This is a genomic window from Bacillus sp. COPE52, from assembly GCF_003355115.1.
In the GTDB taxonomy this organism is placed as follows: Bacteria; Bacillota; Bacilli; order Bacillales; family Bacillaceae_G; genus Bacillus_A; species Bacillus_A toyonensis.
Genome location: NZ_CP031292.1, coordinates 924,069 through 1,039,411, shown reverse-complemented (window position 1 = coordinate 1,039,411; position 115,343 = coordinate 924,069). Strand labels below are relative to the sequence as shown.

The window sequence follows — 115,343 nt, the reverse complement described above, 5'->3', positions numbered from 1 at the left end:
ATTCAATCTTTTTCAATAGACAAAATGTTGAGAAATATTTTTTTGTGCAGGATGAAATACGTAAGATAGCAAAATACAAAGGTTCTGCTTGTTTATGTTTTTTAAATTTTGCATATAACCATAAAGTGGGATCACTTGTTCTTTCAAATTGATAGCGATGGAGTAAAATGCTTATTTACAATACTAAGGAAATACAACATACAAACAGGCTGTTATTTGTTTTAAGTACAATAGTCATACTTGCTCGATGCACTTATTTTTTGGCAATAAATAAATGATCACCATCTAAGGAATCTTATTTATATTCTAATTACCTTTTAAATTATCAGAAAATTATTGAAAAAGTTTTTTTGCTATCTATCACTCTATCACACTTAATTTCTTGCTAGTATATACATATCAATATACAAATAAATATAGTAGAAAGCGGGGAGAATTATGGTAAGTCATCTAAAAACAAAAGATATAATCACACAACTTTTAAATAATTGGTATCAAGAGATACGTGCCCAGCACCTAAAAGAAGCAAAACATTTAAAAACAGAGATTGATACACACATAAAAAGTATTAATGAAGATCCAAATTTACTATTCCATTACTCACTTCTTACTTTTCGCTTTAAAGTTTTGCTCGATCATTTAAGCATCACACCCACAAGCTTCCAGACAATTGATTCACTGGATATACCAAAAAATGAATCGTTGTCTTATTATTATCACTTTTTCAAAGGGATTCATGCCACACTAATTTCCAACAACAATGAAGCCTGGAAATACTACGAAAAAGCCGAAACACTATTACAACATATTCATGACGATCTTGAAATAGCCGAGTTTAGCTATCGTTTTGCTAACTTCTATCTTCATACCTATCAACCTCTATTAGGAATTCAACATGTGACTAAAGCTAAAGAAATCTTCTCTAAACATAATGGCTATGAAAATAATGTTGCCGCTTGTGAGAACTTATACGGTTTAGCATGTATTGATATAAAACAATTCCCTGTAGCAGAAGAAAAATTTAATTCTGCAATAGATATTTTACGTAAAAATAATGAGGATTCCCTAATATTAAGAGTCCGCAATAATTTAGGTTTTTTATATAGTAGCCAAAACTTATCCGCTTTAGCAATTCGACACTTATCAGAAGTAACAACTAAAAATCCAGAGCATTTTAGGGCCATCTTCCTTAAAGCTAGAGAACATTTAAAGATTGGGGAACTTGAACAGTCGGCCGAGTTAATCGAACGAGGATTAGCAATTTGTGAGAAGCTAGACAATAAAGAATACCTATATCATTTCAAACTTTTAGATTGTATAAATAAAGGTGTTTCAGCTGCTATTCTCGAAGAATTATCTTTGGAAGCTATCTCATTTTTCGACACACAACAACTCTATACTTACACACAAGAATACACTGAAAAATTAGCAATCAAGTTTTACGAAGAAAGCGACACTGTAAAAGCTAGTAAATACTTTTATATTAGTCATCAAGCTAAAGAAAAAACTTTTGAAAAAGGAGCGTTAAAATAATGAAAAAACTTTTTGGAACGATTTTAGGTTTATCACTTTCAGTTGCACTATCTATTGGATTAGCATTCCCTTCACAATCAGATTCTAAGAAACAAGTTGATTCGACTAAATCTAGTACAATTATGTACATGCAATCCAGCCACGGTGACTCCTGGTAATACAAAGAGTTTTTTATCTGTTACCATCATTAATTAAGAAAAGGGCACTCCCTCAATGGAGTGCCCTTTTCCTAATTAATAGACAACATATAGCAGACTACTTATTAACTTCAGCCCATTTAACCTTGAACTCCGCACCGAAATCATTTGCGCAACACGTTCGAAAATATAAATCTATGATGTTAGAAACAGACTAATCGATCTGTTCTTGTTGTTTCAATTTCATACTAAAAAGGAATGTGTTGTATCATGTTGAAAACATAATTTATAACCAAATCGATTTACTTTCATTTACTTTTAAATAAAGATTAAAGAGAGCTTTTAAATCCATCTTTATTCTAAAGCTACAAACGAGCATACATTATGCTCGTTTTTCAATTGGTAGTTTAAATGTAAAAGTACTGCCTTCCCCTAATTTACTTTCAACGGTAATTTCTCCTCCGTGTAGTTCGACAATCCATTTTACCATCGACAATCCTAAACCTGTGTTTCCAATATTTGAAGATGTTCGCGCTGCATCAACTCGATAGAAGCGTTCCCATATTTTCGTAATATGTTGCTCGCTGATGCCTATGCCATTATCGGAGACTTTACCTATTATGTTCGTTCCATCACGGCACAGTTGTATATTCACACTACCATTCTCTTTACCATAAGCAATCGCATTCGTTAATAAATTCATTAACAAACGCATCATCAATGTTTGGTCTGCTTTCATAAACAGGTCTTCCTCTATATTGGTTGTTATATCAATCGAAGCTTCTTGAACCATTAATGAAAGTTCTTCTACAACGATTTCCGTTAATTCACTCATATTGATACATTCAAATTGAAAAGTATCATGCTTTCCTTGGTCAACTCTTGCTAATAATAACAGTTGCGAGATTAACGAGGACATTTTACGCGATTGTCTTAAAATTACTTCTAACGATTCTTCCATTTCTTTCGGATTATGCTTCTGCGATAAAGCGTATTCGCATTGCGAAATAATAACAGATGTTGGTGTTCTTAATTCATGAGATGCGTCAGATGTAAATTGTTTTTCACTTTCAAATGATGTCTCCAACCGCACAAACATTTTGTCAAAGGTTTGTGCTAAATGATACATTTCGTCTTTCGATGAACCTTGTAAGTTAATCCTCTTCGAAAGGTCTTTACCATCACCAATTTCACTCGCTGAATCACTCATTTGTTTCACAGGTCGAAACGCTCTTTTCGTAATAAAATAGCCGCCCACTGCCGCAATGAGAATAAGTAATGGAAAGGTAATGAGTGTTACCAAAACAATCGTACTCATCGTTGATGACAATTGATTCATGGTCATGATTCCACGAACCCAGACTTGCTCATCCCCGCCCGCATGATAGAGAAAATCATATACGATCCATTCTTTATTACCATTTTTAATGATTTGTATTTCATCGGATTTAAGCAATCCCTTTTTATTAAAGCCGGCCGGATTATGTCCTGCCAGTAGCTCACCTTGCTTACTATAAATGAGTATATTTACTCCATCTTCTAAAGTTTCAAATTCATCGTCAATCTTTAACTGTCCATGCTTATATTTAATATCTTCAATGCTATCTTTCACCGTGCTCTTTAATTGATTTTTCATATTAAAAAGCACAACTTTATCTGAAGAAGTTAAAATAAAAGCTAACACGAGTGCCATAATAATTACAACTAACCCCGTATACCACAGGGTTACTTTCATTTTTATTGATAGTTTTTTCATGATTCTACTCGCAATACGTAACCAGTGCCTCGCACCGTATGAATTAACTTCGTTTCAAACTGGCTATCAATTTTTTTACGAAGGTATCGAACGTAAACATCAATAATATTTGAGCCACCTTCATAGTCGTAATTCCACACATGTTGCTCAATTTTATCTCGTGTCAACACAACCTCTTTATTACGAATCATATATTCTAAAATAGCAAATTCTTTACTGGAAAGATTAATAACCTGGTCTCCCCTTGTTACTTTATGCATATTGCAATCCACCACTAGATCCGCAATTTCAAACACATTAGAGGTATTCCCTGTTTTTCTTCGCATCAACACTCGAATTCTTGCTAATAGTTCATCAAAAGCAAATGGCTTTACTAAATAATCATCCGCACCTAAGTCGAGTCCTTTTACGCGATCATCAATTGTATCTTTAGCTGTAAGAAGCAAGACAGGAGTTGTATTATTGTCTGCGCGTAATCTTTGTAACACTTGTAACCCATCTATTCGGGGAATCATAATATCAAGCACAATCAAGTCGTAAGTAGCCATGCTTATATAATCCAAGGCATCTGCTCCATTCCCACATCCATCGACACTATAATATTCTGCATGTAATCGTTTTACTAATATATTTTGTAAGTCTTGTTCATCTTCGACAATAAGAACTCGCATTAGCATCCTCCTTTTTTCTTATTATATATATCACTATAGTTCCAAAACATTAAAGAAAGATTAGAAACGATTTAATTATATCATTTTATTTTTTGGCACATTAATCTTCCTTTAATGTTTGTTCAGTAATATAAAGGCAAGGATCAGGTGCTCAATTAAAGGGAGGCAAACATAATGAGAAACTGGATGATAATTGGAGCCATGTCTTGTTTATTCTTAACAGCTTGTTCTACTCAAACTGATAAAGATACAGAAGTACAACAACTGAAAGTAGAAAACGATACGTCACAAAAAGAAAGTGCTCAACTACAACAAGAACCAAACAAAACAGGGCCTGCTACGAATGATACTACGCAAACACAAGATTTCAAAAACGAAGTCTCATCTATTGTAAAAAAGGCAAATAATACGAAACCAGTTGGAGCAAAAGAAGAGAACTTAAATACGTACTTAGCAGCAAAAAAAGAAATTGACCAATTAGATGACAAAATAGATCTATCTGATAATCAGCTAGAAGCAGATTATCGCGCTGGAACGATAACTGTTGAACAATATCAAACACAAGAAAGAGTACAAGATATACTTGAAGATCAATTAGAGCAAGCAGAAAATGCACTTGAAGCAAGATTTGGAATAGATGATTAATCATTAAGGAGTGAATGAAAATGTTAAAACATAAAAAGAAAATAATGATAAGTGTAATTGCTACTTTAGTAATTGGTATCGCTATTGTTGGTGGATATTTTGGTATGGGTTACAATTATGCAAAAAAGAATGACAACTACACAGAAAAACAAGTTCGTGAAATTGCTTTAGCACAAACAAATGGAGAAATTATTCATGTGAAAAAAGAATTTGAATTAGAAGATGACAACTTAACACAATCTCAATTCGAATATGAAGTGGAAATCAAGACACCTGATAATCTATTAAATGTTTTAAAAATTAGTGCTAGAACAGGCACAATAGAAATCGATCACGAAGATTAAAAAATATAATTAAGCAACGTGAATTCCATATTTTTAGGAACTCACATGATGGCATTCATGTTAAAAAACAAAAAAACTCTAACTAATTCGTCATGGCGATTTAGTTAGAGTTTTTTTGTTTGAAGTATTCACGAGTATCTACCCTTATCTTTTCAGGTAAAACAATATCAAGTTCTTTATCTAACCATGCAAGAGTCTTTTTACGAAGAAACTCACGCATATGTTCTTCTGCTTCAAGCATTACTAAGTTAATTGTACAAGAAGAATTGCTAGGTTCACAAGAATTGCAAGCCTCGGCCTCGTCTCGATATAGTAGACCATTCTGTACAATATTTTTACATTGAAAAATAGGTTTTGGACCTTCGACAGCTTCTATTACATCCCAAAAAGAAACATCTTCTGGAGACTTAGCTAACCTATACCCGCCCTTTACACCTGGGACAGAATTTACAATGCCAGCTTTAGATAATTTACCGAAAACTTTTGAAAGAAATGTTTCAGAAAGCCCTTGGAACTCTGCCAAATCTTTTATTCCGACACTTTCCTTGGAAGGAGTGTTAATTAAATAAACTAGGCAATGCAAGGCATATTCAACCCCAACACTATACTGCATATACAAATCACCTGCTTTTTATTTTAAGGGTTATCAAATTGTATCTTAGGACCATTTAGAATTTTAGTCAAATAAAAAAAGGCTCTTTTCGAATAGTATGTATTTCGTTTGACAAAAATAATTTCAGAGCTTATATTAAAGACAAAATTAATCGACGATTAACTTTGTCGACAATTAAAACATAAAAACTTTTAAAAAGGGGAAATACAAATGAACAAAACACTTATCATAAACGCACATCCAAAAGTGGATGATACATCATCAGTCAGCATTAAAGTTCTTAACCATTTTTTAGTATCTTATAAAGAATTAATTCCTAATAATGAACCGATTGAACAAATTAATTTATACGATGATATAGTACCAATGATAGATAAAACTGTTTTAAGTGCATGGGAAAAGCAAGGAAATGGACAAAAGTTAACTGATGAAGAACAAAAAGTAACAGAGCGTATGTCCGAAATTTTACAACAATTTAAAAGTGCAAATACGTATGTTATCGTATTACCTTTGCACAATTTTAATATTCCATCAAAGTTAAAAGATTACATGGACAATATCATGATTGCACGTGAAACATTTAAATATACTGAAACTGGATCAGTGGGACTACTTAAAGATGGAAGAAGAATGCTTGTTATACAAGCAAGTGGAGGAATCTATACAAATGATGATTGGTATACAGAAGTGGAATACTCTCATAAATATTTAAAAGCAATGTTTAATTTCTTTGGTATTGAAGATTATCAAATCGTTCGTGCACAAGGAACAGCAGTACTAGATCCAAATGAAGTATTACAAAATGTGTATAAAGAAATTGAAGAAGCAGCTTCTAGATTGGCTAACAAATAAAATTTTTCACTGGAAGAATGATGATTATAAATAAAGATCCCCTCCACCTTAAGGCAGAGGGGATTTTCTCATTCCTATTTCAAACTACCCGCAATCTCCGTAAAGATAACCCCAAGTGCATGTGCACCTGCATCCGGATATCCTAAACTTCTTTCGCCAACTGTACCAGCGCGGCCCATGCGAGCTACGATTTCTTTCGTATACTCTGCTCCTTTAACCGCTGCTTCTGCTCCTTTTTCAAAGGCAGTTTTCACGTCTACTTCGTTTGAAGCGCTATCTAACCAAGAGTCTACACATGGAGCAAGTGCGTCAACAAGTGTTTTGTCACCAACTACTGCTCCTCTACCGAACGATCTTTCACCGATAGATTGTATGCCTTGAAGTGCGGCTTGTAGCATTTCAGCGAATTCTTTCACTGTTAGTTCACGTTTTTCGCCTGCTGCTTTACTAGCTGCACGGAATGCACCACCCCAAATTGGACCAGATGCGCCGCCGCAATGTTCCATAATAATCATCGAACAACCGTCAAGGAATGATCCGATCGTTACATTTTCTTGTTCTACAATAGAATGCCACTCACGTTTTAATTGCTTAAATCCTTTCGCAACACTCATTCCGAAGTCGCCGTCACCTGCATGTGTATCTAACTCACAGAACGGTACTTCATTTTTAATAATAATGTCGCTCATTTTATCAACGAGATAAATCATGTTGTTTAATGTAATGACATTATCTTTAATCACAGCGTGCTCTTCCGCTGTTTCTATTTCAAATGAAACTTCTTTCTCTTCTGCCTCTTCAAGTACATTCACGTACTCTACACTTTCAACTGGTCCATCTACTTTAAACGCTGGTGTATTACATTCTTTCGATAGTAATGTTTTTAGCTCATCATCTAACTTCATCACTGTTAAAGACATACCAGCCATATCAATACTCGTCATATAGTTACCGACGAATACTCTATTAATTTTAATGTTTCTAGCAGCTAATTCTCTCGTAACTGCGTTATTAAATAAGTATAGTTCTTGCAGTGGTGTTCCGCCAAAGCCGTTAACTAGAAGTGCGATTTCCTCGCCATCTTTTACTCCTAAATCTTTTATTAAATCATTTGTCATACGGTTAGCTAACTCATCAGCTGACATCGTTTTTTCACGTTTAATTCCTGGTTCACCGTGAATACCAACGCCATATTCCATTTCATCTTCCGCAAGTGTGAAAGTAGGTGATCCGCTCGCTGGAACTGTACAAGACGTTAACGCTAAACCGATTGTGCGCACGTTTGCCGCTGCTTTTTCTGCGACTGCTTTCACCGCTCCTAAATCCATACCTGCTTCCGCTGCTGCGCCGGCAATTTTATGAACGAAAATAACGCCCGCAACGCCGCGGCGTCCTACTGTATACAGGCTATCTTCTACTGCAATATCATCTTCAACTTTTACGTAGTCAACTTCAATTCCATCTTCAGTCGCTAAATGCGCACCGTTTTTGAAATTCATAATATCGCCGCTATAGTTTTTAATAATTAATAACGTACCTTTTTTACTAGCTGTCTCTTTAATTGCTTGATATACCTGAATTTGCGAAGGAGAAGCAAACACATCTCCGCACACTGCCGCATCTAACATTCCTTTTCCGACTAGTCCTGCATGTGCTGGCTCATGACCACTACCGCCGCCACTAATTAACGTTACTTTATTTTCATTCATTTCTTTTTTCTTAATTACTTTATATTTTTTCAAAAGCTCAAGCTCTGGGTGAGCCATAACCATTCCGTTACACATTTCCATAACTAATGTTTCTGGTTTGTTTATAATCTTTTTCATTGTAGTTCTCCCTCAATTCCTTTAATATATTGTGATATATTTGAAATCTTCTTCTTACTAACCATGTTAAAATGAAAGCGTTTTATAGTAAACGGACAAAATGGACAATCTGTCTAAAGACACCGCTCTCATTTATAGATAGGATTTTTATATTAATAACATTCTAGGGATGATTCAGATGACCTCTTCTATAATTTCTAAAAAGATAATCGCGAACTCATTGAAATATTTAATGGAAACAGAGTCGTTTCATAAAATATCAGTAAGCGATATTATGTTACACTGTCAAATGCGTAGACAAACTTTTTATTATCATTTTAAAGATAAATTTGAACTATTAAGCTGGATTTATAGAGAAGAAACGAAAGAAAACATTATCGACTTTCTCGACTATGAAACGTGGGAAAACATTTTCGATTTATTATTTGATTACTTTTATGAAAATCAAAAATTTTACCGAAATGCTTTTAAAGTCATTGAACAAAACTCGTTTAATCACTATTTATTTGAGCATACGAAAAACTTATATATGAAGATTATTGATGAACTATCCGTGAGCTGTGGATTCAGCCTTTCTGACGAGACAAAAAATACGATTGCCTCCTTTTATAGTCACGGCTTCGTTGGAACGATAAAGGATTGGATTGAAAGCAAATGCGAAGTAGATCCTTCCATTATGTCTTCTCTCATGAAAAATATGATCAACAATCAATTACTACTATTACTGGAGCAATCAGCAAAGTAATTAAAGGGTGGCAAAAGCAATGAAAAAGATTATGAATGATGTACAACATATCGTTCAAGATATGCTGCATGGCTTTTATTTTGAACATAACGACAAAGTGAATTACGACGAAACAAACAACATCATTTATGTAAAAGATATCGAAAAACTGAAGCAAGACGTCGCTATTATAAGCGGCGGTGGTAGCGGACATGAACCTGCTGATATTGGTTATGTAGGAAAAGGAATGCTTACGGCGGCAGTTAACGGAAGTATCTTCACTCCGCCTACAGTCGAACAAATCGTGGCAGCAACTCGCTTAATACCAAAGGAGAAAAGTATTTTATTCATCATTAAAAACTTTAAAGATGACGTTGAGAACTTTTTAACGGCAAAGCAAATCACTAAAGAAGAAGGAAGACAAATTGACCACATCATCGTAAATGACGACGTTTCAATTGAAGATGATGCTTCTTTTAATAAAAGAAGACGCGGCGTCGCTGGCACTGTTTTCGTTCAAAAAATACTTGGTGCGGCTGCTCTTGAAGGTCATTCTTTAGAAGAACTAACAGCAATTGGCCGTTCTATCACCGAAAACTTACACACATTAGGAGTCGCCCTTTCACCTGCAAACGATCCAGTACAAGGAAAAGCTTCCTTCTCATTAAACGAAGATGAAGTCTTTTACGGCGTCGGTATCCACGGTGAACAAGGTTACCGTAAAGAATCGCTATCCTCTTCTGAAATATTGGCGATCGAACTGATGAACAAACTAAAAAGTATTTACCGCTGGAGAAAAGGAGACAATTTCGCTATTCTCATTAATGGACTCGGCGCAACTCCACTAATGGAACAATACATTTTCGCAAATGATATTCGCCGTTTATGTGAGCTGGAGGGATTACAAGTGAAGTTCGTAAAAGTCGGTACACTGCTAACTTCTTTAGATATGAAGGGTGTTTCGCTCAGTTTGCTTAAGGTAGAGGATTTGGATTGGGTGAAGTGGTTGAAAGAAAATACGGAAACTGCTAGTTGGTAATACAAATAGGATGGCTTCAATTGGCCATCCTATTTTTGTACGAAATTCAGCTATTAAAAAAATTCTGCCCTCAATATGACAGCAAATTTACATTAAAAATGTAAATCCTCATTTTCCTCGTATTTTCCTTTATTAAATCTTTTTCTTATGAACAATTCTGCAACAAGTAAATTAGGTACCCACGCTAACCAAGCAATAATAGCGTAACTAAGTTCAAACCGCTCTATTCCAAATAGAACTATAAACAAAGGTAGCCAAATTCTTAATGTAACTGCTCCAAAAGTTAAAGAATAATTTCTAATCATCCAATTCCGATGCTCTTTAATTTTTTTATTCTTAACTCTATGTAACGCTTCATATGCTGATGTTAGCCAGAATACAGATAACAAACCAAAACCTAGCTTCGCTACCAATCCTCCCGTAGCATAAAAGGATAGATATAGTCCAGAAACGCCTCCTAATAATACACCAACCAGATAGATTCTCCCAATTATTCGATGACGGCTGATATTCCTTTCTCTAAATTTAGTGGATAATGTAAAAGGACCAATTACTAATGCTACTATACTGGTTGTAATATGTATAAATAGCATCATATACCAGAACGCACTTAATTTAGATCCAAACATAAGCTTCACTTTTACAAGCCCTGTTTGAAATCCATCCATAATAAAATATTGGACAACAACATAGCCAGCTACTAAAAGAGCAAAAAAAGTAAATACAAACCAAATTTTCCTGTTCAAATTTTACTGCCTCCTTATTACATTAAGGAATTAGATTATTCATTACTGTTCATTCTAGGGAAAAATAGAAAAGCCTTCTTCATACATAAAAACCCTCAGGTATATCGTTCTATACTTGAGGGTTTACTCATCTATTCCTTCTCATCTCTCATTTTCTTAAATCAATAGTCAGATCATCTGTAATCTGCTCAAAATGGAAAAATCTTTTTATATAATGGATATCAGACCATTTTTCTTCTCCACCAATAATAAATAATTATTGCGCATCATACATAAATGAAAAGCTTGGATAGAAACTGTCCGCTTTTATTTCAATCCCACCAGTACGATTACTGATCATCTTACAGTCTGCTGAATAGCTTAATAGCGTATAGAGAGAATCTTGTGCTGATTGGAAGAAATACTTCATAAGTGTGGTTATATCATCACTATTGGTAATGCACACTTTAAAAAAGTTCGTATCCTTTTTCTTATTAGTAAAAACTAGCTCAAAATGAAGTTTATTCTCTTCTAAAAATCCTTCAATAAAGTCTCTACATAAATAAGTTTCAAATAACATATACATAGGAAATTTGTTATGTGTACCCATAAATCCTTTAATGATTTCTTCGAATCCTGTATGCTGATTCCAATTCGTTCCCACTCCTATCATAATAGGGTGATTTAAATAAATAGGATACGGTGATAACCCTTCATCTTTTAACATATATACTCGTTTTTCATCTGTATGAAGAGCTGGTTGAGGCCCTTTTAGTAAGTATTGAGATAATTGAACACTTAACACATTTACACCTACCTATCATGTAATACATAAACTGCATCTATTAAGTTAGAAAAAGCGATTAATTATTCACATTTTACCCTGTTTAAGCGAGGAAAACTAGAATCATTTTATAAAGTGAAACTTTAATCAGTGAGGGTTTTGTTCATCCCCCACTGATTATTAGCCTTCACCAATCGGGCGTTTACGTGATAAACGAGATCGTATCTCATTGAAGGGTTACAGGTCCCCAGGATAATAAATGAACATCATACCTACAAATGAACACACTAAACAAAAAACAGCCTCGTATTTTATGACTAAAGAAGAGTTGGTATCAAACTTTTTTTCTTCTCTTGTAAATATCATTTTAAATAAAACTCTATATAATACATACCCAATAATCGCCCCGAGAGTATTCGTAAATACATCATCAATATCTGTAATTCTACTATTTAGTAATTGACTTAACTCAATTGCAAGTGAAAAAAAGAATCCCGCATATATAGTATTTTTCATTTTTCTAAACTGCGGCCAAATAGTCGGTAATAAAAAACCTAACGGCATAAACAGTACAATGTTCAAAAGGTATGCAGTACTACCTGCAGTATCAAATAAAGTCAAGTTAATTTGACTTACACGAATCCACGTTTCATTTCTACTTATATCCCATACAGTCGCGATCTGCGTCACCCCATACACTAGCGAAAGGTAAAACAGAAAAACATACACCCATAGAAAATGCCAAATAGATATAGTTCTTTTCGTTTTAAAATAAAATCCAATTTGAAACACAATACAAAAAATAATCGTAAAAAAATACGTATACAAATAACTAATCAAAACTCCTGTATGCATGTAGAATCCCCTAACTTTACATTTTCATCTATGAATTTGTCGTTTTTAGTATCCTTCTTGATGTAACTCATTTATAGGATAGGAAAAACTTTTAAAATAAAAAGTGGGGGAAACATAAAATTTTTCTTAAATCTTCAGTTGGGTTTTATTATTACTCTTCTTAGGAATCCGCCATTGATAGCTAGGCAACAACATGCTTGAACGTAACAAGATTATCATTTTTGCACGTAATCCTCGTAGTACTTTAATCGATGAAACATATATAAAATCATGTGAATCGTTTGTTCAGTTAAAACATGAAATTAAGAAATATATGACGTACTATAATCACTCTTGCTATCAATAGAATTTAAAGAAGATGACTCCTGTTTGCATACAGAAATCATCTTTTTTAGGTTACCTAACTTTTTTTAGAATGTCCTTTACAAAGAGTACAGATCAAGAACACCTTATGCCTATTCAAAGGGATCAACTATACCTTCTTCCCTTAAAATCACTAAAACCCATTTACAAATCTATAAAAGTAGATATAATATCCTTATGGAACCTTTATTAATTTATAAAGCATTGTCAAATGAAACAAGATGTCAAATTTTATCATGGTTGAAAAATCCAGAAAACCATTTCGATGAAAAACCTTATCTAGAGCAAGGCCTTAACTTTCAAGTTGGAGTATGTGTAGGAGATATCCAGCTTAAAACTGGTTTAGCCCAATCGGTTATTTCTAGTTATTTATTAACTATGAAAAAGGCAGGACTACTAGACTCTGACCGAATTGGAAAATGGACTTACTATCGTCGAAATGAAAAAACAATACAAGAGTTTTCTGAATACGTCCAAAATGAATTATAAAGTGAAAGCTAATAATCAATTAGCATACCAATTGATTATTAGCCTTCACACATTCTGCTTTTTTTATAAAATTGCACTACCTATAAAAGCAAGAAACATGGAAAGGAGAAATTTTTTTAACACATCATATCTAGTTATTTAGATATCTGTTATTGTATTTCAAATTACATAGTCCTAATAATATTGACATCCAATCATGCTTGCAATAATGCTTCTTTGTTAATGAATTTACTTTCAAAATACTAGTACGAATGGAGAGTTTTATAAATGAAAAAAGTAAATCCTTTACTTATTCTGACACTCGCAATAGGTGTGTTCGGAATTATTACTACCGAAATGGGTATTGTCGGTGTATTACCACAAATCACTCAGAAATTCGGCATTTCAACTGCACAAGCAGGATTTTTAGTAAGTATATTCGCACTAGTTGTTGCTATTTCTGGTCCGTTTCTAATTTTGCTCGTCTCTGGGATTAATCGCAAAATAATTTTATTAACAGCAATTTTTACATTTGTTATTTCAAATATAATCTACGCTTATACAACACAATTTGAAATCATGCTTATTTTTCGTATTTTACCGGCTGCACTTCATCCACTCTTCTTTTCAATCGCTCTTGTAACAGCTGCTAAACTTGTCCCTCCTGAGAAAAGTGGTCAAGCCGTTACAAAAGTTTTCATGGGAATTACAGTTGGTTTTGCTCTAGGCGTACCATTAACCTCTTACCTTGCAGACCAATTTTCACTAGAAATTGCTTTCTTATTCGGAGCATTCGTTAACACTCTTGCATTCATTGGAATACTAATCTACCTTCCTTCTATGCCTGTTACAGAAAAAATGTCTTTCGGCAAACAAATTCGTATACTCGGCAAACCAGGATTATGGTTAAATATTTTAACCGTCACATTCCTTTTTGCAGCCATGTTTTCCGTATACAGCTACTTCGCTGAATACCTTGCAACAGTAACTTCCATGAATGGATCTCTCATCAGTATTATGCTATTCATATTTGGTATAGTTATGATTTTAGGTAATCATTTATTTGGTAGTCTCCTGCAAAAAAGTATAGTAAATACAGTACTATCCTTCCCTATTTTATATTCTATCGTTTACATATTGGTTTATTATTTAGGTTCCTACCTTGTTCCAATGATTTTTATGGTATTCATTTGGGGAATCGTACATGCTGGCGGATTAATTGTTGGTCAAACATGGTTAATAAGTGAAGCAAAAGAAGCACCTGAATTTGGTAATAGCCTATTCGTTTCATTCTCAAATCTCGGAATTACTTTAGGAACAACTATTGGAGGCTGGTTCATTTCAAACTTAGGTATTCACCAACTTATTTGGAGTGGATTTCTATTCACACTACTTTCCTTTCTATTAATTATAATAAAACTAAAATTTTTCAATTCTAATAGTCCAGCTTCATTATCAAGCTAGTACATTACAGTTCCAAATTTGATAAAAATATTATAAATTCTTCTCTATATAACATACAGGTTATTCTTCTTATAAGATTTTCCAAACTAAAAAGTATAATGCTCAAAGCCTTTAGCCATAATTACGACTAAAGGCTTTTTTGTATATAAAGTGAAACTTTAATCAGCCGGGGCTTTGTTCATCCCCTCACTGATTATTAGCCTTCACTAATCAGGTTTTTACAGGCAGTTAATGCGGGATAAAAATAAATCTCAAAGGAGCTACTACTTTATGGAGCATAATCAAAATGGAATACTTGCTATAATTGTTTTGGTTTTAGGATTAGTGTTTTTTGTTAGTGGAATGGTTTATCATTTATGGGGTTCTTATTAATAGCATGATTGTAATCACCCATCCCCCTCAAGTATATCGTTCCATACTTGAGGGGGTTTTTAAATATGTTAAAAAACCATTTCTAGGACCGTTGGCTGTATTTGGAGTATCAGCTGTATCTTGCATTTTACTAATCATAACAGGAATGGTATTAGCTCTAAATTTTCATGTGAAAGATCAACATACTATTAGATATCGTTTATAAAGAAACTGATGATAAATCTAAAGAGATTGATAAAGTGAAACTTTAATCAGTGGGGGTCTTACTGCCCGTTAATGCGGGATAAATTAAAAGGGGATATATCACTATTGGAAACGCAAAATAAAACGCTAGATGCTAAAGTGAAAAGATTAAAAGAAGAATTAGCAAAGAAAGAACAACCTAAAAAAAAGAATCAAAACGAGAAACGCAACAACCTGCTGCTCAACCGGAAAAGAAAGAAGAAGTTAAACAACAACAATCTACAGGTTCATTTGCAAATCCAGTGAAGTATAGCAACAAAACCGAAGCAATAAATAGAGTGAAGGAAAAAGCGAAGCAAGACTTCAAAGATGATTACATGACTCAAAACTTTGTTGCTAGTGAGCAAACGAAAGCGTACGATTTCTTATATGGCATTGAAATAAAATCACAAGAAGAATTGAACATGATGAAAAACGCATTAAAAGATTTTCCTAACGATTTTATGAAAGCTAAGTTTGTTTATGAAGAACAGTTGAAAACAAAAAATCAACAATAAACATTTTTAAAGTTCACATTGCCTTTATAAGGGGATTATGAACAAAGTAGTGAAGTAAGTGATAGCACTCGGATGAGTGCTTTTACTATGTAGATCAACAAAAGAGAGGAATAAACAATATGAATAGAAAAGCTTTAATTGGATTTATAAGTACTATCATTATTCCAATTATCAGCATCTACTATCGGCCTAATTAATTTTTCCTTATGACCTTTAGCATCAACTGTTTCAAATTTCTTTAAACTATTACATATGTTTGTACCACGCTTTGTTGATGCGTTCACACTTCACAGTTGTTGAATTTTTAGACTTATCCCTTAGTGTACCCATATTATTAGAACATCCTACCATATTTAGGAAGAATGTAGCCAATACACACGATATTATTAATTTCTTCAAATAGCCAATTCAAACTCTCTTTCGGTTAACGTTTTTTCATAAAATAAGTTCCATACTAATTTTACATTATATTAAAAGTTGAAAAATATTCTTATACTCATAAATTGTTACATTTAAAGGGGAGAAACAGAATTTCATAAGATATTATTATTAAAAAACTTACATATAGTTTAAATATAGCCTCTTATATAAAAAAATCCCAATAAAATATATATTTGAAACATATTTCTCAATGAATAAAATAACTTAACATGGTAAAATAATATTGGGATGGTTCAAGTCGAAGAAAGGCACCTTAGGGTGTCTTTTCTTTATTTCTCAATGTAAGAACTTTAAGGATATGCTAGCAAATTCCCTTTTGTACAATGAAGTAGTAACACCTAATAATAAGGCCCATCTATTTCCGTAGGTGGGCTTTATGTAATTTTACACTTATGCATGATGGTTCGATTCGGAAGAAGGAGCCTTTTATAAAAAGGCCTTAAAAAACAATAATTGCAACTATATTAATTTTACATTACATTAAGGATGGAGAATATTATTATACTAATAAAGCGCTAAATAGTAGGGGGAAAAATGGAATTTTGTGATTTGGGTATTACCATTAAAGAACTTCGAATTAAAAAAAATATATCACAATCCGAATTATGTCATGGCATATGTTCACAAAGTCAAATTAGCAAGATAGAAAAAGGTATGATTTATCCATCTAGCATATTGTTATATCAATTATCAGAAAGACTTGGTGTTGATCCAAATAATATATTTGCACTAACTCAAAACAAAAAATTAAAATACGTAAAAAATGTAAAATATGTAATGAGAGATTGTGTAAAGCAAAAACAATATAAAGAACTTTATGAAATAGTAAAAAAAGAGAAAAACGAAAACAATTTCCAATCAACAGAAGATAAACAATTTCTAATATGGTATGAAGCAATTGCTATATATCGTGTGAATAACTCAACAAAAGCGGCTTTAACTCTTCTTAATAATGCATTAAAACTAACTTTAACCAATGTTGATTGTTTATCAGAAAGAGAAATAGATATTATGCAATCAACTGCTATATTGTATGCGGAAAACAAAGAATACGAAAAAAGTATTAATATGTTAAAAAAATGTTTAACTAATTTTAATAAGTTAGATTTTCCTAGAGATAAAGAAATTAAATTAAAAATTATTTTAAATTCAGCAAAATGTTTAGACTTCACCTATCAATATGAAGAAGCAATAAAACACCTTGATAAGGGCATCAAATTAGCTATTAATCTAAACACTTTATACCTATTAGGTGAACTATTCTATTTAAAAGGTCAGTATTTATTAAAGATTAAACAACATGATGAAGAAGATGTTGTGAATAACATGAAAAAAGCATTATTTATATTTGAACTAACAGAAAAAGAACATCATATACAAATGATTAAAGATGAATTGATTGAAATACAAAATAAAAAACACTCATAATTTCGTAAAAACTACTTACAAAGCCCATAGGAAAAATCTCTATAGTTTTTAAACTTACAACGATATTATTAAAATGAAAGTAGTTCAAGTCAGAGAAAGGTACCTTAGGGTGTCTTTTTTTATTTTCAAAAGGACCTGCTCAATTATTGCGTAAAAAACATAAAGTAAATTGAATCCGTTAAAATACATGAGTGACCTTTTGTTTTCCCCTCTTATTAAAAGGAGGAACTATTATGGGATTTGGTGGTAGTTGTGGCGGCTGTGGATTTTCTGGAGGCTTTGCTTTATTAGTTGTATTATTTATTTTATTAATCATCGTTGGAGCTTCTTGCTTCTGCTAAAAAACTATCGGAAAAGACACTCATATATGGGTGTCTTTTCTTTTTACGTTAAAAGGCCCCCTATTTCCGTAGGTGGCCTTTATCTTTATTACACAATATTAAAGTATACTCTCTTTTCCCCGTAAACTTTATGTAATTATACATATTAGTGAAAAAATACACTTAATGAATATTAAATATAGTAAAATATAAATTGTGGACACGTTCTATAAAGCAGATTCTTTTGACAGGCGTAACATATCAATTATTATAGGGGATGTGGCGTTACTCCGATACTGATCTCAAATCTCTTTTATTTTATGAACTAACAATCTGGTGTATATAAACGATTCTGTTTTATAGGGTGTGTTTACATTTATAACAAAGGGGTAGTACGGATAGATTCGTATGAAATGAAAATGGTTCAAGTCGGAGAAAGGCACCTCAGGGTGTCTTTTCTTTATAATAAAAAAGCTCTCCATAAAGGAAAGCTTTTACGTTTATACATGTAAGTCATCCAAATTAGTGATTCACACAACTCTTTATTCCTTCACATCTTTCATGCTGTAATATCCTAAATTAATAATAATTAAGAAATACCCAACCATAATTCCAGCAGCAAATGTCCACATGAAATCATGATGTTCAATTTCATACATAATAATCGCGCCAAGTATTGCGGCTGCAAACCGATTTATCATTCCAAGCATCGGCGCTTTTTCTTTTTTCACAATGCTGTCTCCGAACTTTTCAATACGCCTTCCTAAAATCCAGGCGCAATACATACTCACTAAAAGGCCAATGCCCCCCCCTACAAACTGGGCTGAAAAAGGTGTCATAAGCCATCCTAATACCATCACCCCTAGCAAACAATACATTTGTATATTGAATGATCTTAATGCCATACGAATCATGCAATGCTCCTTACCTTTCTCATTAGTCCCATCTTTCGGACTTCAAGCTTTCCGATATATCTTTTTTAAAATGAGGGAATTTGATTTTGCTCACCATTAAATAAGCGAGTACGCATGTGCCAAACGCCACGGAAACTGGATTATTCAAAAAGCATAAAATGAGGAGACACATTGCCGCGAATGGTATTGGCATTCCGATAAATGTCGGGAGTTTGCTTTGCTGCGTGTTAAATCTCGCAAGCCGAAGCATGCCACAAATACTGTAAGCAAGCGCACATATCATCCCGAAAGACTGTAATTCTTTCAATGCGACACTATATGCAAGAATAGACGGTGCCACACCAAAGGTAACTAAATCCGCAAACGAGTCCAACTCTCCGCCAATTTCCGAAACAGCATCAAGTTTCCGAGCGACCATACCATCAAAAAAATCAAATAACATACCTGTAATAATAAAAACTGCTCCTAAATAAATATCGTGAACGAAAACAGCGTAAATAGCCAAAAGCCCACATACAAAATTTGCTATCGTAATCATATTTGGTATGTAACTCATAACATGCTTCTCCTCCTTTCTACTAATTGCTTCATCTAAATTCTTACTCATTACAATCAAGATCCTTCTGTTTTTCTTCTAATATAACTTTATTTATTTTCGTTAACGTATCGGTCATTTGCTCTAAAGCATGTATATCGATTTTCGAAAAGTACTTCTCAATTAATACATCATCTAAATCAGACAACCGCTCTATATACTTACTACCGTTTGGACCAAGCGTAAGGAAATACTCCCGTTTATTATTAGGGTTTACTTGTTTCGAAATCATCTTCTGTTTTTCCAATTTCGATAAAACTTGGCTCACAGCACTTTTCGATATATTAAAAGTAGTCGCAATGTGATTCGCTGTCGTATTTTCATTTAAATTAATATGAAATAGCATGCTCTCTTGCTGTCCTGTAAGACCGTACTCATCTTTTAGCTCCTGAAATAGTAAAATGTAAAATTCATTATAAGCCCGGTTCATTTCATTAATTACTTCTTTATACGATCTAGTCATAGCATTCTTCCTCCATGCTGTTATTTCGTTTCGCTATATAGTTAAGTTCACTTAACTTAACTATATAATACCGTTATGTTCGTGTAAAGGGAAATATAGCTCTATCCTTTATTTACAATGAAAAAAGAAGACATCATTTAAGATGTCTCCTTTCCATACTTAAGACTCCAAACTCTCACCATTCGTCTCAATTACTTCTTTATACCAATTGAAACTGTTTTTCTTCGATCTTTTTAATGAACCTTTTCCTTCATTATCTTTATCAACGTATATATATCCATAACGTTTTTTCATTTCTCCAGTAGAAGCACTTACAAGGTCAATTGGGCCCCAGCTTGTATACCCGATAATATCTACTCCATCTTGAATTGCTTCTGACATTTCGATCATATGTTTTTGCAAGTAATCAATACGGTATTCATCATTCACTTCGTCTTCACCATTTAATTGATCGATTGCACCGAGACCATTTTCAACAACAAATAAAGGTTTTTGGTAACGATCGTAAAGTTGGTTCGCTGTAATACGGAAGCCTTTCGGATCAATCGTCCATCCCCACTCTGATTTTTCCAAATATGGATTTTCAACAGAACCGAATACATTCCCGCTCGTTATGCTTTTTAACACTTCTGGATCTGTACTTGTTGCTCGGCTTGAATAGTAGCTAAATCCAATATAATCAACTGTATGCTCTTTTAAAATCTCCTCGTCTTCTTTTTCCATTTCAATTGTTACATTGTTATCTTTAAAGAAGCGTTTTGCGTATCCAGGATATTGTCCTCTTGCTTGTACATCAATGAAGAAGAATGATTCACGGTCTTGTTCCATCGCACGAAAAACATCGTCTGGATTACATGTGTATGGATACGTTGCACCAGCAGCAAGCATACAACCGATTTTTGCGTCTGGAATCATTTCATGACACGCTTTTACAGCTAACGCACTTGCGACAAGTTGGTGATGCGCTGCTTGATACTGAATTTGTTTTTTGTTCTCACCTTCTTTAAATGCTAGCCCTGCACCCATGAAAGGTAAATGTAAAAGCATATTAATTTCGTTAAATGTCATCCAATATTTCACTTTATCTTTATATCTATTAAAAATCGTTTTTGCATACGTCTCAAAGAAAGTGACAAGTTTTCTACTTCTCCAGCTTCCATACTTTTCTACTAAATGAATAGGAACATCAAAATGAGCCATCGTAACGACTGGTTCAATGCCCTGCTTTAACAGTTCATCAAATAAATTATCATAAAACTGTAATCCTGCTTCATTCGGCTTTTCATCTTCACCATTTGGGAAAATACGTGTCCAAGCGATAGATACACGTAGCGCTTTAAATCCCATTTCTGCAAACAGCGCGATATCTTCTTTATAACGATGATAAAAATCAATCGCTTCGTGTGATGGATAAAACTCCCCTTCTGCCGGTGTAAAGGAATGAATATTCCCCTTCATAATATCCCAACGTTTTTCACCAGTTGGCAATAGATCAACTACCGTCAATCCTTTTCCATCTTCTAAATATGCTCCTTCAACTTGATTGGCTGCGATTGCTCCACCCCATAAAAATCCTTTAGGAAAAATAACTTTAGACATATAGAAAAACTCCTTTATATAAGAATTAACGAGGAAAGGCATTGTAAGTTTTAAAGAATACCTTTCTTCGTGTGAACCTGTATGAAATGTAACTACTATTTAACTCCTAACTCTAGTAAGGAATCTCCAGCTTGAATCTTTTCTACTTCAGTTTTTTTAATACTATATTTATTATAATTTGTAACAACAACTGGTGTTGTCACAACATAACCCGCCTTTTGAATTTCAGCTATATTAAACTCAATAAGTAATTGCCCTTTTTCTACTCTCGCTCCTTGTTCAATATGAGAGGAGAAAAATTCGCCATTTAATTTCACAGTATCCATTCCAATATGGATTAAAATTTCAGCACCTGAATCCGCCGTAATTCCTACTGCATGATTCGTCGGGAAAAGTGCAGAAATCGTACCTGAAACTGGTGAAAACAACTTTCCTTCTGAAGGCTCAATCGCAACCCCTTCACCTAACGCACCTGATGCAAATGCAGCATCGTCAATATTTTGAAGTGGCATAACGGCGCCATGAAATGGACTCAGAATTGCTTCATCATCGTTTGATGCAGCAATTTTATCAATTGTTTCAGCTGATTCTGTAGAATCTTTCTTTTTAGTAAAACCAAATAAATAAGTAAGAACAAAACCTACTATTAAAGAGACAACCATCGCAATAATTGCGCCCCAAAATCCAGCTGTAATCCCTTCTTTCGGACTAATGAATGTTGGAAGCGCAAATATACCAAGTCCACCTGTCATATAAGCTTGCGTACCGAATACGCCAAGTATTCCGCCGCCAATTCCTCCCGCAATACAACTCATAATAAACGGTTTTTTAAGAGGAAGTGTAACACCATAAATCGCCGGCTCTGTAACACCGAAAATACCCGAAATAAAAGCTGGAATACTAAGTGTTTTTAATTTCCGATCTTTCGTTTTCATCCAAACTCCAAGAACAGCCCCAATTTGAGCAAATGAAGTAGCGAATATAAGCGCTAATATAGGATCAATACCGTGCACTGCTAAATTGTTATAGCCAATCGGGACAATTCCCCAATGAAGTCCGAAAATAACGAGCACTTGCCAGAAAGCACCAAGTACTATCCCTGCTACTAATGGACTTAAATGATAAACCCAAAGTGTAGCCTGTCCTAAAAATTGACCTGCCCACGTCGCAATCGGACCAATAACAAGAAATGTAACTGGTACAACGATTAGTAACGTTAAGAATGGTAGTACAAATGTTTTCACAACATCTGGAATGACTTTCTTTAAAGACTTTTCTACTTTCGCTCCAAAATAAGTAGCAAGAATAATTGGAATAACAGATGATGCATAGTTCATTAAAATAACTGGAATTCCTAAAAACGTAATATGAATTGGTGATTCAAACATCGTTCCTGCAAATAGCGTATATAATGGCTCACTTGCTTTTAAACCGGATAGAGCCGGATACACTAACGCTCCCCCAATTGCCATACCAATGAATGGTGATCCTCCAAATTTCTTACTTGCTGTATATCCTAAGAAGATAGGGAAGAAATAAAATAATGAATCGCCAACTGCATTTAATATTTGATACGTTCCTGACTGCGTACTTAACCAGCCTAACGCTACAAATAGTGCATTAAATCCTTTAATCATCCCAGTTGCAGCTAGTACTCCTAAAATGGGAGTGAAAATGCTAGAAAGAATATCTATAAGACTACTCTTTTTCTTCTCACTCGCACTTTCTTCCTCTGTTTCTTGAAACCCTCCAGCAGCAATAACCGCTTTATATACGTCGGATACATGGTTACCAATTACAACTTGATATTGTCCGCCGCTTTTCATAACAGTCACAATGTCTTCCATGCTTTTCAGTACTTCTGTATTTGCTTTCCCCTCATCTTTTAACTGAAATCGTAAGCGAGTTATACAATGTACAACGCTATTTATATTTTCTCTCCCGCCAACATGTTTCAGTATGTCCTTTGCTAATTTTTCATACTTCATAGTTATTTCTCCTCCCTACAATCATCCCATTTATCATTTTTATAAAGTGAAACTGTAATCAGTGGGGGGATTCATCCCCCACTGATTATTAGCCTTCACCAATCGGGCATTTACGGGCAGCCCGACTCCCACATAACTTCTTTGCCTCAGCCGAATTTTGAGGTGGGTAAAAGAAAAAACCTAAACTAACCATAACGGCGCGATACATACGAATCACTCCATTACAAGTCAATTTAGGTTTTGCCTGCCAAACAGTAACAATCCCGTTTATTCAATTACATAATTCATTGCGTTTCGTTACACGATGAATGTGCAACGTTACGTACACTTTTTCATCTTTTGAAAGATGACTATTATGTGCTTTTTGTAAGTATGCTTCAATTTTTTCTGTACAACAATATGCCTCTTCATACTTACTTTTCACTTGCTCGTATAAAAAATCATCCTCTGCCGAATGCAATTCCTTCTGCATTAAACGCTGGGCAAAGTATCGTAAATGCGTTACGAACCGACTATAATTAAATGAATTTTCATCTAAGTTCATCTTATAGTGGTACTTTACAACATTTAAAATATCTTGGACGATTTTCGTCATCGCCACCGTTTGCTGCATTGCCGGCTCTCCTTGCTGCGCATTCACGAAATGCAAGGCAATTGACCCTGCTTCATCTTCAGAAAGTCTAAAGCCAGTCTCCTCTTCAATTATGTTCAAAGCTTGTAGACCAATTTCAAACTCTTTCTGATAAAATCTCTTAATCTCCCAAAGCAAAGTATTTTTCAGATCCATTCCTTCTTTATGCCGAGTTAAGGCGAAACTTAAGTGATCCGTTAATGTAAGATAAATATAATCACTTAAAGTCCCCGGTAAAACTGTCTTAGCAAACTGAATAATTCTCTCTGTAATCTCTAAATTTTCTACAGGAATTTCAGTTAGTAACCTAGCGAGTTTCTCTGATAATTCTCTTGTTTCTAGTACAAAGGTCTTTTCTATCTTAGATTCATCAATCGCATCGCCTACTTTTTTCTGAAACCCCAAACCTCTGCCCATAAGTACAACTTCTGTCTCATTATCCTTCATCGTACAAACAACATTGTTATTTAAGATTTTATGGATTCTCATATTGTTCCGCCTTCTTCTTCTTAAAGTCACAAAAGGTAATAAAAAAACCTAAACTGATTCCAAAAGCTACACTACACCCGTAGCCTCTAGATCAATTTAGGTTTTGCCTGTCGAACAGTAACAATCCTTTTACTTATTAACTTACTTTTATTATACACAACAAGTAAGCGTTTGCAATGATAAATTATTGAACATTTTTTTACAAGAGAAAACAAAGACTAATCATTTCAAAAAGTATTTTTCCTTTTTCGATATACTAATAGTTTATCAGCTGTTGTTTTAATGTATTTAAAACTTTCTTTCTCTCTTCATAATCTTCTGCATCAGCTTCTTCCCAAAGCTCAAGATCAGCCCCTCGCTCAATTAATGCAATCGCATTGTTGCGAACCTCATCCTGAAGACACCCTTTCTCCAATTGTATTGCCGCAAGACCAATATATACTAAAGACATAACCTCTAAATCTTCATCTATATCAAACTCATCTAAATACTCTTCTAAAATGAGCTTAGTTGCTTCTTCTACACTATTATCTTCTTCTAAGAACTCAATAAACTGTTCTTTCACATCACAAGTTGTATCATCATCAAATAACCCAGTTCCCCAAGCGCCCATATTCCACAGCCCCTTCTTTGTACTTTTCTATTATATTTCAATCTTAAATATAATAGAAATTCATTACAAGGCTAGTTATATACATCATTATATTTTACAATTACTATAGGTAATATGTATATTTTACCACATGTATCATTCTGAATAATTAAACAAAACCATCGATAAAATTCCATATAGACCCATTACTGGTTAAAATGTTATAATTAAATCACCCTACATAGTTACTCATAGTCAGACTGAGGAACTAGCGTCTTATTAAGCAATGCGCATAACTTAAATAAAAAAGACACTTTACAGTGTCTTTTTTATTTACATTCTATTCATTATTTTTTCATAGAAGTTATCTCTTTTATACACAAAATATATCAAACTATACTTATTTAGAGTTTTCCTTCAATCCAACTACCCGATTGGTCAAAATAGTATTTGTTACCACCAATTGATTGCCAACCCGTTAACATTGCACCTTCACCATTTAAGTAGTACCATTTACCACCTATTGATTGCCAGCCTGTTAACATTGCACCTTCACCGTTTAAGTAGTACCATTTACCACCGATTGATTGCCAACCTGTTAACATTGCACCTTCACCATTTAAGTAGTACCATTTACCACCGATTGATTGCCAGCCCGTTAACATTGCACCTTCACCATTTAAGTAGTACCATTTACCACCGATTGATTGCCAACCCGTTACCATTGCACCACTACTATTTAAGTAATACCATTTACCACCTATTGATTGCCAACCTGTTACCATTGCACCACTACTATTTAAGTAATACCATGCACCACCGATTGATTGCCAACCTGTTACCATTGCACCACTACTATTTAAGTAATACCATGCACCACCAACATTTTTCCAACCAGTAGCCATTTTGCCATCACTGTTTGTATAATACCAATTGTTATTTTTAAATACCCAACCTTCTTTTGTTGTATTAGGGTCTTTATCTTGAGCATTGTTAGTGAGCTTACTCCAGCTTGGATCGTATTTCACCCACTCACCTTTCTTGATTTCATACCAGCCATCTTTAATAGATAACACTTTGTATTTTTCACCCTTCTTAGCAATGCGGACAACTCCATAATTCACTCCTGCACCACTACGCACATTCACGCTTGTACCAGTGATTTCTAACTCAATATTTGGCTCAGCTGGGTTTGTTTCGTTACCATCTACATCTTCTTTTTCGTCTACTAACGGAGGATTCGTTCCAGTACCCCCATTCAGATATCCATTAGCGCCTTCTACAAATGAATTCCAAGTCCCCCTTGTGATAATAATATCAGGGCACTTCTTTCCACTCCATTGTTCATGGCGTCGTAAATTACTCGCGCTGATTCCTTCTTGTTTCATTAAATGCGCTACTAATTTTTTCGCGTTTTCTACCGCTTTATTGTAGTCACCATCTTGATTAACCGCTATCTCAATACCGATTGATTCTCTGTTTCCTGTACCTGTACCACCATCACCTGCATGCCAGCCATTTTCATTTGTTGGTAGATGCTGATAAATTTCTTTATCATCTACAGTAAAATGCCAAGAAGCAGTTCTAACAGTGCCGCTTGTTGCTTGATTGTATAAATACTTTGCATGACTCTCAGCATTCGCACCCGGTGCCGTATTTGCTGTTTCATGAATCGTAATATACTTTGCTTTCATTGGGTTTGCAGGTCGAATATCTGTGTTACCAGCTGGTATAATCCACTCTACAAACGGAATTCCACTAATTGTTCCACTTTTCTTCGTTGCTGATGGGTCTGCTGCTGAATACCCTATACGGTTAGAACTACGCATTTTGGGTTGCATAGAGCGAGAGCTTCCATCTCCTTTACCATCTACATCTTTAAACGCATTTTCAATATTTTTTAAAGCTTCCGCTTCCGTGACTTTTCCTGTCTTAGCTTCTTTAACGGTCTCTATATCACCATGAACATGTGCGTCTTTTTCTCCGTCTGCAATTGACAATTGATTCGGTTGATTAACACTCTCTTCTGCTAAAGTTGTTAATGGCACAGTTGATAATAAAGTTAGTCCTGTTGTTAAAGTAATTACGTATTTTCCTAGATTTCTTGTCATAGTTATTACGGTATATTTTACTAGATTAGTAGTAATACCTTCCTCCCCTATACATGATTTTTTTACTTCCAGATTTATGAAATAGAACATTCATTCCATGCATCTGATACCACCAAAATTAAAGAACAGATTTTTCGGAAACTTACTACAATGCATTAGTAAAATTAACTTCTCTCTTGTTTTATACATTCTATATTCCAAATATTCAATACACTAGATTTATATTCAAACAATAGGTTCGTTAAATAGTAACCTTTGAATGTAATCATTCCTATTCATTCTAGTTCTCCTAAATATACATAAGTGCAGTGGCGTCCCAGACTATATCATATATGATATAGGAGAAAAGTAAAAGGTCATATATTTATATTGTTGTAAACTTTTATAAATAATATTACATACACAAAACCACTCAAGTATATCATTCCGCATTTGAGTAGTTCTCATTTCTGCCCTAAAAGATATGAATCTATTTCTTAATAAAACTACCATAAAAATTTCAATGTAAAGCAATCGAACTGCATGAATAATAACTAAAAAAAGGCCCCATTACTGGAGCGCTCAAAAAATAATATAAATAAATGAATTAAAAGAAATAACAGACAACTAAAATATATACGAATAAACATTATTTAATCTATATATATGCAATATTACATTAAATTATTTATTATTACATGCTATACTAAAACTGGAGTCGATAATTGTTATTTTCTTCTTAGTTTTAAAGCAATATGGATATACCTTCTAATCGCATTTGGATTGTACAAGGAAAAGAAGACACCTTAATGGATGTCTTCTTTTCTTATATTTTTATGAATTCTTTTGAGTTGATGCTCTCCAATCACGAAAAGATGTTGGGCGTCCAGAATAAGCTCTTTGCTTTGTAACAGCTGATTTTTCTTCAATAATAGTTGATTTCTCTTCAGGAGTGTTTGGTTTTTCTTCAAGAATAGTCAAAGCTGTTTGCATTTTCTCCAGCTGTTCTCTTAAAGCTTGCTGTTCAATCTTTAAATCTGTAAGTAAGCGTAAAATCATCTCAGAATTAGCCATAAAGATCCTCCTTCTCCCAATACACAGAATAAAATACAATATGTAAACGACGGAATACCGGTGACAAAAATAAATTCGTCAACTCTTATAAAGTGAAACTTTAATCAGCCCGAATCCCACCTAACTCCTTTGCTCCAGCCGGATTTTCGGGCGGGAGTTTTATTGCACATTAATGCGGGATAAAATCCCAAGTACTTTTATTTTTCAAAGGGACCTGCTCAAGTTTATCCGTAAAAACATAAAGTGAATTAAATCCATTATGGAAGGAGGAGTTAATATGGGTTATGGCGGTAGTTGTGGTGGAGGCTGTGGTTTCGGCGGCGGATTCGCCCTACTTGTTGTACTCTTTATTTTATTAATCATCGTTGGAGCTAGCTGTTGGGGCGGCGGATTCGGCTGCTAAGGAGAGGCACTCTTGAGAGTGTCTTTTTTTTATGTTCTACATACATATTACTTCATATAGTAATTTCCCAGCACTAAAGGCTACTTTCACAATGAAGTGCACCCCCATTGTATTGTTTGTTTCATATTTATTGTTATGTTCCCTCTCAAAAATTGCACATTTTAAAATTGACATAGCATTTCATTCACCATATACTGTTAACAACAGTATACTGTCATTAACAGTAACATAATCTATTTTAGGAGGTCTATTCATGAAACATACAGGAAGACATACAGGGGCATTCCTTTTATTATTTCTAGCCGAGGGGGATCACTATGGCGGGCAATTATTGCAAAAGTGTGCAGAAGAACTTCCGGTCAATCCAATCGATAGTGCCATCCTATACCGCACACTAAAGAAATTAGAAAACGAAGGTGCAATTGAATCTTATGTAAGTACAGCTCATCAAGATAAACCGAGAAAGATGTACAAAATTACGCCTGCTGGAAAGGAACAATTAGCAGATTTTCAAATGGATATTGAAGAAAAAATGCAGAACTTATCCTTTTTCCTAGACAAATATAAAGACTTAAAGGAATCCGATCATGATTAACGGTATGATCCTTTACACTTTAGCCATTGTCCTTACGGGAATTTCTTTTATGAAAGATCGTAATAAAACGAAAGAAGCTCTAATGAAGTCATGGAAAATGTTTCGAAATCTTCTACCTGCCATGCTTTCCATCATGCTTTTCGTTGGCTTATCACTTTCCGTATTAACGCCGTCCTTCATCTCTTCCATCATTGGAGAGCAGTCTGGATTGTTAGGTATTATTTATTCTGCAATCCTCGGTTCTGTGGCACTCATCCCAAGCTTTGTCGTATTCCCTCTTGGAAATACATTAGTTCAACATGGTGCAGGTCTTCCTCAAGTTGCGGCACTTATGTCTACACTCATGTCAGTAGGGCTTACAACTATGCCGATGGAACAAAAGATATTTGGGCGAAGCTTCGCTTACGCACGTAATGCATCTGCTCTGCTCATGTCTCTCCTATTCTCCTATATCATTTGGGTGGTGATGGTATGAACGAACTAAAAAGATATCGCTTCTTTTTCGTTTTACTACTGGGGCTCTTTATATTAACTTTTATAAATCAATCTTTAGGCAAGGCGGCATTACAACTAACAGGGAATAGCATTTTAGATATGCTGTTTCTCCTTCCTCCTGTCCTACTATTTGTAGGATTACTTGATCAATGGGTGAAGAAAGAAACGTTAATGAAATATATGGGCGAAAAATCGGGCATATATGGTATCCTATTCTCTCTATTATTAGGCGGAATTGCAGCTGGCCCCCTCTACGTCGCCTTTCCAATCGCCGCATTACTTTTGAAAAAAGGGGCTAGCATTAAATACATCGTATTTTTCTTAGGCGTTTGGACAACTGCAAAATTACCAATTATCGTATATGAATTTTCTTCATTTGGAGCTACTTTCACACTTATTCACATTTGCTTCGGTTTAGTATTCTTCTATGTAATGGGCCTTATTTTTGAGAAGTTTTATGATCAGGGGCAGTTGTTGCGGTATGATGTTACGGAGGAAATGTAAGGTTAACACCCATTGGATAACAGATGCAGAAGATCGAACTGTCATTGTAAAAAAAGAGAAACTAACATTAACAACTTGTTACCCCTTTAACTACATCGGTGATGCCCCAGATCGCTATATTATTGAAGCATCTTTAATTTCTACTAGCTACAAAGAGGTGTCACCTTATAACTATGTGACACCTCTTTTTTACTTTAGAAACATTACCATAATCTTAATTCGACACAGTATAATAAATATATAATACAGAAAATTAAATATTTTGTTTTATAATATTTTTAGAGGTGATTATCTTGAGTAAAAACGTGAATTTACTTCTTCAAATAGTAATTGGAATTACCATTATGATCGCACCTATTCTCATTACAGGGACTATGTATGATGTCACTAAAACGATGGGTGACTTATTAGTTGCAGAACTTATTATAAGAACACTTTCCCTCATTATTGGACTTTTAGTTATTAGTAAAGCTTTACATCGTTATTCTCAATAGTTCTTCTTACTAAAAAACAGATAATACATACACCACATTTCCCTCGGCTGTTTGAACTATTATTACGAAAGAAATATAAAAAGACATCTTTAATCGTAAAGATGTCTTTTTATATAAAACTTAATTTTCGTTCTGTAAAACCCCCTTTACTTCTACTCCCTTTTTCTCTTCTTTTAAGAATAGCGATACGATAAAAGCAACAACAATAAAGATTAATCCAAGTGCAAATGCACCTTGGAACCCTGACGTTAAACCGTTTAACTTCTCCACTGGGTCCATTGGGTTTGCAGAGCTTTCCATATACTTAGTTGTTCCTGAAGACATTTTCGATATAAATATAGCTGTACCAATTGCGCCAGCTACTTGCTGTAACGTATTAAACAACGCTGTTCCGTGCGGATATAGATCTGGTGTTAATTGATTTAAGCCGTATGTTTGTGCTGTCATGACAAACATGAGTCCAACCATTAATACGCTATGCATGACAATAATTTGTAACATTGATGTGTCAGGCGTAATGTCTTTAAATAAGAACATTGCAATCCCTACTAACACAATGCCAGGAACGATAATAACTTTCGGAATAAATTTATCAAATAGTTTACCCGCGATTGGTCCCATTATGGCGCTAATAATACTTCCTGGAAGCATGATGATTCCTGATTTAAAGGCTGTAACGAGTAAAACTGTTTGCAGGAACATCGGTAATAAAGTCATCGTTGAAAATAACGACATCATCACAATGACGATTAATCCAACTGATAATGTAAACATCGGGACTTTAAATGCTCGTAATTCTAAAATTGGATTCTCAATTTTCAATTGTCGAACGACAAAAATACATAATGAGATAAGCCCAACAATTAAAGTGCCATACACTTTCGCATCGGACCATCCTAAATCACCCGATGCACTAAAGCTATACACAAGCCCACCAAATCCTAATGTCGATAAAAGGATAGATGGATAATCTACTTTTGGCCTTGTTAACTCTGAAACATTTTGAATGTACTTCATCCCAATCATAATTGAAATGATCACGATAGGAATAACAATATAGAATAACCAGCGCCAATTCAGTGAGTCAACGATTACTCCAGATAATGTAGGACCAATTGCCGGAGCAGACATCATCACAAGTGCGATTAATCCCATTGTGGCACCACGTTTTTCAGGCGGACAAATGATTAAAATCGTATTCATTAATAACGGTGAAATTAACCCCGTCGCTACAGCTTGGACGATACGGCCGACTAATAAAACGGAAAATGTCGGTGCGAATCCCGCAATTAATGTACCGACTAAAAATGTTACCATAGCGATCAAAAACATCTGTCTCGTTGTGAGCCATTGCTGAAGTAATGCTGTAATTGGGACTAAAACCCCAACCACCAACATGTAAGCTGTAGAAAGCCATTGAATCGTTGAAGCTGTTACGTCAAATTCTTTCATTAATACCGTTAATGCATTACCAAGTAACGTTTCGTTTAATAATGCAACCATTGCCCCTAGAAGTAATGCAATTAAAATGGGGGTATGTTTTATATTAGAAGTATCAACTTTGCCACTTGCAGGGCTCTTAGTTGTCATATTCATTTACAAATTCTCCTCCTGTTTCTTACTTAAAAAGCTTTATATAAACACGAACACATGTAATATAATATACATATGTAGATTAAAAAGGGAGAATCAATTTTCAGCCATTGTATACTTAATCTACAAAAAAGGAGAATTGTAGATGAATGATAATGAAAAACAACTTGATTTACGTATTAGACGTACACATAAATTACTATGGGATTCCTTATTCGAATTAATGACGCAATCAAAACAAAAATATAGTACCATCACGATTAACCAAATTTGTGATCGTGCGATGGTACACCGAACAACCTTTTATAAACACTTTGAAGATAAAGATGCTTTATTAACATTTGGATTTAAACGATACGGCAAGATGATTGCTGAAATACCGGTTTCAGATCGATTAAGTAAACCATTTCAAGTAATGGAACAATTCCTACATCATGAAGAAATCGGTAAAATATTAGAAACGCAAATGTCTGATAAACAATTTATTAGCCGTGCACAATATTTAAGTCACGAAACGAGAAAACAAGAAATAGAAGCTTTAAATCAACTTTGTAAAAATTATACGATGCCAAATGATTTAATCATTGAATTTTATTCAGGGGCGATCACCTCATTAAGCGCATGGTGGTTTAAAAATGAAAGAAGCGTTTCTGCTGCTGAAATGGACCAATATCTCCATCAACTTATTAATCGGGATATTTTTCAGTTTGAAGAGGCATAAGACTACACCTTTTCAATTATGCAATCAAATTGACCACAAAATAGGAATATGATATATTTTCGGTAGAATGCTATATAAGTATGACATCAAATAAAATGGCATATAATAAAAGAAGAGATGCGATAACATCTCTTCCCTAACTGCTACCGTATGGGTGGTAGTTATTATAAGCTATTTCTTTTTACGAAACCCACCCTTCTGCTTCCTACGGCGCGAAGTGGGTTTTTTGTTGTCCTTATCTAGAAGTTGCTTCCGCAAAAAATACGCTGAAACTTCGCGCACAGTCGCTTTGACAAACTCTTTTACAAGGTCAAACAAAACCTCCATATTATCACCTCCTTTCCTTCCAAATAGAAAGAAGGGATAACCACCCACCCTCACAATACGCAATTGACTTTATCTTATCAAATAATTGTAAAGATATTATGTAAACAAAACAAATGAAATTTTACATAGAAAAAAAGCCCTTCTAAACTGGGCTTTTTTTATACATGCTATTACTTCCCAATTATGCGGAAAAGAAAAAACCGTCGATAAATTTACGTTTTAAATATTCAGAATTAATATTAAAATATAAAATGGGGATAGGGGTATGGAATTATAAAATTTATACATAACGAGGGAATAGAAATGAAACTACAATTAAAAGCAGATTTAGGGCTACTACTAGTTACATTCTTTTGGGGTGCATCCATCTTACTTACAAAAGTTGGACTCGAAGGCATAGAAGAATACAATTTAATCGCATTACGATTTATTATTGCCTTTCTTTTATCAGGTTTAATATTTTACAAACATTTATTTAAGATCGATTTTAAAACGGTAAAATATGCATTTATACTCGCTTCTGTTTTATTTATCGTTTACATTTTCGCAACTTTCGGTACAAAGTATACAAGCGTTTCTAATGCCGGTTTTTTACTATGTCTCACAGTCATTTTTATTCCAATATTATCAGCTATATTTTTAAAACACATTCCTGAAAAGAAAGTTATAGTAGGAATTATTTTAACGATAATAGGAATCGGCTTATTAACATTAACGAGCGAATTCAAAATTGGTAACGGCGATATATTTTGTATACTGTCTGCCTTATTTTATGCCATTCACGTCATCATTACTGGCAGCGTAACAAAACATGTGAACTCCATTGCACTTGGAGTCATACAACTCGGTTTCGTCGGTCTATTTAGTCTTATATTTTCATTCATTATAGAAACGCCAAAACTGCCTAGCACAACCAACTCATGGCTAATCATCTTAGCCTTAAGCATATTCTGCACAGCAGTCGCATTCATCGTGCAAGTGATCGCCCAGCAATACACGACGCCTACACATACAGGCCTTATCTTTTCATTAGAACCTGTTTTTTCAGCAGGCTTTGCTTTCGTTTTCACAGGTGAAACACTTACCGGAAAAGGATACTTAGGAGCGACGCTTATATTAGTAAGTGTGTTGATTGCTGAGATGGATTTTAAGAGTTTGCTAAAGGTAAATTACAAGAAAAATATGGGATAGATATTTTACCAAAATAAATAACTACACATCCACATTAAGAAGATTTGTTTGTATTATTCTCTTAATCTAAGTGTACTTCTAAGTGAATATCTGTCCCTCAGAAGAATATTCAGGTGACTGAAGCATACTGTGCTATGCCTTTTATTCAGCGACAGGAATTTTATTTCCTGTTGTTGATATTAGTTTAGAATAAAGTTTGATTAAAAATAATGCCCCCCTATTTTTTTAGAAAACAATTCTAATTCATCAAAAGCTGATAATTAATAATAATTTATAGTCCAATACATCCCACTTACGTAAACAAAAAAACGTCAGATCTACAGGAGAAATTTTCAAAGATTATCACCCTTAGTTTAACAGTAACTTTTATCAACAAACGGATGCATAGTAAATAGGATATGTGGCTGAAATGCTTTATACAATTGATGGACATGGTATGTGAATATTTTCTTACTATTGGAGGGATTTCCTAATGCTTGATGATATACAACAACTTATTCAAGAACATAGACAATTTTTCCATCATGATCATACAAGAAGTCTTCAATTTCGGCTTAAACAGTTAGAAAAGCTAAAAAATTCTATTCAAAAATATGAAAGTCAAGTGCTGAGCGCATTATATCAAGATTTACACAAAAGCGAGTTTGAAGCATACGCTGCAGAAGTTGGTTTCGCATTTAACAGTATCAATTTTATAATGAAATATCTAAAACAGTGGATGAAACCTCAAAAAGTAAAAAACCCTATTCATTTTGCACCATCCAAAAGCTACATAATAAAAGAGCCATATGGTACCGTGCTAATTATTGGGCCTTTTAATTATCCATTTCAATCATTAATTGAACCTCTCATTGGGGCAATTGCAGCAGGAAATTGTGTAGTTCTCAAGCCTTCAGAAAATGCACCAAATGTTTCAGCTGTAATGAACAAAATAATAAGTGAAACGTTTGATAAGCAATACATTCGTGTAATTGAAGGAGGCAGGGAAATAACTTCTTTATTGATTCATGCACCTTTTGACCACATCTTTTTTACTGGTAGCGTTCAAGTTGGAAAAATTGTCATGGAAGCTGCGGCGAAAAATCTTGTGCCAGTAACATTAGAACTTGGTGGAAAAGGCCCCGCTATTGTAGATGAAACCGCTAACCTCGATATAGCAGCCAAGCGCATTATCTGGGGAAAATTCATAAATGCTGGCCAATCCTGTATTGCACCTGATTATGTTATTGCACACAAATCTATCAAAGTAAAACTGATTTCGAAAATGAAAGAAGTCATTACAAACTTTTATGGATTAGATGTATTAAAAAGCAATGATTATGGTCGAATTGTTAATGAGAGACAATTCGATAGACTTCTTTCTATATTAGAGCAAGACAAAAATTATATAGTATTTGGTGGAAATTCATCTAGAAGCCATTTATATATTGAACCAACACTTCTTGAAGTAAAATCATGGGATGATGCAGCTATGAAAGAAGAAATTTTCGGGCCAATTTTACCAATTATGGATTACAATGATTTAGATGAAGTCATTCATACGATTAACACCCATCCCAAACCGTTAGCTTTGTATGTGTTTACTGAGAACAAAAATGTTGAAAAGCAGGTATTAGGACGAATTTCTTTTGGAGGAGGATGCGTCAACGATACAATGTCACATATGGCTAATCTCCACTTACCTTTTGGCGGAGTAGGAACTGCAGGATTTGGCTCCTATCATGGGAAACACAGTTTTGATGCTTTTACACATCGTAAAAGCATTTTAAAGAAAAGCTCAAGGATAGATTTAGGGTTTTTATTTCCACCGTATAGGAACAAAATTAATATTTTGCGAAAGATTTTTAAGTAATACGATTTGTTAAACATTCATGTTGATATTAAAGAAGGAATAATAAAGGGAATTCAGTAGAATGGACTCCCTTTACCTTGTAATAACCTAATCTATTTTTAGCGATGGTTCTCCCTGCTTTAAACAGGATAGGGATAGGGATACGAGTTAACAATGTTCTAGCTTATACAAATATGAATGAAGTGCTTTATTTTATCTTTGCACCAGAACCGCTAAAGAAAATGAAAATAATATACAAATTTTCCGTCTTAAGATCTGTATTTCCTCCAATTATTAAACGAACAATCTTCCCTTTCTCTTTTCCTTTCATAATTGAAGCCGCTTCTACTCCGTTCTTCAAAACACAAGCTTCTCCCTCCCACTAATTCACCCTCTCCACAAACCGCCCAAACTCCTTCAAAAATCTCAGCTTAAAACTCCCCACAGGTCCATTCCGATGCTTCGCCACATGAATCTCCGTCATCTCTTTCTGCATCGTTTCCTTATCGTAATAATCTTCGCGATACATAAGCATAATAACATCCGCATCTTGCTCAATTTGTCCCGTCTCTCTTAAATCGGATAAAAGCGGGCGCTTATCTTGACGCGACTCTACAGAACGAGATAATTGCGACAACGCCATTACACAAACATTTAAATCACGCGCTAACAACTTGAGCTTACGTGAAATTTCACTGATCTCCTGAAATCGATTGCCCTTATGCTTTGGATCTCCCGTAATAAGCTGCAAATAATCTACAATTACTAAAAGCTTCTTATCACCATGCTTCCGCTTTAACTTACGAGTTTGCATCCAAATATCTTGCACCGTAACACCTGCATGATCATAAATCTCAAGTGGTAACTCACCAATCTCCGCAAACGCCTTACTCACCTTTTCCCAGTCTTCCATCGCAAAACGGTGCTTCGGATTTTTCAGCCTACCACCTGACACTTCACCTACGCAAGAAGCCATTCTTTTTAACAATTGCTTACTACTCATCTCTAACGAAAACAATCCAACCGCCGCTCCAGACTTCGCCGCATGCAGTCCAACATTTAACGCAAACGCAGTCTTTCCCATAGAAGGGCGCGCACCAAGGACAATGAAATCACCTTCCTGCAATCCGCACGTCATTTTATTTAGCGATATATAACCAGTCTCAATACCAGTATTCTCTTTCGTATCTTGATGAAGCTCTTCATACAAACCAACTAACGCATCCTTCAAATCAAACTCACATACGCAGTCCTTTTCCTCTAACTCACAAAGTGCCGTAATCGTCTCACCAATAACTTTCTCATTCTTCTCCGCAATAAGACGCTCTCCCATCTTGTGCCCGAGAACACCCGCCTGATACATTTTCCAGGCACCTCGAACAAGCCCCTCATAATAAGAGAAGTTACTAGTCGCAGGCACACCATCCATTAATCCTATAAAATACTCCATTCCCCCGATCCCCTTCAAAAAATTCGGATCTACTCTAGAAATGAACGTCACAAGATCAATCGGTTGCCCCTCCTCTTCCATTTTTCGCATTAACTGAAATATAGACTTGTGCACGGGCATAGAAAAATAGTGCTCCGTCAAACGGCACTCCTTAATAAGCTCTCCATCAAGTAATAGAGAACCTAGCACCGTCTTTTCCGCCTCTACATTTTGAATACTCATGGCCGCCACCCGCGTTCCGCTAAAAAGCGCTGCAACTCTTCCTCTGACGGCGTATTCTTCTCCCACTCCTCACACTTCGCCAAAAAATTCTCCGTCTCTCCGCTACTAACAGACGACTCCTTCTTTCGAAACCTTGCCGTATCCGCCTCAACCTCAGACACTTTCGTAAATCCTTTCCCGTGCCACCCCCGCAAAATCCCCTTCACATAAGCCATCTTCCGATTTTTATTCTCATACGAAATTTGAAGAGCCTTCAGCACAAGCTCCTCTGACAAATCATTCATCCACGCATTCAATTCCTCTACCGTATACGGAGACAAACTACCAAAATGTTGTTCATAAAACGTGAACACCTTACTTCCCGTTTCTTCCTCTATATCCTCTTCTTTCTCTGCCTCCTCGCAAACTGGATCAACATCATCCATAGTCATATCACTAGGCATACCGAAATGTGCTAAAAGCATCGGAACATTCAGCTCCTCCTCTACGCACTTCTGCAAAAACATATGTACAAACTCCTTATTCTTCACACCCTTCAGCTCACGGAGCACACACTTCTCCACATTTGTATTCGTCACAGGATTATAACGAAGCCAATTTAAAATGAATAACTCCCGCGTCTCCGCATCATAAAGGATCTTTCCATAATCAATGAAGCGCTGCAAGAGCTTATCAACAGTCTCCCGGTTATAACCCGTCTCCATCTCAGCTAACCGCTTCGGAAAAGGAAAAATCCCACACTGCGTCGTCTTCGAACAAGTTAACAAATAAATATAAAAATACCGCTCCTCCGGCGTCAAATCCAAAACAAAATCATCCTGCCAAAAATTCACCTGCACATTACGATACACCGCCATCCTAATTCCTCCCGTCTCCGTTCAAAAGTGAAAACCTCTTCATAATATATATGGGAGGATGGCAGGGTTTTTGGCGTGTTATTTCAAAATTTTTTTCGACTCCTACTACGGTGTTTGTTGGTGTTTTTGTTTTGTTGTGTTTTTTCTTAGTGATTTATTACTTGGTAGGGGCTTGTAAGTGGCTTAGGAGGGGCTAGTTATCGGTTACTTTGATTAGGAAGACTCTCAGCATAGACAAAGATAACTATTCTAATACCTTTCACTTTATCTTACTTTTAATTTTTCTCAACATCTCAACTTCATATAACTTATATATTTGTTACACAACGTATTATGAGGTATGTTTAATAGTATGAGGACTTAACTTGGAGGTTTCATTGAATCCTCATAACATAAACATTTAAATAATGTACATAATTTGGGAGGAGAATTAAGTGCAAACTAAGATAGTGTATACAAATGAACCAAACAAGAAATTAAAAGAAGAAGGAAAAAGATTCAAAGTTTGGACCGCTCAAAGTAAAGATCATGACGATTATGAACTTCGAGTACACGAAAGTAACATAGTACAGGAAGGAAAAAGTTTATTTGTTAAAGAAGGTGCAGAAGTTATAGGTATATAAAATTTAGCATATCAATTAGCTGCCCACTTGCAAGTCATTTACAGTAACGGAATAACACTCTAAAAATTCATAACAAATAGCCACTAATAAATATCGAATTTTGTTCACTTAGTGGCTTCTTAAAAACTATATGACTTTTGTTTAATACCTTCGATTTATTCAATGATCTTTGTCTACTTTGCAAAGTACTTCATAATAATAGCTGTTCAACTTTATTCACCTTTATCATTCAAAGCTTCTTTCTTCTTTGGGCCATGATAAGCAATATAATCATCCACAATACTCTTTATCAACCTATCCATTGCAATAAATACGGTCAAAAAAAGAAATACGAAATAATCGTTAAATTGATTAGGAGTATCTATTCCCATCAAAATTTTAAAATCATTATAGCCTTTTCCAAGCGCTATCATCATTAATAAAAAGTAACTAAGGATTCTTCTCATATTTTGTGAGACTAAATCACGATCAGTAAAGTATATAAAAGTTATTAAGGAAATGGGTAATATAATGATCACTATATAGTAAATTTGATATGGCATATGTTTAAAATTGACTGCCCCAACAAACAAAACACATATTATTGTGATATGAATCATTAAACTAAGTGTAGTTTTCCCAAATAGGATGTCTAATCTATTTATCAAATAATTATCTTTATTAATTTTTGCTACTATTTTTTTGATAATACTATTAAAAGTACCTATTTCTTTTTCTACGTCCAATTTAATCCGACTAACTATTACAACAAATATTGGATAAGCACATACTACACTTAAAACTGACCATTGCATTTTTTCTATATCCGCCCCAATAATAACCTGGAAAGCAAAATAGCTTAGGAATATTGTCGCAATAATAACTAACCCTTCAAACACAATCAAAACATTTTTAATTGTTTGTTTTGACTTCCTCATTAATCTTTTTGCGCCTTTTTCCCCAATTTTCTCTAAAAACGGGAAGATCACTTTATTGATAAGAAAGTAAGATATCGCCCCTCCTAATACAATTAAAAATAAATAAAACAAAAACAATTTTATATCCTGCATAATCCCACTCTCCTTTTCTTAATATAATCATTGTTACATCTTCATATTAACAATCTTTCCGGCAATTATAACGTCACATAATTACAAAATTTCTTATATATGATTTTTTTTTATACAAAAACTCCAATCACCTAAAAATCTTACTGGGTGATTGGAGTTCCATAAAATCTATTATTATCATATGCATAAACTTCCTTAAATATATTTCGTTTTACTTTTCGTATAACTCTAACAATTTTCTTCCTTCTTTAATCATGTCATCTCTTAGGCTATCAGGCTTTATTACCTCCACAGTCGCTCCCATATCAAAAATCCATTTCTTTATCGATTCTTTCCCCACTCATTATTGTATGAAAGCGAATACTACCACCCAAATTGATTCTGGTACGGATACAGAAAATGGTGGATGTATAAGTAATTCTATCTTTAATACCAACTTTCAGGAAATCTTTTTGATTATCCTACACCTGTCTATGAATTTTCCTAATAGCACTTTCACAAAAGAAATTTACTATTAATAAGCAAACTAACCTTTATATCCATAAATATATAAATCTAATATTTCTCTCTAGATCTTATTCCGAAGAATAATCTATTAAATCATTTTATTTCTTTAATCCAACGATTTCTCCATTTAAAATTTCTATTTTAATAGAAGCAGGTATATTACTAATTGAATTTAAATTCTCTCTTTTCTCTTTATAATCTCCACTTAATTCCCTCGTTAATCTATTTCTTATTTCATTTTCATTTTTTGAAGTGAAAAATTTAATTTTAAAATCCGCTATGAATTTTTTTATTTCTTTTTGGAAATCATTATGAGTCTCAACGAAAATTCCATATAATTCTTCTAGAGATTCCTTAGTATTTTTTTCTATAGCAATATCCAAACCATGTAACTGTCTATATTTAAAAAGTAATATTGCATTTTGTAAGCTTACCTCTATAACCTCTTCTTGATTTTTAAAATCGTGAGATAAACTCTCAATTTTTTCATACTCCTCCTTATAACTTATCCAAACTCTCTTTTTAATACGATCTATCCCATCTTTCATTGACTTTAAATTTTCCAACAAAATTTCTATATCGTCTATTGTTTGATGATATCTTCTTTCTAACTCTATTTTATTAGATTCTGTCCAACTATAGCTGTTATATAAAGGATAAAGATTATCCTTTATATAACGATATGTCCCTTTTGCTCTACCTACATATTCATTTTTCATCATACCTATGACTTCATCAACCTTTTTATTCAATACATTAAGTTCCTTTTTAATCTCCTGTAAATGTTCTTGAGATACAATAACAGTAGCAACACCAATAGCTAAATTCTTTAATTGTCCAGGCTTAAATTTCATTTTTTTCAACTCTGCTTGCGTAACTATCTTTCCTGCTCCATCAACTGCCATACCTCTCTTAAATCCCGCATTCCTTACTGAATCCATTAAATGAATAGTACCTTTCTTAAATTCCATTTTTATTTCGTCAGTAAATACAAGCTCATATATTTCTTTCCCTCTCCCTATATTCCTGAAAGCCTCAGTTTTACTCATATTCATCATAGAAATAATTGAATCTTTTAACTCCTCATTTAATGGAATCTCTTTACCTTGATACTCATTATCCATCTTAATAAACTGCCAGGGTATCGGATTTTCTTTATATATTTGCACGTCCTTTTCTTCAATTACTGTGTCTTTAGCTGCAGCAATTGGTATATTCGTTCGATCTATACCTTTAAATTTTTCTTTATGATAATAATACAGAGCATAAGACGAGGAAAAAATCAACATCACTAGCACCATTCCGACTAACCAACTCAATCTTTCATCCCCTCCATAGTTTAAAAATATTAATTCATCTCTATTTTGAACTAGCCTATAACTATTACATCCTTCATCGCTCTCTCTTCCACAACCGCTCCATCTTTCACCACATAAACATATACTTTTTCTAATATCTCATTTAAATCCTCAACATAAAAATCACCAGGAGTATACTGCTCATTTTCTGTGAGAATAATATAACGCTCTTCTCCATTAAACCTTTCACTATAATAATCTACCAAACCTAGATTATTATACATTTTTATATTTAAACGACCATTTGCTCTTTCATAGCTCATTACAGCTTCATAATAATCTTTTGCTATTACTCTATCACATACACCATTTGGCATTAATTTCATTGATATGATTTTCTTTGGCGGCTTCATAGAAATATTTTTTTGACGATAAATTACATTTAATCGTTCTTCTTTTTTGATATCTAAATCAATGAGTTGCGCATTCATTTGATTTATTAGAGCACTATTTCGATTATCAAGGTTTTCCTGTTGATATGTCTCTAGTCTTTCTAATGTTTCGCGATATTTTTGATTAAATGTCTTCTCCAGAAATGTTACTAGTTTATTTAACTGTTTTTCTCTCTTTGTTAAAATGTTATCTCTGACTATGATAGATTGCTTCATTACTTCACTCATACATTGACTAGTGGCATCTGTTTCTGTATAAAATCCATTATTAATAAAATCATTAGCGAAAATCCAACCTTGATCTAACGTAATAAATTCTCCGTTTTCTCGCCTTGCAAGATGAATATAATGATTTTCTAATTCTTCCCCTGTACCATCCACAATACTTACATGATAAATTTCCACATATAGATTTTCGGGAACATGAGCCGTCACATTATAACAATGCCATGTCCGGCCTTCCACTTCTTTTTTCATCAATTCCAAAGTTGCATTAAATAACGGATGATTTTCAGTTATCATTGGTAATTCAGCTTCTTCAAATTCTATTGAATTTGTAAAGCGATAGCTATCTCCTTGATAATCTTGTAACTCTGGAATGTAATCTCGTATAAACTTTGGCAAACGCTCAATACGCATAACTTTCCCATCTTGAGATTTGAAAATACGCACACGTTTTTTTTCTAAGACATATGTTGTTAGATCTGTAAATGTACGCTTTGGTATCAATTGTACAGTTAAATCATTTTTCTCACGCTTTAAATTTGTAAGATCGACGTTATCCTCCGTCATTCGCTCTTCTTTCATTAAGGCTAACAACTTCTGATGCTCTTCAGATAAGGTTTTTTCCATACCTGCAATGACTTCATCCAGATTTTCACGTTTTATCACAGCTTGTTGCATTAAATCTGCTAAACTATCATAATGATCTTCCAGAATATCCCCCATAAAATCATATACGAGATCAGATCCTAAATCTGATTTCATCAACTCCATTTTATCTAGTAACTTAGTCATCACACTACCTTCACGCGTATTTTGGGCTACTAAATTAAAAACCAACACTTCATTTTTTTGTCCAATACGATGAATACGTCCCATACGTTGCTCTAGTTTATTCGGATTCCATGGAATATCATAATTTATCATCTGATTACAAAATTGAAGGTTAATAGACTCCCCGCCAGCATCTGTAGCTATCATAATTTGGCATTCATTACGGAACATTTCAACTTGTTTCCGACGTTGCTCCATAGATAAGCTTCCAATAATTTTGGCTATTTTCGGTACCCGTTTCAAAAGCTTTTCTTCTAAATAACTCAAAGTATCTACAGATTCTGTAAAAATTAAAATCTTTTCATCATGATTTAAAAGCCCACTCGCTCCAAATAACGTTTCTTCTAACTCTTGATATTTTTTCTCCGCAACATACAGTTTAATATTTTCAGCCTGCTGAATTAGCTTTTTTAATACGATTAATTCTTTTTTCAATTCTTTCGTATCAATTACATCAATTGATTTTTCTAGTTGTTTTTCTAGTTTTTCTTGAATATCACTACCTTCTTCTAAGTAGTTTTCTGTTTCAAGATTTTTCATTTTCTTTATGTACTTACTGCGCTCAGCTTCTGTTTGTTTATACAACTTAATTAATCGACTATATCTTCTTTTTAAAGACAAGTAAATCGCATCAATGGAAGAACTTAATCGACGTTGCAATAACATCATCGCAAATGCTGTACTATTGCTACCATTATTCATTGCTCGATTAAAATACTCACGAACGTATTCAGTTACCGCATCATACAACGCTAATTCTTCATCTGTTAAATTAAATTGAATTGTTTTCGCAGTTCTTTTTGGAAATAATGGCGTGCCATCAAAATTCTTTAAATTTTCTTTTAAACGACGAATAATAAATGGATTCGTTTTTTCTTTTAAACTTTCAGTTGTCTTACTACTGGAGAAAATATCTTCATCAATTAGCTTCATTAAATGTCTAAAGTTTTCAGAATCACCTTTATGCGGTGTTGCAGTTAGTAATAAACAGTGATTTGTTTTTCTTAGAAGTGATTCCCCTAACTGATATAACTTTGTTCGAAATGTTTTCTTTTTAACCGTCCCATGTGTATACGCCGCCATCTTATGCGCTTCATCAACAATTACCAAATCAAACTGTGCTTCTTGAATTAACACCTTTACATCATCCCTCATAGCCCAGTACATAGAAATTAAACACAATCTATTAGACATAAACGGATTCTTACCACCGTACTCCTTCAGTACCGCTCGATTAATAATATGAAAATGCTCATCAAATTTCTGTTCCAGCTCTTCTTGCCATTGCTTCAATACAAGTGGAGGAACTAAAACTAAAATTCGCTCAACACTCAACCTTGCTTTTAATTCCTTAATGAGCATTCCAGACATGATCGTTTTTCCAGCACCTGGATCATCAGCTAATAAAAAACGAACGTGTGGCACTTGAAGCATTTTCCCATATACGGCTTCAATTTGGTGCGGTAATGGTAATAAATTTTTATTTCCTAACGCTCTTGTTTTAGAAAATTTCACTTCATTTTTTAACAATACATATTGTATGTATCTTTGAACATCTAACGCTGTTAAATTTATAATGTCCTTTTCTTGTTTCAGATGTTTAAAGTCATGAATTTTTTCTTGTTCTAACATAATTTCATAATACTTGTTTGTTTCTTGACCAATCGCCTCAATAATGAAGTATTCTCCAAAAGCTTCGCACCTTTTTATTTCTACACTTTCAGGAAACTGTGAACTTGAGACAATTTCACCTACTTTCATCATGAACAATACCTCCTCTATTCATAAGAAAACCTTATTCACCAATGAATAAGGTTTAACTTTTCTTACACTCTACTATTAACGTATCTACCCCTTGATGATGGAACATTAGCCCTTCATTTTGACGTAATTCAAACAAATCAAACTCATGATCAAATGGAAATAACATAGGATGATTTTTCAGTATATCAATCTGTAATGCTGTATGCTCTAAAACATGGAGCATTATTTTCACAATAAATACCTGTAGAAGCGGATTGTTAATAAATACTTTATCTGGTAACTGATATGAACGGTTTTTAGTTGGAATTATAATTCCCCATGCCTTTATACTCATTAATACTGCACTAGTAGCTACTTCTACTCTCCGCCTATCACCATACTCTTCTTTCATTCTTTTTCCAATCACTGTACTAGGAACTGTATCTTGTAATTGAAACAACTTTCCTAGCTCATGTACAGCATCTTTAAAAAATGGATAAGCTGCTAATGTCATTCCCCAGTGTACAAACACACGCTCTTCTTTTGTTAACACAGGTAATACTTCCAAAACTCTATCACGAATCTCGATTAAATCCTTATCAACTAAATACCATATTTTCATTAACATCGTAACAGCGTTTTTTCTAGACTTCGCTCCTGTAATATCATTTCGTAAATACCCATCTAACACTTCATACATATCTTTGCGAGAATATTTTTTGGTATGATTCGCTGTAAAATCTAAATGATGCAATAATACCTTTTGATCAAATCCAACAGGTTTGTTCATAGAATATCCTCTCCTTAATTTTGTTGTACTTTTATAAAAGGTACAACTACTTCTTCGATACTGATTCCGCCATGTGTCACAATTTCTTCACCTTTTTGAACAAACGCTTGACCATATTGAGATAAAAGAACATTGTAATTTTCGGGAAGTCCAGCATTATTCCAACTCACTGCATCAATTTTAGATGCCGAATCTTCATAAAGTATTGCATCACTATATATTCGTACTCTTTCTCCTTTTTGATCCACTAAAACACCTTCTGAAATACGTCCTATTCCTTTAGCTATCGTGTTACCGTGGTCAGCAGTGAGATAAATAGTATACTTCTCTTTTATTAAATCAGCTAATAAATTTATGAGATAATTGGTCTGTAACCATATTTCTAAATTAGAAATCAAACTTTTTTCACCTAAAACTGCGTGATGTGTGAACTTATCAATTACATCAATTACTGCTCCATATATTTTCACAGAATTTCTTTTTAACGCAAGAATATTCTCCCTACTGTAATCCTCTTTACCTAATCCTTTTTGATATGCTATATATTGCTTCAACACTCCTTGCTTTTCCCAGAAAGCTTTCCAATGCTTCTCTTCTGCCGCAGTTGTTTTTATTGTTTTGCTAAATGTAAATGGAATACCCCCTGAAAAAATAGCTTGACGGGATACAGAAGTTAGTGTTGGCACCCATGCAAATACACCATTTTCCTCAAAAGAAAAACCGTTTTCTTTCAAATGTTTTTTCACTTGTTTCCATTGAACAAAACTCATACCATCCAGCACTAGCAGAGCTACCTTTTCATTTTCTCTTCTTTGTGCATGTAATACATGCGGCACATGGTGAACCATCTTTGGCTTTGGAATCGGAGGCAAGCTTATTAAAGTATGGTACTGCTTTAACATCCAATCCTGAAAATCCTGGTTTACTTTCATCATTAATGCATTTGCCTCTTCCACATATACTACATCATTACTTTCCAATGCAGTGTACTTATATTCAGCAACTAGATCAATTAACTCAATCCAGTCTTTATACAACTTAATCCTTGCAAGTTTCTCATTCACCGTTTTATTAATGTGATTTAGCTTTTCATGAAGAGTCTCTAATTTGGATTCTTCCTCAATTCCTACCTTCATCCACTTTGGAATCTGTAAAGTTGATCCTTTCTTTATTTTTGAAATGGTCCCTTCCATAAATAAGTTGACCATTAGTCTCCATACATCATCATTTTTAAATGGATGTGTTCTATATAACGACGAAGGTTCCAAGATTTTCTCACTCTCGCACTTTGTATACTCAGATACAAAATAGGCCCATTGATCTTCTAAAAAAACATAAAAAAATCCAGCTGAAGAAATCAATTTTTCCATCGGTAACTTATGAAACACTTTACACTGATTCAACTTTTCTATAAGAAATTCTTGTACAACCTGTGGTATTTCTTTCTTCCTGTAATGAAGAAAAAGAAGGAGCTTGTACAATTCCACTTCACTATCAATAATTTCATATGATATTTTATATAAATATTTTACGATATACTCCAAAGTATCTTTATTAGAAGAAGAGCCTTGATACTGTGCATGCACAGTAAACAAGGCATCTAAATCTTCACGGTTCATACTTCGGAGTATTGGCGCAGAAAACTTTGGAAAGATTGTACTAATATCAATCTTCATACTAAAGTTACCCTTTATATACTCGTACGGGAACATAACATCATCATTTGTGTATACCAATAATTTATCAGACTGTAATGAATCACGATATTGCTGCTCGTACAAATACCTAAAAGAAACACTATCTTCAAAACGAATAACCTCATAACCTTCCTCTTTTAAATGATTTAATAGTAATTCATCATTTAAAAGAAAATCTTGATCATGGACTAATATCATTTTGCTATTTTGATATTGAAATTTTTTCAGTATTCCATCACGCCAATTCCCCATCATCATCACCTACTATAGTCCTAAACGAATACAAGCGTTGTCATAGTACATTAACAGCTTATCATCTTCTTGAATTATTTTTTCAGGAAGGCGATCTCCAACTTTCACAATCTGCTCAAATTCTTTCTCGCTATATGCTTTCTTAAATCCAGCACGAATGGCTTCCGTACGGAATTGTTTTAACTTTTTCTTGCTATTCTCAAGCTCTTCTAAGTAACTTTCAAACTCACGAAGTAATGATTTCTCACGAAGTTTTTCTAAGTCTGCCTGCTTGTTTGGATCTGGTACGTACCAACGATTCATCGCTTTTTCAATCAACACAGTATCATTTGCTTCCAAGCCGCGTAAATCTTTATAATTTCTTCTTAAATAAGAAGCAATTTGATCCGGTACTCCGCCATCACCTTCATAACGTAAGAAGTTTTGGTGCAATAAGTCGTCCAACTCAGGAAGCAATTCATGCTTCGCGATATGCTGAATCTCTTTCATATAGTTTGGATGCAAATCCTGACGTGTTTGTGGCTTCTTCAACAGCTGCTGGCGAATCCATTCAATCGCACTGTTTTCATCAGATACGAATAAGCTCATCTGTGCAAAGTCTTTTACTAGCGTACGCTTCTTGTCGTACTCAGCAACCTGACTTTCCAAGAATGCCATACCATCACGCATTGGGAATCGCTGTACAACACCCGATTGAAACTCGGCGGATGAAATTGGAACAGGCAAAGCATTTTGGACATGGTAAGCTACCATGCGGTCGAATAAGATACGAGGTGTTCTTTCTGAAATAATTTGCGCTTCGCCTTTAATACCGATAAATATTGGCAACTGATCTAAATGTTGCCTTACAAAAGTCCAAGCTGATTCTTCTGTGTTTTGTTCCTCTTTCATTTTTTCGATATTTTCTTTCTTAGGTTTATAAGCAGAAATAACCAAATCTTGTTTTACTGCCGTTGTAGAAGTCACAGCTTTAAAACTCCCCTGCTTCTTATCCAGCGCTGCAACATTAGCAATAATAAAACCAGCTTTTTGAATAGCTTCTTGAATCGCATTCCATACACTTGCTTTAGAATTACTAAATTCTACAGTCATCCAACGACCAGGTTTTAAAATTCTATAATATTCTTTAAAGCAACTATACATCAAGCCTTGATATTCTAATATTGCTTTATTTTGAACCGGATTCACTATTGCTTCAGATGTACTATTAGTGAATATTTTCATCCAAGACTCACAGATTATATTTAATTCTGAGTACATAATATTCCCACCAAACGGAGGATCTGTAAAAATATAATCAACAGAGTTGTCTGAAACCTGCGAATTCGTCATTGAACCTGTACCTATAACTAGATTTTCTTTATTAGTATTTATCCCTTTAAAGCCTCTTAAAAAACCTTTAATACGGTCTTCCACCTGTTTTATAATCGACGTTTCTATTGGTAAAGAAGATATATATAATATTCCAGTTAAATAACCAGCATTATATCCTCCACCTCCAAAGAAAAAGTTTTTTAAGTGAACCCTACTCATCAGGGTTGCTCGTTGCAGCATGCTTGTAAATAAAAATTCTAAGCTCTCATACTTTTGAAGCCCAATTATAGATTTTAATACCGATAAAGCTATTAAATTTCGTTTTGTATAGAAATGATGTATGTTCGTAAACCCATGACTTTTTATTGGTTGTGCTGTATTATATCCATTTGGTAATTGATAAGAAGGGAACCATAAATTATGTTGGTGCTTTTGAATCTTATCTAATAGCTCTAGATCATCGTTATCAACTGTTTTTTCGTACCTGCCCTTACCAACTGAATAATTTATTAGAATTGGTACCTGTTTAGCTTGACTTATTACTTCACCAGTACTCTCATCATAAATACTATGATATGAACGTTCCAAGTTCCTCTTAGTTGTTATACATCCGCATGAATTACATTCTATATTTTCTTTAGCTTTTCCATTTTCTCTATCTATTCCCGAATACCAAAAAATCATTTCACCTAAACACTCAGGACAAATGAAAACATCGGACCATATGGTAAAGTTAATTCTCCCCTTTATTTTTTTACCATTTGCATCATATTGTTCTTGATTATCGAGTACATGGTTAGTTTCATACATCCAAGAACATTGCCTATCTAATTCATTTAAAACCGTTTGTGCTTTTGAATTAAAGCTTTCTAAATCGAAGGAACTATTAAAGTTTTTGCTTATAAATGTAGCAATTGGAGATAAATCATTTAGTACAGTTTTTCGCAACCCGATTTGTGAAAAAACTTCTCCATCATTAATAATGCTATTATCTTGAATTTTATATCCTAAACTGGTTAGAATATCAGGATTATTACACATTTGTGCAGCTAATCCTGTCATGCCTGTTCCTGAAAAACCATCATAAATGATATCACCGGGTTTAGTATAATGAAGTATATAACGCATTAACGCTTTATACGGAACTTTCGTATGATAACTATGCACATTATAAATCGGATCATTTTTACCTTCACTTACATCAGCCGCAAGGGGTTCACGATGGTACTCCTCAAACTCATCTGTACCATATATATCTGGTTTCTCTCCTTTCCATTCCTTAATCAAGTCATTAATCCATGGATTAGGGCATGCTGTATAGTACGGTGGATCTGACAATGCAATAATATCCTCGTCTTCTCCAATAGGAAATCCTTCTATTTCCTTTAATTCCGGAAGCAATTTTCGCAATTCATTTCGAAAATATTCCCGACGCGCTTGATCATTTTCAAACGTCATACTCAAGCAGATAACGGGATTGTTGTCTACTTGAGTATATTCGTCTAACAGTGATAGTTGTTTCGTATCTTTATCCAAATTTGTTTCCCCCCACTTATTTCTTAACCGTTAAACGAACGCGGTTTGGTTCATTTGTACCAATTAAAGCTTTTAATAACATATCAAAATTTTTACGCGCTTCATCCACTGTGATAGGATTTCCACCTCCAAATGCTTTCATAAGCTGTTCCATTCCAATTTGCTCTTTATGAATACCCTTAAGGACCGCCTTAATAGCATTAATTAAACCTAATGGGATTGGAAGTGTAAATGCTTTATTTTCAATTAGCTCATTTATTAAACTTCTTTGTTCAGATTCAAGTAACCCAATACTTTCTTTTACAATCGGATCATTAAAGTTTGTTAATAGTGTTTCTGTCCATGAATTTAAAAGCTCTCCTAATTGACCTTCTAGCTGTAACAATGAGGGTTTAACTTTATTTTGTTCTTCCCTTGGATTAAACCTACAATGTGGGCACTCCGGCGTATGTTGCAGCTTTTCTACTGTCAGGTTATAGCAATCTTTCAACACTTTTAAACTCGTTTGCCACTCATCAAAGGCTTGACGAGGTAAGAACGATATCTTAGAAGCTAATGTATTTAAAGCATCGTATCGCGAATCCTTTAGAAGTTCTGATTTCTTCTTGTTCTCTGTGGCATTCAATCGTGCAGTTTGATGAAGCCCTATATAATGTTCAATATATTCTTTTTTCAGTTTTTCAAGCTCTGTCACTTCTCTAGAACAATTTTCACCATTTTTTAAGGCACTACTTAAATTCCCAAGAGACAAGTCGACGTCATATATCCACTCTTGCCTTGGCGACACAATATGTCTTGCTTGCGCTAAATAATTCGCCACTTTTGTATACTCATTAATCTTTTGTTGCAATTTCTCAAGCTGACGAACAATTGTTAAGTGCTCTTTCTCTTTTTCAATACGCTGTACATCATATTTCAAGTTCACCATTTTAGCACGCGTATTGTAAACCTGTAATCCTTGTAAAAATTCACTTAAACTACTTAGCTTTGCAATATTTTCTTCTTTCTCTTCCGATGAGAATAACTGTCCATCCCAAATTACGAATTGATTTCGAATGTTAGCAATCATCTCAACTGTTTTATTTGTCTCTTCTTTCGCTTTAGAGATAACTTTTTTAATAGAAAAATCTACAGAATCTAGATCAGTAAAGTCAATTGGTTTTCCACCAAACATATCAATTAAGGCTTGCACTATCGGAACGGGTAAGCCACTCGGTTTTTTAATATGACTAAAGTATGTTAAGTCATATATCGGCAAACGAACAAATTCAGTAAAGTTCATTGCTTCGTATGTTGTACCATTTACAGTAACAACAATTTCACCACTTTGAATTAAAGCCGCTAGCACAACTACTATTAATTCTGGCTCCATTGCAAACTGTTTTGTTAATCTTTGATCTGGCGTGCCTTGCACTGTATTAATGACTTCTATTAATTCATTTTGATTTAATACTTGTCCCGGTTCTTTTTGATTTAGTAGCTCTAATACCCACTTCGCATAACCAGAGTTTCTTGTAGTTAAATTTTCATTATTATCAAGAAGAACAAGGCCATTTAAAATCGCTTCTCCTTGGCTTGTTTTCTTTCCATTTAAATACTCCAACGCATCTTTTACGTATGTGTGCATATTTGATTTTGTAACATATGATTTATCTAATTTACGGAATGTTGGGTATTCACTATACTTTACTTCGAACCATTGTGAAAGTAAATCTTGTGAAACAGAATCAATAATTTGAATTAGTGTATCAGGATTACTTGGAAGGAAAAATCCATGCTCTAAAACATCTGCATGCTTTCCTTTATATACAATTTCAAAAGCTTCAACAAAGTTTTCTTTTAACCACTTTACGAGCTTCTTCAAATAGTCATCCATTTTCGGCTTATATAGATGACGATTTGTTGTTGTATCATTATACATTTCACATGAACCACTGTATAAGCGCAACAGATTAACAAAATCGGCATTTTTCTTAATCAAACGGAAAAACACTTCATCTTCTTTTTGTTCATCTTTAAACTTAGGTTCTTCAAATGGTTGAAGCATATAAATATAAAAATCGCGTTCAGGTTGCGCTGTAGAGCGTTCGTTTGGTGCTCCAAAGAATATATATCCTTGTCGTTTGACACGACGATCAATCCATGGAATTTCATGTAGCCAAATTTTATAGCCATTCACGTAAGATGTTTCAGCTACTTCTGTTGCTTGTTTTAACACTTGGAAGTAATAACTATCCAGCTGGTTATCTGCTAAACCTTCCCCACGTTGTTGAATTAACTCATCCACTGCCGTCACTTTCGCAATATCAATATAATATTGACCATTATCTTTATTTAACGAAACAAATTGGAAGCTCGCTGCAGTCATTAAATCTTTCATAGCTGCTTCAATCATTGTCATTAAAAATTCGGCTGCGTCTTCATCTAACTCTAATATCATAGGGTGACTTATAAATAATTTGTCACGTAATGATTCAGATGTAAGTCCAATTGGTGTCTTTAAGTCGTCCGTCGTTAAACGATATACAGCTAATGCGTTAACTAACTGCTTTGCTATATTGTTGTATTGACGCTTCACACCTGTCTGAATACATCCTTTTAACATTTCAACTTTATCCATAACCAACTTCACGTTATCATTTGTTCGAAGAGACGAATCTTCCTCAATGTATTGCCAATAACGATCAAAAGAGATTAATCCTGTAGCTTCTTCAGGAACTTCAAGCATTAATAATTTTTTAATTTCTTTACTAATTGTTTGAAGTACAACACGTTTTTCAGCAATATTTACTTTTTCAAATGTTTCAAGATAGGAAGGATGAATTGGATACATGTTTACGAACGTTTCCATATCTTCCGCTAATCCATTGTATAATTTCGTAAATTTACTTAAATGTTCACGAACTAATGCCTTTTGTTCATCGTTTTTCTTTAATAAACGCTCAGATACAACAAATGCAATATCCTCACGAACGATCCGAGCTTCTTTAAAACGCTCTTTTACACGACGAAGTGAGTCAGCAACGAAGCTAAATTTAGGATTATCAAATAACATTTCCTGTACACCAGAAATAAAACGGAAACGTGATTTACCGCATACTTCTCCTACTTCACGTAAAAAACCTAAATCTAAAGTCAGATCTTGTTCTTTGCGACCACGTAAATAGTCAAGTAACTCATCAATTACTAAAAGTAGCCCTTTATCTGGATATTGCTCATGGAACAATTCCATCATTTCATAAAACATTTCTTTGTTATTCGTAACTTGGTCTGCCGCTGGGAATGTATAATCAATCCCCATTCTTTCCAATCCACGTTCTAGTTCATGACAAATGATATCGCGTAATGGCATTGTAACCGCACCAAACTCAGCACGAACAACTTGAAATTTCCCTTCAATATCCTTCGCCTTTTCAGCTACTTCTTTATGACGTAAATGCTCACTCGCTCCTGGTAATTCTGCAATTGTAGAAATAACACTCATTAAATGAGATTTACCCGTTCCATAGTTACCGACAATAAGCATTCCTTTATTATCAACCCAACGATCGAATTGAATATTTTCAATAATCTCATTCGTTAGTTTTTCTGCCATGTTATCTGAAATAACATATGTATTTAATAGTGAAATTGCATAATCTGTATCATTTGCTTCTTTTAGTTGAACAACCGATTCAACTGCTTCAAACTTTATTAAATCTCCATATTTTAACATCCTTACAACACTTCCTTTATTTAATTCGTAATTGCTTTCCCTTCAAAATTACTATTTGAATAATATTCTGGATGTCCATTCTCAGCATAAATCAACTGTCCTTTTATATATATTCCTGGCCATATTACAATGAGTTTATTTCGTTTACTTATGTTTTCTAACAAACGAATTGGGTTGATCTGTAAAACAGGATCAAATAAAATATCAATATATTGAAGTAAATATATTTTAGATGGATTATTAATCTTATGTTGCATAACGTCTTCAATATAAAGAGGATATTTGTTTTTAGATACACTCACTAATGATTCACTTAGTATTAGATTTACATTCAATACTTCTATATCTGAATTTAAACTAACTATTTCATCCACTATAGATTCAACATTACATATAAAAATCAATTTATGCCACCAGGAACCCATGTTTTTTATCTCATTTTTTAAAAAATGAAAATCCATCTATCATACATCCTCTTCAACTAAAATTACAATACATAAAATCAAATTTTCTTTTCAAAAATCCCTATTTTTTGTGTATTTAAAATTCCCTTATATAAAATATAGTAATATAACTTAAATATATTCACAATGAAAAACGGCAACGAAAAAATCCCTAAAAATGGGATTCCCACTTAAAAAGTGTCATATTTTCAAATCCCAATAGCGGAACTATCGTACGACGATCTAATAGATGATTATTCCATTCACATGATGTTTCTGAAACATAGGAGCATGCATGACAAGCAGCACCGTTAATAGAAGTTTGCAACTCAAAATCGCCATCAGAACAATGAGGATCTGAAGAACAATACTCAAAACGTTCTAATGCCCGTATAAAAATTGGATACAGTTTTTCTGGCTTAGATAGTTCAATTAAACCACCTAAACTGCCTTCTGAATCAGAAGATGCTGTGTAAATTAATACGCCCATCATATCAGGTCCACAATATAATCTTTCTCTTAAAGATGTTGATGAATATCCCGAATGTGCTGCAAACTCCTTGATTAGCATGTGTGAAAATGTATGAATTAGAATATCCTTTGGTGCTAAATCTCGCCTACTATAACCAAGCTCTTCTCGCATTACATTATACTTATTAACGATTTTGTTAAGTTGCTGCTGTACATTTTGATTTGCTTGCCATTTGTAAATCGCTTTAGGATTAAATTCAAAAAATACTCCTTCACCATGTACTAAAACACCAGGTAACCAATTTTGTCTTTCTTTCATAATAGGAAGTACATCTAGAGCTTCTTCAAAAAATGGATCTGGATAGTTCAAACGTGTAAACCCATTTAGCACTCTTACTTCACGTAATCGGTCTACACGAACAATCGAATTAAAATATGTAGACATTTCCTCATGTATGGCAACTTGTTTACTAACAAAACCTGTTTCTTCTTGGTCATTAATATCACCAGAAATTAATGTAAACCATTCTTGTTTACGTATTGAATCGTAATGTACTGTCTCCTCATTTAGATAATGATTCATGATCCTTTCATAGTCACTTTCTGTTCTACCTAAAACTGAACAAATCAACGTCTTTTTTGCATTGTCATCATAGTTCTGCATTTCTAGTAAGTTTGCAATTACATCCCTTTTGCTATCAACGATAAACATGATTTCATCACCAGACGAAGCTGTTAAAGGAATTGAAAGAACGCTTGTAATAATTGGTGTATAAATATTGGAAGCTCCACGCAAACTTGTTTTCATACTTTCCGAGCATTCTTCTTTATCATTTAACCAAGGGCGCTCACCAGTACATTGGGGAACATATTTTTCAATTTCCTCTGTTTTCATAATTTGAGCAAGACTATTCTGTTCACCACATTTTACACATGAAACAACAATATCCGATAATGAACCAGCAGAACCTTTCGATTTATATTTCAAGACTGATTTACCACTAGAACATTTTTCACCATTATGTACCCAATCAATCCAAGGAAAATCACTTAAATGTCCTTTTTCACAAACGAGAATAAAACGGGACGGATACAATTTAACACTTTTGTCTTCATTTTTCTTACAAAAATAACACTCTTTACTTGCAAACGAATCCATCATCCCACAAGACGGACATATTCTCCATCGCGGAAACGATCTCGCTCCAACTTTTATACGGTCTTCTTCCTCACTAATCAACTTAATATAATCAATATTTAACATTCTTTCTATTCTTGGCTCTTGATAACGATTTTCTCTTGGAATTGACCACTCATCCGCTGCAGAGATAACTACACTATCCTCTATTAAATCAACAATAGCACCCGGTCCATGATAGTGTAATAACTGAGAAGGACGCAATTTACCTATTTCCTGCTTACTCATAATTTCTCATCTCCACAATTTTAATTTCACCTTCAACATTTCTTAATGAATTTAATGTAGGTTTTGCATATTGATAATTTGTTCTTTCTTTGAAATTTTTTAAAATATGCCTTGTTCTTCCTTGTTTGACGTTTTGTCGGTAACTCAATTTTTCTTCAGAAATCGCCCTATCTTCCCACCACGAATAGATTTTCTCTATCTCTTTTTTTATATCATTTAACTCTACTTCACTTGTAGATACCGCTCGCTTTATAATAAATTCTAGAATTTCATCAGTTATGCTGTTTTGCCTAAACTCTACCGCACCATTTTCTTTACGCAATGTATAATCGGTTTGTCGAATCATTCCGACTACAAGACCAGTTAATCCTCTTTCAAGGCTACCACTTGCAAAGGAAGTTACACTTGCCGGTTCAACATAACGATACATCGCCTGATGAAATGCATTAAAACGTTCAAAATGTGATAAATCTCTTGATCTCATCGAATTAAATAAAGTAACAACCAAACCTGGATAGCTACGACCAACACGACTCGTAGCCTGAATATATTCAGAGGCCGTTTTTGGCTGACTGTGCATGACCATTAGCCCCAATCGATTCACATCTACTCCAACAGAAATCATATTAGTTGCTAATACTACATCTAATCCATTCTCATCATATTTACGTTCAATCGCACCTAACACTTGTGGGATTTCAGCCGCTTTTTTTCTCGAAGTTAATTCTTCCGTAATTAATGGGTTGATCATTTTACTCCGATCACTTAGTAATTTCAAACGAATCGGGATTTCGTCTTTTAACTTCGTTGATGTACCAGATAATTCTTTTACTGTATTAAAGTAACCAAGAACAGTCCAATATGGGTCAATAGAATCATCCTTTTCCTCCAAGTTGCGAACGATAGAGAGTAATGCAGCGTAAACATGTACCGTATGAATTGCCCCACTCACACCTGGTGCACAAACACCTAAATAAAAACGACCAGGTTTTTCTTCTATCGGAACTTGATAAGAGAAATAATTATCACGCGCATCCGTTACCGATAAAGGAAATTGAGACACTTCTCTACCATACAGGCGTTTAACTTGTTCTTGTGCTCCACGAATCGTTGCTGTTGAAGCAATAATTTTAGGACCTTTTCCATTGTATTGACATAAATAATCAATTGCTAATCCATACAGTCCTGTTAGGGAGCCTAATGGTCCACTAATTAAATGCAGTTCATCTTGTATTATTAATTCAGGTGGTATTAAACCATCTATTTCGTCTGTATAAATCCGTTGCTTATTAATTAAATGATAACCCTTATAATCTATATCATTTACAAACCCTTCGATAGGACTATAGTGTGTTTTCCAACCAAACAACTCACAAAAACGTTTATTCCAAGCAATCTGCGCAATTTTGTCTACTGTACCAATTAAGATTGTAGGCACATGATTGTATATAACTTCATCTACAGTATAGGCTGGAATGCCCCCATTACTAGCGTAATAACATTCTGAGTGACTACAAGTAATTCTCTGTCTATGATCTTCAAAGTGATAATCGTGTGCGGATAAACTAGAACCACACCAAGGACAATTTTCTAACTGCACTGGATTTGCCTCAGTCACTTCATTCCCATCAATAATTTGTTGTAACTTTTCCTTTGCTTCTTCAATTTTATTTGGTGTTGAAGCTTGGCCAATCCATAACCCAATTGAAAAAGGCTCTAACCCCCATAATACAGGATCCTTTTGGCGTAAAAACTCCGCTGCGCAAACCATTGCAGTAGCACGTTGAAATTGTTGGGTAGTTAGTAATCTTAGTGTATATCTCATCAAAACAGTTACTCCTGCATATGTTTCACGTTGATGTGCTACACCATTTAACCGTCTCAGCCCCATTAAGAAAGCTGCCACTCCTAAATACGCTTCAGTTTTCCCTCCACCCGTTGGAAACCATAGCAAGTCAACCAAATCACGATCTTTATGTTCGGGATTACTAACCCCATCAATATTCATTAAAATAAATGCCAATTGAAAAAGTCTCCACTTACCATTATAAATCGGCGCAACTCTTTCACTGTTAGATCGATATTTTAATGCCACTTTAGATTGAGCTTGTTGAATCGCTATTACTCTATTCATAAATCTAAATGCCTTTAATTTTTTTTCATTTGATACTACCGATAAAATACCATTCTCAATTCTTTCAATGATTCGGCTAACTTTAGATAAATTATTATTCACTACACTATGTAAATGACTAGGAATTCCTTCGAATTTATCTGATTGCTCTTTTACCCACACCCTATACGAATAAACTAATTTATCTAAATTAGTTTGCAATTCTTCTGCCGACATCTCAGCCAGTTCAACCATAGAAGTTGTTAACTCCTTTATTTCCTTATGCTCGACAATTGGCACCTCTGTAGTTGGTAGCCATGTAGTTTCTAATAAACATTTTCCTTCATTGAAACTACAACCTATACCAACACCATGGCCGATAGCATATTCATTTACATGACGGTACAATAATTCATCTTCCAAATTCCATTGATCTGCTCGTGAACTAAACTTCGCTATCGATTCCTCTTTAACTTCTACGGCAAGCTTTGTTTGAAACATAATCTCATTTTGAAGTGGATAAGAATCACGTTTATACTCATTTAACAAATAAAAACTAACATGATATATTCCATCTCTTTCTTTTACCTTACATCGGAGAACTCCCGGTTCCTCTAATTGCCACTCTTTATTTTCTGGAATAAGCTTATCAAGCGTAACCATAATGGGTTTTCGCACATGATTTTCACCATACATTCCCCATGAAATCTTAATATTAATAGGAACTAATTGACTCATTCGAAAACTAAATCCCATAGATGAAGCTCGAAACGGATTTCGGTTTGCAATTAACTCATCCACATTCTCTGTATCTAACAACTCATTTGTTTGAACATCATATTCTTCTTCATTTACAACTTCAACTGTTGATCCAAAAGGAACTAACTTGCCTGTTAAATACAGTGCCATAGGTGTTTTTTTACTACTTAATACTTCATACTCTTCTATAGGTCCGATTAAAAATTTTTCAAGATCAGCAATTAATTCTGTTCTACGTTCAAGATGAGAGTTTAGTTTTTTCATTTCAGCACATTTCTCCTTCTTACATTTTTAAATTTCCATTTTGGAATAAGGAAAAAATAGGAACATATTTTCATATTACATAATTCTTCTATATATGTGCTATTTTTCTATTAATTACAGACAAAATTTTTTTATAAATTACTTTCCTATATGTATATCCTTCATATTTAACACTGTTCTACTAGTCTATAATTTATCGTTTAACCTAATTCAGACTAATAATCTGATACTCAGTTATCTGCCTAAACAATAAATAACTATTAAAACTTAGCAACTAACAGCCATGAAATTTTACAAATCAATCGAGTTATACATCTCCAACAACCTCCTACCCTCCTCAACAACCTCTTCCCTCAACTCCCTAGGCTCCAACACCCTAACCGAAGCACCCATCCCCAAAATCCACTTCTTAATCGACTCTTTCCCGCTCATCGTCGCTCGGAAAAGGATGCTACCATCATCATTATGTTCTATCTTTTGATTCTCTCCCCAAATGGATTCTGGTACGGATACGGCGAATGGTGGATATATGAGTAACTCTACTTCTATCGGTTCTTTCATAATGCCGAATTTCGGAAATTCTTCTCGGATATCGAAATTATCGGGTATTTTATATGTATCATACAAAGTTTTAATATCTTTTATTCGAGATAGTTTAAACATACGTTTTTCCTTTTTATCATTACACAGGGCTAGGCAATAAAAGAATTCATTGTAGTGTACAAAGCCGTACGGATCGATAATTCGTTCTGATCTTTCACCAGACCGTTTCTCATATTGAATTTTCACCTTGCTTCTTGTAAATAACGCTTCTTGCAGTTGTACATATTTTTGGTTTTCATTCGAAAACGCATAATTCGGCTTCGATCTTTGCACAAAATAAATATGACGGTCTTTATTCGTTTCCACTTTCCGAACAGCATTCAATTTATCTAACGCTACTTGTGCGTCCTTTGCATAAATATCATTACCTTTTGAAACTAGTTTTTTAATAGAGAATGTTAATGCATCTAGCTCTTGTTGAGACATATTTTTAATAGGAAATAGCGATGTATTCGAGAGAGAGTAACCACCGTACCTGCCTTTCGTTGTCTCTATTTTTATACCAGCCATTTCAATATCATCACGATAAATACGGACCATCCGCTCTTTCACTTCTAACAACTCTGCCAATTCACTAATTCTCATTTTCCCTCTCGCATGCAGGAGTTCAATCATATACAGACAGTTGCTTAATTTACTCATATAATTCCTCTTTTCTATTCATCCATCCTCATTCAAGTATAAAAGAATAGAATCAGCTTTTAAATTGTTTCTATATACTTCCAAAACATTAATATATCACCCCAAAATGCACAGTAGCACACCCATGACATACACCATCCTCAAAAAGATGTTCTGGCAAAGTTTTTGTATTACAAAACCGACACTGCTGATACCGCCTCTTTCTAAAATCAGCTACCATACTAATGCTCTCTTTCATTTCCACAGCCTTCTCACTGTCACTTAATTCTTCTAGATGTTCCCATAATAATATATGATGCGTAAACCGTGTCATATCTGGTACGACAGGACAATTCCATACTAATCTATGAAACCCTATTTCTAATCCCATCTCTCCCGCACGAATAAACATGTTCGGATCAAAATCTAGCCCCCGAACTGCGAACTCGACGTTTATTTCTTTCAACTCGCAGACTTTCAATTGTTTTAATATAAATTGTTTTAACTGTGTTTTTGCTAATTTCATTATTGGTAAATCTCCTATACATATATTATTATTTTGTATTTTAATAAAATTTGTAGCAATAATGACCTTTCATAACTTGTTATCATAAAATGATAACTTGAAATCCAGTATTATTCACGTCACATATATCATCACTTACAAATAAACCAATAGAAGAGTATTAATCACTAAATTTCACCATCCCCCCATACCACCCACTACTCTCCTCCAAAAACACCCTACTCTCCCCACTATCCTTATAATAAGAATTCCAACCCCGCTCCCTCAAAATCCCCTTCCAACTATCACTCTCCACCATCTTCTTAATAATATTATCCCAATAAGCAACCTCTTCCTCCGTCATATCTTTTGGGCCCATAATTCCTTTCCAGTGCTGGAATGTGACGTTGATTCCTTGTTCTTTCCACGTTGGGATTTCTGGTAGTCGGTCTAGGCGTTTTGGTGCGGATACGGCTAGTATTTTTATTTTGCCGGCTTTGTATTGTTTTTCGGCTTCGGATAGGGTCATGGTTGCGGCGCCTATTTGTTTGTTCGTTAGGGCGTTTATAATTTTTTCTTTGTTTTCGTAGACGAAGAATTGTAGTTCGGCAGGGTTTATGCCGAATGCTTTGCTTACTTGTACGAAGGATAGGTGATCGTCGTTTCCTAGGCCAGGGGCAACACCAATTTTGAAGTTTTTCTTGTTTTGTTTTAGTTGTTCCATTAGTTCGTTTGCGTTTTCTATGTTTGAGTCTTTTGATACGACAACGACTTCCCAGTCCGATGCGAGTATTGCGAGCGGTGTGAAGTCTTTATATGTTAGTTTACTGTGGCCTAGTAGGTTGTTCGTTATGAGTAAGCTTGAGTTAATCGCCAGTACGTGTCCGCCTTTTTGTTTCGTATATTTCCATCCGACATCACCGCTACCTCCTACTTTGTTTGTGACTGTGATTGGTTTTGTGAAGATTCTTTCTTCTTCTAGTGTTTTTTGCATCGCTCGTGCCGTTAAGTCCCATCCTGCTCCTTGAACGTTCGGCGCAACGATTTCTACTTTGTCTATGTTCACTTTATTCGTGTGCGTTTTTTCTACAGAACAACCAGCTATTACTCCTGTCATGATCCATATACATAGTAATAATCGTTTTTTCATAGTCCTCGTCCTATGCGATATTTTCGTTCTGGTCGTCCGATAATGCCGTATGTGTACTCTACTGTGCATTCGTTTGTCGCTACTAAGTATTCTAAATATCTTCTTGCGGTTGTTCTGGAGGCACCCATTTGTTCTCCCATTTCTTCTATTGTAATGCCCTCTTCGAATCCTTTTATAATCCCTTTCACTTTTTGCAATGTTAACGGATCAACGCCTGTCGGTAAGTTTTTTATGTCTTGTGTTTGCGAAGTACCGAAGAAGTTATCGATGAGTGCTTGATTCACTTCATTGTTACTATGTAATAATTGCTTCTTTCTTTTATAGTCTTCAATTGTGCGAACAAATTTTTCTAACGTGACCGGTTTTATAAGGTAGTTGCTTACGCCGTTTCGAATTGCTTTTTCTAACATATGATTTTCATTCGCCGCAGTAACCATAATGACGTCAACGCTTGGAAAATTAGCATGGATTTGCGGCAATAAGTCTGTTCCGATTCCATCTGGTAAATAATTATCTAATAGAAGCAAATCAATTTCTTCCTTTTGTAGTAATTCCATCGTTTCTTTCGCATTCAATGCTTTTCCAATCACTTTTACGTCCTTTATTTTTGATAAAAACTCTTCCTGAATTTGCGCGACGCGGAAATCATCTTCTGCAATTGCAACCTTCAACATATAGCCATCCCCCTGTTTGTCATGTACTTTCTTTCAATGTTTTCGGAAGGTAAATTGTAAAAATAGCTCCCCCATTTTTCTCGTTTTGAATTTCAATCGTTCCTTCTAGTAGATCTACTATTTCTTTCACATTTGCTAGTCCGTAACCACGATCATTTCCTTTCGTTGAAAATCCTTTTTGAAAAATGGTCGTGATTTTTTCTGCCGGTACTCCTATCCCGCTATCTATCACTTCAAATACAATATCGTGCCCAATATCCGTAACGAAGAAGGAAACACTCTTTTCCTCTCGTTCACTTACCGCATCAAACGCATTATCGATTATGTTTCCAAGAATCGTAATGAGGTGTGAAACTTTTATATGATCTGGTAACGGATGAAGCGCACTATCTCCTTCAATATGAAAATCGATTTTCTTCTCAGACGCTGTTCCGAGTTTTCCTAATAAAATAGCTTGTACTTTCGCATCGTGAATTTGATGAAATAAAATATGATTTTGGCTTTGATGAATAGTAGATTCTTGCTGAATGAATTCAATTGCTTCTTTGTAATGCCCTAACTGCAATAAGCCGGATAAGACGAAGAGCTTATTTGTAAATTCATGCGTTTGAGCACGTAAGTCCTCTGAATACTTTCTCACCTCAGATATTGTGTTCACAAGGTTTTGCAGTTCTGTTTTATCTCTAAAACTACATACAACTCCTACCGTACTGTTGTTTTCAAGTATCGGTGTCATGTTTAAAATAAACACTTTATCTTGAAATGCGATTTCTTGATCGGTTTCTAGCACTCTTTCCATATTAAAATCCGGTAAAACTTTTGAAATGTGTTGCTGCATATAATCATCATTTACATGAAGCATTTCTTCTGCCGAGGTGTTCATCATCGTAATAAAACCGTTTTGATCAATGGCGATGATTCCTTCTTTTATAGATAGTAGTATCGCACTTCGTTCCCGGTATAACGCTGCGATTTCATTTGGCTCTAAACCGAGTGTATCTTTACGAATGCTACGTGCTAAAAGAATGCCACCAACAATTCCGGCTAATAATACCGCTAAGGAAAAGAGGATAATTTCTTTCGTTCTGCTCAATATGTTAGATTCAATACCTTGTATTAAAAACTCTACTGTCACAACGCCTACAACTTGATCGTAGTCTCCGTTCTGAACAATAATCGGTGCTTTCGCCATTAAAGCCGGGCCATTTACACCATTTCCTTCGAGCGTATAATAACCACCAAAAGTGAGTGCTTCATAGTTATATGGATTGTTACTCTTTGTACCAATCAACTCCGAATTAGAATGGGAATACATAAACCCATAGCGATCTTCCACAATTACATAATCCGCACCAGCTTGCTCACGAACTTGTTCCGCAATGGATTGAATGCTACTTTTATGTTCGTTATATTGAAAAGCATCTTTTATAGCTGGCATAAAAGAAAGAGATTTAGCCGTTTGCAGTGCTAGCTGTTCCACTTGACGTTTCGTATCAACGGACTGAATGTAAACAAATATTCCTGCTAATAGGAGAACGACAAATAAAATTAACGTAATAATTAAGCTTACTATTTTCGTTTGCAATGATACTTTGCGTGATTTCTTCATATTTCATATCCTTTGATAAAATATTCAAAACTATCAATCTCCTTTTTCTATTATTATGACAAAACTGAAAATGAAGCAACTATTAAAAATATCCATGTACATAAAGTACAAAAAGAATAAAATTGTCATAATATTGAGATTACAAATAAAGAACAGTACAATTCAAATACAATGAACACGCTTTCATATATACCTTTTATTACTAAGCAAGAGGAGGAATTAGTATGGCTCAAGCAAAATCTAACCGAGTCGCCGGCAATATCTTTAAAGGTTCTGTCGGCAATTTAATTGAATGGTACGACTGGTACGTTTACTCTGCTTTTGCTGTTTATTTTTCAGCAGAGTTCTTTCCTAAAGGTGATCCAACGAGTCAATTACTGAACACAGCAGCTATTTTCGCAGTTGGATTTTTAATGCGCCCTATCGGAAGTTTATTAATGGGACGTTATGCGGATCGGCACGGACGCCGGGCAGCATTAACGCTTTCGATTACGGTTATGGCCGGTGGTTCTTTAATTATCGCCTGTACACCTAGTTACGAAAGTATCGGTATTATGGCACCAATTATTTTAGTTCTTGCTCGTTTACTTCAAGGATTATCACTTGGCGGAGAGTACGGAACTTCCGCAACGTATTTATCTGAAATGGCTAGTAGTGGTCGCCGTGGTTTTTATTCAAGCTTCCAATATGTAACGCTCGTTGCTGGGCAAATGGTTGCGTTAGGTGTTCAAATTGTTCTTCAGCAATTACTAAGCGAACCAGATATGAAAGCTTGGGGATGGCGTATTCCATTCATTATTGGGGCGATGGGCGCAGTAGCTGTATTATGGCTTCGCCGCACGATGGATGAATCAGAGCAATTCTCAAACATAAAATCGCAAAAACGCGAAAGCGCAGGAACCATTAGCGCTCTTATGAAACATCCGAAAGCAGTATTAACAGTAGTCGGCCTAACACTCGGAGGCACTGTTGCATTCTATACGTACACAACATATTTACAAAAGTTCATGGTAAACACAGTCGGCCTTCCGAAAGAAGTTGTAAGCTGGATTAACTTTGTCGCACTACTTATTTTCGTCGTACTTCAACCGATTGCGGGGCTATTATCCGATAAAATTGGACGCCGCCCACTATTAATGGCTTTCGGCATTCTCGGAACATTACTAACAGCACCGATCTTCTTCTTCATGGAAAAAACGACAGAACCAATCGTAGCATTTTTACTCATGATGGTCGGTCTCATTATCGTTACTGGTTACACATCGATTAACGCAATTGTAAAAGCAGAACTCTTCCCAACTGAAATTCGCGCACTCGGCGTAGGTTTACCATATGCACTAACCGTTGCGATATTCGGCGGAACAGCTGAGTTCATCGCATTATGGCTAAAGAGTATCGGAATGGAATCACTCTTCTACTTCTACGTAGCTGGATGTATCGCGATCAGCTTTATTACGTATTGGCGTATGGATGAGTCATCGAAGACTTCGCAGATTGAGGCGGAGCTTGGTGGTGGGATAAACTAGCTAATAATAAGTCTAGTTAAAATTATGTATTCTATAATCTTCGTTTATCTGAACTCGATTTGCTTTATCTAAAAAAGCATAATTCATTCATATATAATTTAAAAACCTCTACTTATATGTAGAGGTTTTTGTATGACGAAAAAACATGTAGTTCCATTGTTATTTTACAAACCCAAAATTCTCCCTCCGCATTAAAGTGGAACAAATTTATTACTTAGAGTGTCTAATAAGTGTATTTCTAATTTGAAAGTAAAAGTTGACTTTCCACCAATTCCCCTAATATCCTCAAAATACACAACAAAAGTATACATTCAAGACATTGAAAATAAAGAGGTCAAAGATATGAAGTAAACCCTCAAACTTCATTGTTCCGAACGGAACTATATTCTGTTCCTATCTACTCCTCTCATAATTAAGTATGAGAATTATTCATTTTAACTATTGAATTTAATAAAAAATCCTCTATGAATGATAATTCATAGAGGATAACATAACACACAATTATCAATATTTTTATTTATCTTCTATAGTTTTAAGATAATTATCTAAAAACTTTTTATCAATTTCATTATCGGGAGTAATACCAAGATATTTGTATTTCCATATTATCTCCCTTTTTGTAAGATTATGTTCAGGGGATAACACATCTGTATAATCATATTCTATTTTGAATTTTCCTGAATCATGTAGAATTAATGTTAAGTTTGTCCATAATTCTTGTTCATTTTTCTTAAATTCTTCACGTAATTTCTCTAATACGTCATATAGTTCGAATAATAAGTCATCATAAATCTCCTCATCTACATCATATACTTTTGGAATATTATTCGAATAAATAAAACCATCTTTTTTAGGAGTAGTAAAGAAGAAGTACGCTTCTGTTGAATCCTCTAATAATTCAGCATATAGATAAATTTCGTTCCATTCCCCTGGTATAATTTCATCTATTTTTGTACCTATTTCTTGATAAACTATTTCCATTTTTTCAGTTTCCATACTTATCCTCCAGATTGATTTTTTATCCTAATTTTTTTAATTTCTGCATTAATCTCATAAGCTATTTTAAATTGAGAAGGTCTTATACTATCATCCGAATATATAGGCTCTATTTTTACTTTCACCGTTTTTCCATCCGCTAAAGCTTGCGACCACTTTTGTTCAAGACTATACCATTTACCTCCAGAACGATTTATTTGTGAATTCATTGCCACCAAATTATCAATATCACCAGATCCCTCAAACATACTTGCGATTAAATGACCTCCATCATCATCTTTTAATCTATCATTTCTTCCATTCGGTCCATTTTGTCCAGCTTTTCGTTGTGCATAAGGATTTCTTTTAGCATCTCCTATTATTAATTCTCCTTCTACACTAGTAATTCGCCTCTCACTATCAGTTTTATATGTATGACCTGATGGTGATTTATACTCTACATCTGGTGCAAGTACTTTTCTGCGTTTAACTCTTTCATAATGAGCTCCATATTATACTTTAGCGGATAAAAGCGTATCCTTTGCTTGATTAAACTCAGGTATATTAAACCTGGATTGTCCACCACTTCCGCCAGCAAAAGCAAATTGGTCTTTCAATGGTATTTGATTCGAAACGGAAGAGATACCTTCTAGACTTTTGCTAGATTCGCGCCTTCACCGAGTGTAGTTATTTTCCCTACTCAGCCTATCCCTTTATCCCCAATCCATCCTATCTCAACTTCCATAAAAATACTTGTTCCCCATTTTGCACGACTTTCTGCATCACCATGCCAAAAATCATTCACAAATGAATTAGAAAAAGTATTATACGCAGTAGATGCTGTCTCTAGGGGATGACCTATAGCATACTTAATATTTTCTTTTGTTACTGTATCATCTAGTGAATTGAATCCTTCTACAATCCCTCCGATAACTTGCCCAGAACCAGCGTATATACCGTCCCAAACTTTTCGAAGCATAGATTTTTCAGGGGGGGTATCATACATTGTACCTTCTTCGATATTATCATCTGATAAATTGCTATTTACAAAATTGTCCGCTTCGTGTGCCTTAGCTTCTGTCATTTTTTGAATGGAAGTCGTCCAGTCCATATTCAACCCCTGTGTACTAAATGTACCACTTACGGGACTAAACCCTTTCCCACTTTGAACTTCCGCAAGACCTGCAGCAATGCTAGTTGCTAATTGAATTGCTGTACTATAATTATTACTAGAGGTCTGATTGAATTGATACAAATGATCCGGCTTTTCTTGCAGTTTTTGCCTCATAACAATAAAAAGATTTACCATGGCATCCATACCCGGGATTGGCATAGCTTGATTAACAGCTTCCATACTTGTTTTCATTCGGTCAATTTCTCGAATTTGTTCTAATATCTCGTGTTCAATTACATCTCCCTGAGCTACCTGTGATTGAAATTGACTTGGAAAGGCATTGTTTTGTCGGATTAGCTCTTCACATAAGTAAATGATTCCTTGCGCTAAAGGACGAAAGGTTTATACAAAAAATGCTTTTGCACTGCTATATGTTTGCCCTTGTAAAACAACCACTAAGAACTACTAAACATAAAACAAATAAAATTGTATTTTTAAAAATTTTCAACATCATTCTCCTTTCTATTCACAATAAAAAATTCACCACTAAACTTATAAAACAACTATAATAAGGGGTAGCATCAACATAGACTTATATTCTCTATAAAACCTGCTATAATAGGTTTTTACACCCTTAGCATACAATTTTTCACTTTCGGTAATGTGCCCCCTATTTGAAGGGTAATTGAAATATTAATACCAACTGATAGAGGTGTTTATGTGGAATTATTTGAGTATTATAAAAAGAAAGGGAAGTTTAAATTTTTTATTGGAATTGGTGTTTTTATTTTGGCACTATGTGCTGTATATGAAAAGTGGGGACATATTAATTGGGGACAGGTTATTTTTATTGTTATAGTTTCGTTTGTTTTTTTAGGAATTGGTTTTTTGCAATTAAGAAAAGGGAAGTTATTAGAAAAAAATATTGTTAAAAATAGTATAACACTTTGGGATACTAATACTTTTGTATTATTAGAATTACCAGAAGGTAATAAACATTTTGGATTATATACTCCTGATGGAGCTTATGTAGCAGGAACAAAGCTAATTTCAACTGATATGATGACAGTATCTTCTTTAAAAAATAAACACGTTGTTGGATTGGAAGCAAGTGATGGAGAAATTCTTGCATACTTTCATAGTGAAGTTGAAAATTATGATTGGGCTATTTATGATTCGAATTATAATTGTGTAGGTATGTTTAAAGAAAATATGATACAAGGATTTGGAATGGTACGTGGTTCTTTGATGAATGAAAAAGAGATAAAAATTTCTGAGATAGAAGTGGAATTTGATTTTTTCGAAACGTCTTTTCGTACAATGGATGATCGTATATTAATAAACTGCAAGAGGGGATATATGCCTTTAGAATGGAGTGAAAGATTTGGCTTAAATGTACCTATTATTAAATTAGGTAATAATATTTCTAATACTGAAAAAATATTTGGTTTAGGTATTCTTCTTTATATTTTAGAAACAATTAAAGTAAGAAAAAGTAGGATTTTTAATGATTAGAATTAAATATTTACATTATAAAATTTATTGAATCTTTTATTAGGGATTACATCGCTGAAAGTAAAATATTGTATACTTCTGAATTACTTTACGTTCACTTCTTGAAATTGATGAGCATTTGTTATGCCAGAACCAACTGGAAATGGAAACGGCAAGCGAGTATACTCCGCTTGCCGTTTTTTCATAGCTTCGTATGTATTTGAATTCCTTTCGCTTTCTCTTCTTCACCCTTCACACGTACAATTAAATCATATGATCCGGATTTTGGCGCTTCAAAAGAAAGCAAACCTTCTTTTTGAGAAGTGACTTCTTCTTCATAAATGACCTTATCGTCTTTTGTGACTTGCAATAAAATCGTACCTTCTTCAACTGCTGCCTCATAAGGAATTTCCACATTTCCTTTTTCAGCTTTAAGCGTTTGTACATCGTAATACCCCTGCAAAGAACCAATTGTTAAAGTCGTTTCGCCATTTTTTTGAACCTTTGTGACTTTTGTTGCTGTATTACATGCGCTTAACAATACAACAAGAGTGAAAATAAGAAATGAACGAAGCAATTTCATAGAGAGTCCCCTTCCTTTAAATATATATGTATTAACATTCATCCATTAACTATTTCAAAAACACTAACAGCTTAAAAGAATCACCGTTTTTCTTCAACTTCTTTTTTAAATAATTTTTGAAACTCTAATTCTGTTTCATTAATAAAACCAAGATGTAAAACACTAGAAATATCTTCATGATTCAAAAAGAAATTATACTCCGAAGAAATATTACCATGAGGAAAATAACAACACACATAATCCCATGTTCTTTTTGTTTCAGAATCCATCTGTTTTCTTCCATAAACCATTAATGGATGTTCCCAATCTTTAAACATTACAACAGAACCTATTGGAAGTAATTCTAACTCTAAATTTTGTACCATCTTAGTTTCCCCTTCTTAAAATAGCCTTTTTTATAATGAAATAAGTGACAGAAAACAACAAACAAGTACCAATTGTACCAAAAACTGCAACCGAAATGTTACCTGCTAATGTTTCATTTGGATCCAATGCATTAGGTAAAATTGTACCAAAAATTGCAATACAAGCTAATATAATCATAAGATATTTAAAATTTTTCACTTTTTTATTCATACTAATTATCTCCTTTATTCCTTAACACTAACTTCTAAACCAAATCCCCATAAACCTACACCAGGACCAAATGGTGCATGGAATTTGAATCCACTTTTTCCAGCTTCAAAAGATCCCCCGAGTGTTCCAAGCGATGCAGATCCCCCAATTTGTAACTTTTTATCCATAAATGGAATAGGAATTTTTATAGCACTCTCATATTTTACTAGAGTAGCTTCAGCTCCTATATGTAAATTTCCATTTTCCACATGAGCACCTAACTCTGCAGAAGCAAGCGCTACTTTAGCTTCAGCTCCAGCTCCAAAAACAATATCCTCTTGTTCTATTCCAGCTTGAGCTACTGTAAACCCAACTTTAGGTCCATAAGTTTGTTCCCTCTTTTCTTTATCTTTTACATTAAATTGATCATAAGTACGAGAACTTACAAATGGCTCTGCTTCAAGTGTAAGACCTTTAATAAATATACCACCATATCCCTTTTCCTCAGTAAATGATTTTTCATACTTTTTACCATTTATTATACTACCAATTCCTTTTACAACTACTCCAGTAACTGTTGCTACTCCATTAGCTGTTTCCTCAGCTGTTTCCTTTACCTCTTTTGAATCCATCAAAAACCAATCATTTTTAACAGCTTCTTTTTCAATTTGAACAGCATGAACTTTATCTTCTGATTTTTTTTGAATAGCTACTGTCCATTCCATATTTAATTCTTTCACACTAAATATCCCTGTTAAAGCATTAAAACCTTTTCCACTTTGGACTTCCGCAAGACCTGCAGCAATACTCGCTGCTAATTGAATTGCTGTACTATAATTATTACTAGAGGTCTGATTGAATTGATACAAATGATCCAGCTTTTCTTGCAGTTTTTTCCTCATAACAATAAAAAGATTTACCATGGCATCCATACCCGGAATTGGCATAGCTTGATTGACAGCTTCCATACTTGTTTTCATTCGGTCAATTTCTCGAATTTGTTCTAACACTTCTTGTTCAATAACATCAGTTGAAGCTACCTGTGATTGAAATTGACTTGGAAAGGCATTATTCTGACGGATTAGTTCTTCACATAAGTAAATAATTCCTTGTGCTAGAGGACGAAAAGTTTGTACAAAAAATGATTTTGCACTGCTATACGTTTGCCCTTGTAACACAGTATCAATTGCAAAAGCATCAATCGACTGAATCGCTTGTTCCATACCTTGAATGGTGGCCGTACATACAGCATTCATACTTTGAGTTTGGTTCTGTACTTCTCCCAAATACATATTTAAACTCATGAATTAGCCTCCTTTACTAATTGTTGTTGCTGATATGAAAGGGCGTTTTCTAAATCACTAAGATCTCGTTTCTCTTTAAACAATGTTTCTTTTTTGTTTTCCAATTCAAATGTGACTTTTCGTTCAATATGTTGTGCATCTTGATACGTATTCATAAAAAACTGGGACATTTCTCTATCACCATGCCAAGTTCCTAAAATTCGTTCAAACAAACGACGATTTCGACTCCTACATTCATAAAAATCTGCTTCCGCTTGTTCCTGAGCTTGAATCGCGAATTGATTTCGGTCCTGTTCTTCAAATACATTTCGTAACTTTAGATTTAACTCTTTAATTTTATTTTCAATATCTCGACCCATCTTTTTCCTCCTACTATTTTACTTTACGTAGGTTGTCACATCAGCGAAAAGTATTGTGAAGTTCGTTATCCATTCTCTCAAATTCTTTAGCTACCGAATGAATATTATCAACCGCTTGCTGGAAGGCAGCGGAAAATTGTTTCGTCAAGTCTAAAACTTGCTGATTCGCTTCTTGTGATTTGAAATTAACAGACAACGTTGTACGCGCCGCCTTTGTTATAGAACGACTGGTTGCACTTTGAATCCTATCAGAGGCTGATCCCATTTTCGTAGCAATTTGCGTTGCTGTTTGTAAATTACTTTGAAATTGTCCCATTCTTTCAAACCCTTTCTATAAGTTTTCCAAACGCATCAAAGAAATCTCATTAAATATATATCCCTATCAATCGCTCGCTAGGCATGCAATTAAATGAGCCATACAATATAAGCTGTATGGCTCATTTGAAATGCTTGTTATATAGAGCATGATAATTTTTATTTCAAACCGAAATTACGTGATAATTCTTCATCATGAGAAGCAACAGCCTCTGCAGTTTTATTAAGCTGCATATTAATTTCTTGTAATAGCTGTGCAAAGTTTTGTACCTTTGGCTTTAATTGATTGAACTGTTGGTCAAAACCTTCAAAAGCACGTCCTTCCCATTCTCCTCTTAATTCATTTTGTAAGTTTTGTAGTTGACTTAAAATGTCCTCAATTTGATTTGCACCTTGTCCATATCGAGCCGCTTTCGATTTAAGCTCCTCTGGTGACATACGAATTTGTCCAGCCATTTTCATTTCCCCTTTAATACATAATAAGCAAAATATATATTGGTTAATTTTACTAAACATATTATAATCTATTATTCTGAACTTTTAAACGTTTTATCTTTCTATTGAATATTAGAATATGAATATTCAATTCTAATCATTAAATATCCTACTTTTTCTTGCTTTACAAGATTTTATAAAAAAATACCATCAAAAGGCAGTCTCTCAAAACTCAATCCCATCCCGCGCTCCACTACTTTCTCATACAAATAATTCGCAACGATAATATCTACTACAGCCAAACCAATTGATTTGAAAATAGTAATCTCTTCATCATTTTCGTGACCAGCTTTTCCCTCCTTATAATTCAACCAATTTCGGCGTGGAGATTGCTAGTTTTATCAAAATTTGAAAATCACCTGTTTCTAGATCCTATTCAATTAAGCTATCCTATAAATGCCTCTTCTTCCTCATCTATAAAACCTACAAATATAATTCCTTCAATATCCTCATGATTAAATACACATGTATAATCAGGATCAATATATCCTTCTGGATAAAAACAGCCAATTTAGTCATACATAACAGGTTCTTCAACCATAAGTAGTTGGTTTCTCCCGTAAATTACAACCTTTTTTGTCCCTCCTATTTTTTCTATCCTTTAACCAACTATAAGAAGAATGCGATTATATACTTGAAATGCAACAAATTCTCTTTAAAAGCCTATACGTATTTTCCTTCCATCTTCTATATGCTTCCGTAAATAATAATACTTATGGAGTTCTATAATCATATAAAACAAACCAAACGAAAACACTGTGCATGCACACATAAATACAATCGCACCCATCTGTTGTGTTGCAATGCTAAGAATTATATTAGCAATTAACTGCCCCAATCCCGCTGCAATAGCTGCTACTTTTACACCACCAGTTCCTTTCGATGATTTTGATTTTTTTCTTGGTTCCTGAAGTTTTTCAATATGGTTTTTATAAAAATGATACAAAGCAAAACTATACAAACCAACTGAAATAATAAAATAGATAGGAGTTTGTAATTGTAACACTTCATAGGCATATTTTTGAGTTATAACCAATAATCCGACTGAACATATGGTGCCATATACTCCTCGAAATAGAGTGTATTGTAATTGTCGTTTCCGAGGATTGATAGCAATCCATATCGCCCACAAATTTAAGAAAATAACTGGAGGAGTTACTATATATACATAGAGTAATCGAAAAGGATTCGCAAAAGCAGGCAAAAGAACAAACACATCTGCCCCCAAAAGGACAAGACCAATTACGTGGACTCTTATTTCATTTACAGGATAAAGAGCCATATAATGTGCAAAAGCTTTCTTATTAAAATCTATACTTTTTTTCATATTAATTAAACCACCCCGCTACTGTTGACCAAGTTTTTTTCATTTCCCCTTTAATACATAATGAGTAAAACATAAATTGGTTGATTTTACCGAATGCATCATAAGATTTTATTATGAATTTTCAAAATGCTAATCTTCTATTGAATATTAGCATATAATCAATTCTAATCATGAAACATTCTACTTTTTCTCGCTTTGATTATTTCTAAAATACTGAAAATAACCCCTAAATCAAATATTTTTCAGCGTTAGAGATATTATTCCCAAATTTAATAATAGGTGCATTTAATCCAAATCTTTCATTCCATTAATTAATCTTAATACCCAATCACACTTTAAATATATTAAGAACGGAATATACAATCTAACATGTCATTAAAAAAGCTTATGCAGGTTATACATAAGCTTTTTTACTCATGATTAGATATTTTTCAAATGCTACACCTTAAAGCAAGTCTTAAAACGATTAAATATAATAGCCAGGATTTTCATCCATTTTAATTAAAAATTCTTCTAAAGAATCCGCTATTTTCTCATCCTCATAGTAAATAGGACATTGACTTAATTCATTTTCCTCTTTAAATTTAATGGTTAAAAAGTTAAGTTCTGTTACTTCAAAAAACACTAATGATTCTTCATCATCTACACCATCTAGGTTTGGATTATATTCATAAATATCTTGCCTTAAACGGAAATCTGCAACTAAAATCAGGTCCATAAATCTGTTGAAAAACGTTCTTTTATCAGACTTTAAAAACCCACAACCTATTTCTTGATAAAAGCGTTTCAGTTCTTTTGGAAGTTCCATTTGTAATAAGCTTTCTGCCTCATCTATCTCATCTTGATATATAGGATAGAAAATAGTTTTTTGTTTAGAACGAACACTTCTGTCTGCTACAACATATTCTTTTAAAAAATTAAACATAATTTTTAATACCCCCTATTAAAGAAGAGCTGTTTTCAATGCTTCCTCAAGCATTGTGTTGCAATCATTATATGTATTCATCACTGTACCAGATGGTTTATCAAGTTCTAAATAAGTACCATCAGATAAGTTTTTACAGAACCATGCTATATTGGAATCTCCAAGGAAAAGATACTTTTTTTGAAATTCATTTTCATACCAAATCTCATTGGTTTCTATAAGCCCGCAAATTGATTCGTCCCTTTCTGTATCTAACAAATAAGAGTCAACTCCATAAAGTACTAGCCCGTTAAAATCTAATCCATTTACAGTTTTAAGAAACTCCTCATATTCACTCGGTAGATCAACATTAAAACTCTTTTTCATGCGTTCTCTTAATTTCTTAACTTCACTATCTGTTGCTGGTGTATTCAGTTTATCATTAAAACTTTTCTCTATTTTTTCAATTTCTAAAATCAGATTTTTCCACATATAAATTTCACCATTGCTTCAGCTTGAATCAGTTCAAAAATTTCTTTTTCATTTCCCACATAATTGTTTAACATTCTTAGAATTCCTAAAACCTTTGCATCCATGTCACTAACTCCTATCAATTGTTTTAGGACTTTCTTTTACATGTTTGCTTCTGAATCCCATACCTCTATAAATTCAAAACCTTTTAAATCACTTTCTAACACTGTATTTCTAAATTCATCTGATACAAAAACGGAAGGAATATGTAATATTTCATTTAAGTAAACTTTAAATATTGTTTGGTTCTTAACCATATTAGGTAAGAATGCGTATTTTTTGAAATCTATTACTAAGCCAGAACGTAGTTTCTTTAGTATAGCTTTCTCATAGTCAATAGAATCTAGTGCATTTAAAATATTAATTATATAATACACTTCTCCGGTCACATCATGAATTAGGGGAAGAAATTCTACATTATCACCAAGTATAGACTCTAAGAATTTTTTAGCTTTCCCACTAACCATTGGTGTACCAACTTCTCCCCAAAAATGAGGCAAATTACTTTGATTTCCTTCTTCTACACATTTAATACGTATTTCTCCCCATGAATCAGATGCTTTTACTGCCGAGTCAATTTTTCCTTCAAAATACTTTTTAGAATCTTCTAAGTTCAATAGTTGAAAGGATTCATAGTCATCAAATGAACTCTTTAATTCCCAAATTTTCATTTTTACTCTCCTTTGTTATTTTTCTATTATAAGATTACTCTTTCTTCGGTTTATTTAATTTTAATTCACCATTCAATAAACGCTCTCTTATATCATGTAAGGCGTCAACAGCATCTTCTTGAGTACCGCCCCGTTTCTTAACAAGACTTAATACTCTCTACTTTAAGTATGTACTCTGAACTATGCTTCCCTATGTGTAAGACCTCAGTAGTCACGTATTCATTAACTTTATAAGGTAAAAATACTCCATTGGCCGCCGAATCATGGTCTATCCCAAATTCCTTTAATAATTTTTGTGCCTTTTCTGCCCTACTATCGTTCCAAGGTGTTAGATGATGTGCTGCATTAGAATATGGGGGTGGTTCAATCCCTGCATCTTTTCCCCCATGCTTCAATCGCTTTTTCTGCGTTATGAATCCCTCCAAAACCAGGATGTAGTAGCAGCGGAATCCCAACAGCTTGACCACCACCAATATGGTGATGGACTAATTTAGTTCCACGTAATCCGGTAAAATCATATTGTAGAAATTCCCCTCTAAATCATTAAGGATTTAGAGGGGAATTTCCCTATCACATAAGTAATATCATTTCTTATTAAATTTACTGTGTATCAGTTCAAAGAATTTATTTGCACCAAGTGAAATTGCGCCAATAATAAGAACACCAATAATAAAATAAATCTTTTTAAATAAGTTGTAAGGAGATAAAATAGCAACTACAAGAAGTATTATAATTGCAAGGAATGTGACTAATTTCCCGACTTTAAATGCTTGCATATCAGCTTTCCTCCTTCTGGATAAAAACAGCCAATATAGTCATACATCACAGGTTCTTTAACCATAAGTTTTGGTTCCCTTCCATAAATCACAATACTTAAAATTCAATAAACCTCTTTAAAAGGTTTCATGTGTTCTACCTCCACCTTCTATATGCTTCCTTAAATAATAATACCTATGGAGTTCCATAATGAAATGAAACAACATAAACGAAAGCATGGAGTATACACACATTAATACAATTGCTACCATCTTTTGTGTTGCAAAACCAAGACTGATATTAGCAATGAGTTGACCCAATCCTACAAAAGCCACTACTCCGAAACCAGAGTTTTTTTTCGATGACTTTGATTTTTTGATTGGTTCCTGAAGTTTTTTAATATGATTTTTATAATAATAATTCAAAGCAAAAATATACAAACCAACCGAAAAAATAAAATAGATGGGAGTTTGTAACCCTAACATTCCATATGCAAACTTTTGGGTTATAACTAATAATCCTACTGAACATACAATGCCAAATACCCCACGAAATAGAGTGTATTGTAATTGCCGCTTCCTAGGATTTATAACAATCCATATTGCCCATACATTTAAAAAAGCAACTGGAGGAACTATTATGTACATATATATCGGTTGAACAGGATTCGCAAAAGCAGGCAAAAGCACAAATATATCTGCTATCCCAATCACAAGAGTAATTATAGTCGATCTTATATCATTTACAGCATAAAGAGCCATATAATATTCAAAAACTTTTTTATTAAAATCTGTATTTTTTTTCATGTTAATTAAACCACCCCGCTACTGTTGACCAAGTTTTTTTCGCACCCGTTTTCACCATATCTTTAATACTATTATCTTCACCCTCACCATCTAAATCAACATCTCATTGTACACCTTTTGTGAAATATTATTCCCTACTCGAAAAGGAGATCAACCCACTAATAAGATCTAGGCTTATCAAAAATTTCAAAAAGCCAAAGATTTTGCTGGTATCGAATCTATTGGGACTCACACCATGCGCAAAACCTTCGGCTATTGGTTCTATAAACAAACAAAAGATTTCGCTATGTTGTAAGAAATACTCAATCATAGCACCTCATAAATTACACTTAAAATATATTGGTATCAATAAGGAAGAAAAAGATAATATCTGAGTTACATTTCAAATTTAAAAAATAAAAAGGGCATATCCCTTTCAGAATTGCCCTTTACCTTAAAAGTATATGTCAGCTTATTATTTATTTCTTTTCACAAAATGATGAATCCCTTCAAAGATTACTTCTTTTAAAGCTTCTGGATAATCCGAATAGCCTTCTTTTTCCATAATTATCTCCAACACTTCCCTTAAATTCCCATCAAGTATTATAGTAACTCCTGGCGTTAGTTCACCAGTTTCTTCATTTTTAAATGTTTCTTTTATCATAACTACTTTATTTTCTTCCATGACCTAATCCTCTCTAACTAAATAGTTTTTATTCTCATCTTCCCAATATCTATATTCATAGGGTACTTGTTCATCAAATCGCTGTAAATAACCTCTCCAGTTATTCGGAATATATTCTTCAAAAGATATTGATTCCGGATAATTAGAATAAAAAATTAAACGCTCAAAGTCTATTAGGAAACATGGATTATAATCATAATAGGCTTCTTCTCTATTAGTTCTTAGTTCCCTTAAAAATTCTAACCTAATATCTTCTGTAAATCTTTTATATTTTTCTATTCTTTCTAAAAAGTTAGCTATTGTAGTCTCATTTAAAATACTAATGCCTTTTCTTTCCTCTGGATATTCACTAGGAGAATATCCAGCTTGATTATAATCTAAATACCATAAATCCGATTCAGTTATATACCAATTGAGCTTATTTTTATATTTTACACCTACTATAATATTTTCGGCGTATAAAGGCTTAATCATTTAACACGCTCTCCTCTCTTACTTAATAAGTTTAGCATTCCGTCCGTATTCTACCAACCACCGACTAATGGGGTCAGGTAATTCGTATGCAACACCTTCAAATCCATATTTATCAAAAATACCCTTGTCAACAATCTTAGGAGCTGTTCTACCTTGGTTAAGTGGATTAGTTTTATAACCCTTCTGAGAAATCGCATTTTCTCTAATTAAATCATCTAAATACTGTGGTACATCAAATTCCACAATATATGAGTCTGCTCGTTTATTTTTGAAATATGTAGAGTGATCTTTTCCAGTAGATACATTTAAATTATGATCTGCCCTCCATTTACTATTTAAAGAGAGTGTACCATCATCATTAACTAAAATTAACTCTTTACTATCACCACCTTGAACCCTACGATAAGTAACGTTTTCTTCTCCTACACTAGTTCCGCTGACTTTCTTATTAACTTCACTTGTACCTTTAGCTTCATTTAAATATTAGAATATTATCAATTCTAATCATTAAATATTCTACTTCTTCTCGCTTTAATTGTTTCTAAAACATAGAAAAGAATCCCTAGATCAAATATCTTTTCAGCGTTAGAGATATTATTTCCGAATGTAATAATAGGTGCATTTAATCCAAATCTTTCATTCCATAGCAGCAAATGTTCCGTCGATGTGAGAAAGAGCATACACAGCGCCCTCAACACTATCTATTGGATGTAAAATTGTGTTTAATATTCCTTTAAGTTCATCTAACACCGCTTCATTTTGCCCTTTTTTGTAGTTATGATATTGCCCGATAATAGGAGTATTTTCTATCTGGCGAATAAATTTTTCGTACAACTGATCCATCGCTTCTACGTTATTTTCAACAGTATCTTTAAGTTTATCAAACAACGTTTCTTCTATGTTCTTCGTTTACCTGAACTCGATTTTCTTTATCTAAAAAAGCATAATTCATTAATATACAATTTAAAAACCTCTACTTATATGTAGAGGTTTTTGTATGACGAAAAAACACGTAGTTCCATTGTTATTTTACAAACCCCAAATTCTTCCTCATCTTAAAGTGGAACAAATTTATCACTTAGAGTGTCTAATAAGTGTATTTCTAATATGAGTTGTCCAAATTGGATACAACATATCCCGTTTGACATCTATTTTTATGTATTACAAAAAAATGAAAGGACTTATTATCCCAAAAAGTGAAAAATATACATCGTAATACTACTGTTAAGTATTACAAGTTTAATACTTTCACAGGTGAACCATTACAAGTGAAAACAAAAAAGAAACAACCCAAACCGTGAATTATCAATCATATAAAGTGAAACTTTAATCAGCCCTCACCAATCGGGCTACCCGTTAATGCGGGATAAACGTTTTGGATGTTATTTAACCTGTGAGATTTTAGCTGCAGTAGTATTGTTCCCCTATGCCATCTTTAATTGCATTGGTATTTAGAATACCTAGACAAAATCCATATATTCTTGAAAGAGGTTGAAAATTTATGTTCATTTTAAACAAGTTCTTTAACATTTTACATTACAAAAAGATTGTGCCTGTAGTATTACTTTCATGTGTATCACTTATAGGCTGTTCCAATAGTAACACTCAATCTGAATCACCTAAACAAACGAATCAAGCTAATCAAATTAAACAAGAAAATACAGGTAATCAATCTTTTGCTAAACTTGAAAAAGAATATGATGCTAAGCTTGGTATTTATGCACTGGACACAGGTACGAATCAAACTGTTGCTTATCATTCAGATGATCGTTTTGCATTTGCATCTACATCTAAATCATTAGCTGTGGGCGCTCTTTTACGCAAGAACTCATTAGAAGCTCTTGATCAAAGGATTACGTATACTCATGAAGATCTTTCTAATTATAATCCAATTACTGAAAAGCATGTTGATACAGGCATGACGTTAAAAGAACTTGCAGATGCTTCAGTTCGATATAGTGACAGCACAGCACATAATTTGATTCTTAAACAGTTAGGAGGGCCCTCTGCATTTGAAAAAATCTTGAGAGAAATGGGAGATACTGTTACTACCTCAGAACGATTTGAACCTGAATTAAATGAAGTGCATCCAGGAGAAACACATGATACCAGTACACCAGAAGCGATAGCTAAGACACTTCAATCATTTACATTAGGAACTGCACTTCCAATAGAAAAACGTGAACTATTAGTAGATTGGATGAAGAGAAATACAACTGGAGATAAATTGATTCGTGCGGGCGTACCAAAAGGATGGGAAGTAGCTGATAAAACAGGCGCGGGATCTTACGGAACAAGAAATGATATCGCAATTATTTGGCCACCAAATAAAAAACCGATTGTTCTTGCTATACTTTCTAATCATGATAAAGAGGATGCTAAATACGATGATAAACTTATTGCAGACGCAACCAAAGTCGTATTAAATACCTTAAAAGCTACGGAATAAAGGATAATAGATTAAAAGTTTTCTATTTTAGGCGGGCGTTTTTATCAACTAAAAATTTAATAGTATCCCAAAAACGAAATGTAGTGCTAACTTGTAATAAAAAGCTCATTTTTACGTTCTGGGGTGGTTCTATTTTCTTAAGGTGATGGCGATTTGGTGCTATCCCTAAAACATCTGGACTTTAATAGCCAACTAAAAAATGCAAACAAAAAGACCTTTAATCAGTCGTTTTGTTTGCATTTCCTTTTTCTAAAACCACAGAAAAGATAAGTGCTATAGTTAACACCATAATAAATCTTACTTCACTTCCATCACTTACAAAAAATGAATACAAAGTATACATTAAAATTAATATTCCATAAATAATTTTGTGCAATGTACTCCCTCCTTTTTGCCGTATATATTTTAGTATAAAAGTTTGATTCAAGTCCTATATCCAAATGAAAATCACCTGTTATATACACAAAATACTTTTCTCTTGTTAATTTATCTATTTTCACTATATTTATCTATTTTCTTTTTATAACTCAAACTTCTTCGAATCGTACTTTTCTAGAGTTTGCTGCAATTCATTTTGTGCATATGGAATATGTTGATCTGTCTGTACATCTTCAACATTTTCTCCACCTGTTAATAATCTCCTGTACTTAAAAGAGTGCCCTGTTAATACTGTTGTAATCATTTTGTATTGCCCTCCTTTTGTTTGATTACTTGTATCATAAAACAAGTATCTGAAGTTGATATGTAGTTTACCTAGAGTGTATGTAAATTTAAAAAATCTCTAATAAAATGTTTATGTTGTAACGTTACCACCAAAACTAGCGCTTCCAACACCATGATTTGAAGAGACAGTAACCCATATTCTAGCTTGAATTCCCGCTACAGTTCTATATTAAGTAAAACCAGTTGATCCCTATAATATAAAAAGAGCATCACTTTTTGGATGCTCTTCGTTATAACTATATATTATTTAATTTCCTTCTTTTGCTGGTACCATTTTTCCTTCTTGAGAGTCTGTACCCTCTGTTCTTTCAACAGTTTTTGCATGTTCTAGTTTTTCATGGGCTCCCATTTCAAATCCAGGTTGAGAATCTGTACCTTCTTTTGTTGGTACCATTTTTCCTTCTTGAGAACCTGTACCTTCTGTTCTTTCAACAGTTTTTGCGTCTCCTTTAGGAGTTGCTGGCACTGCATCTTTAGGTAAATCAAAGTTTTGTGAGAAAGACGTTGTTCCATCTGCACTCTGTGTAATTACTTGATTTGAACTATTTTCATTTGACTTTAAATTGTCCATTTTCACATCATCTGCACCTACTGCACCTCCCGCTACCAATCCTGTACTTAAAAGTGCTCCTGCTAATAGTGTTTTAATCATTTTTCATTACCTCCTGTTTATTTGTAATATTCATCAAAAAAGTATCTAGAGTTAATGTTTTAGTCATTATCTTTATCTACTTGCTTTTTGATTACATTTAGCATAAGACAAGAATCTATAGTTGATATGGAACGTATCTGGAGATTATGTAAAGAAAAATAGATGATCAATTGTATATTCTAATGGATGCTTAGACAAGATTGAAACTTTATATGATTTTGAACAATTGAGTTCCCCTTTGTTTTTGGGTGTGAGATTTTTAGCTGGAGTGGAGTGAGGGACTAATCTTTTCTAATTTGAAAGCAAACTTTTTATTATTAGTTTACTTTCATATTTTCAACTCTTTTATTTTTCTATAATAAAAATAAAAGAGTAATCGCAAAGACTACTCTTGTTTCTTTTCCTTCTCTTCTTTCTCAATTTCAGATACTGATTTTTCAGGATTTTTTATAAGTTTTCCTAATTTCCCAGAACGCGTAAATTTGTCTTCAAAGTTTTCAGTTGTACTTATACTAGCTATAAAATCTAATTCTTTATTATGATTTATATAGCCTTTTATATGAGGAACTCCCATTGGACTTATCTTATTTTCTGTAAATGTAATAGATTTTACATCTTGAATATTATAGTGAATATACTTTTCTACTCGGTCTTTTTGTTCATTCCAAAATTTACCTTCTTTTTCTTTTTGTTTTAAATATTCAATAGTAAAATACCCTCCTGCTATGAGCATCACAGCAGATACAACTAAAATCATTACTTTCTTCATTGGAAATTCTCCTTATAAAAAACACTTACCAATGTATTCTTCTAAAAAATGGGATAGAAAAGAAAAGAGTAGTGCAAAGACTACTCTTGTTTCTTTTCCTTCTCTTCTTTTTCAATTTCAGATACCGACTTTTCAGGGTCTTTTATAAGTTTTCCAAGTTCTCCAGAACGTGTGAAATCATCTTCAAAATTTTCTGTAGTACTAATATAAGCTATAAAATCCAATTCTTCATTATTATTTATATAACCTTTTAATCTGGGAACACCCATTGGACTTACACTGTGTTCTTTAAATGTAATCGATTTTACATCTTGAATATTGTAATGAATATACTTTTCTACTCGTGCCTCTTGTGCCTTCCAAAACTTTTCTTCTTTTTCTTTTTGTTTTAAGTATTCCATAGTAAAATATCCTCCTGCTATGATCACCACAGCAGATACAATCAAAATGACTATTTTCTTCATGGAAAATCCCCTTATAAAAAACTTACCAATGCATTCTTCTTAAAATGAGACGGAGAAGAAAATAGTAGTACAAAGACTACTCTTGTTTTTTTTCTTTCTCTTCTTTTTCAATTTCAGATACCGACTTTTCAGGATCTTTTATAAGTTTCCCCAGTTCTCCAGAACGTCCAAAATGATCTTCAAAATTCTCTGTGGTACTAATACTTGCTACAAACCACAATTCTTGATCACCATTTATATATCCTTCTATAGTAGGGATTCCCATCGGATTCACCTCATGTTTTGTAAACATAATAGATTTCACATCTTTAATATTGTAATGAATATATTTTTCTACTCTTGTTTCTTGTATTTTCCAAAACTTTTCTTCTATTTCTTTTTGTTTTAAGTATTCCATTGTAAAATACCCTCCTGCTATAATACAAATAATGGATATGAAAATTATCAACTTCTTCTTCATAGGAAATCCCCTTATATTTCAATATAGTTAAAATATACCATGAAATGAGTTGAAACATATGAGTGAATTTACAAAGAATACAATTGCGACAGATGAAGATTTTTTCAAACTATCAAGTGATGTTTATAACGATAAATTTTTATACAAAGGAGCCGAAATAAAAGGAGTAGGGGGTAAAAAATGGATAGTTATAGAATCAATAGATGCAGATTGCCAAAAAGTAAAAAATGGATTAGAAGCTATCGCGGTAGTACCAGCAAACAAATATGATGAAAATGCAACACATTATGATGAGATAATCCTAGCATTTCGTGGGACAGAGCCTAACCAATTAGCAGATTTCGAAACAGATATCGATCAGATTACGTTTGGAATTAAAACACATTCTAAAGTAATTACTCCAAGTAACAGTCAAACTATAAAACCTGATTCTGAAACATCATTTAATACTGGATTAAAATGGGCAAAAAATGACATCGTAGCAAAATATAACCCTTCTTCTCTTCATACCACTGGACATAGTAAAGGTGGTGCAGAAGCAGACCTTATCGCTGCAGAATTAGATTGTTATGCAACTACATGGGCTGCACCGAATCCCTATGGTGTACTAAGTCCTGAAGCAAAAAAACGAGTAAATGAAGGGAAAATGGAAAATAAAGCAACTGATTATACACATGAAAATGACCCGATTGGTAACCACACTCAATTTGGTGCACCTCTAATTGGTAAGCAATACACAGTGAGACAGAACGATACAAAACAAGGACTTTTTACACGTTTAACTATGGACGGACACGGCAGAGATACATTTAAGGGATCCTTTCATTCAAATGGAAGCCCCATATTAAAATTAGAACCTGAAGATATTATAAAACAAGCAAAAAAAATTCAAACACTCAGCAATCGATTATCAGATATCGCAAAAAATATAGAAGAGTTTCAAAGAAACGAAGCTGAAGCAGTTCAAAAGTTAAAAAATCAATTAAAACATGAAACAGGGCCAGGTGGAAGATATCATTTATTAGAAAAACACGAAGTAGATGAAGCCATCTCACAAATTGCTAAAATTAGAAAAGGTGGAAATGACTATTTTCATGACGCAAACCTAGCAGAAGAATTAATCCATCTTTTAAAAAAAGAACAAAAGAGTTTAAGCCGATTCGGAGATGATATTAGTGATGCAGCAAATTCACTAAGAGATAAAGACAACCAATTAGCATCAAATTTTCAAATTAAATAAGGGGATAATTATATGATCGATTTTATGGGAGAAATTAAAAAGATAGAAAAACAAATCGAAAATGCTGCAGGAGCTGCAGGAGATTTAGCAAATCAGGTTGTTGATGAATTACAAGCTGCTAAAAAACAAATTGAAAAAGAAATGCAGCGTATGATGTTAAAAACAGAGGTAGAGTTTAAATCAATAGATATTATAAAAGAAGATACATATGCTCTTCAAAAAAACATAGGGATATTTCACGATTTACAAACAAATACAAGAGATATAGCATCAGAACTAGAGAAAAGTTTCGAAAGTAAAACTGGTAGTAAAATAAATGAAACATTAAAAAAATATGAAAAACAAATTAACAACAAAGTTTTTAATGAGCATGTTCACTTGGCAAACAGTTGCGGAAAAAAATAAGGGAAATAGAAAAAAAGTCCTCTTAATACAGGACTCTTTTTTTGTTATTCCTGAATGTAAACTTTTAAATAATTAGTTTACTTTCATTACCGCTAAATCATTGACTCTTCACTAAATAACCTGAAACCCTCAATTCACGAAACAAAAGTATACATTCAAAACACTACAAATAAAAGAGTCTAAAATCCGTGAACAAAAAACCACATCTCATTGATGTCCAATCCATCCTAACCCAAATTCCATAAAAATATTTGTTCCCCACTTTGTACCACTTTCTAAATCACCATGCCAAACATCATTCATAAATGAATCTGAAAAAGTATTATACATAGTATATGCTGTCTCTAAGGGATGACCTATAGCATACTTAATATTTTCTTTTGTTACTGTATCGTCTAATGAATCAAACCCTTCTACAATACCTCCAATAACTTGCCCAGAACCAACGTATATACCATCCCAAATTTTTCTGAGCATAGATTTTTCAAAGGGTTTATCAAACATTGTACTATCTTCTATATGATCACCTGATAAATTGCTATTTACAAAATTGTCCTCTTTACGTGTTATCTCTTCTCCAATCGCCTGAATAGAAGTTGTCCACTCCATATTCAACCCTTGCGTACTAAATGTACCACTTGCAGGGCTAAAGCCTTTTCCACTTTGAACTTCCGCCAAACCCGTCGCAATGCTAGCGGCTAGTTGGAGTGCCGTATCATAATTACTACTAGAAGTATAATTAAATTCATATAGATGTTCTAATTTTTCTTGCAGTTTTTTCCTCATGACAGTAAAAAGATTCGCCATAGCGTCCATACCCGGGATTGGCATAGCTTGATTGATGGCTTCCATACTTGTTTTCATTCGGTCAATTCCTAGAATTTGTTCTAATAATTCTTGTTCAATAACATCTGTAGAAGCGACTTGTGATTGAAATTGAATTGGAAAGGCATTATTCTTCTTTTTCTTGCTTTACAATATTTTATGCAAAAAAGGCCAACAAAAGGCAGTCCCTCATAACGAAATTCTGTGTTAACTTATAACAAAAAAAGAGGAGCCATCTCCTCTTAATAAATAAACTCTATTTAATTTGTTCCTTATACTCATGGTTAACAAGTACATACCATTTTCCTGTATCAAATTTTTCTTTATTAATTACGTAAACTTTATTTTCTTTCTTTACATCTCCTGGTTTTAATTCCTTAGTAATAGTAGAGGTCTCGCCTTTTTCAACCCCATAACTACTAGCTGCCCACACATCACTTTGGTAAGCATTATCATTTTCATCCACTAAATCCACTGATGGTAAAGCGGCTAATTTCATCGATTCGTTTGTGATATTTTTCCCTTCTACTTCTACAACAATAAAGACATGTCCATTTTCAGGTTTTTGGAATCCTATACTTTCTTTACCAACCTTATCTCTTTCTACAACTCTTTTTACAGTTACATCAAATTTAGGTGTATGAAAATCCTTGTTTACAGCATACTCTTTTTCTTTTACTTTTGATTTTTCTTTTGTTTGTTCTGTATTTTTCTGCTTTGCATTCTCTTTCGTTTTCGCCTCATCAGTTGTTTGCACTTTCTTTTCCTCTTGTTTAGAATTGGTTTCTTTAGATTCTGAAGAAGTTTTGTCGGATGTATTGCCGCAACCAGATAAATTAAATACTAAAGCACCACCTAAAATACATGTAGTAAATTTTTTCAACATCTCTTTTTATCCCCCAATAACACGATATGTAAATTCCTTACTTATCATAGCAAAAAATACAATCTTAAATTGTTGCATATTGTCGAATAATTAAGAATAATCAATTGTTTTTATTGCATATAAAAAAACATGATCTTGATGTAGTATCAAGATCATGTTTTACGTTGATGTTATTTATAAAATACTTTATCCACATTATAGTTCGCTTGAAATTCGTTAATCATATATATTTCGTGAATTTCTCTTTCCATCAGATCTTCTACAATACATACATCAATACGATACACTTCATCACGATGATTTTTAATACGTTGTTTCACTTTACGTGCTTTCCCAACAAAAAGAAGTTCGTCATTAAAATTATAGTTAAAAATAAGGAGAATTATATGATAGGAGATGCAAATATAGACAGTCGCTGACAATTAGCCTACAACCAATCCCACTCTTTACAAAAATATATCAACGATTATTCAATTATATCGATCGTAACTCCGAATATATCAACGTTTCGACACAACATATCGATTTACCGACAAATTTCGAGCGTGCTATCTCCTAAACTAACAACCAATCCCACACCACGTCCACCTACAAAGAAAAAAAGCACCAGGTCCCCCCAATGCTTTTCCTCAAATCTAAAACAAATGACAAGCCACCTCATGCCCCTTCGCAATCTCGACCATATTTGGTACTTCCTGCGCGCATTTTTCAGTGGCGAATTTGCAGCGCGTTCTGAATTTGCAGCCGGATGGTGAATTGAGCGGGCTTGGAACTTCACCCTCTAGGATGATTCGTTCTTTTCCTGCGTTTGTTGGGTCTGGTTCTGGCATGGATGAGAGTAGTGCTTGTGTGTATGGATGTGCCGGCTTTGTGTATAGGTCTTCGCTGTCGGCAATTTCTACTATATTTCCTAAGTACATGACTCCGATTCGGTCTGATATGTGTCTTACCATAGATAGGTCATGTGCGATGAATAAGTATGTGACGCCTGTTTCTTCTTGGATGTCTTGTAGCATGTTTACGACTTGTGCTTGGACTGAGACATCGAGTGCTGAGATTGGTTCGTCACATAGGATGAAGTCTGGTTTTACAGATAGTGCGCGCGCGATGCTAATTCGCTGTCTTTGGCCTCCGCTAAATTCGTGCGGGTAGCGATATAGGTGTTCTTCTTTTAGGCCAACTTTTTTGAGTAGGTCTAGAATGATTTCTTTTCTTTCTTCGGCTGTGTAAGAGCCGTGAATGTTCATCGGTTCGCTAATAATTTGGAACACATTCATTGCCGGGTTTAATGATGCGTATGGATCTTGGAAAATGATTTGCATTCGTTTTCGATATTCTTTTAGTTCACTTTCCTTTAAGCTTGCGATATCTTTTCCATCGAATAAAACGTTGCCTGAAGTAACATCGTGTAAACGAATGATACTTCTTCCTGTCGTTGATTTTCCGCAGCCAGATTCTCCTACTAATCCGAATGTTTCACCCTTTTTAATTGTGAAGCTAAGGTCATCGACTGCTTTTAATTGCTCTGTTTTTCTGCCGAATAGTCCTTTTTTAATAGGAAAATACTTTTTTAAATTCCGTACTTCAATTAAGTTTTCTTCACTCATGGGAATCACCTACTTTTTCATCGTTTAGCCAGCACATAGAGCGTCTTTCGTTTCCGATTTCAAAATATGGCGGACGTTCTTTTTCACAAATATCCATTTTATGCGGACAACGCTCTGCGAATGGGCAACCTTTCGGCGGATGTAGTAAGTTTGGCGTTACACCTTGAATTGGCGCGAGTCTTTCTTTTACGCCGTTCGATATTTTCGGCAAGGAGTTTAATAGCCCTTTCGTATATGGATGATTCGGCGATTGGAATATATCAAGTACAGGTCCTTCTTCCATAATAAGCCCGCAGTACATAACGATGACACGTGTACAGTTTTGCGCGACAATTCCTAAGTCGTGCGTAATAAGAAGTAACGCCATATTCGTTTCGTTCTTTAAGTTTTTCATTAAATCTAGTATTTGTGCTTGTATCGTTACATCAAGTGCTGTCGTCGGTTCGTCCGCAATGAGAAGGTCAGGGTTACAAGACATCGCCATTGCGATCATAACTCGCTGCTTCATACCGCCGCTTAGTTCATGCGGATATTGTTTTACCCTTTCTTCTGGTGACGAAAGGCCGACTTGTTTTAACAAATTGATCGCGATCTGCTCTGCTTCTTTCTTTTTCACTTTTTGATGACGTATAATTACTTCCGTCATTTGTTTCCCAATTTTCACGACTGGATTTAGCGCCGACATTGGATCTTGAGAGATAAGTGAAATTTGATTTCCTCTAATAGAGCGTAATTCTTTTTCTGATTTAGAAAGTACGTTTTCATTTTGAAAAAGAATCTCTCCTTCTTTCACTTTCCCCGGAGACGTAACGAGAGCCATAACGGATTTTGCCATAACGCTCTTTCCGCTTCCCGATTCGCCAACAATCCCGACGACTTCACCTTTTTTCAAACTAAATGAAACGCCGCGAACAGCTTCTACTTCGCCGCCCTCTATGAAAAAAGAAGTCTTTAAATTTTTTACTTCTAATAGTTTTTCAGACACGCTTTTCACTCCCCCTCACTTAAAGCATTAGTTCTCATGATGAGCCCATTTTGGTGCGAAAGCTTTTTTCAACGCTTCACCGATCACGTTAAAACTTAGTACTGTTAATAGAATAAGGAACCCTGGAAAGAGTGTTAAATACCAAGCTTCACCGATATATCCTTGCGCATTATTTAGCATGCTGCCCCAAGAAGAATCTGGTTCTCTAATACCTAAACCTAAGAAGCTAAGTGATGATTCCATTAAAATCGATGTCGCAATAGTTAATGTCGCGGCGATTATAATGGTTGATAAAATGTTAGGAATGATATGTCTTACAATAATCATGAGTGATTTTTGTCCTGATACTTTTGCGTATAAAACGTACTCTCGCTCTTTTACAGATAACGTTTCTGCCCTTACGATACGCGCAGTGTCCATCCACGTTAGTAATCCAATAATAAGAACTAACGTCGTAATTCCTGGTTTTAAATACGCATTTAATAGCAGCATTAAAAAGAATGATGGAATTGACATAAGTACTTCAACAACTCGCATTAAAAAGTTGTCTAACTTTCCGCCAAAATATCCGCTAATTGTTCCAACTGCAGTGCCGATTGTAATAGAAACAACCATCGCAAGGAAACCGACCGCAAGTGAAACGCGTCCGCCATATAACGCCCTCGTTAAGTAATCCCTTCCATAATCATCCGTTCCGAAAGGATGACTTAAACTCGGTTCTTGTAAACGATCTGGAATCGACATTTTACTAGGATCGTATGGCGATACGAATGCAAAAATTGATGCAATCGTTAAAACCGAAAGTATAATAACTCCCATTACTACAAACTTATTTTTTGTAAAACTACTTTTTATCGTTTGAAATCTCCTATTATTCATTCCAAATCACCCCCTCATGCGAATGCGCGGATCTACTACGCCATATAAAATATCAGCAATTAAGTTACCGAGAATTAACATGAATGATGATAGTAATGTAATTGCCATGATAATCGGATAATCAAATCTAAAAATAGCATTTACCCCAAGTGAACCAAGTCCTGGCCATGAGAATACTGTCTCCGTAATAAACGCTCCGCCTACTAAACTTGGAATCGATAATCCGAAAATTGTAATGATCGGTATTAATACATTTCGAAGCACGTGATTAAATAACACTGTTTTCTTTGAAGCGCCGTACGCATATTGAATTTGTACATATTCTTCTTCTAATTGCTGAATCGTACTTGAACGAATATATCTCATATAAACAGATACGTTTTGGAACGCTAGCACCATGCAAGGTAAAATGCCGTGTTGCACAATATCCCAGACAGAATCTTTACCTACGGTGCGCATACCCATACTCGGAAGTAGGTTCAATTTTAAAGAGAATAAGTAGACTAATAGTAGTGCAAACCAAAAGACTGGCATAGAAATACCAACGTATGAAATAAAGTTTACGATGCGGTCAAAGTATGAATTCTTTTTCACACCTGTAAATAATCCAAGTGGTATTGCGATTACGAATGAGACGAGTAAAGATGATCCCATTAACCCAATTGTTGCAGGTAATCTTTCTGTGATAAGCTCCAAAACAGGACGATGATTTTGAAGCGAGTAACCAAAGTTTCCTGTTAAAATGTTTTTTAACCATAAAAAATACTGCACGTAAATGGGTTGATCTAGTCCTAAACTTTTGCGAATACGCTCCACGTCAATTGGACTCATATTCGGCGTGACAAAGTTTCGAACCGGATCCCCTGGCGCTAACTTTATTAATAGAAAAGAAATAATAGAAATAACAAATAAAAGCGGAATTGCATTTAAAAGCCTCTTTGCAATTACTTTATACACAAACTTCCCCCCTCAGGATAAAGCGAAACTTTAATCAGCCTGCACCAATTAGGCTTTAATGGACAATCCGACGACTCCCGCCCTACTTCCTCGCATTCATCGAGTTTTGAGGCGGGAGTCTTACTGCCCGTTAAAGCGGGATAAAGAAGCTGATTTCCACCAGCTTCTTTACTGTTTCTTATTTCACTTCATAAATCTTAGATAGATCTTCAAACATTGTGACAGGAATTGCTTTCGCTTCTTTTAATCCATCAAACTTTTTATCTACTGCAATAACTGCTTTCGGATAAGCGATTGGTAGATAAGGTACGTCTTCTCTAGCTGTCTCTTGAATTTTATGGTATAGCTCTGCGCGTTTTGTTTTATCAGTTTCAACTGCAGCTTCTTCCCATAGCTTATCGAAGTCAGCATTTTTATAACGTGCATAATTGTATTCTGCATTACTTAAGAATAAGCTCTTATATGAATCTGGCTCAGGTCCCATAATGTAACCACCAAATGTAATGTCATATTCTTTATTCTCTTTATCTAAGCCTTTTTCGCTTGCCGCACTAGCATCTAATGCATTTAGTTCAACTTGTAAGCCAACTTCTTGTAATTTTTGTTGTGTATATAACGCTAAGCTTTCCATAATTTTATTATTCGTTACATACATAACTCGTACTTTTTCTTTATCTTTCACACCAGCTTTTGCTAATAAATCTTTCGCTTCTTTTTTATCATACTTATAGTCTTTAATATCTTTCGCATAATACATAGCATCTGGCGTTAAGATTGAATTTGCTGGTTCTGCAAATTCACCTGAAACGAACGCTGAGTTAATCATTTCTTTCTTATCTAACGCATGCGCAATTGCTTGGCGCACTTCTTTTTTCTTCATCAAATCTGTATTCATGTTATAAGATAAGTAGAATAATCTACCTTCAGGGAATGTCACCATTGAGAAGTTCCCAGTGCTATCTAATTTCTTAAAGTCTTGCGGCTCAATCATCTTCATGTTGATTTGACCATTTTGCAGTGAAACATTTGCTGTATTACGGTCTTTTACAACGCGGTATACGATAGAGTCTAATTTAGCTTTACCACCTACATAATCATCGAATCGATCTAATGCAACGTACTCATCTGATTTATACTCTTTAAACTTAAACGGACCTGATCCAACAGGCTGTAAGTTTTTCGTACTCTTCGCTAAATCTGCTTCCCCTTCAAATACATGTTTCGGAATTGGGAAGAAATCATTCATCACACCTTCGAAAGATGCACTTACTTGCGGTAAAACAAATTGAGTCGTTAACTCATCTACTTTTTTCACCTCAAGCGGTTTTCCTTTAAAAATAAAGTTTTCACGACTTGAGCTATTTTGCTTCTCATCTAAAATAGATTGGAATGTAAATGCTATATCGTCTGATGTAATTTTCTTACCATCATGCCATTTTAAATTATCTTTTAATTTCAACGTCCACGTTAATTGATCTTCTGAAGGCGTAAAGCTCTCAGCAAGAACAAACTTTTTCTTACCGTCTTCCATGTGATATAGCGGCGCATATAAAGCTTGCTGCACAGTTAATGACACACGATCATTCGCATAAAGCGGATTCATCGTATCTGGATTATCGCTAACACCAATCGTTAACGCCCCTCCATCTTTCGGATTCCCTGACTTACTAGTGCCCGCTTGCTTCGAAGAATCTTTTTCCCCAGAACAAGCCGCTAATGCAATAAGTAGTATTAGGACAAATGGTAATGCAAATAACTTCCGTTTCATCTTTCGGCCCCCTCGAACTGTTTATACCCATAAGAAAACTCGGAATTAATCCCGAGTTTTCTTATAAGTTTTAAATTACCACTACCCGTATGTATTGTCAAACTTTTTTGTAAATGTTAAAAGTTTTAAATCTATTAATAGAAACGACTATCTCCCTCCAAAAAAAGACCACCAAAAGGCAGCCTCAAAACTCAATCCTATTCCCTATCCCACGCTCCACCGCTTTCTCATACAAATACTTCGCAACGATAATATCTACTACGGCCAAGCCAACTGATTTGAAAATAGTAATCTCTTCCTCATTCTCTCTACCAGCTTTTTCACCGCTTATAATTTGACCAAGTTCGGCGTGTATGTCGCTAGCTTTAAATAAACCTTCTTTTATTGGCACTTGAAGATCGCCCGTTTCTTCTAATGCTGCTTCTTTTGATTCGACTACTACTTTGTTTGCGTTCGCGATGGCGTGAGATGGTAGTTCTTGCATGCTCGGTCTGAATGAACCGACACCGTTTATGTGGACACCTTTTTGTAGTTTTTCTGAGAAGACTGGTGTGGATGCATTTGTTGTTGTGACGATGATGTCTGCTTCGTTTATCGCTTCATTTGGATTTCTATAAACGTAAGCAGGTTTGCCGAATGTCGTTTGTATATGTTGCACGAATGCATACGCTTTTTCTTCCGTTCGATTGTATAAAATGACCTTTTCGATATTTCTAACCGCGAATACTGCTTCTGCAATTCCTTTCGCCTGTTCACCGGTTCCAATAATACATAAAGTTTTTGCGTTATGACGAGCTAAATGTTTTGTTGCTACTCCTGATAAGGCACCTGTTCGGATCATCGTTAAGTACGATCCTTCTAAAAGTGCGAGTGGTTCTCCCGTTTGAAAGTCTGATAGCATTACAATCCCGTTTATCGTTTTCTTTCCTATCTTTTTGTTCTGCGGGGCGACTGTTACTACTTTTAAGCCGAGTGCCTCAAGTCCTTCCGCTACTGAAGGCATAATTAATGCCGTATTTTGTTCGCTTGCAAATGGTAATGAAGTACGTATTGGTGTGATCGTTCTTTCTGCGGAAAATTCTTGTAAAGCAAGCGCCGCGTATGCAATGACTTCGTTCATATTTACTAAGTTTCTTTGTTCGTTTGCGCTTATGACTAGCATATCTTTCCACCTCCTCCTTCTATCCCGTATTAACGGGCAGTAAGACTCCCATCTGAAAATTCGGTTGGACAAAGAAGTTATATGGGAGATCAACTGCCCGTAAAAACTCGATTGGTGTGGGCTAATAATCAATGGAGGATAAACCCCTCCGCTGATTAAAGTTTCACTTTATCCTAACAAAAATCCCCGATTCAAATCATCTCTCGGATCTAATACAAACTGATGAAATCCTGTAATAAATGCCTGCCCGGTTACTTTCGGAACGATTGCTTCATATTGAGCTACCTCTGTTACAGATAATACTTCTCCCACAAAATGACCATCTGTGATACATTCGTGGATAAAAGTTTCTCCCTTTTGTAAGGCACCTTTTTCAAAAAGGGTTGCGAGTCTCGCAGAAGTTCCTGTGCCGCAAGGAGAACGGTCTACTTGCCCGTCAGCAAAGATTGTCACATTTCGTAAAGTAGCATCTTTTTCTTTCGGTTCATCTGAGAAAATAACACCGTATATTCCTTTTAAACCTTCTTCCAATGGATGTTTTACTTCCATTTGACTTTCAATATAATGTTTAATTTTTCCGCCCCACGTTTGAATAGCAGGTAAGTCTTTGAAATCGACTTTCAAACCAAATTCTTTACTATCCACTACAGCATAAAAGGCTCCACCAAACGCGATATCTACTTGAAATTCATAGTTATCTATTTTGATAGGAACGTCTTTTTTATATACAAACGAAGGAACATTTTCAAATGATACTGACTCTACTTCACTCCCGTTAAACTTTGCGTACGCAATAACTTCCCCGGCAGGGCTATCAATAATGAATTTTTGCTTTTCACCAGTCACTTCAAACATACCTGTTTCAATTCCTACTGTAATAACAGCAATAATGCCGTGGCCGCACATCGTACTCCAGCCTTCATTGTGCATAAATAAAACACCAAAATCAGCGTGAGCACTTGCAGGCGGTGTAACGATACAACCATACATCCCGTGATGCCCTCTCGGTTCATACATAAGAATTTCACGAAGGTGATCCAAATGTTCCATACAGTATACGCGTCTTTCTAGTTGCGTTTCTCCCTTTATCTCTGGCACGCCGCCCGTAATAATTCGAAGCGGTTCCCCAGCTACGTGCGCATCAATAGTTGTGTATATTTTGCTAACCTTCATTTCTATCTCTCCCCTATATGTTAATACTATTTTCATTGCAAGTATCATGCCAACGGATAGAGTATAAAGTGAAACTTTAATCAGTAGGGAGTTTGTCCATCCCCGACTGATTATTAGCCCACACCAATCGGGCTTTTACGTGCAGCCCGATCCCCACCTAATTTCTTTGCTTTCGCTGAATTTTGAGGCGAGGGTCTTACTGCCCGGCGAATAGCGGAATAAATCTGTATACATTTTTCAAAAAACATACACTACTGTCTACTTTTTTATACAGTAAACAGTTGGTGACTATTAGCCTCCAATTTAGCCCCACACTCACCAAACCTCAAAACAAAAAAATCACCCGAAAACCCTGGGGGACCCATCAAACCCTCACCGCCACCACATCCGGCACTTGCTTAGCAATTTCCTCACCAATCTTTATACTTGCCGTTGCAGCTGGAGATGGTGCATTACAAATATGTAGAGAATTGATGCCAGGAATAATGCAAAAGTCATCAACCATTTTTCCGTTTGATAAAATAGCTTGTGCCCTTACCCCTGCATGTGTTGGCACGATATCTTTCTCTGTTAGTTCTGGTATGAGGCGCTGTAAGCTTTTTAAAAATGATTGTTTACTAAATGAGCGCACCATCTCTTTTATGCCTTCTTTCATATTTGGCATCGCCATTTTCCAAAAGCCTGTGTATGTCATTGTTTCCATGAAGTCTTTCATATTAAAGTCCGTTTTCGTATAACCTTCGCGCTTGAAGCTTACTACTGCGTTTGGTCCTGCATGTACGTCTCCATTTATCATTCTTGTAAAATGAACACCTAAAAACGGGAATTCTGGGTTTGGAACTGGATAAATTAAATGTTTTACAAGATGGCGTTTTTCTGGGACAAGTTCGTAATATTCACCACGAAACGGAACAATTTTCATATCAGTTAATATACCTGTCTTTTTCGCAATGCGATCGCTATGTAAGCCAGCGCAGTTAATGAGAAATTTCGTTTTAAATGTGCCTTTGTTTGTCTCAATTGTTACGGCATCTTTCTTTTCCGTAATACGCTCTGCGGCTGTTCCTAAGTGTACTTCACCGCCGCTTTCTTGAATTAAGCGAGCAAATGCATAACTGACTCCTTTATAATCAGCAATCCCGCAAGAAGGAACACGGATAGCCCCTAGTCCCTTTACATGAGGTTCAATTTCAGCTAATTCTTCCTTATCTATTTTTGAAATGTGTAAATCGTTTTGTAAGCCTCTCTCATATAAGTTATGTAAAAGAGGAAGTTCTTCTCTTTCTGTAGCGACAATTACTTTTCCGCACATGTCATAAGCGATGTCATTTTCTTTACAAAATTGAACCATAGCTGCATTTCCTTCTTTGGCAAACTTCGCTTTATAACTCCCTGGTTTATAATAAATGCCAGAATGAATTACTCCGCTATTATGTCCAGTTTGATGGTGTGCAAGTTCCTTTTCTTTTTCAATGATCGCGACTTTCGCACGAGGGAATTTTTTCGTTAAAGCCATTCCAGTTGATAGACCAACAATTCCTCCGCCAATAATTATAAAGTCATACACTCTAATTCCCCCTTAATCGTATAAAAGGCAGGTCTATTCGAAAGACCCGCCGTACATATTATTTAGAAAAATAACCGCGCTGACGCATGAGTTCTCTATATAAATCTTTATTTTTCTCAAATGCAGCTCTTCCGTGCATCCAAAATAAATTGTTTAAAAGAACTAAGTCACCAACTGGTAATTTTAATGCATGTGTTGCCCGTGAGTTTTCAACTGAATAGGATAAGTCTTTCAAATAGTTTGCTTGTTCAATATTATCCGGATATGCAAACTGGTCAATAAAGCAAATGCACGGTGCGTTATTTATATCAAAAAACGTTTCACGATAGACTATTTCTTGCGCATTTTTACTTGGTGGTGCTTTATACGTAATTTTAACAGATGCGAGTGAATGGTTTCTAAATTTTTGAAGATCTTCCCAATCGTCTAAATGTAGTAAACGAGATTCTCCTCCTACTGCATTTTGCTCTTCCATTTTCATCATAAGAAGCCAATCTGTCGGTTCATCAACGAATGTACCATCCGTATGAAGTGTAAACAATCGGTACGCTTGACGAAGGTAAGAATCACTACTATCCGTATCTTTCACATTAAATCTTGCATAATACGTTCCTGTCATTGCATCGAAGTTTGGTGCCCCAATTAAATGTGTTATTGCTGTTGCAAATTTCACGTAATCTGCTGGATCTGCCGTTTCACCTTGCACCCCAATTGTAAATCCGCCCGTTTCACGGTCATGAATAATGCCGCGAATGTTATCCATAAATGATTGCCCAAAAATCTTTCTCATTCCATCAGCAAGATTAAACCGTGAATACGGAATGTATTGTAATGACTGCTCTGAATGCTCTTTTACCTCTTCAAAAAACTGCTTAAGCAATTGCTGATTTAACATAATATGATATAAACGTTTATGCTCCGGATGAGGAATAATTTCATAACCCTCATATTTTTTTGCAAACTTCATCTTCGTACTTTGTTCTGTAATAATCGACATTTCAATTCCTCCCTAAATGAAATATGAAGAACGTATTGACGCTTTTTACAGACAGTTATCCTTATCTTCTTATGCCGAGATTTGGTCTTACTGCCCTAACAGCAAAAAGCCAGTCATACGCACCACGACAGAAAATCGTAGAAACGTACAACTGGCTTATCATTACGAGTGTCTTTAATCTCTTAAAGTACAATAATAATAGACAGTTCATATGAAAACATGTGTAAACAGGAAAACAAGATCGAATTTAGAGAAGGCTAATTTCTCGAATGGATCTTATTAATTAAATAATAATTCTAAATATTCTAACTGTCAATTCGTTTTTTATTATTTCCTCGACATACTTTACACATTTTATAAATCCCCTTTTTTCGCTTCTTGTTTTACAACTTGAATTTCTTTTCACGTATTCATCTTACTTACTCCCAAATAAAATAAGCCAGTCGCATCTCTTTAAAGGAAATACAACTGGCTCTCATTTATCGTTATAAACTAGACATTGATTATAAATTTGTTTCCTCGTACTCTTCCACAGGCTTTTCATCATTTAAATAACTTACATATTGGCGATGCAAATCTTTGACCGCACTGACGATAGCATTTTGCGCTTTTCCTTGATAATGATCTGTAATATCTTGCACAATTTCTTCAATACCATCTCGTAAACTATGTCCTCTTAAAATTTGGGCGACGAAGCCTCTCCCGTGCTCTGTTGCAAGCGTACATGACGCTTCAATAATGACATGATATTTATGATCTGCTTCAATTGTAATTGTTAACGTTTCGTACATACTGCGAACCGCCATCCCTTTCGGAAGTCTCGAATGTCCAGCCATAAAAAAAGTTCCTTTGCGCATATTTCACCCTCCGTTACTATGTTAAAAGCCAGAAAAGCATCGTATACAGCTGCATTGAATTTTATTTACTCCCCTTATCCTTCTAGCTCGTACTCCTGCTAAAGAAGCTCAAGTGGAAAGAAGCTACTCTCTTCATTTTCAAATATAAATCCGGGCTTACAGCGAGGCTACTCACTGCCATCCGATACTAAATTAATCATAATGTAAATAAACTGAATATTCAATATTAATTTGATAAGAAAGTTCCAAATCCCCCCAACATATACTGTTCAAAAGAAAAAAGGAAGTGGTCTCATGTATTACGGAACAAAAGGCTGGTACGTAGCTGAGCTTAAAAAATTAGGTGTCCGCTATCATGAAGGACGAAAACTAGAAAGTTACCGCGGACACGTATTGCGCAATTTATTAATCGCACAACAAGAGAAAACGAAAGAAGAGCAATCTAATATCGATTGATTCTCGAAATATATTAGCGGTTCAACATAGTATATCGACTTATCGACAAATCATCTCCCCATTCCACCAACCAATCACACATTCATACAAACCAAAAAGGCCACCCTAACAGGTGACCTTTTTTCTTATTCACAAACAAGAATTTGTCTAGAAAATGATCCTTTTCTTGTGATACAGCGGTCTGTAATTTCAAATCCCGCTTCATGAATCATGTCGTCCATTGTTTCCATCGTGACAACGACTACTTTTTTTGCGATACGGCGCGCACTTGAAAGAATCGAGAGTTGATCTTCTGGTGTTGCGTGCGTAAATAGGTCGTATGGCATATCGATAATTGCGACGTCGTAGTTCTCAGTAATTTCTTCAATTGGGCCTTTTGTTACTGTTCCTTCAAACCCGAAATGTGCGATGTTTTTTCTCGTTCCAAGAACTACAAGTGGATTTATATCTCTACCAACGATGTTAATCCCCATAGAAAGTGCTTCTACTACTACTGTTCCAATGCCACAGCACGGGTCAATTGCTCGTACTCCATCTGGGTTTGGTACAGCGATATTTGCGACAGCTCTAGCAACACGTGTGCTCAGTGATGTCGAATAGCTATGCGGTTTTTTTATGTGATGATACCAAACTGGATCACTTTCTACATAGTGCCCGAAGTACCAACGTCCTCCAAGAGGAACAATCCCGAATACGCGCTCTGGATTACGAACGTCTGCTTCTCCTTCAATATGCATACCGAGGTCTCGTTCAATAAGGCGTCTTTCCCCATATTCAATTTTATTTTCTTTACCAAGATCATTGATTTTAACGAAGATAACTTTGAATGTCGCTCCCGCTAAATCAATTTGTTCCACTTGTTCTAAAATGCTTTCTAAGTCGTCCCCTTCATACATAACCTCAACGCGCTCTTTAATAAACGGACTTCTACTCGGAGCAATCTTGACTTTACTTTTCAAAATATTAACGTGAGACTCCATCCCAAAGAACGAGCGCATTTCCAAGTAACATAAAGCACGCTCCTCTTCGCGAAACGCATACGTATATATACATGCAGGTGTTTTACTATGATTACTCAATCTATTATCATCCTTTATCGTTTAAAATTGTTATGATCACAATTACTCGAATATTTTTGTATATAAAATTAAATGATATCATATGCCGGAAATAAAGAGAAACCTTTCTAAATCCTTTCGCAAATAAAAGAGACTGCCTATTGGCAATCTCTTTATGTTTAATAACAGAAAGAAGATACATTCTGAGCTTGTTCTTCCTAGTAATCTAGCATACCACCATAAGTTGCTTCTCCTAATGTATCATTTGAAATTGTCCTTAACATATACATTCCCTTCCTCCAAAGGAAGCTTTTTCTGATCAACCCGCTTCGCTTTTCCCGTTTCAAGATCGGTTTGGAAAGTTGAAAAATACCACATTCCTTCTCCATTATCATAATTCCCAATAAGAAACTTCCCTTTATCTAAAGCTTTAAAACAAGTTCCTGTAATACCAAAATCATCTTCATCAATTTTCACTTCGAGCACTTTCCCTTTATGAATGTAAAAAGCTTTCACTGTTGAAAAATTAGAAGACTCACGTTGCAGTGCTATGAAAAAATCTGGTGTACCTTTACTTACAAATCCATTTTTTCTAGACGTATTAAATACAAACTCTCCAATTTTCGCCTCTTGCAAATATAATGTCGCGCTTGTAGATTGTAAGGCAAGCTGATATTCACCTTTATATATTTGATCCCCTTCTTGTGCACCAACCCAAGGTTCTTTTTGCGTTTCATGTTGTTCATTATTCGAAAAAACATGCAAAGTATACGCTTCTCCCTCAGTAGAATTCATTAAAACCGTGTAGCGACTTTGCACTTGTGGATTTATTTGTGAACCTTGTATTTTTCTACTCTCTTTTTTATTCCCCTGGGTATCCTCTACCTTCGTCACTACTTTTTCATCTGAATCTCCTTGAGCACATCCACTTAACATTAAGCTTACAACGATACTCCCCATCAATAATTTCTTCATCTTGCCCCCCTAAATGAAAAGCTGATTAAAAATAATATTTTTAATCAGCCCACTTTATTTTCTATGAAATTAGTCTTCAATTAAATTAGACATTACATACGCATATACTAATGATTCTGTATGTGCAATGGAACTCTCATGCGTACGTTCAAAAGCGTGAGAAGAATCAATACCGGCTCCAATTAATGCATGTTTCACATCAAATCCAGCGCGAATCGCAGCTGATGCGTCAGATCCGTAGTACGGGTAAATATCTACTTTATATTCAATATTGTTCGCTTTCGCAAGCCCAACTAAATGTTTACGTAATGCATAATGGTATGGACCACTAGAATCTTTTGCGCAAATAGATACTGTATATTCATCAGATGTTTGTCCATCACCTAACGCTCCCATATCAACTGCTAAATATTCAACAGTTTCTTCTGAAATGTTAGAGTTTCCACCGTATCCAATCTCTTCATTATTAGAAATTAAGAAATGCGTCGTATATGGTAATGTTACATTTTCATCTTGCAATCTTTTAATTAATTTTAATAGAATTGCTACGCTTACTTTATCATCTAAATGACGTGATTTTATGTATCCACTCTCTGTAATTTGAACGCGTGGATCAAATGAAACAAAGTCTCCTACTTCAATTCCTAATTCGCGTACTTCATTCGCAGAAGAAACACGCTCATCAATACGCACTTCAATGTTTTGCTCATCACGTTTCGCTTCGCCTGCATTTTTATATACGTGTACAGATGTTTGATGCATTAAAATCGTTCCTGTATACGCCTTACCGCTTGACGTTTCAATTTCGCAATATTCCCCTTCTACAGAGTTCCAGCGAAATCCGCCAATCATAGATAAACGAAGACGACCGTCAGATTTAATTTCTTTTACCATCGCACCTAACGTATCAACATGAGCAGTTAATAAACGATGTTGATCATCATTTTTCCCTTTTACCGTTAAAATAAGAGCGCCTTTATTATTACGCTTCGTCTCTACGTTCCACTCACTCACATAGTTTTCAATGAAATTAATAATTTTCGCCGTATTTCCCGATGGACTCGGAATAGAGACAAGCTCCTTAATAAGTTCCATCGTTTCTTTCGTATGATGTGCCATTGTCGTTTCCTCCTCATTTTCTCTATTATTCAGTATACAAAATTTGCTATGAAACCTCTACTTATATGGTCTAATTTTCTAAATTATAGTAAAATTCTCTTTAGTATGTAAAAAGGAGCTACAAAATATGAATATATCAAAAAAATATATACACATTGCACTCATTTGGTTTTTAGCATCATTACTTTGTTTACAAGTTTCTTATGCCGTTCATACTACTACTTCTATTACAATCGGCTGGGGACTAACGGCTATCTTCTTCATTATTAGCTTCATTGCAGCAAAAAAGCATAGCGTTAGTGAGTAACGCTATGCTTTTCCTATAAAACTATTCTTCTGAAACATCTAATAAATAAATCCCTCTTTCAAATCCACCGTGCTCTTCTTTTTTTTGCTTACGAAGGCGTTCTACGTCTTCAATTGTTGCTCCTTCTGCACGCGCTAATGACATAATCACTTCCAGTGCATCCGCAAGAGAATCTAACGCATGTTCACGCTCTTTCATAGAAGCAAATTCACGAACTTCTTCCGTGCCAATTTTTGCTAAAGCTTGTATGTATGCTTGGCCTGTTAATTTTTGTGCTGTATATGTTTTTCCAGACATTAATATTTTCTCTGGAACACGGTCTCTTACTAACTTGTTATAAGTTGACATCATTCATCCTCCTATGTTCAATAACACCCGAGCTCTGCTTTATCCCGCATTAACGGGCAGTAAAACTCCCTCCTCAAAATTCAGATGGGGCAAAGAAGTTAGGTGGGAGATCAACTGCCCGTAAACGCCCGATTGGTTCAACTAATAATCAGTGGGGGATGAACAAAACCCCCACTGATTAAAGTTTCACTTTATAGAAAAACCACTCTTTTTTCACACACGCACTTAACATATCAATTCCTGATCCGTGCGCCCTTACATGCGGAAAGAAATAGTGCTCTGATTTTTCTTCTTCATTACCATATAAAGTTTGGTACTCATCTGGAATCGCTTCTTTTTTCACATCTTTTTCTTTCGTCACCCCGCCAGAAAACGCAACACTTGGATGCCCTTCAAAAAATAATGCAGTTCGTACAGCCATAGATGGTGTACTGTGCAAAGCATAATATACAAACAAAATTATACCGGTAATACCTATAATTTTTTTCATGTATGACTCCTAAAAAAAAGTGCTAACACAATTATACTAAAATGTGTTAGCACTTTCTCCCTTTTATCCCGAATTAATGGGCTAATAATCCGTAGGAAGTGAGCAAAATCCCTCACTAATTAAAGTTTTACTTTATTCCCCTTTAAATGCTGGTAGACGTTTTTCTAAAAACGCAGCAATGCCTTCTTTATGGTCAGCTGTTTGTCTCATCGCATATTGACCGCGTTTTTCAAGCTGAAGCGTCTGTTCTAAATTAGAGCGATTGACTTCACATAAAATTTGCTTCGTTTGAATCATCGCCTTAATCGGCTTTTGTGACCATTCATTAATTTTTTGTTTCACAGCCGTTTGGAAGTTCTCGCTGATTACTTCATCAATTAAGCCGATATCTAACGCTTCTGTTGCTGATAATTTCTTGCCTTCCCAAATAATTTGCTTCGTCATATTTTCACCGACGCGCTTTTGTAGGAAGAAATGACCGCCACCATCTGGAATTAAAGCGATTCCAATAAAGTTCATCGCAATAACTGACGATATATCTGCCATCACATAATCAGCAGTTAATGCAATACTTAATCCAAGACCAGCAGTTGGTCCATGAATTGCACTAATCACAAGCTTCGGCATCGTATATAAAGTTACAACGACTTCAGAAATGGTATTCATAATACCGTCAAACTTGCTTTCATCATTACTTGAAAGCATCGATTTAATATCCCCACCCGCAGAAAAACCACGGCCGTTCCCGCATAGCACAACAATATGCGCAGAACTCTCCGCTACTTCTTTCAACTTTTGTAATAGCTCTTTTAACGTTGGCTCATCTAATGCATTTAACACTTCTGGGCGATTGACCATCACCGTTGCTACGCTTCCTTCATATTTCACAACCACAGATTCTGTTTTACTCGTTACTTCCATCATATACCCCTCTTTTCTACATAAAGATTATACTTATATAATTATAGAAAACAGGTAAAAAATCCTTCTTTTTTCTTAATTTTCTGTCTAATAATCTCGCAATTTGTATATATCCTGTATAAAACATACCATTTCGTTAAAAAATATAGCAATCAAATTCGTTTTATCCATACCTTTCATCTATCTATCATTACAATGAAATAATGTCTTCTTGCATGTACTGCTTAAAAACAAATATTGAAATTCATTCGCCTTACTATAAAGTGAAGGCTTTTACGGTCCGCAGAGCTTCCACCTAACTTCTTTGCTCCAGCTGAATTTTGAGGTGGGAGTTTTGCTGCGCGGTAAATAGCCCGATAAAAAGGTATTTATCCCCTCACTCGGGTGCTGAAATAAAAGAATGAAGAAATGGAGGAACATATGGTTAATAAGTTGAAACAGACGGATAACTACTTCCCACATTTCCTACTGCTATTCATTGTGTTTCAACCAATTTTAGATTTACTAACATCTTTTTCAATCTATGTATTACACATGAGCGCAACAGTCGGAATCGTAGTCCGTTTCGCCTTTATGCTTCTTGCATCAGGGTATCTACTTCTTCATCACAAACAACAAGGTGCGAAAAAATACATTCTCTACTTATGCTTACTTGGAACTGTACTCACAATCGGCCTTGTTAATAATTTAATGGTCAAATCTCCAGTTTCTTTCGGAGAAGAAGTGAAATTCATTTTAAAAAGTGTATATCCAATGGTACTACTGTTTGGGTATATTATCGCTCTTAAAGAGTTAAAAAATAACGAATATGCGTTTCATAAAATCATTATCTATTTCTTATATGCAACGTTAATTTTGAGTATCTCAATTATTGTGGCAATGTTGACTAGTACAGATTTCCCAAGTTATCCGAACTCAAAGATCGGTTCAAGGGGATGGTTCTTTGCTGGAAATGAGTTAAGTTCCATTTTCGCCATTACGTTCCCCATCGTTGTCTTGTACTCAATTCATAAAACAACTTCTTTCTCGAAAATCTATTACTGGATTCCAACTGTACTTGCGATGTATGCAAGCATTATGATTGGAACGAAAGTAGGCTATGGTGCCATTGTTATTACACTTGGTATCGCTCTTTTTTTCTTATTCATTGAATATATTATTCATCGTAAAAAAGAAGGAAAAGGATTCACATATCTTGTAAATACAATTGTTGTTGCTATCGTATTAGGAGGTATACTCATACTTACACCATATACTCCTATCGCCAAAAACATGAGCATCCATTTACAAATATATAAATATAAAAATCCAGTACAAGAAGGAGAGGTAACGAAAGAAGAACGTGAGCAGGGTGAACTAACAGACTCTGAAATGAAGAGTTTAATTTACAGTGATCGTGACAAGTTTTTAAACGTATACAAACAATACTATAAAGACGCACCACTATCTCAAAAACTATTTGGAATGGGCTACGCTGGTAACTATACAACTACACCTAAATTAGTCGAAATGGATTTCTACGACTTATTCTTTGCGTTCGGCATTGTTGGATTCCTTATGTATTTGCTGCCGCTTCTTTATTTCGGTATTAAAATATTCATTCACATCATCACTAACTTCAAGAAACTATTAAATGTAAAACATATGCTACTAGCTAACACACTCGTCTTATCGCTCGGCATCGGCTTTATGTCTGGTCACGTATTAACAGCACCAGCCGTAAGTATTTTCTTCGTTGTTATACTTGCTTATATGATTGTTGATTTGGGAATTGAATAACAAAAAGAAGGTACTCTGAAAAGTCCGTTATACTGGATTTTCGAGCACCTTCTTTTTATTTCATTCGTGTTTTACATACTCTAAATTTTCTTTTGCGATATTTTTATTATACCGTCTAAACACCTAAAAACTTCAATTTCTCTTTCTGTTCATCGTTCGCCATTACTACAATTGTTTTTTCAATGCTTGGATGTACTTGTTCAAGCGTTACACTCGCTCCAGCTTTATTTGACTGCTCAACAAAATTTAATAATGCCATCGCTCCTGACACATCCATATAGCGCACATCTTTCATACGTAAAACAATCGGTGACTTCACATCTTGTAAAGTAGTAAAAATACGATCTACTGATAGGAAAGAGAGCGGTCCTTGAATCGTATACGTTGCTTCTCTTTCTTTTACAATCGAAGTTTTACGTTCTTTACATTTCACAATGTATAGGATGAAGGAAAGAATAATCCCGAATGCAACAGCGATCATTAAATCAAACTTTACTGTGACAATCATCGTTACGAGCATAACAATAACATCACCTTTTGGCGCTACATGCATTTTCTTCATGCTTTCCCAATCGAACATTCCAATACCCGTTAAAATTAAAATACCTGATAATACAGCAAGTGGAATGTATTGTACGACTGAACCGAGTCCCATAATGAAAATAAACAATATAACACTATGCATACTTGCAGAAAGCGCCGTTTTACCGCCACTTCTTATATTAACGATAGATCGTACAGTCGCACCTGCACCTGCTAATCCGCCGAACAATCCGCTCATCATATTACCGATACCTTGTCCGACAAGTTCTTTATTACTTTTATGACGTGTACCTGTCACATTATCCATTACGACTGACGTTAATAAAGAGTCAATCGAACCTAATAAAGCAATACTAAGCGCTGGTAAAATAAGTTCTGCTAATCCTGTTCCACTTAAAGATGGAATATGAAGCGTAGGCATCGCTTCTGGAATCGTTCCAATCTTTTCAATTACTTTATTTAGTGAAAGATTTCCGATAATCGGTACCTTCACTGTAAGCCCTTCTAACAATGAAGAAAATAAAGGCAACAACGCAGTCACACCGACTAACGCAACTAAACTAGATGGAATGGCCTTAATCCATTTTCCAGAAACAATCATTACAATGATCGTTAATACTACGAGCAGAAAACTATTTTGCACGTGTTTTATTTCACCTAAAATAATAATCAGTGCAATACCGTTCATAAATCCTGAAACGACAGGATACGGAATATATCGAACGTAAGAGCCTAGCTTACATACCCCGAATAAAATTTGAAAAAGTCCCGCCATCATAAATGCTATAAAACTCGCCTCTAACCCGTGCGTCGCAATAACTCCTGTCGCGATAACCGTAATCGGTCCAGTTGGCCCAGTAACCTGCCCAGGTGTACCACCAAATAACGCCGCAAATAAACCTGCAAAAATGGCACCATACAATCCGACCAGTGCACCTTCAGACGTTCCCGTTGCCGCAATACCAAACGCAATGGCAAGTGGCAACGCAACAATCGCAACCGTAAATCCTGCTAAACATTCCTTTGCAATTTTTTGAAACATAAAATAACCACCTTCGTATAAAGTGAAACTTTAATCAGTGGGGGTTTTGTTCATCCCCCACTGATTATTAGCCCACACCAATCGGGCGTTTACGGGCAGCAGGGCTTCCACCTAACTTCCTCGCATTCGCCGAAATTTGAGGTGGGAGTCTTACTGCCCGTTAATGCGGGATAAAGTCCACGTTCCATTGTACACCTAAAAAGATTTATTCGTTAGCGTACTTTTTACAGTCTCGTGAAGTAAACGTATTCAATGAAAAATTTCCCCCTTATCTTTGGAAACAATTGCAACTATGCTATAATGAACAAATTAAATCTTTTACTATATACTTGGAGGCACTATGCTAACTTTTGAAGAAAAATTATCGATCATTGAATCTTTCCCTGAATTAGAAAGAAAGAACGTATCATTAAAACGCGTAAACTTTCACTTTGAAGAAAGTCGTTTAGATAAAAAGAACGTTGTATATCATTTACACCCAAATGGAAACGGATTTGTATATGCAAGCGGTATTAAAGGTTACAAAACGGACGATAAAGGTATGATTAACATCCGTGAATTTTCAGCGGAAGAATTACGTTCAGTAATTGAGCAATCAATTGAACTATTATCACAAGAAGAAGTAGTAATCCCTGCAGAACCTGCGAAAGAAGAAGAATGGCATAACGAAGATGGTCATATTCTTACTCTTATATCAGAGGATGACATGTGGAACGTTTATGCTGGCGTAAACTTAGACGGTACATTCAACTCTTATCCAGAAGCAGCGGAATACCTTGATGAAGAAGGTTTTTCACGTAAATAATAAAAATGCCTTTCCAAATTGGAAAGGCATTTTTATTATTTTTTCGTACCTTTTAACGACTCTCTCAGCACAAATTTCTGCAGTTTCCCACTCGCATTACGAGGAAGTTCATCCACAAATAAATAATGACGTGGGCGTTTATAATCTGCTAATTCATCACTTTCTTTACAATACTTTTCTAAATCAGCTTCTGTGATCGCTTCATCTTTCTTTACAATAACGGCTACAACACGTTCTCCCCATAATTCATCAGGTTCACCAAGCACTGCAACATCTAATATACCAGGGTGACTATGGAGGTAATCTTCAATTTCACGAGGATAAATATTTACACCACCGCTAATTACCATATCATCCACGCGATCTGCAACGAATAAATAGCCATCTTTATCAAAGTAACCTAAGTCACCTGAATGATACCATCCTTTATACAGCGATTTTGTGTTTGCTTCTTCACGATTATGATAGCCAGCCATCATAGTCGGACCGCGCAAAATAATTTCTCCCACTTCATAAGGAGGTAATACATCATTTGGCTCTGCAGGTGCATCTTCGTTCGGCTTTACAATACGAATTTCATGGCTAAAACATGGCGTCCCTGCTGAACCAGCTTTCGTAATTTGATCCTCTTCCACGAGAAACGCAACAACTGGCCCCATTTCTGTCATTCCGTATATTTGGACGAGATCAATATAAAGACGTTCTTTACATTCCTTCACTAAAGCCGGTGCCATTGCCGCTCCGCCATATATACCAATTTTCATCGAAGTTAAATCATATTGGGATAAATCTTTTTGCAGCAACATATTCCACATCGTCGGTGCTGCAAAGAACGTTGTAATCTTCTCTTCTTGAATCGTATGTAATACTGTTTCAGTATCAAAGTGATGCAAAATAACATTCTTTCCGCCAACTTGAATGCGCGGTATAATCCCAGCATTCAACTCACCACAATGATATAAAGGTGCTACTACAAGCCCGACACTATCCCTGTTATATTTTAAGAAATACGTACAAATCATACTATGCTCAGTCATTTCACGATGACGATGCAATACGCCTTTCGGATGCCCTGTCGTACCGCTCGTATAAAGCATAGAGCAATAATCCATTTCATCAATTTCAATATCTACTTTCTCAGAAGATGCTGCATTTACTTTTTCATGGTAGGAGCTTGCATAGGAAGGTTTATCGTCTTCTACATACCAAAAGGATGTATTTGGAAAATCTCTTTCAATCATAGCAACAGTTGACTCAACTGCTTTTTCAAAGACAACTACTTTCGAGGATGCGTCCTGAAGAATATAAGATACTTCTTTCGCTTTTAAGCGGAAATTAATTGGATTAAAGATTGCACCAATTTTTGCACAAGCTAAGTAAACGTTTACAAATTCACGACAGTTATATAAGTAAACAGATACACAATCTCCCTTTCTTACTCCCTCTTCTAATAGAGCGTGCGCCGTTTTATTTATTTGTTCATCCCACTGTTTATACGTCCAGCGAATATTTTTTTCTGGTTCCACTAACGCCTCTTTATTCGGATACTTACCAACAGATAAATCAAAAATTCTCCCTATCGTCATGTACATGCCAACAATTTCCCCCTTTTCTCTTTCATAAATCTATCATTTCGTCTATAAGTAGACATTGTCCTCTATAAAATTGACTAATTTTTCTGATTATTATCGACATAGTTTTACAAATGAAGGTATGTTTTGATTCACTTCTCAGTAAATAAAATTATATCAGCGGTTTTTTGAATATATCGACCGTAACTTGAAATATATCAGCGATTTTTAAAATATATCGACCGCAACTCAATATATATCAGCGATTTTTCGAATATATCGACTTACCGACAAAAACTGACAAAATAAAATGAAACTTTAATCGGGTTTTTACAGGCAGCCTGCCCCCCGCAAATAGCGGGATAAAAAAGAGACTGTTCCAAATCGGAACAGTCCTCTTATGCTTACACAAACAGCTCTTCTAAAATTTTCAGTTTATCTTCTGTATATTTTACAAAGCCATCGTTATATGATTTTGGATCTTTCGGATTCGCGAAATGCGTAATTGCGCCCGTCTTCGGATGAACAAACTTACTTGAAGCACCACAGCCAAGTCCGATAATCGATTGTACTTCTTCCATAATAACAATGTTGTAAATACTTTCTTGCGTAGGCATTGCATAACCAACGTTCTCTAAGTTACCTAAAATATTCTTTTGACGATATAGGTAATATGGTACGTAATTATGCTTTTGCGTCCACTCTTCTGCTTCGTGCATCATCGCTGTAATTTCTTCACGACCTGCTACTTTATATTTACGTTTGTTTTGCGTCATTTCAGAAGCACGTTTAAATGATAACGTATGAACTGTTAATGATTCTGGCATTAACTTTTCTGTTTCATCTAACGTATGCTTGAAGATATCTAGCCCTTCACCAGGAAGACCAATAATTAAGTCCATATTAATATTGTTCATTCCCATTTCACGAGCTAAGTGATACTTCTCAATTGTTTCTTCTACAGTATGATGACGTCCAATTGCTTTTAGTGTCTCTTGATGGTATGACTGCGGATTAATACTAATACGGTCAATGTTCCATTTATTTAACACTTCTAGTTTTGCTGGCGTAATTGTATCTGGGCGACCTGCCTCAACTGTTACTTCACGCACATTTTTCACATCTGGGAACGCTTCATACATTTCTTCATACAGCATATCCATCTCTTCTGCTGTAATACTTGTCGGTGTACCGCCGCCGTAATAAATCGTCGTAACTGTTACACCTTTTTCTTTTAAAAACTTACCAATTTCACGAACTTCATAATGTAAACCACCTAAGAATGAATCAACAGAGCCTTGGCGTCCGTTAATTGCATACGCCGGGAATGTACAATATGCACATTTTGTTGGGCAGAATGGAATACCGATATAAATACTTACTTCCTCTTTCAAACGGTATAAATCCGGAACTACCGCTAATTGGCAATCCACAATACGCTGAAGAAGTTCAATTTTCTCTTCATGAATTAAATAGCTTTCACGAAGTTCTTGGTGTGCTTCTTCTTTTGACATACCACTTTGAAGCATTTTATGAAGAAGTTTCGTCGGACGAACTCCAGTTAAAATGCCCCAGCTTTGTTCAAGACCAGTTAACTGCTGAAGAACAGAAAGATATACATAAGAAACAACGTGCTTCACTTGCTTCATACGCTCTTTTTCATCTGTGAAAGCAGATAAATCTTTTGCGAATGTTTCTTCATACACATTTCCAGTAGCAACATCTGTTAAACGAGCTGATGCTTTCACATTCTCTTCAATGTGTATATCAACGATAAGATTTGCTTCCTCTTGTTCAAATCCAATCGTACTATCTTCAAAAAATAAGCCGCCAATATTTTGCAGCGGACGTAAAAAACGATCATCTTGTAACGTTTTAATTGAAATTAACAACATTATCACCTTTTCATTTGCAAACTCTCTTTAGTTTACTTGAAGGGCGTTTGCAGGTCAATACAGAAGGTTTTACCTTATTCCTTCTATTAATAACTTAAAGGCATAAGAGATAATATTTCTCTTATGCCTTTTATACATCTATTAACTATTTTTAGTCATAAATCTTAAACGTATTCCTAATAACACAAGAACAAAACCAACGAATGGAAGATAGTTCATATCATGTCCTGTGGCTGGAAGTTGTTGATTATTAGAAGAACCTTGCCCTTTTTCGGGTAAGTTAGGCTTCTCTGTTCCTTCACCTGGCGTTTCTGTTCCTCCACCTGGTGTTTCTGTTCCTCCACCTGGTGTTTCTGTTCCTCCACCTGGTGTTTCTGTTCCTCCACCTGGTGTTTCTGTTCCTCCACCTGGTGTTTCTGTTCCTCCACCTGGTGTTTCTGTTCCTCCACCTGGTGTTTCTGTTCCTCC

At 34.7% G+C, this 115,343-nt stretch carries 109 protein-coding genes and 15 pseudogenes; 33 read left to right on the top strand and 91 right to left on the bottom strand.

Annotated elements, in window-relative coordinates; genetic code table 11:
• Nucleotides 1-438 precede the first annotated feature (438 nt).
• Complete coding sequence (locus tag DPQ31_RS05145; protein WP_208731640.1) at nt 439-1,533, top strand: RapH N-terminal domain-containing protein; 1,095 nt, start codon at nt 439-441, stop codon at nt 1,531-1,533.
• On the top strand, nt 1,533-1,691 hold the full coding sequence (locus tag DPQ31_RS05140; protein ID WP_000732343.1) for a hypothetical protein: 159 nt from the start codon (nt 1,533-1,535) through the stop codon (nt 1,689-1,691). The genes DPQ31_RS05145 and DPQ31_RS05140 overlap by 1 nt, the downstream gene beginning before the upstream one ends.
• 361 nt (nt 1,692-2,052) lie before the next feature.
• Here DPQ31_RS05140 and DPQ31_RS05135 read toward each other — a convergent pair whose 3' ends face one another.
• Complete coding sequence (locus DPQ31_RS05135) at nt 2,053-3,426, bottom strand: sensor histidine kinase (protein ID WP_097958775.1); 1,374 nt, start codon at nt 3,424-3,426, stop codon at nt 2,053-2,055.
• Complete coding sequence (locus DPQ31_RS05130) at nt 3,423-4,097, bottom strand: response regulator transcription factor (protein ID WP_208731639.1); 675 nt, start codon at nt 4,095-4,097, stop codon at nt 3,423-3,425. Before DPQ31_RS05130 ends, DPQ31_RS05135 begins: the two co-directional genes overlap by 4 nt.
• A gap of 174 nt (nt 4,098-4,271) precedes the next feature.
• Between DPQ31_RS05130 and DPQ31_RS05125 the strand changes: the two genes are divergently transcribed.
• Together DPQ31_RS05125 and DPQ31_RS05120 are read left to right on the top strand one after the other, a co-directional pair.
• Nucleotides 4,272-4,742: a hypothetical protein gene (locus tag DPQ31_RS05125; protein ID WP_208731638.1), complete on the top strand. Its 471-nt coding sequence runs from the start codon at nt 4,272-4,274 to the stop codon at nt 4,740-4,742.
• A 20-nt stretch (nt 4,743-4,762) separates the two neighbouring features.
• Complete coding sequence (locus tag DPQ31_RS05120) at nt 4,763-5,086, top strand: PepSY domain-containing protein (RefSeq protein ID WP_000912146.1); 324 nt, start codon at nt 4,763-4,765, stop codon at nt 5,084-5,086.
• A 100-nt stretch (nt 5,087-5,186) separates the two neighbouring features.
• On the opposite strand, the gene DPQ31_RS05115 is transcribed toward DPQ31_RS05120, so the two are convergent.
• The gene (locus DPQ31_RS05115) at nt 5,187-5,699 is read right to left on the bottom strand and encodes an RrF2 family transcriptional regulator (RefSeq protein WP_001200345.1); all 513 of its coding nucleotides are present in this window, start codon (nt 5,697-5,699) and stop codon (nt 5,187-5,189) included.
• Between the two features lie 210 nt (nt 5,700-5,909).
• Between DPQ31_RS05115 and DPQ31_RS05110 the strand changes: the two genes are divergently transcribed.
• A complete protein-coding gene (locus DPQ31_RS05110; RefSeq protein WP_097958771.1) occupies nt 5,910-6,551 on the top strand; it encodes an FMN-dependent NADH-azoreductase in 642 nt (213 codons plus the stop codon).
• Nucleotides 6,552-6,625: 74 nt separating this feature from the next.
• Here the strand turns inward: DPQ31_RS05110 and dhaK are convergent, their stop codons facing one another.
• The gene (dhaK, locus tag DPQ31_RS05105; protein WP_208731637.1) at nt 6,626-8,377 is read right to left on the bottom strand and encodes a dihydroxyacetone kinase subunit DhaK; all 1,752 of its coding nucleotides are present in this window, start codon (nt 8,375-8,377) and stop codon (nt 6,626-6,628) included.
• A 178-nt stretch (nt 8,378-8,555) separates the two neighbouring features.
• On the opposite strand from dhaK, the gene dhaS reads away from it, so the two are divergent.
• Both dhaS and dhaQ read left to right on the top strand, forming a co-directional pair.
• Nucleotides 8,556-9,122: a dihydroxyacetone kinase transcriptional activator DhaS gene (gene dhaS, locus DPQ31_RS05100; RefSeq protein ID WP_000204220.1), complete on the top strand. Its 567-nt coding sequence runs from the start codon at nt 8,556-8,558 to the stop codon at nt 9,120-9,122.
• 7 nt (nt 9,123-9,129) lie between these two features.
• Nucleotides 9,130-10,140 (top strand): DhaKLM operon coactivator DhaQ, encoded by a 1,011-nt coding sequence (gene dhaQ / locus DPQ31_RS05095; protein WP_208731636.1) that lies wholly within the window; start codon nt 9,130-9,132, stop codon nt 10,138-10,140.
• Between the two features lie 92 nt (nt 10,141-10,232).
• Here the strand turns inward: dhaQ and DPQ31_RS05090 are convergent, their stop codons facing one another.
• From DPQ31_RS05090 to DPQ31_RS05080, 3 genes and pseudogenes are all read right to left on the bottom strand, one after another.
• Entirely contained in the window at nt 10,233-10,886 is a 654-nt protein-coding gene (locus DPQ31_RS05090; protein ID WP_098710766.1) for a DUF2306 domain-containing protein, read from the bottom strand.
• 148 nt (nt 10,887-11,034) lie between these two features.
• Nucleotides 11,035-11,670, bottom strand: a pseudogene (locus DPQ31_RS05085) (hypothetical protein).
• A 216-nt stretch (nt 11,671-11,886) separates the two neighbouring features.
• Nucleotides 11,887-12,504 (bottom strand): VanZ family protein, encoded by a 618-nt coding sequence (locus DPQ31_RS05080; protein ID WP_098138391.1) that lies wholly within the window; start codon nt 12,502-12,504, stop codon nt 11,887-11,889.
• A gap of 244 nt (nt 12,505-12,748) precedes the next feature.
• On the opposite strand from DPQ31_RS05080, the pseudogene DPQ31_RS29810 reads away from it, so the two are divergent.
• The 6 genes and pseudogenes from DPQ31_RS29810 to DPQ31_RS05055 form a co-directional block, all read left to right on the top strand.
• Nucleotides 12,749-12,850 (top strand): annotated as a pseudogene (locus DPQ31_RS29810) (TetR family transcriptional regulator); the annotation flags it as partial.
• A gap of 194 nt (nt 12,851-13,044) precedes the next feature.
• A complete protein-coding gene (locus tag DPQ31_RS05075) occupies nt 13,045-13,356 on the top strand; it encodes an ArsR/SmtB family transcription factor (RefSeq protein ID WP_098132492.1) in 312 nt (103 codons plus the stop codon).
• Nucleotides 13,357-13,623: 267 nt separating this feature from the next.
• Complete coding sequence (locus tag DPQ31_RS05070; RefSeq protein ID WP_208731635.1) at nt 13,624-14,799, top strand: MFS transporter; 1,176 nt, start codon at nt 13,624-13,626, stop codon at nt 14,797-14,799.
• 657 nt (nt 14,800-15,456) lie between these two features.
• Nucleotides 15,457-15,911: pseudogene (locus DPQ31_RS05065) on the top strand (Branched-chain amino acid permease); the annotation flags it as partial.
• Between the two features lie 975 nt (nt 15,912-16,886).
• Nucleotides 16,887-17,780 (top strand): helix-turn-helix domain-containing protein, encoded by an 894-nt coding sequence (locus DPQ31_RS05060; RefSeq protein ID WP_208731634.1) that lies wholly within the window; start codon nt 16,887-16,889, stop codon nt 17,778-17,780.
• Nucleotides 17,781-18,013: 233 nt separating this feature from the next.
• Nucleotides 18,014-18,121, top strand: coding sequence for a YjcZ family sporulation protein (locus DPQ31_RS05055; RefSeq protein WP_000505673.1), 108 nt, complete (start codon nt 18,014-18,016; stop codon nt 18,119-18,121).
• A 521-nt stretch (nt 18,122-18,642) separates the two neighbouring features.
• Here the strand turns inward: DPQ31_RS05055 and DPQ31_RS05050 are convergent.
• From DPQ31_RS05050 to DPQ31_RS05010, 9 genes are all read right to left on the bottom strand, one after another.
• Complete coding sequence (locus DPQ31_RS05050) at nt 18,643-19,014, bottom strand: ATP synthase subunit I (protein WP_000620621.1); 372 nt, start codon at nt 19,012-19,014, stop codon at nt 18,643-18,645.
• Nucleotides 19,015-19,036: 22 nt separating this feature from the next.
• Complete coding sequence (pssA, locus tag DPQ31_RS05045; protein ID WP_141555981.1) at nt 19,037-19,621, bottom strand: CDP-diacylglycerol--serine O-phosphatidyltransferase; 585 nt, start codon at nt 19,619-19,621, stop codon at nt 19,037-19,039.
• On the bottom strand, nt 19,614-20,072 hold the full coding sequence (locus tag DPQ31_RS05040) for a MarR family winged helix-turn-helix transcriptional regulator (protein WP_016090905.1): 459 nt from the start codon (nt 20,070-20,072) through the stop codon (nt 19,614-19,616). Before DPQ31_RS05040 ends, pssA begins: the two co-directional genes overlap by 8 nt.
• Nucleotides 20,073-20,231: 159 nt before the next feature.
• Complete coding sequence (locus tag DPQ31_RS05035; RefSeq protein ID WP_000048730.1) at nt 20,232-21,671, bottom strand: 6-phospho-beta-glucosidase; 1,440 nt, start codon at nt 21,669-21,671, stop codon at nt 20,232-20,234.
• A gap of 95 nt (nt 21,672-21,766) precedes the next feature.
• Nucleotides 21,767-23,659: a beta-glucoside-specific PTS transporter subunit IIABC gene (locus DPQ31_RS05030; RefSeq protein WP_208731633.1), complete on the bottom strand. Its 1,893-nt coding sequence runs from the start codon at nt 23,657-23,659 to the stop codon at nt 21,767-21,769.
• 271 nt (nt 23,660-23,930) lie between these two features.
• The gene (gene licT, locus DPQ31_RS05025; protein WP_001219859.1) at nt 23,931-24,779 is read right to left on the bottom strand and encodes a BglG family transcription antiterminator LicT; all 849 of its coding nucleotides are present in this window, start codon (nt 24,777-24,779) and stop codon (nt 23,931-23,933) included.
• A gap of 256 nt (nt 24,780-25,035) precedes the next feature.
• Nucleotides 25,036-25,392 carry a DUF4259 domain-containing protein gene (locus DPQ31_RS05020; RefSeq protein ID WP_097958760.1) on the bottom strand — a complete coding sequence of 119 codons (357 nt, stop codon included), beginning with the start codon at nt 25,390-25,392 and terminating at the stop codon, nt 25,036-25,038.
• A gap of 383 nt (nt 25,393-25,775) precedes the next feature.
• Nucleotides 25,776-27,482, bottom strand: a complete 1,707-nt coding sequence (locus tag DPQ31_RS05015) for an N-acetylmuramoyl-L-alanine amidase (RefSeq protein WP_261797508.1) — start codon at nt 27,480-27,482, stop codon at nt 25,776-25,778.
• Between the two features lie 813 nt (nt 27,483-28,295).
• On the bottom strand, nt 28,296-28,535 hold the full coding sequence (locus DPQ31_RS05010) for a preprotein translocase (protein WP_140158602.1): 240 nt from the start codon (nt 28,533-28,535) through the stop codon (nt 28,296-28,298).
• A gap of 277 nt (nt 28,536-28,812) precedes the next feature.
• Here DPQ31_RS05010 and DPQ31_RS05005 point away from each other — a divergent pair, with 277 nt between their 5' ends.
• The 6 genes and pseudogenes from DPQ31_RS05005 (at nt 28,813) to DPQ31_RS04980 (ending at nt 31,026) form a co-directional block, all read left to right on the top strand.
• Nucleotides 28,813-28,938: a YjcZ family sporulation protein gene (locus DPQ31_RS05005; protein ID WP_000540377.1), complete on the top strand. Its 126-nt coding sequence runs from the start codon at nt 28,813-28,815 to the stop codon at nt 28,936-28,938.
• A 253-nt stretch (nt 28,939-29,191) separates the two neighbouring features.
• On the top strand, nt 29,192-29,533 hold the full coding sequence (locus DPQ31_RS05000) for a PadR family transcriptional regulator (RefSeq protein ID WP_208731631.1): 342 nt from the start codon (nt 29,192-29,194) through the stop codon (nt 29,531-29,533).
• Complete coding sequence (locus DPQ31_RS04995) at nt 29,526-30,008, top strand: hypothetical protein (protein WP_070172803.1); 483 nt, start codon at nt 29,526-29,528, stop codon at nt 30,006-30,008. Before DPQ31_RS05000 ends, DPQ31_RS04995 begins: the two co-directional genes overlap by 8 nt.
• Entirely contained in the window at nt 30,005-30,532 is a 528-nt protein-coding gene (locus DPQ31_RS04990; RefSeq protein WP_001004197.1) for a permease, read from the top strand. Before DPQ31_RS04995 ends, DPQ31_RS04990 begins: the two co-directional genes overlap by 4 nt.
• A pseudogene (locus DPQ31_RS04985) lies at nt 30,531-30,674 on the top strand (sortase domain-bontaining protein); the annotation flags it as partial. The gene DPQ31_RS04990 and the pseudogene DPQ31_RS04985, both read left to right, overlap by 2 nt.
• A gap of 151 nt (nt 30,675-30,825) precedes the next feature.
• The gene (locus DPQ31_RS04980; protein WP_000042281.1) at nt 30,826-31,026 is read left to right on the top strand and encodes a hypothetical protein; all 201 of its coding nucleotides are present in this window, start codon (nt 30,826-30,828) and stop codon (nt 31,024-31,026) included.
• 120 nt (nt 31,027-31,146) lie between these two features.
• On the opposite strand, the gene DPQ31_RS04975 is transcribed toward DPQ31_RS04980, so the two are convergent.
• Nucleotides 31,147-32,622: an MDR family MFS transporter gene (locus tag DPQ31_RS04975; protein ID WP_208731630.1), complete on the bottom strand. Its 1,476-nt coding sequence runs from the start codon at nt 32,620-32,622 to the stop codon at nt 31,147-31,149.
• A 142-nt stretch (nt 32,623-32,764) separates the two neighbouring features.
• On the opposite strand from DPQ31_RS04975, the gene DPQ31_RS04970 reads away from it, so the two are divergent.
• A complete protein-coding gene (locus DPQ31_RS04970; RefSeq protein ID WP_097959712.1) occupies nt 32,765-33,340 on the top strand; it encodes a TetR/AcrR family transcriptional regulator in 576 nt (191 codons plus the stop codon).
• Nucleotides 33,341-33,511: 171 nt separating this feature from the next.
• Here the strand turns inward: DPQ31_RS04970 and DPQ31_RS04965 are convergent, their stop codons facing one another.
• The gene (locus DPQ31_RS04965) at nt 33,512-33,667 is read right to left on the bottom strand and encodes a hypothetical protein (RefSeq protein WP_097959711.1); all 156 of its coding nucleotides are present in this window, start codon (nt 33,665-33,667) and stop codon (nt 33,512-33,514) included.
• A gap of 303 nt (nt 33,668-33,970) precedes the next feature.
• On the opposite strand from DPQ31_RS04965, the gene DPQ31_RS04960 reads away from it, so the two are divergent.
• Both DPQ31_RS04960 and DPQ31_RS04955 read left to right on the top strand, forming a co-directional pair.
• A complete protein-coding gene (locus tag DPQ31_RS04960) occupies nt 33,971-34,858 on the top strand; it encodes a DMT family transporter (RefSeq protein ID WP_097959710.1) in 888 nt (295 codons plus the stop codon).
• 472 nt (nt 34,859-35,330) lie between these two features.
• Nucleotides 35,331-36,710, top strand: a complete 1,380-nt coding sequence (locus tag DPQ31_RS04955) for an aldehyde dehydrogenase (protein WP_208731629.1) — start codon at nt 35,331-35,333, stop codon at nt 36,708-36,710.
• Between the two features lie 187 nt (nt 36,711-36,897).
• On the opposite strand, the gene DPQ31_RS04950 is transcribed toward DPQ31_RS04955, so the two are convergent.
• The 3 genes from DPQ31_RS04950 to DPQ31_RS04940 are packed head-to-tail and all read right to left on the bottom strand — an operon-like array spanning nt 36,898 to nt 39,218.
• Complete coding sequence (locus DPQ31_RS04950) at nt 36,898-37,050, bottom strand: hypothetical protein (protein ID WP_000788475.1); 153 nt, start codon at nt 37,048-37,050, stop codon at nt 36,898-36,900.
• Nucleotides 37,051-37,071: 21 nt separating this feature from the next.
• Nucleotides 37,072-38,361 (bottom strand): replicative DNA helicase, encoded by a 1,290-nt coding sequence (dnaB, locus tag DPQ31_RS04945; RefSeq protein ID WP_208731628.1) that lies wholly within the window; start codon nt 38,359-38,361, stop codon nt 37,072-37,074.
• Nucleotides 38,358-39,218: a DnaD domain-containing protein gene (locus DPQ31_RS04940; protein WP_000312043.1), complete on the bottom strand. Its 861-nt coding sequence runs from the start codon at nt 39,216-39,218 to the stop codon at nt 38,358-38,360. Before DPQ31_RS04940 ends, dnaB begins: the two co-directional genes overlap by 4 nt.
• Nucleotides 39,219-39,652: 434 nt before the next feature.
• On the opposite strand from DPQ31_RS04940, the gene DPQ31_RS04935 reads away from it, so the two are divergent.
• The gene (locus DPQ31_RS04935; protein ID WP_208731627.1) at nt 39,653-39,841 is read left to right on the top strand and encodes a hypothetical protein; all 189 of its coding nucleotides are present in this window, start codon (nt 39,653-39,655) and stop codon (nt 39,839-39,841) included.
• Between the two features lie 212 nt (nt 39,842-40,053).
• Here the strand turns inward: DPQ31_RS04935 and DPQ31_RS04930 are convergent, their stop codons facing one another.
• The 16 genes and pseudogenes from DPQ31_RS04930 to DPQ31_RS04855 all read right to left on the bottom strand — a co-directional run bounded on the left by DPQ31_RS04930 (nt 40,054) and on the right by DPQ31_RS04855 (nt 65,888).
• On the bottom strand, nt 40,054-40,890 hold the full coding sequence (locus DPQ31_RS04930; protein WP_261797507.1) for a hypothetical protein: 837 nt from the start codon (nt 40,888-40,890) through the stop codon (nt 40,054-40,056).
• A gap of 211 nt (nt 40,891-41,101) precedes the next feature.
• A pseudogene (locus DPQ31_RS29805) lies at nt 41,102-41,320 on the bottom strand (WYL domain-containing protein); the annotation flags it as partial.
• A gap of 175 nt (nt 41,321-41,495) precedes the next feature.
• Entirely contained in the window at nt 41,496-42,716 is a 1,221-nt protein-coding gene (locus DPQ31_RS04920) for a hypothetical protein (RefSeq protein WP_208731626.1), read from the bottom strand.
• Between the two features lie 50 nt (nt 42,717-42,766).
• Complete coding sequence (locus DPQ31_RS04915; RefSeq protein ID WP_208731625.1) at nt 42,767-45,967, bottom strand: DEAD/DEAH box helicase; 3,201 nt, start codon at nt 45,965-45,967, stop codon at nt 42,767-42,769.
• A gap of 52 nt (nt 45,968-46,019) precedes the next feature.
• Nucleotides 46,020-46,736: a hypothetical protein gene (locus DPQ31_RS04910; protein WP_208731624.1), complete on the bottom strand. Its 717-nt coding sequence runs from the start codon at nt 46,734-46,736 to the stop codon at nt 46,020-46,022.
• Nucleotides 46,737-46,750: 14 nt separating this feature from the next.
• Complete coding sequence (gene pglZ / locus DPQ31_RS04905; RefSeq protein ID WP_208731623.1) at nt 46,751-48,685, bottom strand: BREX-3 system phosphatase PglZ; 1,935 nt, start codon at nt 48,683-48,685, stop codon at nt 46,751-46,753.
• A gap of 12 nt (nt 48,686-48,697) precedes the next feature.
• Nucleotides 48,698-51,535 (bottom strand): site-specific DNA-methyltransferase, encoded by a 2,838-nt coding sequence (locus DPQ31_RS04900; protein ID WP_261797505.1) that lies wholly within the window; start codon nt 51,533-51,535, stop codon nt 48,698-48,700.
• A gap of 16 nt (nt 51,536-51,551) precedes the next feature.
• Nucleotides 51,552-55,250: a DUF6079 family protein gene (locus DPQ31_RS04895; RefSeq protein ID WP_208731622.1), complete on the bottom strand. Its 3,699-nt coding sequence runs from the start codon at nt 55,248-55,250 to the stop codon at nt 51,552-51,554.
• A 20-nt stretch (nt 55,251-55,270) separates the two neighbouring features.
• On the bottom strand, nt 55,271-55,711 hold the full coding sequence (brxF, locus tag DPQ31_RS04890; RefSeq protein ID WP_208731621.1) for a BREX-3 system P-loop-containing protein BrxF: 441 nt from the start codon (nt 55,709-55,711) through the stop codon (nt 55,271-55,273).
• Nucleotides 55,712-55,865: 154 nt separating this feature from the next.
• A complete protein-coding gene (gene drmB, locus DPQ31_RS04885; protein ID WP_208731620.1) occupies nt 55,866-57,590 on the bottom strand; it encodes a DUF1998 domain-containing protein in 1,725 nt (574 codons plus the stop codon).
• Nucleotides 57,583-60,726 carry a DISARM system helicase DrmA gene (gene drmA, locus DPQ31_RS04880; RefSeq protein ID WP_208731619.1) on the bottom strand — a complete coding sequence of 1,048 codons (3,144 nt, stop codon included), beginning with the start codon at nt 60,724-60,726 and terminating at the stop codon, nt 57,583-57,585. The genes drmB and drmA overlap by 8 nt, the downstream gene beginning before the upstream one ends.
• 291 nt (nt 60,727-61,017) lie before the next feature.
• Nucleotides 61,018-61,971: a helix-turn-helix transcriptional regulator gene (locus DPQ31_RS04875; protein ID WP_208731618.1), complete on the bottom strand. Its 954-nt coding sequence runs from the start codon at nt 61,969-61,971 to the stop codon at nt 61,018-61,020.
• Nucleotides 61,972-62,059: 88 nt separating this feature from the next.
• Entirely contained in the window at nt 62,060-62,476 is a 417-nt protein-coding gene (locus tag DPQ31_RS04870) for a hypothetical protein (protein ID WP_208731617.1), read from the bottom strand.
• Nucleotides 62,477-62,636: 160 nt separating this feature from the next.
• Nucleotides 62,637-63,605 carry a tripartite tricarboxylate transporter substrate binding protein gene (locus DPQ31_RS04865; protein ID WP_208731616.1) on the bottom strand — a complete coding sequence of 323 codons (969 nt, stop codon included), beginning with the start codon at nt 63,603-63,605 and terminating at the stop codon, nt 62,637-62,639.
• Entirely contained in the window at nt 63,602-64,279 is a 678-nt protein-coding gene (locus DPQ31_RS04860) for a response regulator (protein WP_208731615.1), read from the bottom strand. Before DPQ31_RS04860 ends, DPQ31_RS04865 begins: the two co-directional genes overlap by 4 nt.
• 19 nt (nt 64,280-64,298) lie before the next feature.
• Nucleotides 64,299-65,888: an ATP-binding protein gene (locus DPQ31_RS04855; RefSeq protein ID WP_208731614.1), complete on the bottom strand. Its 1,590-nt coding sequence runs from the start codon at nt 65,886-65,888 to the stop codon at nt 64,299-64,301.
• 224 nt (nt 65,889-66,112) lie between these two features.
• Between DPQ31_RS04855 and DPQ31_RS04850 the strand changes: the two genes are divergently transcribed.
• The gene (locus DPQ31_RS04850) at nt 66,113-67,414 is read left to right on the top strand and encodes an MFS transporter (protein ID WP_208731613.1); all 1,302 of its coding nucleotides are present in this window, start codon (nt 66,113-66,115) and stop codon (nt 67,412-67,414) included.
• 513 nt (nt 67,415-67,927) lie between these two features.
• On the opposite strand, the gene DPQ31_RS04845 is transcribed toward DPQ31_RS04850, so the two are convergent.
• The 3 genes and pseudogenes from DPQ31_RS04845 to DPQ31_RS04840 form a co-directional block, all read right to left on the bottom strand.
• Complete coding sequence (locus tag DPQ31_RS04845; RefSeq protein WP_208731612.1) at nt 67,928-68,410, bottom strand: antitoxin YezG family protein; 483 nt, start codon at nt 68,408-68,410, stop codon at nt 67,928-67,930.
• Nucleotides 68,411-68,412: 2 nt separating this feature from the next.
• Entirely contained in the window at nt 68,413-68,796 is a 384-nt protein-coding gene (locus DPQ31_RS29245) for a DNA/RNA non-specific endonuclease (protein WP_261797520.1), read from the bottom strand.
• A gap of 120 nt (nt 68,797-68,916) precedes the next feature.
• Nucleotides 68,917-69,953 (bottom strand): annotated as a pseudogene (locus DPQ31_RS04840) (cytoplasmic protein); the annotation flags it as partial.
• A 270-nt stretch (nt 69,954-70,223) separates the two neighbouring features.
• On the opposite strand from DPQ31_RS04840, the gene DPQ31_RS04835 reads away from it, so the two are divergent.
• Nucleotides 70,224-71,018 (top strand): hypothetical protein, encoded by a 795-nt coding sequence (locus tag DPQ31_RS04835; protein WP_000418489.1) that lies wholly within the window; start codon nt 70,224-70,226, stop codon nt 71,016-71,018.
• A 181-nt stretch (nt 71,019-71,199) separates the two neighbouring features.
• Here DPQ31_RS04835 and DPQ31_RS04830 read toward each other — a convergent pair whose 3' ends face one another.
• The 18 genes and pseudogenes from DPQ31_RS04830 to DPQ31_RS04745 form a co-directional block, all read right to left on the bottom strand.
• Nucleotides 71,200-71,580, bottom strand: coding sequence for a BA_1872 family lipoprotein (locus tag DPQ31_RS04830; RefSeq protein ID WP_000771854.1), 381 nt, complete (start codon nt 71,578-71,580; stop codon nt 71,200-71,202).
• 80 nt (nt 71,581-71,660) lie between these two features.
• On the bottom strand, nt 71,661-71,945 hold the full coding sequence (locus DPQ31_RS04825) for a DUF4176 domain-containing protein (RefSeq protein WP_000250499.1): 285 nt from the start codon (nt 71,943-71,945) through the stop codon (nt 71,661-71,663).
• 1 nt (nt 71,946) lies between these two features.
• Entirely contained in the window at nt 71,947-72,156 is a 210-nt protein-coding gene (locus DPQ31_RS04820; protein WP_001036918.1) for a hypothetical protein, read from the bottom strand.
• A gap of 14 nt (nt 72,157-72,170) precedes the next feature.
• Complete coding sequence (locus DPQ31_RS04815) at nt 72,171-73,439, bottom strand: T7SS effector LXG polymorphic toxin (protein WP_208731611.1); 1,269 nt, start codon at nt 73,437-73,439, stop codon at nt 72,171-72,173.
• On the bottom strand, nt 73,436-73,798 hold the full coding sequence (locus DPQ31_RS04810) for a DUF3958 family protein (RefSeq protein WP_044783270.1): 363 nt from the start codon (nt 73,796-73,798) through the stop codon (nt 73,436-73,438). Before DPQ31_RS04810 ends, DPQ31_RS04815 begins: the two co-directional genes overlap by 4 nt.
• A gap of 40 nt (nt 73,799-73,838) precedes the next feature.
• Nucleotides 73,839-74,114 carry a TIGR04197 family type VII secretion effector gene (locus DPQ31_RS04805; RefSeq protein ID WP_000529664.1) on the bottom strand — a complete coding sequence of 92 codons (276 nt, stop codon included), beginning with the start codon at nt 74,112-74,114 and terminating at the stop codon, nt 73,839-73,841.
• A 158-nt stretch (nt 74,115-74,272) separates the two neighbouring features.
• Nucleotides 74,273-74,569, bottom strand: coding sequence for a WXG100 family type VII secretion target (locus DPQ31_RS04800; protein WP_000918591.1), 297 nt, complete (start codon nt 74,567-74,569; stop codon nt 74,273-74,275).
• A gap of 173 nt (nt 74,570-74,742) precedes the next feature.
• A pseudogene (locus DPQ31_RS04795) lies at nt 74,743-74,948 on the bottom strand (hypothetical protein); the annotation flags it as partial.
• Between the two features lie 45 nt (nt 74,949-74,993).
• A pseudogene (locus tag DPQ31_RS04790) lies at nt 74,994-75,206 on the bottom strand (DUF4176 domain-containing protein).
• A 57-nt stretch (nt 75,207-75,263) separates the two neighbouring features.
• The gene (locus DPQ31_RS04785) at nt 75,264-75,935 is read right to left on the bottom strand and encodes a hypothetical protein (protein WP_208731610.1); all 672 of its coding nucleotides are present in this window, start codon (nt 75,933-75,935) and stop codon (nt 75,264-75,266) included.
• 466 nt (nt 75,936-76,401) lie between these two features.
• On the bottom strand, nt 76,402-76,860 hold the full coding sequence (locus DPQ31_RS04780; RefSeq protein WP_208731609.1) for an SMI1/KNR4 family protein: 459 nt from the start codon (nt 76,858-76,860) through the stop codon (nt 76,402-76,404).
• An 18-nt stretch (nt 76,861-76,878) separates the two neighbouring features.
• Nucleotides 76,879-77,331, bottom strand: a complete 453-nt coding sequence (locus DPQ31_RS04775; RefSeq protein WP_208731608.1) for a YrhA family protein — start codon at nt 77,329-77,331, stop codon at nt 76,879-76,881.
• Nucleotides 77,332-77,471: 140 nt separating this feature from the next.
• On the bottom strand, nt 77,472-78,041 hold the full coding sequence (locus DPQ31_RS04770) for an imm11 family protein (protein WP_208731607.1): 570 nt from the start codon (nt 78,039-78,041) through the stop codon (nt 77,472-77,474).
• 34 nt (nt 78,042-78,075) lie between these two features.
• Nucleotides 78,076-78,436, bottom strand: a pseudogene (locus DPQ31_RS04765) (AHH domain-containing protein).
• A pseudogene (locus DPQ31_RS29240) lies at nt 78,405-78,518 on the bottom strand (hypothetical protein); the annotation flags it as partial. The pseudogenes DPQ31_RS04765 and DPQ31_RS29240, both read right to left, overlap by 32 nt.
• Nucleotides 78,519-78,625: 107 nt before the next feature.
• Complete coding sequence (locus DPQ31_RS04755) at nt 78,626-78,817, bottom strand: hypothetical protein (protein WP_016107925.1); 192 nt, start codon at nt 78,815-78,817, stop codon at nt 78,626-78,628.
• A gap of 11 nt (nt 78,818-78,828) precedes the next feature.
• Nucleotides 78,829-78,921, bottom strand: a pseudogene (locus DPQ31_RS04750) (DUF4176 domain-containing protein); the annotation flags it as partial.
• Between the two features lie 13 nt (nt 78,922-78,934).
• Nucleotides 78,935-79,603 carry a hypothetical protein gene (locus tag DPQ31_RS04745; RefSeq protein ID WP_000742400.1) on the bottom strand — a complete coding sequence of 223 codons (669 nt, stop codon included), beginning with the start codon at nt 79,601-79,603 and terminating at the stop codon, nt 78,935-78,937.
• 127 nt (nt 79,604-79,730) lie between these two features.
• Between DPQ31_RS04745 and DPQ31_RS04740 the strand changes: the two are divergent.
• Nucleotides 79,731-79,977 (top strand): annotated as a pseudogene (locus DPQ31_RS04740) (tyrosine-type recombinase/integrase); the annotation flags it as partial.
• 80 nt (nt 79,978-80,057) lie between these two features.
• On the opposite strand, the gene DPQ31_RS04735 reads toward DPQ31_RS04740, so the two are convergent.
• The 4 genes and pseudogenes from DPQ31_RS04735 to DPQ31_RS04720 form a co-directional block, all read right to left on the bottom strand.
• The gene (locus DPQ31_RS04735; protein ID WP_000392187.1) at nt 80,058-80,267 is read right to left on the bottom strand and encodes a hypothetical protein; all 210 of its coding nucleotides are present in this window, start codon (nt 80,265-80,267) and stop codon (nt 80,058-80,060) included.
• Between the two features lie 3 nt (nt 80,268-80,270).
• Nucleotides 80,271-80,741 (bottom strand): hypothetical protein, encoded by a 471-nt coding sequence (locus DPQ31_RS04730; RefSeq protein WP_000595046.1) that lies wholly within the window; start codon nt 80,739-80,741, stop codon nt 80,271-80,273.
• An 18-nt stretch (nt 80,742-80,759) separates the two neighbouring features.
• Nucleotides 80,760-80,984, bottom strand: coding sequence for a hypothetical protein (locus DPQ31_RS29235; RefSeq protein WP_228546506.1), 225 nt, complete (start codon nt 80,982-80,984; stop codon nt 80,760-80,762).
• 396 nt (nt 80,985-81,380) lie between these two features.
• Nucleotides 81,381-81,650, bottom strand: a pseudogene (locus tag DPQ31_RS04720) (hypothetical protein); the annotation flags it as partial.
• A gap of 592 nt (nt 81,651-82,242) precedes the next feature.
• Here DPQ31_RS04720 and blaIII point away from each other — a divergent pair.
• The gene (blaIII, locus tag DPQ31_RS04715) at nt 82,243-83,190 is read left to right on the top strand and encodes a class A beta-lactamase BlaIII (protein WP_208731606.1); all 948 of its coding nucleotides are present in this window, start codon (nt 82,243-82,245) and stop codon (nt 83,188-83,190) included.
• 217 nt (nt 83,191-83,407) lie between these two features.
• Here the strand turns inward: blaIII and DPQ31_RS04710 are convergent, their stop codons facing one another.
• The 6 genes from DPQ31_RS04710 to DPQ31_RS04685 form a co-directional block, all read right to left on the bottom strand.
• Complete coding sequence (locus tag DPQ31_RS04710) at nt 83,408-83,566, bottom strand: hypothetical protein (RefSeq protein WP_176548846.1); 159 nt, start codon at nt 83,564-83,566, stop codon at nt 83,408-83,410.
• A gap of 144 nt (nt 83,567-83,710) precedes the next feature.
• Nucleotides 83,711-83,872, bottom strand: a complete 162-nt coding sequence (locus DPQ31_RS04705; protein WP_208731605.1) for a hypothetical protein — start codon at nt 83,870-83,872, stop codon at nt 83,711-83,713.
• 288 nt (nt 83,873-84,160) lie between these two features.
• Nucleotides 84,161-84,565 carry an alpha-ketoglutarate permease gene (locus tag DPQ31_RS04700; protein ID WP_208731604.1) on the bottom strand — a complete coding sequence of 135 codons (405 nt, stop codon included), beginning with the start codon at nt 84,563-84,565 and terminating at the stop codon, nt 84,161-84,163.
• Nucleotides 84,566-84,950: 385 nt separating this feature from the next.
• On the bottom strand, nt 84,951-85,334 hold the full coding sequence (locus DPQ31_RS04695; RefSeq protein ID WP_208731603.1) for a DUF1433 domain-containing protein: 384 nt from the start codon (nt 85,332-85,334) through the stop codon (nt 84,951-84,953).
• An 80-nt stretch (nt 85,335-85,414) separates the two neighbouring features.
• Nucleotides 85,415-85,798 (bottom strand): DUF1433 domain-containing protein, encoded by a 384-nt coding sequence (locus tag DPQ31_RS04690; protein ID WP_208731602.1) that lies wholly within the window; start codon nt 85,796-85,798, stop codon nt 85,415-85,417.
• A gap of 76 nt (nt 85,799-85,874) precedes the next feature.
• Nucleotides 85,875-86,258: a DUF1433 domain-containing protein gene (locus DPQ31_RS04685; protein WP_208731601.1), complete on the bottom strand. Its 384-nt coding sequence runs from the start codon at nt 86,256-86,258 to the stop codon at nt 85,875-85,877.
• Between the two features lie 58 nt (nt 86,259-86,316).
• Here DPQ31_RS04685 and DPQ31_RS04680 point away from each other — a divergent pair, with 58 nt between their 5' ends.
• Nucleotides 86,317-87,498, top strand: coding sequence for an alpha/beta hydrolase family protein (locus DPQ31_RS04680; protein WP_208731600.1), 1,182 nt, complete (start codon nt 86,317-86,319; stop codon nt 87,496-87,498).
• A 12-nt stretch (nt 87,499-87,510) separates the two neighbouring features.
• Entirely contained in the window at nt 87,511-87,903 is a 393-nt protein-coding gene (locus DPQ31_RS04675; protein WP_208731599.1) for a hypothetical protein, read from the top strand.
• Nucleotides 87,904-88,119: 216 nt separating this feature from the next.
• Here the strand turns inward: DPQ31_RS04675 and DPQ31_RS04670 are convergent.
• From DPQ31_RS04670 to DPQ31_RS04610, 13 genes and pseudogenes are all read right to left on the bottom strand, one after another.
• Nucleotides 88,120-88,866: pseudogene (locus DPQ31_RS04670) on the bottom strand (hypothetical protein); the annotation flags it as partial.
• 118 nt (nt 88,867-88,984) lie between these two features.
• Nucleotides 88,985-89,614, bottom strand: a complete 630-nt coding sequence (locus tag DPQ31_RS04665) for a DUF4352 domain-containing protein (RefSeq protein ID WP_208731598.1) — start codon at nt 89,612-89,614, stop codon at nt 88,985-88,987.
• A gap of 170 nt (nt 89,615-89,784) precedes the next feature.
• A pseudogene (locus DPQ31_RS04660) lies at nt 89,785-89,979 on the bottom strand (nucleotide excision repair endonuclease); the annotation flags it as partial.
• Nucleotides 89,980-90,249: 270 nt separating this feature from the next.
• Nucleotides 90,250-91,221, bottom strand: a complete 972-nt coding sequence (locus DPQ31_RS04655) for an ABC transporter ATP-binding protein (RefSeq protein WP_208731597.1) — start codon at nt 91,219-91,221, stop codon at nt 90,250-90,252.
• Entirely contained in the window at nt 91,214-92,206 is a 993-nt protein-coding gene (locus DPQ31_RS04650; RefSeq protein ID WP_208731596.1) for an ABC transporter ATP-binding protein, read from the bottom strand. Before DPQ31_RS04650 ends, DPQ31_RS04655 begins: the two co-directional genes overlap by 8 nt.
• A 27-nt stretch (nt 92,207-92,233) precedes the next feature.
• Complete coding sequence (locus DPQ31_RS04645; RefSeq protein ID WP_208731595.1) at nt 92,234-93,085, bottom strand: ABC transporter permease; 852 nt, start codon at nt 93,083-93,085, stop codon at nt 92,234-92,236.
• A 6-nt stretch (nt 93,086-93,091) separates the two neighbouring features.
• On the bottom strand, nt 93,092-94,042 hold the full coding sequence (locus tag DPQ31_RS04640; protein WP_208731594.1) for an ABC transporter permease: 951 nt from the start codon (nt 94,040-94,042) through the stop codon (nt 93,092-93,094).
• A gap of 178 nt (nt 94,043-94,220) precedes the next feature.
• Nucleotides 94,221-95,810, bottom strand: coding sequence for an ABC transporter substrate-binding protein (locus DPQ31_RS04635; RefSeq protein WP_000823575.1), 1,590 nt, complete (start codon nt 95,808-95,810; stop codon nt 94,221-94,223).
• A gap of 184 nt (nt 95,811-95,994) precedes the next feature.
• Nucleotides 95,995-96,972: an ornithine cyclodeaminase family protein gene (locus tag DPQ31_RS04630; protein WP_208731593.1), complete on the bottom strand. Its 978-nt coding sequence runs from the start codon at nt 96,970-96,972 to the stop codon at nt 95,995-95,997.
• A 168-nt stretch (nt 96,973-97,140) separates the two neighbouring features.
• On the bottom strand, nt 97,141-98,193 hold the full coding sequence (locus tag DPQ31_RS04625) for a proline racemase family protein (RefSeq protein ID WP_106080478.1): 1,053 nt from the start codon (nt 98,191-98,193) through the stop codon (nt 97,141-97,143).
• A gap of 316 nt (nt 98,194-98,509) precedes the next feature.
• The gene (gene lhgO, locus DPQ31_RS04620) at nt 98,510-99,712 is read right to left on the bottom strand and encodes an L-2-hydroxyglutarate oxidase (protein WP_208731592.1); all 1,203 of its coding nucleotides are present in this window, start codon (nt 99,710-99,712) and stop codon (nt 98,510-98,512) included.
• A gap of 58 nt (nt 99,713-99,770) precedes the next feature.
• Nucleotides 99,771-100,709 (bottom strand): glutarate dioxygenase GlaH, encoded by a 939-nt coding sequence (gene glaH / locus DPQ31_RS04615; protein ID WP_087970968.1) that lies wholly within the window; start codon nt 100,707-100,709, stop codon nt 99,771-99,773.
• A 503-nt stretch (nt 100,710-101,212) separates the two neighbouring features.
• Nucleotides 101,213-101,566, bottom strand: coding sequence for a DUF3870 domain-containing protein (locus DPQ31_RS04610; protein ID WP_001225458.1), 354 nt, complete (start codon nt 101,564-101,566; stop codon nt 101,213-101,215).
• A 225-nt stretch (nt 101,567-101,791) separates the two neighbouring features.
• On the opposite strand from DPQ31_RS04610, the gene DPQ31_RS04605 reads away from it, so the two are divergent.
• Nucleotides 101,792-102,022, top strand: a complete 231-nt coding sequence (locus DPQ31_RS04605; protein WP_173781714.1) for a YflJ family protein — start codon at nt 101,792-101,794, stop codon at nt 102,020-102,022.
• Between the two features lie 125 nt (nt 102,023-102,147).
• On the opposite strand, the gene DPQ31_RS04600 is transcribed toward DPQ31_RS04605, so the two are convergent.
• The 3 genes from DPQ31_RS04600 to DPQ31_RS04590 all read right to left on the bottom strand — a co-directional run bounded on the left by DPQ31_RS04600 (nt 102,148) and on the right by DPQ31_RS04590 (nt 105,174).
• Complete coding sequence (locus tag DPQ31_RS04600; RefSeq protein ID WP_208731591.1) at nt 102,148-103,101, bottom strand: TRM11 family SAM-dependent methyltransferase; 954 nt, start codon at nt 103,099-103,101, stop codon at nt 102,148-102,150.
• Between the two features lie 240 nt (nt 103,102-103,341).
• The gene (locus DPQ31_RS04595; protein WP_208731590.1) at nt 103,342-104,055 is read right to left on the bottom strand and encodes a hypothetical protein; all 714 of its coding nucleotides are present in this window, start codon (nt 104,053-104,055) and stop codon (nt 103,342-103,344) included.
• Between the two features lie 69 nt (nt 104,056-104,124).
• Nucleotides 104,125-105,174, bottom strand: coding sequence for a M42 family metallopeptidase (locus DPQ31_RS04590; protein ID WP_208731589.1), 1,050 nt, complete (start codon nt 105,172-105,174; stop codon nt 104,125-104,127).
• Between the two features lie 127 nt (nt 105,175-105,301).
• Here DPQ31_RS04590 and DPQ31_RS04585 point away from each other — a divergent pair, with 127 nt between their 5' ends.
• Nucleotides 105,302-105,481 carry a hypothetical protein gene (locus DPQ31_RS04585; RefSeq protein ID WP_001027088.1) on the top strand — a complete coding sequence of 60 codons (180 nt, stop codon included), beginning with the start codon at nt 105,302-105,304 and terminating at the stop codon, nt 105,479-105,481.
• 21 nt (nt 105,482-105,502) lie between these two features.
• Here DPQ31_RS04585 and DPQ31_RS04580 read toward each other — a convergent pair whose 3' ends face one another.
• The 3 genes from DPQ31_RS04580 to DPQ31_RS04570 form a co-directional block, all read right to left on the bottom strand.
• Nucleotides 105,503-105,829, bottom strand: a complete 327-nt coding sequence (locus DPQ31_RS04580; RefSeq protein ID WP_000109210.1) for a nucleoside triphosphate pyrophosphohydrolase — start codon at nt 105,827-105,829, stop codon at nt 105,503-105,505.
• 178 nt (nt 105,830-106,007) lie between these two features.
• The gene (locus DPQ31_RS04575) at nt 106,008-106,319 is read right to left on the bottom strand and encodes a hypothetical protein (RefSeq protein WP_000720137.1); all 312 of its coding nucleotides are present in this window, start codon (nt 106,317-106,319) and stop codon (nt 106,008-106,010) included.
• 132 nt (nt 106,320-106,451) lie between these two features.
• Nucleotides 106,452-107,240 (bottom strand): enoyl-CoA hydratase, encoded by a 789-nt coding sequence (locus DPQ31_RS04570; RefSeq protein ID WP_000454189.1) that lies wholly within the window; start codon nt 107,238-107,240, stop codon nt 106,452-106,454.
• 420 nt (nt 107,241-107,660) lie between these two features.
• Between DPQ31_RS04570 and DPQ31_RS04565 the strand changes: the two genes are divergently transcribed.
• On the top strand, nt 107,661-109,019 hold the full coding sequence (locus DPQ31_RS04565) for an O-antigen ligase family protein (protein ID WP_097959674.1): 1,359 nt from the start codon (nt 107,661-107,663) through the stop codon (nt 109,017-109,019).
• Nucleotides 109,020-109,134: 115 nt separating this feature from the next.
• Here the strand turns inward: DPQ31_RS04565 and DPQ31_RS04560 are convergent, their stop codons facing one another.
• On the bottom strand, nt 109,135-110,604 hold the full coding sequence (locus DPQ31_RS04560) for a SulP family inorganic anion transporter (RefSeq protein ID WP_000486660.1): 1,470 nt from the start codon (nt 110,602-110,604) through the stop codon (nt 109,135-109,137).
• 340 nt (nt 110,605-110,944) lie between these two features.
• Between DPQ31_RS04560 and DPQ31_RS04555 the strand changes: the two genes are divergently transcribed.
• Nucleotides 110,945-111,409, top strand: a complete 465-nt coding sequence (locus tag DPQ31_RS04555) for a hypothetical protein (RefSeq protein WP_000955010.1) — start codon at nt 110,945-110,947, stop codon at nt 111,407-111,409.
• A gap of 35 nt (nt 111,410-111,444) precedes the next feature.
• Here the strand turns inward: DPQ31_RS04555 and DPQ31_RS04550 are convergent, their stop codons facing one another.
• The 3 genes from DPQ31_RS04550 to DPQ31_RS29230 all read right to left on the bottom strand — a co-directional run.
• Nucleotides 111,445-113,001: a fatty acid--CoA ligase gene (locus DPQ31_RS04550; protein WP_199632076.1), complete on the bottom strand. Its 1,557-nt coding sequence runs from the start codon at nt 112,999-113,001 to the stop codon at nt 111,445-111,447.
• 383 nt (nt 113,002-113,384) lie between these two features.
• A complete protein-coding gene (locus DPQ31_RS04545; protein ID WP_002007015.1) occupies nt 113,385-114,875 on the bottom strand; it encodes a coproporphyrinogen III oxidase in 1,491 nt (496 codons plus the stop codon).
• Between the two features lie 141 nt (nt 114,876-115,016).
• Nucleotides 115,017-115,343: LPXTG cell wall anchor domain-containing protein (locus DPQ31_RS29230; RefSeq protein ID WP_261797504.1), on the bottom strand; the 327-nt coding region annotated here is incomplete at its 5' end.

Coding starts and splice junctions, on each gene's coding strand:
- DPQ31_RS05145 (WP_208731640.1), top strand. CDS start 439: ATGGTAAGTCATCTAAAAACAAAAGATATAATCACACAACTTTTAAAT.
- DPQ31_RS05140 (WP_000732343.1), top strand. CDS start 1,533: ATGAAAAAACTTTTTGGAACGATTTTAGGTTTATCACTTTCAGTTGCA.
- DPQ31_RS05135 (WP_097958775.1), bottom strand. CDS start 3,426: ATGAAAAAACTATCAATAAAAATGAAAGTAACCCTGTGGTATACGGGG.
- DPQ31_RS05130 (WP_208731639.1), bottom strand. CDS start 4,097: ATGCGAGTTCTTATTGTCGAAGATGAACAAGACTTACAAAATATATTA.
- DPQ31_RS05125 (WP_208731638.1), top strand. CDS start 4,272: ATGAGAAACTGGATGATAATTGGAGCCATGTCTTGTTTATTCTTAACA.
- DPQ31_RS05120 (WP_000912146.1), top strand. CDS start 4,763: ATGTTAAAACATAAAAAGAAAATAATGATAAGTGTAATTGCTACTTTA.
- DPQ31_RS05115 (WP_001200345.1), bottom strand. CDS start 5,699: ATGCAGTATAGTGTTGGGGTTGAATATGCCTTGCATTGCCTAGTTTAT.
- DPQ31_RS05110 (WP_097958771.1), top strand. CDS start 5,910: ATGAACAAAACACTTATCATAAACGCACATCCAAAAGTGGATGATACA.
- dhaK (WP_208731637.1), bottom strand. CDS start 8,377: ATGAAAAAGATTATAAACAAACCAGAAACATTAGTTATGGAAATGTGT.
- dhaS (WP_000204220.1), top strand. CDS start 8,556: ATGACCTCTTCTATAATTTCTAAAAAGATAATCGCGAACTCATTGAAA.
- DPQ31_RS05080 (WP_098138391.1), bottom strand. CDS start 12,504: ATGCATACAGGAGTTTTGATTAGTTATTTGTATACGTATTTTTTTACG.
- DPQ31_RS05075 (WP_098132492.1), top strand. CDS start 13,045: ATGGAACCTTTATTAATTTATAAAGCATTGTCAAATGAAACAAGATGT.
- DPQ31_RS05070 (WP_208731635.1), top strand. CDS start 13,624: ATGAAAAAAGTAAATCCTTTACTTATTCTGACACTCGCAATAGGTGTG.
- DPQ31_RS05060 (WP_208731634.1), top strand. CDS start 16,887: ATGGAATTTTGTGATTTGGGTATTACCATTAAAGAACTTCGAATTAAA.
- DPQ31_RS05055 (WP_000505673.1), top strand. CDS start 18,014: ATGGGATTTGGTGGTAGTTGTGGCGGCTGTGGATTTTCTGGAGGCTTT.
- DPQ31_RS05050 (WP_000620621.1), bottom strand. CDS start 19,014: ATGATTCGTATGGCATTAAGATCATTCAATATACAAATGTATTGTTTG.
- pssA (WP_141555981.1), bottom strand. CDS start 19,621: ATGAGTAAGAATTTAGATGAAGCAATTAGTAGAAAGGAGGAGAAGCAT.
- DPQ31_RS05040 (WP_016090905.1), bottom strand. CDS start 20,072: ATGACTAGATCGTATAAAGAAGTAATTAATGAAATGAACCGGGCTTAT.
- DPQ31_RS05035 (WP_000048730.1), bottom strand. CDS start 21,671: ATGTCTAAAGTTATTTTTCCTAAAGGATTTTTATGGGGTGGAGCAATC.
- DPQ31_RS05030 (WP_208731633.1), bottom strand. CDS start 23,659: ATGAAGTATGAAAAATTAGCAAAGGACATACTGAAACATGTTGGCGGG.
- licT (WP_001219859.1), bottom strand. CDS start 24,779: ATGAGAATCCATAAAATCTTAAATAACAATGTTGTTTGTACGATGAAG.
- DPQ31_RS05020 (WP_097958760.1), bottom strand. CDS start 25,392: ATGGGCGCTTGGGGAACTGGGTTATTTGATGATGATACAACTTGTGAT.
- DPQ31_RS05015 (WP_261797508.1), bottom strand. CDS start 27,482: ATGACAAGAAATCTAGGAAAATACGTAATTACTTTAACAACAGGACTA.
- DPQ31_RS05010 (WP_140158602.1), bottom strand. CDS start 28,535: ATGGCTAATTCTGAGATGATTTTACGCTTACTTACAGATTTAAAGATT.
- DPQ31_RS05005 (WP_000540377.1), top strand. CDS start 28,813: ATGGGTTATGGCGGTAGTTGTGGTGGAGGCTGTGGTTTCGGCGGCGGA.
- DPQ31_RS05000 (WP_208731631.1), top strand. CDS start 29,192: ATGAAACATACAGGAAGACATACAGGGGCATTCCTTTTATTATTTCTA.
- DPQ31_RS04995 (WP_070172803.1), top strand. CDS start 29,526: ATGATTAACGGTATGATCCTTTACACTTTAGCCATTGTCCTTACGGGA.
- DPQ31_RS04990 (WP_001004197.1), top strand. CDS start 30,005: ATGAACGAACTAAAAAGATATCGCTTCTTTTTCGTTTTACTACTGGGG.
- DPQ31_RS04975 (WP_208731630.1), bottom strand. CDS start 32,622: ATGAATATGACAACTAAGAGCCCTGCAAGTGGCAAAGTTGATACTTCT.
- DPQ31_RS04970 (WP_097959712.1), top strand. CDS start 32,765: ATGAATGATAATGAAAAACAACTTGATTTACGTATTAGACGTACACAT.
- DPQ31_RS04965 (WP_097959711.1), bottom strand. CDS start 33,667: ATGGAGGTTTTGTTTGACCTTGTAAAAGAGTTTGTCAAAGCGACTGTG.
- DPQ31_RS04960 (WP_097959710.1), top strand. CDS start 33,971: ATGAAACTACAATTAAAAGCAGATTTAGGGCTACTACTAGTTACATTC.
- DPQ31_RS04955 (WP_208731629.1), top strand. CDS start 35,331: ATGCTTGATGATATACAACAACTTATTCAAGAACATAGACAATTTTTC.
- dnaB (WP_208731628.1), bottom strand. CDS start 38,361: ATGAGTATTCAAAATGTAGAGGCGGAAAAGACGGTGCTAGGTTCTCTA.
- DPQ31_RS04940 (WP_000312043.1), bottom strand. CDS start 39,218: ATGGCGGTGTATCGTAATGTGCAGGTGAATTTTTGGCAGGATGATTTT.
- DPQ31_RS04930 (WP_261797507.1), bottom strand. CDS start 40,890: ATGCAGGATATAAAATTGTTTTTGTTTTATTTATTTTTAATTGTATTA.
- DPQ31_RS04915 (WP_208731625.1), bottom strand. CDS start 45,967: ATGATGAAAGTAGGTGAAATTGTCTCAAGTTCACAGTTTCCTGAAAGT.
- DPQ31_RS04910 (WP_208731624.1), bottom strand. CDS start 46,736: ATGAACAAACCTGTTGGATTTGATCAAAAGGTATTATTGCATCATTTA.
- pglZ (WP_208731623.1), bottom strand. CDS start 48,685: ATGGGGAATTGGCGTGATGGAATACTGAAAAAATTTCAATATCAAAAT.
- DPQ31_RS04895 (WP_208731622.1), bottom strand. CDS start 55,250: ATGTTAAAATATGGAGATTTAATAAAGTTTGAAGCAGTTGAATCGGTT.
- brxF (WP_208731621.1), bottom strand. CDS start 55,711: ATGGATTTTCATTTTTTAAAAAATGAGATAAAAAACATGGGTTCCTGG.
- drmB (WP_208731620.1), bottom strand. CDS start 57,590: ATGAGTAAGCAGGAAATAGGTAAATTGCGTCCTTCTCAGTTATTACAC.
- drmA (WP_208731619.1), bottom strand. CDS start 60,726: ATGAAAAAACTAAACTCTCATCTTGAACGTAGAACAGAATTAATTGCT.
- DPQ31_RS04875 (WP_208731618.1), bottom strand. CDS start 61,971: ATGAGTAAATTAAGCAACTGTCTGTATATGATTGAACTCCTGCATGCG.
- DPQ31_RS04870 (WP_208731617.1), bottom strand. CDS start 62,476: ATGAAATTAGCAAAAACACAGTTAAAACAATTTATATTAAAACAATTG.
- DPQ31_RS04865 (WP_208731616.1), bottom strand. CDS start 63,605: ATGAAAAAACGATTATTACTATGTATATGGATCATGACAGGAGTAATA.
- DPQ31_RS04860 (WP_208731615.1), bottom strand. CDS start 64,279: ATGTTGAAGGTTGCAATTGCAGAAGATGATTTCCGCGTCGCGCAAATT.
- DPQ31_RS04855 (WP_208731614.1), bottom strand. CDS start 65,888: ATGAAGAAATCACGCAAAGTATCATTGCAAACGAAAATAGTAAGCTTA.
- DPQ31_RS04850 (WP_208731613.1), top strand. CDS start 66,113: ATGGCTCAAGCAAAATCTAACCGAGTCGCCGGCAATATCTTTAAAGGT.
- DPQ31_RS04845 (WP_208731612.1), bottom strand. CDS start 68,410: ATGGAAACTGAAAAAATGGAAATAGTTTATCAAGAAATAGGTACAAAA.
- DPQ31_RS04830 (WP_000771854.1), bottom strand. CDS start 71,580: ATGAAATTGCTTCGTTCATTTCTTATTTTCACTCTTGTTGTATTGTTA.
- DPQ31_RS04825 (WP_000250499.1), bottom strand. CDS start 71,945: ATGGTACAAAATTTAGAGTTAGAATTACTTCCAATAGGTTCTGTTGTA.
- DPQ31_RS04820 (WP_001036918.1), bottom strand. CDS start 72,156: ATGAATAAAAAAGTGAAAAATTTTAAATATCTTATGATTATATTAGCT.
- DPQ31_RS04815 (WP_208731611.1), bottom strand. CDS start 73,439: ATGAGTTTAAATATGTATTTGGGAGAAGTACAGAACCAAACTCAAAGT.
- DPQ31_RS04810 (WP_044783270.1), bottom strand. CDS start 73,798: ATGGGTCGAGATATTGAAAATAAAATTAAAGAGTTAAATCTAAAGTTA.
- DPQ31_RS04805 (WP_000529664.1), bottom strand. CDS start 74,114: ATGGGACAATTTCAAAGTAATTTACAAACAGCAACGCAAATTGCTACG.
- DPQ31_RS04800 (WP_000918591.1), bottom strand. CDS start 74,569: ATGGCTGGACAAATTCGTATGTCACCAGAGGAGCTTAAATCGAAAGCG.
- DPQ31_RS04785 (WP_208731610.1), bottom strand. CDS start 75,935: ATGAAAAAAAGTATAGATTTTAATAAGAAAGCTTTTGCACATTATATG.
- DPQ31_RS04780 (WP_208731609.1), bottom strand. CDS start 76,860: ATGTTTAATTTTTTAAAAGAATATGTTGTAGCAGACAGAAGTGTTCGT.
- DPQ31_RS04775 (WP_208731608.1), bottom strand. CDS start 77,331: ATGTGGAAAAATCTGATTTTAGAAATTGAAAAAATAGAGAAAAGTTTT.
- DPQ31_RS04770 (WP_208731607.1), bottom strand. CDS start 78,041: ATGAAAATTTGGGAATTAAAGAGTTCATTTGATGACTATGAATCCTTT.
- DPQ31_RS04755 (WP_016107925.1), bottom strand. CDS start 78,817: ATGCAAGCATTTAAAGTCGGGAAATTAGTCACATTCCTTGCAATTATA.
- DPQ31_RS04745 (WP_000742400.1), bottom strand. CDS start 79,603: ATGAAAAAAAATACAGATTTTAATAAAAAAGTTTTTGAATATTATATG.
- DPQ31_RS04735 (WP_000392187.1), bottom strand. CDS start 80,267: ATGGAAGAAAATAAAGTAGTTATGATAAAAGAAACATTTAAAAATGAA.
- DPQ31_RS04730 (WP_000595046.1), bottom strand. CDS start 80,741: ATGATTAAGCCTTTATACGCCGAAAATATTATAGTAGGTGTAAAATAT.
- blaIII (WP_208731606.1), top strand. CDS start 82,243: ATGTTCATTTTAAACAAGTTCTTTAACATTTTACATTACAAAAAGATT.
- DPQ31_RS04705 (WP_208731605.1), bottom strand. CDS start 83,872: ATGATTACAACAGTATTAACAGGGCACTCTTTTAAGTACAGGAGATTA.
- DPQ31_RS04700 (WP_208731604.1), bottom strand. CDS start 84,565: ATGATTAAAACACTATTAGCAGGAGCACTTTTAAGTACAGGATTGGTA.
- DPQ31_RS04695 (WP_208731603.1), bottom strand. CDS start 85,334: ATGAAGAAAGTAATGATTTTAGTTGTATCTGCTGTGATGCTCATAGCA.
- DPQ31_RS04690 (WP_208731602.1), bottom strand. CDS start 85,798: ATGAAGAAAATAGTCATTTTGATTGTATCTGCTGTGGTGATCATAGCA.
- DPQ31_RS04685 (WP_208731601.1), bottom strand. CDS start 86,258: ATGAAGAAGAAGTTGATAATTTTCATATCCATTATTTGTATTATAGCA.
- DPQ31_RS04680 (WP_208731600.1), top strand. CDS start 86,317: ATGAGTGAATTTACAAAGAATACAATTGCGACAGATGAAGATTTTTTC.
- DPQ31_RS04675 (WP_208731599.1), top strand. CDS start 87,511: ATGATCGATTTTATGGGAGAAATTAAAAAGATAGAAAAACAAATCGAA.
- DPQ31_RS04665 (WP_208731598.1), bottom strand. CDS start 89,614: ATGTTGAAAAAATTTACTACATGTATTTTAGGTGGTGCTTTAGTATTT.
- DPQ31_RS04655 (WP_208731597.1), bottom strand. CDS start 91,221: ATGAGTGAAGAAAACTTAATTGAAGTACGGAATTTAAAAAAGTATTTT.
- DPQ31_RS04645 (WP_208731595.1), bottom strand. CDS start 93,085: ATGAATAATAGGAGATTTCAAACGATAAAAAGTAGTTTTACAAAAAAT.
- DPQ31_RS04635 (WP_000823575.1), bottom strand. CDS start 95,810: ATGAAACGGAAGTTATTTGCATTACCATTTGTCCTAATACTACTTATT.
- DPQ31_RS04630 (WP_208731593.1), bottom strand. CDS start 96,972: ATGCTAGTCATAAGCGCAAACGAACAAAGAAACTTAGTAAATATGAAC.
- DPQ31_RS04625 (WP_106080478.1), bottom strand. CDS start 98,193: ATGATACTTGCAATGAAAATAGTATTAACATATAGGGGAGAGATAGAA.
- glaH (WP_087970968.1), bottom strand. CDS start 100,709: ATGTCGATTATTACAGAACAAAGTACGAAGATGAAGTTTGCAAAAAAA.
- DPQ31_RS04610 (WP_001225458.1), bottom strand. CDS start 101,566: ATGCGCAAAGGAACTTTTTTTATGGCTGGACATTCGAGACTTCCGAAA.
- DPQ31_RS04595 (WP_208731590.1), bottom strand. CDS start 104,055: ATGAAGAAATTATTGATGGGGAGTATCGTTGTAAGCTTAATGTTAAGT.
- DPQ31_RS04590 (WP_208731589.1), bottom strand. CDS start 105,174: ATGGCACATCATACGAAAGAAACGATGGAACTTATTAAGGAGCTTGTC.
- DPQ31_RS04585 (WP_001027088.1), top strand. CDS start 105,302: ATGAATATATCAAAAAAATATATACACATTGCACTCATTTGGTTTTTA.
- DPQ31_RS04580 (WP_000109210.1), bottom strand. CDS start 105,829: ATGTCAACTTATAACAAGTTAGTAAGAGACCGTGTTCCAGAGAAAATA.
- DPQ31_RS04575 (WP_000720137.1), bottom strand. CDS start 106,319: ATGAAAAAAATTATAGGTATTACCGGTATAATTTTGTTTGTATATTAT.
- DPQ31_RS04570 (WP_000454189.1), bottom strand. CDS start 107,240: ATGGAAGTAACGAGTAAAACAGAATCTGTGGTTGTGAAATATGAAGGA.
- DPQ31_RS04565 (WP_097959674.1), top strand. CDS start 107,661: ATGGTTAATAAGTTGAAACAGACGGATAACTACTTCCCACATTTCCTA.
- DPQ31_RS04560 (WP_000486660.1), bottom strand. CDS start 110,604: ATGTTTCAAAAAATTGCAAAGGAATGTTTAGCAGGATTTACGGTTGCG.
- DPQ31_RS04555 (WP_000955010.1), top strand. CDS start 110,945: ATGCTAACTTTTGAAGAAAAATTATCGATCATTGAATCTTTCCCTGAA.
- DPQ31_RS04550 (WP_199632076.1), bottom strand. CDS start 113,001: ATGTACATGACGATAGGGAGAATTTTTGATTTATCTGTTGGTAAGTAT.
- DPQ31_RS04545 (WP_002007015.1), bottom strand. CDS start 114,875: ATGTTGTTAATTTCAATTAAAACGTTACAAGATGATCGTTTTTTACGT.